Source organism: Exiguobacterium sp. s161 (genome assembly GCF_018619045.1).
In the GTDB taxonomy this organism is placed as follows: domain Bacteria; phylum Bacillota; class Bacilli; order Exiguobacteriales; family Exiguobacteriaceae; genus Exiguobacterium_A; species Exiguobacterium_A indicum.
The window spans coordinates 115344-229576 of sequence record NZ_JACSNH010000004.1; the positions used below are offsets into that span (position 1 = coordinate 115344).

Genomic DNA, 114233 nt, shown 5'->3' on the forward strand with positions numbered 1-114233 from the left:
CGGTGCGAAAGCCGTGACGTTCGGCGCATTGATTGTTGGATTTGCTCGAGCAATCGTCGTCATTCTTGAAGAAGGACGTGTTATCGATACGGTCATTTACGGCTTATCGAATGCCGTAGGACATTTGCCGACGTTCTTCGCTGTCATCGGGATGTACGCCGTGCAATTGATTACGAACTTCTTCATTCCATCTGGGAGTGGACAAGCGGCGACGACGATGCCCATCATGGCACCATTGTCCGATTTATTAGGAATCGAGCGTCAAGTGGCTGTCTTGGCATTCCAATATGGGGATGGATTGACGAACATGATTTTCCCGACGAGCGCACATTTGATGGCGTTTCTCGCGATTGCAGGCATTCCGTATGAGAAATGGTTACGCTTCGTTTGGAAACTCTTCGCGATTTGGATTGCCTTGGCATGTGCCGCCCTACTACTTGCCGTAACACTCGGTATTCAATGAAGTCGACCTTCCGGACGGATGTCCGGAAGGTTTTTCAGTTGCAGGAATCGGGAAGCGTTATCACGAACGGAATAGGTAATGACTAAAGGGGGAACTGAAGTGACATATTCAATCGTTGGGTATTGTGAAAAAGAACAAGCATGGGGCGTTGCCGTTCAGTCGAAGTTTTTAGCCGTCGGGAGCGCTGTTCCGTTTGCGAAGGCAGGAGTAGGTGCTGTAGCGACACAATCATTTGCAAACACGACGTATGGCCCTGAAGGATTACGGATGATCGAACAAGGTGCTTCAGCGGACGAAGTGTTGCGTCGATTGACGGAAGCAGATGAAGGACGAGCGGATCGTCAAGTGGGAATCATTGATGCGAATGGCAAGAGTGCGACATTCACGGGAGAGGGATGTAACGACTGGGCAGGCGGTATTGCCGGGAAACACTTTGCAGCGCAAGGGAATATTCTTGTAGACGGTAACACGGTAAAAGAGATGGCACGTGTCTTTGAATCAACACAAGGTCCGCTCGCAGAACGTTTGTTGCGTGCGTTAGCAGCTGGTCAAGCAGCAGGCGGGGATTCACGCGGAATGCAATCAGCGGCACTCCTCGTCGTCAAGGAGGGTGGCGGATACGGTGGATTCAACGACCGATATATTGATTTACGCGTTGACGATCATCCGAGTCCGATTGAAGAGCTCGAACGCATCTATCAACTGCATACACTTTATTTGCAACCGAGTAAGCCAGAAGAAATCAAGCCAATCGATGATGCCTTAGAGTCAGAGTTGATGGATAAATTATTAGCGCTTGGCTACCGCGGTGATTTCGAAGACGCGTTCCGGACGTATCTGCATACGGAAAACTTCGAGATGCGCGAACAAGCGGAGCGTGCGATTGATACACGTGTTCTCGCGTATATTCGAGCACAATGAAAAAATGACAGGATGGACCGCGGTCCATCCTGTCATTTTGTTCATACTTGTGTCGACTGGGCGCGAATCGGTACTTTGAATCCGGTCGCGATGAACCGTTCCATTTCCGGCTCGGATTTAGCGTTCAAACCAACTGTTCCGTCTCCTTTTAGTGCCACGTTCGTCAGCTTGACACGCGTGATGTCTGGACCGATCGTAATCCCATGTTTGGCGGAATCCTCAATGCGGATATCACGAAGGCACACGTCTTCAGCTCCGTTTTCTCCACCAAAGATTTGGATGTCCGTTTTCGCTTGTCGGAATCCGCTCATCTTCAACTGACTGATCGTGACGTTCCGTGCCTTATATTGAATCCCAATCATCGGTTGTTCTTGATAGTCATAATACGGATCACCGAGCACCGTAAAATCATGAATGACGACATTACGGTAAGCGGAAACAACGAGCGCACGCGGTTTTGAATTCGCATAGAGTTCCGTATATTTAGGAGTCTGAGCGATCAAACGCGTTGCGATGATATTATAAGCCGTTTGAGATGTCGGATCAGTCGCTTGATGGTGACCAATGTGTCGGAAGTTAAAGGCGCGATGATCATCAATCGATAGGTGTCCGACGATTTTGACGGTCGAGGCAGCAGAAGAGGTCGCATGTGCCTTGATCTCAAGTCCACCGAAACAACGACTTGTTGCGTTGTTGAACAACCAAACGTCGCGTGATCCATCATCGATTTCGATACCATTTGAATTGGAGAAGCCTTCTGCATGGGCACGTCCACTTGGGTCATGCATGAAACAGTTCGAGATGAAGAGATGATCACTATGATGCGTCGTAATCCCGTCATCGCCGAATCCAGAACCGATCAATCCGTCGAACCAGATGAATGAACTACTTAAGTTCGCGCGGGCGCCGTCCCCGTTGTAATTGTAATAGGGCGTCGAGATATCGAAACAGTGAAGCCCCGGGTTGACGGCCTCGACATCAAAGACCCAGGCATAGGTGACATGCGCATATGTGAGACAACTGGAGTGGTTGCCCCATGTGCTACTTTTTTTCGCGTCACCGATGCGTTTAATGTTCCAATCGAGCGTCATTTTCTCGACGAGTAGATGATGATTACCGAGAAGATAATTTTGATTCGTCACGAGACGTCGTCCTTTTGGTGCCTCATCGTGCATCTTTAAGATTGTCTTCCCTTTACCGGCTCCTGTTAAAATCGTATAACTAGGCAAACGAATCCCTCGAACGATGTACGTACCGGCTTGGACATGGACTTGTCGATGTCCATCACCGAGTGCGTCGATGAATGCTTGTGTATCATCCGTCTGTCCATCACCGACTGCGCCAAAAGCAGTGACATCGACGGTTTCGACATCGCTGATCAAACGTTCGAACTCATGATTGAGACGACCGAACCAACTCGGTCGAATCTCATCGCGTGGTGTTACGAAAGCGGGTGTCAGCGGTAGAATATGTTTATCACGGTTCGTCAAAAATAATGGCGAGATCATCGAGCGAAGCGTTCGACTGAGGTTAGGATTGCGTCGTGGTGCGACGAATGGACTATCGTGTAGCAGTTGTTCCGCTTGTCGAACTGCTTGTTCGTTGGTTGACGTTTCAACGTATTCCTGAATCAACGCCGCATTTTGATACGGATCATGCGTGTGATCGAGTTTTAACATGAAATGGTTCCCCTCTCTGAATAGGTCTGTTTACCTTTTCCCCTCTCCTTACACAATCATTCCTCGTTTCAAGACATCCATAAAAATACACAAAAATTTTTAATATGGATTATAATGGTATTTAAAAGAAGGGGTCTTCTGATGTCACTTCGAAAACGACTCGTAATTGGTATCGGACTGATTTTGCTAATCTTAGGAATCGGTAAGCCACTGACAGAAGCGGCTGTTCAAGCACTGAAGCCAAAAGAGGTTCAGACGTCTGGAATCGAAACAAATAGATCGTGTAAACCGAATTGCAAGAAAAAAGGCGAATTGTTAAACATTCGATTTCTTTCGTGGTTACCTAAAAAGAAAATGAAGAATGATGAAGATTTACGTGTTTGGGACACGAACGAAAAGCCGAAGAAGCAGAAAGACCTCAAACCGAAAAAGAAAAAGAATAAGATATTCACTATAGGGGTTGAAAATGCTGAGCGCGGTACGAACGAAAAAGGGGGATCGTCCTCATCGATCTTACTGATGAGCTTGCTTGTTTTACCTCTAGTCATCATAAGCTATATCGTTTGGCGAAAACGTCGAAAGACCAAGAAGCAGGACGAGGAATCGATCAGAGCCGACATCCCGTTACAGCCCTTAGCCAACGACTTTGTTTTAACTGAGAATCCGGTCGAGCTACCAGATGTCTGGATTCGCAAACAGCTTATCCAGTTCAATCAGATTCTCCCGGTCCGTTTACAGCGACATGATACAGAAACACTTCAGGAATGGTGCCTGCGGATCGGATTCAAACCGTCACATATCCTAATAAAAGCCTACCTCTTAGAACGCTACACAGAACGAACTGCTACGATATCGGAGATGGACAAGCAAACGATTCAGGGAGAATTTGGTGCCTTTGTCCATCAGTTTGATTGAAACCTTTTGAAAGGAATGACGTAAATGGAACAGGAAAGGGGAGATGATGATGTACCTAGCAGATGCCGTGAAATTAAAGAGTATTTTGAGGAAACAACTCGATCAGCTAATCGAAGAAATGGAGCGCGTCGCGTTCATTGATTTAGAAAAGGGAGAAGCACTCCCGACGCAACAAGGACGAACGATAACTGACGTAGAAGCCGCAATGGACATTGTGCGTTACGACATGCGGGTCTTAGATCGTCTCGTTTATGCAGCAAATTTAAACACCGTGATCGCGATGGATGAAGGAGACATGCCGCTCGTCGAAGCAATCGAGTGGGCTACCCAATTGCGGGCGAAGGCACAAAATTACCAGATGCTTGCGAGTCGACCGAAACGTGAGTTCCAATACGGATTCGAAGGGACGACGGTCATTCGCCATGCCTTGTTTGATCCCGATACTTATCGCCTAAAGGCGGAGGAAGTGGAGCGACAAGCGCACAAAGTATCAAATGCGATTAATGCTGCGAACTACCAGACGACGATCGATTTTGATGGTGGACGTTATATGTAACTCCTTGGCGTGGTGAGACTCCACGTCAAGGGGAGGGGACGGACCTCAATTTTCCTCTGTGGAGAAGAAATGGCGACGGCAAACCGATGACCACGAACCATTGACAGATTGACCTGTTACCTTTGACCACCTATGGAACCCTGATGCTTTTTCCGTCCCGCTCCCTGCCGTTTCTTTGAGAAACGGCAGGGATTTTTAGTGTGTCGATGGAAACAACAGGGTATAGAGAAGCACAAGCGAAAGGAGAGAGATCATGGAACACACTTTTTCAGCATTCGTCGTTCGAGAAGTCGATGGATCATACGAGGGGAATATCGAGACAAAGCACGTCGATGATTTACCAGAAGGAGACATCCTGATTCGTGTCACGCACTCATGCGTCAATTATAAGGATGCTTTATCGATGTCGGGTAATCGTGGGGTGACGAAATCCTATCCGCATACCCCGGGCGTTGACGCAGCAGGATTCATCGAACAAACGACTGATGAACGATTTCACATCGGTCAAGCCGTCGTCGTCAATGGCTTTGATTTCGGGATGAACACTTCGGGCGGATTTCAAGAATACATACGTGTACCAGCCGATTGGGTGACGTTACTTCCAGAATCCATTCGTCCATTAGAAGCGATGCAATATGGAACGGCCGGATTGACGGCGGCACAATCGGTTGATGAATTGTCACGAATCGTCTCGAAGGATGCAGGACCAATCCTCGTGACGGGAGCGACGGGTGGTGTTGGTACGATTGCGATCGCTTTACTAATTCGATTAGGATACACGGTACATGCCGTGACTGGAAAACGGTTAGAACAAGACCGATTGCTAAAAAAAGGGGTGGCTGAGGTACTAGACCGCACGACGTTCCTAGAAGAAACCGATCGTCCTCTAAAAAAAGGGCTTTATGCCGGCGTCATTGATACGGTGGGTGGACCTTTACTCGCATCCGTCATTCGCTTCGTACAATATGGTGGTGTCGTGACGACATGTGGAAACGTCGGTGGAGCAGAGATGACGTTGACAGTCTATCCCTTCATTCTACGTGGCGTTCGTTTGATCGGAATCGATGCGGTCCAAACTCCGATTGCATACCGAGAAAAGTTATGGCAACGTTTAGCAAATGAGTGGCAAGTCAGTCTTGCGTCAGAAGTCGATGTCAAAACACTAAAAGACTTACCAGAAATCGCAGAAGCCTTGCTGACTTCACGTCATCGTGGTCGAACTGTCATCGAAATTTAAATATTTCGAGTAAACATTGGTGGTATAGTGGGGAAAAACTGTGTCGACTTTTTCAGGAGGAACCATACATGAGTGAACACCAACAAGAACAAGAACGACAGTCTCGACAAGAAAGACGGAAACAGAAACGCAATCGTCGAGGGATTGCCTTTGGTGGTATTCTCGCGACATTATTCATCGTCGGTGGTTGGTTGTATATGTTGACGAACAACGACGCCTCTCAAGCAACATCGACGCTCGAGAAGCCGAAAACGACCGATCAAGCGACACAAAACGAGGAGTCGAAGAAGGAAACAGCAACAACGGATGATAAAAAAGAAGCGAAAAAAGAAAAGAAGAAAGTAAAGAAAAAAGCAGCAGAGTATGCGCAAGCGGCTTGGGTGACGCGTCCGTTCGCGAACGTCTATAGCGATGCGAGTCGTAGTAGTGTCATCTACAAAGCAGATTTAGGTGATGTCTATGAGGTGTTAGATGCGAAGGACGGTATGGTCCATCTCAAACTCAATGACAGCATCGAAGGATACTTACCGGAAAGTGATGTTCGTTTGGAAGCACCAAAAGGAACGTCAGACGAAGCCGTCCTTGCGGCACTCTCGCAAGCAGTCGCTAATCAACCAATCGACAAGCCGGAGCAGTATCTCGGAAAACCGATTGCTGAATTCGAAGCGAAGTATGGTGCTGTTGGTAATACACAACAAGATGCCGTCAATACGTATTACTTCTCGAATGCTGGATATCTGCTCGTCGTCTCTGACGGAATCATTGAAGCGATCGACTGGACGAATGCTTCGACTGGTGGATTATCGACACTTGGTGAACCCGTTGTCGATACGAGCTATGGTACGTGGTATGAGGGAGAATCCTTACAACTAAAAGTGTTCCCGGACAACGGAAAGATGCGTCTACGTCTTGCGCGTGATCCTGGACAAGAATGAATGAACGGCGGATTCGCTTTAAGTGAATCCGTCTTTTTTGCGCAAAAAACCTCCCGAGTCCGACACTCGGGAGGAAATATGAAAATCCTTTGGGAGGAGATTTTCTTAGTAGACGCCTACTGCATCAAATGATTTCGCTGCAGCTGTTGCTTCTGCACTTGTTGAACCGTAAAGATCTTTCGCCGATTGAACGACTGCTGCACGGAGTGAGCTGAAGTTCGAGTTCGGCGTCAAGTACGTGTTGAGAGCACGGTAGTAGATCGCACCGAGTTTCGGTACGCCGATTCCTGTGACAGATACGTTGTAGAACGTTCCACCGTTACCGAGGAGGTAAGCGGCTTTGTTGATGATACCAGAGTTGATGTGGACACCACCGTTATCTTGTGTACCTGTGTAACGTTTAGAGTAGTGATCTGGATCACCGTAAGCAGCTGGGTTCGACATCGAACGGAGTGCGTCACCGCTGACTCCTGGTGTGTAGATGTCTTCTCCTACGAGCCAGTCGAAGTTCGATCCGACTGTATACTCAGCTACTGTACCCATGATATCTGAGACCGCTTCGTTGATCGCACCAGATTCGTTTTGGTATACGAGGCCAGCTGTGTATTCTGTGACAGCGTGCGTCAATTCGTGAGCGACGACGTCAAGTGCGCCTGAGAGTGCGACGAATGTCGTGCCATCTCCGTCACCATAGACCATCTTCGTGCCATCCCAGAATGCGTTGTTGTAGTTCGTTGAATAGTGGACCGTTGAGTTCAAGCGTGCACCAGCGTTGTCGTAACTGTTACGACCATATGTGTTTTTATAGAAGTCATATGTTTTTGCAGCGTTGACGTGTGCACTGACAGCAGCGCGGTCATATGTCGCGTTGAAGACGTTATCTGCATCTGCCCAGAGTGTTCCCGGGAGTGATGTCCGGTTTTTCGCGTCGTATGTGTAGACACCTTTTCCACGCGTCGTATCTTGAAGATAGTATTTCCCAGCACTCAACGTCGTGTTGAACGTTGCGCTTGTTCCAAGTACTGTCGTACCTGTTGCGTGAGCGAGTTGGTCGAACTTGTTAAGTACTTTACCTGAGTTTGCATCGATGAAGTATGTCCAACGTGATGGCTCTTTGCCTGCGAGGACCGTCGATGTGACTTTGTATGCATAGACAGCATCATCTTTTACTGGATAGATGACGAGTTCTGCTTTTGGAGCGACTTCGAATTTAGAAGCCTTGATTGCTTTTTGATAAAGTTTGATGGCTTTCTTTTCAGAGAGCGTTGCTTTTTTCGCGAGACCTGGTTTTCCTTTGACGTTGATTGCATCGTTTACGACTGCTTTCAAAGTACCGTCTTTCGCGACGTTCCCGACGACGACACTACCAAAGACAGGGACGCCATCCACTTCTTGTTGGAGACGTACGATCTGTGAAGATCCGTCTTTTTCGACGTTCTGAACAGCAAAGTCACCTTTTTTGTTCACGAAATCTTTAACGATCGTTGCAGCTGGTTCTGACGAAGCTTTCGTGAGCTTACCAGACTGAAGACCTTCTGCACCTACTACCGTAGGAACGACAAGCACACTTGCGACAAGCGATGTAGCGAGAAACTTTTTCAAAATAAATCGCCTCCTTGTTTGGGTTGAGTCTAACTATGCCAAAGAATTAGAGAAGCGAGAATAAGTCATTCGAATTAAATAGAATTTTCTGAATATAGTCCGTAGTACCTGGACTGAATTATTAACTGTAAAAGATATTTCAAGACGAAAAAAGAACCATTCAAGAGAATGGTTCAGCGAATGCGTTGGTAGAGATGGTGGACGTCATCTCGGGTCTCATCAATTTTAAAATCACGTGGATCAAGCTCGATTCCTTGCTTTGAAGCAAAGCGTTGGATTTTCTCGAATGATTTCCAAATTTCAATATCCGGTCCTTCGTGCTTCCAGAAGACATAACGCGCAGCTGGAATCCGGTGACCTTTCATTCCTTTTGGGATGCCATCGAGTGAGGAGACGGGATACCCGACACATTGGGAGTACTTGGTTCCATTTCGTTCGAGTGAGATATCAAGCGGATAGCTATCTGGCTTTGCAGGAATCTCATGTGAACGTCTTGAAAATTCACGCCAGAGTTCCGGCATCAACGTATGCAGTTCGTTTTCTTCGCAAGTCAGTCCAAGACCAACAAAATAAAATTCATGACGTTCCACGATTTTCGGATGCATGAGAATCTCCTTTCCGTATTTATGACACGTCTTTGATTAGCGAACGTTTCAAGTCTAGAAAAAGACGCGTAAAGGTAGCATCCCATTGTGTACCCATGCCTTCTTCTAAGATAGATAAAGCTTTCTCAACAGGCATTCCCTTACGATAGGGACGATCGGATGTCATCGCATCGTAGGCATCGGCAATGGCCATGATTCGACCGAACAGTGGAATGTCTTCTCCTACGAGACCTTCCGGATACCCCTTTCCGTCGTAGCGTTCGTGATGGTACTTTACCCCAGGAAGAATCGGTTGTAACGTCTTTGGGAGCTGAACTTGCGATAGAATGTGCACACCGATGACAGGATGTTGTTGGATGATCTGAAATTCTTCGTCAGTCAAGCGTCCTTCTTTCAACAACACATCATCTCGAATCCCAATCTTTCCGATATCATGTAACAGCGCTGATTTACGTAACAACTCGATTTGTTCGTGCGGCAGGTTTGCAGCAGTAGCGATTTCGACGGAATAGGCAGCAACGCGAAGCGAGTGTCCGGCCGTGTAAGGATCCCGGGCATCGAGTGTTGCCGCAAATAACGTAAACAGACTATCGAGCAATTGCTCATTTTGTTCATCGCGTTTTTTGATTCCTTCCATCATCAGGTTAAAGCCGGAGACGAGATGAGAAAATTCATCAGAATAGGGATTTGGTAACGAGATGAGTCGATTATTTTCGACATCTTGAATCCCTTGCTGGAGAATCGCAATCGGCTTTCGGATGTTTTCATAAAGAAGAAGACTACAAAACGTCGCGACGGACAAGATGACGACTAAGATGAGTGTCGCCCAACTCCAGTAGGAACGAAGGCTCTCATTTTCCGTTAGTTGTACAGCTGAGGCGAGAACGAACAGCATGACCGGAAAAACGCCGATGATCAAGGTGCTGATGAGCATCTTGTGTCTTAACGTGACAACCGTCGTTTTTTTCGGAACATCGAATCTGCGATCAAGAGCATGTTTCTCTAAAGTAAGTAGCATCTGCTCCGTGACACGATAAGTCAGAAAAAACTCGATCAAAGCGTGGAGAATTGCGACGAGGACAGCACCAAAACAGGCGAGACCGATCAAATAGTACGGCATTCGTAACCATCCTTGAGAGATCGCGAGTGCCGTTAAAAGTGACGAAGGAACCGAGAGACCTAAGAAGTGTGGTCCCATGATTCGCTGAACTGTCAGAACCGGAAACCGATGCGCTGTCCGATAAGCATTTTGAAAAGAAGACAGCGAAGGAAAGTCAGTTTGAAAGAAGTATCGCAAAGAGCGAACATGCTTTGAGTAGACGAGATATTCTAATAAAACCATTAAACTAACAGAAAAAAACATGATACCAATTAGAATGAGTTGTTCTGTACCGGTAAAAGTCAGTGTCTCAAAAATAAATAGACATCCGACGCCGAACACAGCGACAAATGAACCAATTAAATAGTTTCTAAGCAAATGACGTTCAAAACGTTTTATAGCGCTCATTGTATCCTCCTTATGTAATCATCAGAGTGTTTTCAGCGTACCGTGAAACAAAAGAAGAAATCCGGTCATTTTTACAAAAAAGGAGAGTGATTTTTAAAATAACTGATTAATTTAAATTCCAAAAAATAGGTATGGTCGAAAAGAACTAATTATCTTAAAAGCGATTGATTAACGAAATAAAATAACCTATGATTTGAATATTCAGAAAAGTATATTAATCATATGCTTTTCACTACTACATAGGGGGTCAATTCACGTGGGGAAAAAGAAACAGCTTAGCCTAGCCGTTCTATCTGGAATTACGGCAGCTGCTTTTGCTGTTGGTCCGGTGTTACCTGGTGGGCAGGTAACGTCCGTACAAGCAGCCGAAAAAGTAGCACCTGGTGCACCGATGGATTTAAACACGGTCGATCAGGATCGATTAGCAAAAGTGCTTGAAAAACGTGGGGTCATTTCAAAAGCAGCTTCAACAGAAGCAAAACAACAAGCCGTTCAAAAGTATCTGGACAAAAAGGCGAACGGAAAACCGGCTGCTGATCACGATCATGATCATGAATCCAGTAAAGAAGCAGCATTTGATAAGAAGACAAAAGACTTCTTAACAAAGCAAAAGGAAAAACTTGCTAAACAATTGAAGAAAAAACACGGAAACTACAAAAAAGGCAATCCAAATGGCTTCGTCAAAGTAGATAAAGCGAAACAGGCATCCTATAATGGTGCAACACGGACGGATAAAGTCCTTGTCCTCCTCGTCGAGTACAGCGACTTCAAGCACAACAACGTCGTTCAAGAACCTGGATATATGTACTCAGATGACTTCAATCAAAAACATTACCAAGATTTAATGTTTGGTGATAAAGAATTCGAACTTTTCAATGGTGACAAAGTAAAGACGTTCAAACAATACTATGAAGAACAATCAGGTGGTAGTTATTCAGTCGATGGTACGGTATCGAACTGGTTGACGGTTCCTGGTACAGCGAAGGATTACGGTTCAGATAATCCTGCTGGTGGAAACGATAACTTACCGGGATCAAAAGGACCACGTGGTCTCGTCAAGGATTCGTTAGCGGCAGCTGTCCAAGCCGGCATTAACTTAGCAGATTACGATAAGTTCGACCAGTACGATATGGATGGAGACGGTGACTTGAACGAACCAGATGGTCTCGTCGATCACTTGATGATCATTCATGCGGGTACGGGACAAGAAGCAGGTGGCGGTACTCTTGGTGACGATGCAATCTGGTCACACCGCTGGACGTTAGATGGTGTTCATCCGGTAGCAAATACGACAGCAAGTGTTGATTACTGGGGTGGAAAAATGGCTGCTTATGATTACACGGTGCAGCCTGAAGATGGTGCGGTTGGTGTCTTCGCGCACGAATTTGGTCATGATCTTGGATTACCTGATGAGTACGATACGAAGTACACGGGTCAAGGTGAACCAGTCGCTTCATGGTCCATCATGAGTGGTGGTAGCTGGAATGGAAATATCGCCGGAACAGAACCAACAAGTTTCTCACCACAAAACAAAGAGTTCTTCCAAAATGTGATGGGTGGAAACTGGGCGAATATCCAACAAGTTGATTTTGATTCCTTAGATAAGCTAGGAACAGCTTCGTACCTCGATCAGAGCGTCACGAAATCGAAAAATCCAGGAATCATCAAAGTCAACTTACCGAAAAAACCGGTAAAAGGCATCGCACCGGCATTTGGTAAAAAGTATTACTACAGCACAAAAGGGAACGACTTGCATACATCCATGACATCTCCGGAGTTTGATTTGACGAATGCGAAAGAAGCGAAGTTCGACTTCAAAACATTGTATGATATTGAATATAACTACGACTTCTTGACTGTTACAGCGACGGCGGATGGACAATCAAAAGTCATCGATACAATCGGTGATGAAGATACAGATGGAGATCAGCGCGCTGATTCTACTAAAGGAGCATGGGTAGATAAATCGTACGATCTCAGCGAATTCGCGGGTAAAAAAGTGACATTGAAATTTGATTACGTCGGAGACGCTGGTCTTGCGCTAGATGGATTCGCACTTGATAACGCGAAGCTAACGGTTGACGGTAAAGTCGTCTTTGAAGATGATGCAGAAGGTACGCCGAAATTCACGCTTGACGGTTTCGTCGCATCAGACGGTTTCTCTTACGCAGATAACGCATACTACCTCGAATGGCGTAACTATGCAGGCTCGGATAAAGCACTCGAGCATGCACGCGGCGTGAAGTATAACACAGGGCTTGTCGTCTGGTACGGTGATTCGAGCTTTGACGATAACTGGGTAGGTGTTCACCCAGGTGAAGGATTCCTTGGAGTCGTTGACTCACATCCTGAAGCAATCGTCGGAACACTCAATGGTAAACCGGTCACGACAGGAAGCACACGTTACCAAATCGCAGATGCTGCGTTTAGCTTTGATAAAGCACCTGCATGGTTGATTGATTCGCCATCACGTGGAACATACGATTATAAAGGTCTCCCAGGTGTGACAAAGTTCGATGATTCGAAATCGTATATCAACCAGTTGATTCCGGATGCAGGGAAACTACTCCCGAACAACGGTTTGAAGATTGAAGTCATCGGTGAAGCAAAAGATAACTCTGCTGGAGCTGTCTGGATCCACCGTTAAAACAGAAGAACAGGTTCAGTTTCGGCTGAACCTGTTTTTTGTTTTAGTTATGTAGAAGAAGTGGAATCAATTGGAAAAAACATTGGTCTGACAACTTGACTTTTAAAGCGCATCCATTCTATACTTACGTTAGCTTAATATTGTTATTGTCATTACGGATTCACATCGTGTCACGAACAATCTTTTCGTTGCTCCATGTATTTCGGGACAATAATGAATTCTTTTCATATGCGCAGCATATGTATTAAGTAATTTATTTTTGGAGGTTGTTCCCATGAACACAGGTAAAGTAAAATGGTTTAACGCAGAAAAAGGTTTCGGTTTCATCGAAGTTGAAGGCGGAGAAGACGTATTCGTACATTTCTCAGCAATCACTGGTGAAGGCTTCAAAACTCTTGACGAAGGTCAAGAAGTTGAGTTCGAAATCACTGAAGGCGCACGTGGAGCACAAGCTGCTAACGTCGTAAAACTTTAATTTCAACTATTCAATCGTCCCTTTTCGGAGGGGCGGTTTTTTATTAGACTAATATCTTGAATTCAAGATAAATGTGAGATATACTCCAATTACCAAATCATTTACAAGGAGTGAGGAAGATGGAATTACTCGGAATTCATCATGTATCGATCTTAACAGGCATGGCGGAACGCAATTATCAATTCTACACACAAATACTTGGCATGCGTCTGATCAAAAAGACTGTCAATCAAGATGACACGACATCGTATCATTTGTTTTATGGAGATGCGGAAGGGAATCCAGGAACGGACTTGACGTTTTTTGATATTCCGCATCTTGGAACGGGCATACCGGGGGCATCGAGTATCTCTTCGACATCGCTTCGTGTCAAAACAACGGCTGCACTTCATTTTTGGAAACAACGTTTTGAAGCGAAAGGTGTGGATCACGATGAAATCGTCGAGCGAGCAGGGCGTCGAACACTCGCCTTTCGTGATCAGGAAGGAACACGTTTGATTCTCGTCGCAGAAGATGGTGAGGTAGGTGTCACAGGTGGTGTACCATGGCCGCAAGAAGAAATTCCATCGGAGCATGCAATCGTTGGACTAGGAGCCGTCACATTGACAGTCAACGATCCGACGTTGACGATCCGTGTACTGACGGAAGTCATGGGATTCCGAAAAGTAGGTTCTTATCCATCTTTAGCAGGTGACTTTGCACCGATTGAAGTCTACGCAACGGGAGAAGGTGGTATCGGAGCAGAGGTTCATATCGAGGCACGTCCAGATCTCGACCGAGAACGTCTTGGTCGTGGTGGCGTCCATCACGTCGCGTTCCGAGTACCGAACAGTGATGAATATGAAAAGTGGGTCGAACGCCTGAATGCCTATCACTTACCGAACTCTGGTAAAGTCGATCGTCACTATTTCCAAGCTCTTTACTTCCGGGAACCGAACCATATCTTATTCGAACTCTCGACAGATACACCGGGATTCGCGACGGATGAGTCGGTTGAAACGTTAGGGGAGACGCTTGCGTTACCACCATTTCTTGAACCAAAGCGAGCTGCCATCGAAGCGCGGTTACGTCCACTTGAAATCTGACAATCCTGTGACACAGGTCACAGAAGGATCGTCCATCCCGTATACTAAGAACAGGAATCAAGAAAAAGGAGTGACGGGATGTTAAGAACTACGCTTGGGCAATTCCGAATGATTGCGATACTAGAAGGAATCTCGTTTTTAGTCTTACTGTTGATTGCGATGCCGTTGAAGTATATGGCGGATATTCCGCAAGCTGTTTCGGTCGTTGGTGCACTTCACGGTGTCTTGTTCGTCATGTATGCACTCTGGCTCGCGGTCGTGAAATTCAAATACGATTGGTCGATTATCAAGGCTGGGATTGCGTTCATCGCATCATTCATCCCGTTTGGTACGTTCGTGCTCGACTGGAAGCTAAAACAGGAAGCAACAAACGCGTAAATTGTGTATACTGAATAGAGCACGGCTGTGGATAACTGTTTTTGTCTATGCGAAGCAGGTTATCCACAGCTTTTTTCTGTGGATAATTTTTAGGAGGATATATCATGTCAACATTTGAAACATTACACATCAGTGACCTGTGGATAAAAAAGTTACAAAAACAAGGCATCAAGGAACCAACACCGATTCAAGAACAGGCGATTCCGTCATTACTCGACGGACGCGACTTGATTGGTCAAGCGCAAACGGGAACAGGGAAGACATTAGCGTTTCTCTTACCCATCCTTGAGCAAATCGATGTCGAATCACAAACGGTACAAGCATTGATCGTCGCACCGACACGCGAACTTGCGCGTCAAATTGCCGATGAGACGCATAAACTGATTCGGAACACGGAACAGTACCGTGCACTCGCTGTATACGGCGGACAAGACGTCTTTAAACAGATTCAACGTCTCGGTCGGATGCCACAAATCATCATCGGGACACCAGGACGGATTCTCGATCATGTCGGTCGCGGCACACTTGATTTAAGTGAATTACGGACGCTTGTCTTGGATGAGGCGGACCAAATGCTACAAATCGGTTTCTTGCCAGAAATTGAAGACATCATCGAAGCAGCACCGGTTGATCGTCAATTCGTCATGTTATCTGCAACGATGCCACCGAAAGTAGAGGAACTGGCGAAAACGTATTTGCGTAATCCAGTCGAAGTACAGGTGGAGGCGGAAAGCATTACTGTTGAAGCGATCGAACAGTTCGTCGTCGAAACAACGGATCGCCGCAAGCAAGCGACACTGCGGACGATGCTTGACGAGATGCGTCCGTACGCAGCCATTATTTTCTGTCGTACACAACGTCGCGTTAGTAAATTGAACGAAGAAATGCAGATGCAAGGGTATCCGACGGATGAATTGCACGGTGGACTAACGCAAGGGAAACGTGAAAAAGCGATGGCGAAGTTCTATCAAGGAAAAACACAATTCCTGATCGCAACAGATGTCGCTTCGCGTGGACTTGATGTGACAGGTGTGACACACGTCTTTAACTATGATTTACCGGATGATGCGGAAAGCTACGTTCACCGGATTGGTCGGACAGGACGTGCTGGGAACGACGGAATTGCCGTTTCCATCGTAACACCAAAAGATGGTCGGACGTTCCGTGATATGGAACGGGAATTGAACATCTCGGTCACGCCGATCGTCGTCGAATTGTCTGAAGAAGCGATTCGCGCACAGCACGATCAAAGTAAAGGATCACGGAAGACGACAGAAGGACGTGGAAATACACGTCGTTCGAATAACCGTCGCCCGGGACGTGCACATCGTAAATAAACAGAAACAAGATAAAAAAGCCGGTCTACTTCTCTCATCAAAAGAGAAAATAGACCGGCTCTTGTTTTATTTGGCGTAGACCATCTGACCACCGAGATGACCAGTATAAGCAAGTAGTCCGCTACCGACGATGGCAACAACGAAACTGAGTAATAAAAACATTTTTTTGTTCGAGCGGTAACCTAACAAAAGAAATAACAGCGAGACACCAAAGGCAACGAGACTGAACAACGCGAAATGCTCATGATTTTCGATGGCAGCATGGGTAACGCTGCTTAAATTCGCTTCCGCATACTCTTCTGCTCCGTCTCCAGACAAATAGGCAGCGACTCCGGAAATCAGACCGACGACTAACGTAAAAAGGGCAAACAGTTTGAATTGTGTCCACTTCAGACTGATGAGTAATAGGATCGTCGCAAATAATAAAAGTGCAATCGGTGCATGGACAAGAAGTGGATGAAGCGGTACGTTCCCCAACATATCAAAAACCTCCTTGGATAAGTATGGTAAAGCATAATTTCACTTTACCCTGCTTATCTGACAGTTAACTGACACCGTTTTAAAGAGTTGGGAAATGAATGATGAACCGTGTACCTTCACCTAATGTGGAATCAATGGAAATCGTTCCGCCATGTTGCTCCGCAATGGATTGAGCGATTGATAACCCAAGACCGGTTCCTGTTCCGTGACGCGAATGGTCCCCCCGGTAAAAACGCTCGAATATTTTAGTTTGTTGATTGGAAGCGATACCGATTCCGCGGTCCTGTATCGTCAACTGGCGTTCTGTAGTAGTTTCTTCGAGAGAGACATCAATGACGTCATCGCTGTAGACAAGAGCATTCTCAAGAAAGACCGTCAATAAGCGGTTCAATTGATGGGTATCTCCTTTCATGCGTAAGTCAGGCATTATCGAAGCGTGGATGACGCGATCCGAGTAGGCGTGCTGAAAACGTTCGACGGTCCTTTGGACGAGTGAACTAAGGTCAACTTCCTGTTTCGGTGAAGGTTGTCCTTCTCGCGCAAGCAATAATAAATCAGAGACTAAATACTGCATGCCTGCCGTTTCTGCTTTAACGTCCTCTAGAATCGTACGCCCTTCATTCGAAAGTGATTCCGCTTCTAGCAATTCAATCCCGCTGTAGACGATTGTCAGAGGTGTCCGTAGTTCATGTGAAGCATCGGACGTAAAACGACGTTGACGATCGAATGCTTGTTGCACCGGAATGACGGCTCGACCAGCAAGGATATATCCGACTAGCGTCAGGACAATCGTTGCGAGCACCGCGATCCCCGCAAGAACGGCAATCAATCGCTGTAAGGTGTCTTCGGTCGGAGAGATGTCCTTCATCAGTAGTAGCCGTCCTTCTTCGGTACTCCGTTGATACAGCAAGAAGTGTCGATCATCCCATTCCACTTGTTGCGTCGTATCATTCGAGCTTAAAAAACGGCGCAGTGTTTTGGACTCGACGTCTGGCGGCAGACTTGCATAGCGTTCGTTTCCTGAACCATCGAGTAACTGGAAGTAGATCGGATTTCGAATGAAGTGATCCTCCCCATGCTCGATCCGTTCGAAGATATCTCTATCAGATACGCTCTTCAATTGATTCAATTCCATTCGATTCAGCAATTGAGCGTTCGTGACATACACACCAATCAGGATAAGGACTAGTACAAGAAAAAACGAGCCACTGAATAACAAGGTCAGTCGTTTTCGAATCGATTCAAGCATGCGGATCACCTAAACGATAACCGAATCCGCGAACTGTCCGAATCAAATTAGGAGCACCGACCGCATCTAATTTTTTTCGAACGAGTCGGACGAGCGCATCGAGCGCGTTATCCGTAATATCCGCCCCAATCCCCCATACGACTTCGATGATCAATTCACGACTCATCACCTGTTCAGGTCGTCTTAACAGTAAGGAAAGGAATTCAAATTCACGTCGTGTTAAATCGATTGGATGTCGCTCGTAAGAAATCGTTTGTGAGGACAGATCGAGGACTAGTCCATTAAAAGAAACCGTCGACACGAATGCCTTTTGTTGACGACGACTGAGCGCGCGCAGTCGTGCCAGTAATTCATTCGATTGAAACGGTTTAACGAGATAGTCATCGGCTCCACTATCGAGACCATGAACGAGATCGATTTCCGTATCGCGAGCAGTCAGCATCAAGATGCCGCCTTCAAAATGTTCTTTCCGTAAGGTAGCGGCGACTTCGACTCCGCTCTTGCGAGGCATCATCCAATCGAGAACGAGTAAGTCATAGCGATACGTCTGACATTGGAGGAGCGCTTCCACTCCATCCTGCGCAACATCTACCTGATATCCTGCCCGCTCCAAATGGAGGCGTAACATCTTTGCAAGACGCTGATCATCTTCTGCTACCAAAACGCGCATGCACATCGCTCCTCTTTTTTTCTCATTATCCCATAGTTGCCGTCAGTTAGTTGTCAGTTTTTTTCGATACAGTAAACGTAACAAGAAGGGAGAGGAAACAGATGAAACCCAAACCATTTGCGAAATGGCTCGTCGGGCTTAGTAGTTCCGTCTTCATCGGACTCGCCATTGGTCAGTTGAGTATCAGTTCGAACGATTCCTCGACGACACCTGTTTCGACAGGCGATACGTATTCGAACGATACGACATTACCATCTCAAGGGAATCAATATAGCGATGATGAAGGCGAATACGAAGGGGATGATGGATATTACGAAGAAGACGATGATGATCAATGGCAAGGTGATGAATCATCTGGCTTCAGTCAACCGGGTGGATCGAGTGACGGTCAGTCTAGCCATTCGAGGTAAGGAGGAGGAAGATGGAGCGACAATTGTATGCGATGCATAATCAGGTGCGGTTCGTGACGGATCAGCCGATTGATGAAGCAGAATGGGAGGAACTTGTCCGATTCTTTCATTATGTGGATCGGCAGTGGTCACGCTTTGATGAGCAAAGCGAAGTCAGTCGATTGAATCGCTTACGGATTGGCGACACGTTATCGGTGTCCTTACCGTTAGCCCGCTTGCTGGCCCGCGCCACACGATATTTCGAGCAGACCGAACGTTATTTTTCCCCATTCCTGCTGGCGCAACAACAAGCCAATGGCTATCGCCAATCATTTCCCTTCACACAAGCTGTCGCTTATGAAGAGGTTGCTCCACCAGAAATCGCTCCATTCATCATTGAAGGATGTGACGTGACGCGAGTCGGAGGCGGTTTTATCGACCTAGGTGGCATCGGAAAAGGAGCTGCCGCGATGATTGCAGCGCAACGACTACGAAAAAGCTGGAATCGTGGATTGATTGAAGCGGGAGGCGACGTCATCGTCTGGTCCGATGAGGAACCATGGAATATTACGATCACGCATCCCGAGACCGAACAACGCGTCGCTGATGTGCAATTACGACAAGGCGCGGTCGCGACATCGAACCGTGTCTATCGATCGTGGAAGACGGACGGACAGACGCATCATCATTTATTGGATGGACGAACAGGACGTCCGACGAAAAGTCCGATTCTTCAAGTGACCGCATCTGCGCCACAACTCTATGAAGCGGAAGTCATGACGAAGCTTGCTTTTCAGATGACAGAGACAGAACGTCAAGAAAAGCTGTTTCGTTGGTTTCCAAAAGGACGATTATTGATCTTGGATACTGCTGGGGAATGGCGAAGTGAACAGAAGGGAGTGAGTGAGACATGGACTGGATGAACTGGTTGTTCTCAACATGGACGATGATCCGGTTGAGTGGATTAAGTGGGCACTTCTTCATGACGATTTCTGTCTTAGCGGGATTGCTCGGTTTCTACCCGGCACTCAAAAAACAAAAAGCACGACTGCATCACGTGCACTTATATAGTGGCTGGGCAGGTTTGCTCGCAATCGTCCTTCATGCGACGCTCATCATCGTCGATTCATACGCACCACTGACAATCTTTGAAGTCCTGATTCCGGGCCAAGCTTCTTATGAACCACTCTGGAATGCGCTAGGAACGATCAGTCTCTACTTATTCGGATTCGTTCTCGTGACTTCGGATTTCTTAAAGGAGACGTTAGGCAAGACGCTTTGGAAATTGACACACTGGCTGGTCTTACCTGCTTGGCTATTAATGACGGCACATGGTCTTTTCATCGGTACGGATACCGGAACCCTGTTCACGACGATTTGGTACGCTGTCTCAACACTGACGATGTTTACGCTCGTCCTTTATCGGATGCGAATCCGTCCTGTGCAACGGGCTCGAACTTCAGCAAAAGAGCGCTCAGTCGTACGCTGAGCGCTCTTTTCATTGTCGAGCGAGCCAAGCTGTCCATTCGTTAAAGGCAGCGTCCCGATTCTCGATATAGTTGTGATCACTATCGACAATCGCTTCCTCGAACGGACTGTCGGATAGCAATAAGTCATGATGGAGTGCTTTGATCGATGTTTCGTCCCGTTCTGACGTCATAAGCAACATCGAGCGATCGGCTAGACGTTCTTTTAGCGTCAGTAAATTCCAAGTCGTATGATGGTGCTTCAACTCATCGAGTAACGCGTCAGCAACGGCACCATTTAGGAAACCAGCTCCTCGTTCGAGTACACCGTGTAGCGCAGCTTCGTATTCCGGATGTTCGAGGACGAGCTGACCGACGAGACCAAAATTAAACGGAGAGATTCCGACATAATGTGCAGCCTCTGGTGTCTCAGCAAAAGCATGTAGACCGGCGAAACCGCCCATGCTATGACCAACGACGGTAATCTGATCCGCCTTGATGCCATGTTCGGCAGTGAAAGACTCTGAGCAGACGTGCTGTAGTGTCGCGGTCGCGTCTTCCAAAACATGTTGGAATCGGAAGGTTCCAGGGCTCCCGATCGTTCCACGATACGACGTGACGAGTACATGGTATTCTGCACTTTGAAGTTGAACTGCCCAGTCCATGTTCAACTGTTTCCCGGGAAATCCGTGGAAGAGGACAATCAGTGGAGCATTCGCTGTATGTTCAGGTGAATAGAGACGGGCAATCAACTGTTCTGAACCACCGCTTGGAACATGGAGATAGGATAGTGTTGCCTTTTTCGTGATCGTTTCCAAAAAAACACGCTCCTTCATAATCATTTTCTAAGTCTTAGTGTGCGTGAAGATGCACGATCATGCAATGATTAAGTGTATGAACTAAAAAGATGGGATACCCTTCTGGGCATCCCATCTTTTGTATGGTGTAGCTTAGAATACTTTTGTCGTCCATGATTCACAGTTCCATAAGTCTGTCGCAACAGCTTCATAGAATTCTGGTTCGTGTGAGATCAACAGGACGGTTCCTTTGTACTCTTGTAACGCACGTTTTAATTCTTCTTTGGCTTCGACGTCCAAGTGGTTCGTCGGCTCATCGAGTACGAGGATGTTCGATTCCGTATTCATCAATTTACAAAGACGGACTTTCGCTTTTTCCCCACCGCTGAGCACTTCGATTTTCGATTCGATGTGTTTCGTCATCAAACCACACTTCGCGAGCATAGCACGGACTTGTTGTTGTGTCAGAGACGGGAACGTATTCCAAATCTCTTCGATACACGTATTCGAGTTCTTCTCTTTAACTTCTTGTTCGAAGTACCCGATATGCAAGTTCTCGCCTCGCTCAACGACACCCGAGACAGCTGGAATTTCACCGAGCAAACTCTTGAGTAACGTCGATTTCCCGATTCCGTTCGCACCGTGCAACGCAATCTTCTGCCCACGTTCGATCGTCAGATCAAGAGGGCGAGAAAGTGGCTCATCGTATCCGATGACGAGACCTTTTGCTTCGAACATCAATTTACTTGGTGTCCGTGCTTGGAGGAAGTGGAACTCTGGTTTTGGACGCTCTTGCGCAAGTTCGATGACATCCATCTTATCGAGCTTCTTCTGACGTGACATCGCCATGTTGCGTGTCGAGACACGTGCCTTGTTCCGGGCAACGAAGTCCTTCAACTCAGAGATTTCCTGCTGCTGACGCTTGAACGCAGACTCGAGTTGCTTTTTCTTCGCTTCATGGATCGTGACGAAGTTGTCGTAATCGCCGACATAACGATTCAATTCTTGATTTTCCATATGATAAATCAAGTTGATGACGCTGTTGAGGAATGGAATATCGTGCGAAATCAAGATGAACGCATTCTCATATTCATTCAAGTAGCGTTTCAACCATTCGATATGCTGGACATCGAGATAGTTGGTCGGCTCATCAAGTAAGAGAATGTCTGGTTTTTCAAGCAGGAGTTTGGCAAGCAGGATTTTCGTCCGCTGTCCACCACTGAGCTCCTGTACATCCCGGTCGAGTCCGATTTCATCGAGACCAAGACCGCGTGCGATTTCTTCGACTTTTGCATCGATCGTATAGAAGTCGTTATTCGTCAGAATGTCCTGCAAGACGCCGACTTCTTCGAGCATCTTTTCCAGTTCTTCTGGCTCGACTTCGCCCATTTTACCGTACAAATCATTGATTTCCTGTTCGATGTCGAACATGTACTGGAATGCACCTTTAAGTGCATCGCGGATTGTTAATCCTTTTTCAAGGACAGCGTGCTGATCCAAATAACCGACGCGTACATGCTTCGCCCATTCGACTTTTCCTTCATCTGGCTCAAGTTGCGACGTAATGATGTTCATGAACGTCGATTTTCCTTCACCGTTCGCACCGACGAGACCGATGTGCTCGCCTTTTAACAGGCGGAAGGAGACATTTTCGAAAATGGCGCGGTCACCGAATCCGTGACTTAAGTTAGATACCGTTAAAATACTCATAATTACTCCTTATTTCATGAATTCCTGTGACTTAGACGCCTGTCCGTTTTTTCTGGTTGTTTGCTTTTTTCGTCTGTTGGCTCGTCAATTGTTTCGTTTGTGTTCCTTGTAAGCCAGTCGGACGTTTTGTTTGTGCTTGTTTTTTTGCTTTCAAGCGTTCGATCATTGCCTCTTGCAATGATAGTTTTTTTGGTTGTTCACTCATGTTCGTTCACCTCGATTGATTCGTTCTTACTTTCTAGTATGCCAAAAAAAACGTCTCTTGGAAATGAAGAGACCTGATTTTACATCTCAAAGTGTATCGGCAAGATAGACGACGTAACAATTTCGGTCGATATCGATTTCACAGCTGTCACGCTCAAACACACCGTGTCCTTCGACTTCAATTTTGTCCTTAATTAAAAAACGCATCGCTTGAACATGATTCGGAACCGTTGATGTCTTTAAGAGCGGTTGCGCGCTGTCAGATAAATACTGTCTGAACTCGATATGAATTTGATGCGGTGGATAAACGCGTTCTTCTTTCGCACGCGGTGATGCCTTGATATGATCGACAATCAATTGATCGTAATCACCTGCCATCTCATTGGAACGAAGCTCGTATTGATGTCCTTCGATGATATGAAATTCGCAGAGTTGGTGGGCGATGATCTCTTCCGGTTCAATCGCATAACGATCATATTGATAGATCGGATGGAATTCACCATTTTCTTCAACGTAGTAGGCAAGTGACATGCGTAAATCCTCCTTTTCGTTCTATAGATACTATTACCACATTGAAGGAAAAAAAGTTCCGACAGAACAAAGAAACTTTTCTCTCCAAAAAAGCGTATACTATCCATAACGAGAGTAAAAGGAAAGGGGACTGAGACGGTGAATTGGATGAAACAAGCTACACTAGCTGCAACACTGTTGATCGGAACGACACTGAGTGGGTGTGGATCGGATGATGCACGAGCGGAACGACCAGATGATCCGGATTGTGATGACTATGAGTATGATAATGATGAAGGCGTTTGGTACTGTGATGATAGTTCATCAACCCATTCAGGATACTATTACTGGGGTGGTAGTTATTTCGCATCACGTGCCTTGATGCATAGTGCGATGCGAACGAAAGGGTATACGCCGAAATCAAAAGAAGTAAAGAGTTATAACACGAAGACAAAGGGATTCGGAACAGGCTCATCTTCCGGCTTTTTCGGCGGATGAATAGACGACAAACCTTTTACGGAGACATCGATCATTTTTGGGATGTGCTAGACGGGGAACCGTACGCTGTGACGGAAATCATGCCCATCTCGGAAGAACGAATCGACCAACTGCATATCGCGGCGCAAGAAGTTTACAAGATATTTGAAAAAGTACTTCCGATTCTTCGATCGATGGATGATGAGGCACTGCTCGAGCTGGGCTTTCCAGTTGAAAGTCTCGCTTTTTTACGACTCGAGACGATGCGACCGTTGACCGTCATCGGACGCTTTGATTTCATTGCGACGGCAGATCGTATCTCACTCATGGAATGGAACGCGGATACGCCGACTTTCATTAAAGAAGTATTTGAAGTCAATGATGTCGTAGCGGAAAAACAAGGTTTTGAACGGGTCAACGATGGGGAAAACAAATGGCTGAAGGCAACTGTCCGTCGTGCGATCGAAGCCGCGATACATCGGACGAAACAGCATCCGCATGTCGTCTTCACCTCACATGGTGACCACATCGAGGATCGATTGACAGCTGAGTATTTGCAGTCGTTTTGGAGTGATGCGACCTATTGTCCACTTCATGCATTAGAGATTCGTCCGGAAGAAGGTCTGTACGATGAGGCTGGTAAAAGAATCGATATCTTATATCGTCAAACCTTTCCGATCGAGATGGCCTTACTTGACCGGGATGAGGACGGAAGAAATTTAGGGCAATTACTCCTGCAACTCGTCGAGACGGGTCGACTCGAAATCATCAATCCACCGTCTGCCTTTTTAATGCAAGCTAAGTCGGTTCTTGCATTGATCTGGATGTTGCATGAAGCCAATCATCCGTACTTGAGCGAAACGGACCATATGACGATTACGCGTTACTTTTTACCGACGTACTTATCCGCTGATCCATTCATTTCAAGCCAGCGATCATTCGTTAAAAAACCAATCTTCGGGCGTGAAGGAGATACCGTGACGGTCTATGATGGACAAGGACATATCATGCTAAAGAATGAACAGCATACGTTTCGTGATCAACCGGCTGTTTATCAAGCGTATCAAGAATTACCGACGTACTCACTTCAGGAAGAGGGAGAAGTCGCGTATATGTATGGTGTCTTTATTTTAGGAGGAAGACCAAGTGCGATTGGTGTACGTGCCGGAGAACGGATTACCGGAAACCGTTCCTATTTCGTACCAATTGGTCGACAGCATGAAGGAGGGAGAAACGTATGAGAGCAGCAATTTTAGGAGCATCTGGTCTAGTCGGACAAGAACTCGTCGATCGTTTGTTGGCAGAAGATGCGTATAGCGAGGTACATGTTCTCGTTCGCCGCCCGATGCGCCGTTTTCATCCGAAATTGGAAGAATGGGTGATTGATTTTGATCGTGTGACAGAAATTGAACTACCTGTCGTCGACCATGTCTATTGTGCACTGGGCACGACGATCAAACAAGCAGGATCGCAAGAGGCATTTCGTCAGGTTGACTACACATATCCGATTGAACTTGGTCGTGAATTGTTAGACCTCGGGGCGACACGATTTGCCTTGATTTCGGCGCTCGGTGCCCATCCGAATGCGAAAACCTTCTACAATCGCGTAAAAGGGGACACGGAAAACGGATTACGTGTACTCGGATATGACGCGTTATTGATTTTTAGACCGTCATTGTTGCTAGGGGATCGAGATGAATTCCGCTTAGGCGAACAAGCGGCTGCGAAAATTTCGACGGTTTTACGCCCCTTGTTGAAGCGGAGTGCCATTGCTCCGATCGAAGCTGGTCAAGTCGCTGCGGCGATGATCCGTGAAACGTTACATGCACCGCCTGGAATTACAATCATTGAATCGAAACAGATGCAATCCTGAGCAGTCGAGTAGTCGACTGCTCTTTTTGTTATTCTTGTAACGTAAATAATATTTGACTCATCAAATGATTTGCGGTTGAATGGTAAAGTGCTGTCTCATATATAAAAAAAGAAGTGAGACAATTCAGGCAAAACAGTGTATTCGTATCCTATCTGTTTCGTCACGCTTATCGTTTGGGGAAAGCGGGAAAAGATGATGGATTATGCACTTATTTAGGATTGATGAAAGGAGCCGATCATATGGCAGAGTTTGATCGCGATCAGGTCTACAAGACCGTTCCGCAAAAAGGATTCTTCGGGAATCCGAAAGGGTTGTTCACCCTCTTCTTCACTGAGTTTTGGGAGCGTTTCTCCTACTATGGCATGCGTGCCATCCTTATCTTCTACATGTACGATTCAGTTGCCAACGGTGGTCTAGGTATCGATAAGACGACAGCTGCGTCAATCATGGCCGTTTATGGTTCGCTCGTCTACATGTCAGGGATCATTGGGGGATGGGTAGCTGACCGTTTACTCGGTACGTCACGCACCGTCTTCTATGGTGGTATCTTGATCATGCTAGGGCATATCGTCCTTGCTTTACCAGCAGGCATTACAGCCCTCTTCATCTCGATGGGACTCATCGTCATCGGTACTGGTTTCTTGAAACCGAACGTATCGAATATCGTCGGTGACTTGTACAGCAAGACGGATAACCGTCGCGATGCTGGTTTTAGTATCTTCTACATGGGGATCAACGCTGGTGCATTCCTCTCACCACTCGTCGTCGGTGAAGTGGCTGACCGCGGTGGATATCACGCTGGTTTCGCACTCGCTGCCATCGGGATGTTCGCAGGACTTGTCGTCTTCGTCTTGACGAAAAAGAAAAACCTTGGTCAAGCGGGTACGTACGTCTTGAACCCATTAAAAGGGGACGAGAAAAAACGTTTCATCACGATCGCATCAATCGTTGTCGTCGTGATTGCTGTACTCGGTGTCGTTGCATCGATGACAGGACTGTTGACGATTTCTCGTTTTACTTTAATGGTCACGATTCTCGGGATCTTGATTCCGATCGCTTACTTCACAGTCATGCTTCGTAGTCCAAAGATCACGGATGATGAGCGCTCACGTTTGATTGCGTATATTCCGTTGTTCATCGCAGCAGCGATTTTCTGGGCAATCCAAGAACAAGGTTCATACGTCCTCTCCATCTTCGCAAGTGAACGGACGAACCTTTCATTCTTAGGATTTGAGATTCAACCGGCATTCTTCCAATCGTTGAATCCGCTCTTCATCATCGTATTAGCACCTGTTTTTGCGAGCTTCTGGGTCAAACTCGGTGACCGTCAACCAACGACGATGCAAAAGTTCTCGTTTGGTCTTCTGTTCGCCGGACTTTCGTTCATCGTCATGACACTACCAGGTATCCTGTTCGGTGTGGAGACGTCAGTTAGTCCACTCTGGCTTGCACTAAGCTTCTTCCTCGTCGTCATCGGTGAGCTCTTCTTGTCACCAGTCGGTCTATCGGCAACAACAAAATTGGCGCCGGCAGCCTTCTCGGCGCAAACGATGAGTCTGTGGTTCTTGACGAACGCAACAGGTCAAGCGGTCAACGCACAAATCGTTAAATACTACACGAATGATACGGAGATTTTGTACTTCGGTATCACAGGTATCGTTGCCGTCATCTTCGGATTACTCTTGTTCGCTTTCGCACCAAAACTTCAAAAATACATGCGCGGTATTCGCTGATGCATGAAAAAAGACGCTTTCTCAATCGAGAAAGCGTCTTTTTATTAATCATTCGTCCGAATATGGCGTAACCCTTCTGCAAGCAAGGCGACCAATGTTCCGAGGACGAGACCGTTTGACATCAAGGTCGTCACGAGTGGCGGTAAATCGGCCGTTGCCCCTTTTGGTAGTAACAACGCACCGATGCCGACGAGGACCGGGAGACCGACCGTGATCATCGCCGTTTGACGATTCAAGTCGCGGGCTGCTTCCGTGACGCCGATGATCGCCATCCCGGCAACAATCGGTGCGACCATCGCATAACCGACAGCGACGGGGATTTTAGCGATCAACCCGACGAATGGTGTCACGATACTTAGGAAAAGGCACGTGATGTTCGCATAGACGAACGCTTTGCGGTCCGTGTTATCTGTTGAGGCAATGAAACCAGCTGTTCCGGAAATGGCGACAGGACCGACCGTACCGAACAGACCAGCGAAGAGTTGCCCGATACCAGCCGTGATACCAGCTGTTCCGACTTGTCCTTTGACGGTTTCACCACGCTTGGCACTGATGATCCGTTCGATGACCTTGATGTTCGCTAAGACGTTCGTCATTAACAACAACGAGATGATGAGAGCTGTCGGTAATAAGCTCCAGTCGACATGAATACCGCCGAACGGCAATAAACTCGGTAAAGTGAACAGTGGACCATCGAAACTTGGCATCTCAGCACGACCGATCAATGCAAACATGCTCCAACCGACGAGTAGCGTGATTAATAAAGCGTACTGGCGTAAGCGATCACTTCGTTCTAAATAAAGCGAGATCAAGACCGTCAGAATCGAGATGACGGCAGGTAATACTTGAATTCGTCCATCCTCGATATTGAGCAATCCTTTCATGACGGATCCGGACAGTTGTGCCGACAGCAGTAGCATGTAGACACCGATGACTTGCGGTGTAAAAAGAGGGACTAAGCGCCGTAAGACACCCGTCATTGTCAAGACGATACAGATGATGCCGCTGAGTAGGAGTAAGAATCCAAGCGACTGTAAAGTGTTTGAATAACTGCCGTACAATGTGACACCAATCGACGAATAGAGGGCAAATACACCCCACCAAATTCCAGCAGGACCTTCCATGATCGGTAGACGGTGTCCGAGCAGGACTTGAAAGAGACTTAAGATGGCAAATACGAATAGACAACGAGATAAGAAGGAAAGCGTCTCGGCACCCGAGAGTTCAAACGATGCTGCGATGGCAAGAGGCGGGGCAATGTTAGTACAGATGATGAATAAAAACCATTGAATCGTAGACACAAGGGTACGCGGCAAAACGTGAATCTCCTTTCGAAAAAACAATATTGGTTTCATCTTAAACCAATTCATGAAAAAGCGATAGGGATGCTTACAATGACTGAAAATTCTAATATTTGTTTTCATATGTGATTTAACACATAATATTGGGTATAACGGTAACGGGAGGGAATGAAATGAAAAAATGGAGTATCAGAATCATTGGAACGATTGCTGCGCTGTTGGCACTGCTCGTATTTGCCTTCATGATCTGGGCGCAGTTCGATTATGATGCATCTCCCCAAGCGATATCTTACGTGGAGACAGCTACACCACGTGAAGTGACATTTGGAAAAAAGACGAGTGACGTTGGATTCATCTTTTATCAAGGGGCAAAAGTTGATGCAACGGCCTACAGTTATTACGGCAAGCAACTAGCGAAAGACGGGCACTTCGTCGTCATCCCAAAGCTACCGTTTCGGATTGCGTTGCTTGACTCAAGCGAAGGACTCGATATCATCGAGGATTATCCCCAAGTAAAAAAATGGTATCTGATCGGGCATTCGCTCGGTGGAAGCGCAGCTTCGACGATCGTCGAACAACATCCGAAAATTAAGGGGATCGTTTTCCTCGCGTCCTATCCGATTGATTCGATTGATGTGCCCTCGTTGACGATTTATGGTGGACGAGATGGTGTCTTACCAGTCGCTGATATCGAAAAAAGTAAACAGGACGTTCGAAAAGATGCGGTATTCCATGAAATCAAGCAAGGGAACCATGCGAACTTTGGTATGTACGGTCGACAAAAAGGGGATAACAGCAGCCCATTAACGCCAAAAGAACAACAGGACGAGTCGTTAGATGAAATCAAACGATTTATCGATACACCTTAATCAATTCTCTTAGTGAATAAACGACTCATCAATCAAATGAAAAGGATGGAGAGATTCTGGCACTGGGTCCGGAATCTCTCCATCCTTATTTCTACTGAGTTATCGATTCAACTCAAGCGATGAGCGACTTCGTCGAGCGTTGGCAAAGCAGCCATCGCTCCTTTGACGGAAGCAGCAAGTCCGCCTGAAATCGCTGCGAATCGACCGATGTCGCGAAGTTCATCTTCAGACCAATCAAACGAAAAATCGCGTAACGCACACTGGTAGAGTAAACCGGACATGAAGGCATCTCCAGCTCCTGTCGTATCGATTGCGTCGACCGTAATCGCATCGATGACAGCCATCGCACGATCCGTATAGAGAATCGATCCTTCACTTCCTCGCGTGATGGCAAGAAGACGAATCGGATATTCAGCTAACAATTCAGCAGCCCCGTCATCAAGATTCGTTTGTCCAGTTAGAAACGTCAATTCTTCCTCAGCAAGTTTGACGATTTGTGCATCCGGTAGGACAGACCGGATCGTCGTCCGCGCTTCGTCAAGATTCGGCCATAGCGACTCTCGTAAGTTCGGATCGTAAGAGACTGGTACTTGGTGCGCTTTTGCACGTGCGATGGCTTTTCGTGTCGCGTTGACGGATTCTCCAGTAATCAAAGAGATCGAACCGATGTGTAATAAATCGACGGACGTGAAATCCTCCGGTACATGTGTTTCGTGGAATTGCATATCAGCACGCTCCGCGTTGATGAACTCGAACGACCGCTCTCCATCCTGACCGTTTGTAACGAGCACAAGTCCTGTTTTTTGCGTCGAATCGTGGACGAGATGATCGGTACGAACACCATAATGATGTAACGTATCTTTCAAGAAGTGTCCCATCGAATCATCACCGACAGCTCCAAGAAAATAACTATCAGCGCCTAATCGAGCGAGTCCGACAGAGACATTGGCAGGAGCACCTCCAGGATTTTTTTGAAACGTCATGTTTTCAGTATCAAGAGGAATCAAATCAATCAATGCTTCCCCTAAACTAAAGATTTTCATACGTAGAACTCCTTTCAAGATCCGGACGAATCCGTTCGATGTGTAAAGCCATATAGCCGATTTCTGATTCAGGTACACGTGTATCGAGTTCGACAGTCAACCAATTGCCCATTTGACTCGCACAGGCATAAGCCTCAGCATAACGTGTTTTGACGGCAGATAAAATCACATCATCCATGTCGTGTAAGGTTTCTCCTTGTTCAATCCGGGCGAGGACCAATTTCATGTGCGTAAAGAAACGATAATACGTCATTGATGAGGTCTCGATCGTTTGTCCAAAAAAGACTTCGATCTGTTCACGTAGTTCATTGAGTAACGTAACCGTCTGCAAAGCAGTCGCCATATTCGGATGCGTTTGGCGTGCATTGTATAAGTGAAGCGCGATGTTCGCAGCTTCTTCTTTCGGTAGCGTAACTTGTAAGGCACGCTCAATCTCAAGAACTGCCCATTCTCCAATCGCATACTCCGGTCCATACAAAAGGCGAATCTCTTCTGCCAATCGATTATGCACGACGAGTTGTTCACGTGCTAATCGTACGGCATGAGCAAGGTGGTCCGTCAGACTGACGTGAATATAGTCATGAAACGGCGTTTGGAGCTCACCTTCTGCATGTGAGATGATGCGTTCCGATAAATCAATGATCTCAAGTGGTGTCGTTGTCAGAATCTCTTTGAACTGTTCTGCATTTTCAAATGAAGGGATGAACATTTTTTCGATCTTCGTCGCTTGAATCGGATCTTTTTTCTTTTTTCCAAAAGCAATACCTGGTCCCATGACGATGCGTTCCTGTCCATTTTCTTTGACGACAACAGCATTGTTATTGAGGATCTTATGAATAATCAGCCTGACGTCCTCCTTTCCGATCTTTTCTTTTATTATAAAGCGAACTTCAGCGCTTTGCGAACTGACAAATGCGACCACCGAGCCTGAGGACTCGGTTTGGTCGCATGAAGGATTAAGCAGCAACGTCCGTTTCTTTTTGTTTCCGTGCATCGAGACGCATCAAGACGACAGTCGAGATGAAAGCAGTGACGACTGCAATGGCGAACCCGACGAGATAGTTGATCAAGTTTGACGCACCGAGTGGCGCGACGATCGCAATCATCGGAATTCCAGTTAATCCATAAGCGTTCGCAGCGACTTGTGTCAAGACGACATAACCGCCACCGATCGCACCACCAATGGCACCACCGATGAATGGTTTTCCAAGACGTAAGTTGACACCGTAGATGACGGGTTCTGTGATTCCGAGAAATGCTGAGAACGCAGACGGTAGGGCGAGTGCTTTGAGTTTAACGTTCTTCGTCAAGAAGTAAACGGCAAGTCCGGCACCACCTTGAGCGACATTCGCCATCGACCAAATCGGTAAGAGGAAGTTCTTTCCGATACTCTTATCTGCAAGTAATCCTGCTTCAATCGCATGGAAACTATGGTGCATCCCTGTGATGACGATTGTCGAATAAAGTCCACCGAAGAGAAGACCGGCGACGACTGAGAACTGTTCATAGAAGAAGACGAGTACGAATGAAATGCCTTTTCCGAGTAACGTTCCGATCGGACCAATGACGATCAATGCCAGGAATCCAGTGACGAGAACCGTAACGAACGGTGTCACGAGTAAGTCAAGCGTCTCGGGTGTCCGTTTCCGAACTTGTTGTTCAATCTTTGCCATGACCCAAACGGTTAAGAGAACCGGGAAGACCGTTCCTTGATAACCGATCAACTCGATGTTCATTCCGAGGAACTTCATGACTTCCGGATCACTATTACCGAGCGTCCAAGGGTTTAAGAGGGACGGGTGTGTCATGATTCCCCCGATGACGGCACCGAGGTACGGGTTCGCACCGAATTCACGGGCTGCCGAGAAACCGATTAGAATCGGTAGGATGATGAAGGCAGAAGACGAGAACATATCCAGTAGTTGGACGATCGGTGAATCACCGTCAACCCAACCGAAGGCCTTGATCATACCGAGTAATCCCATCAAGAGACCGGCTGCGACGATTGCCGGAATGAGTGGAACGAAGACGTTCGAGAGCGAGCGGGCAAGACGGGCGAACGGATTTAATTTTTGCGATGCAGCCTTTTTAACGTCGAGTGGTTCCTCGCCATCGACCTTTACACCGGCAAGTGGTGCAAACGCAGCAAATACTTTGTTGACGGTACCGGTTCCAAAGATGATTTGGTATTGACCAGAACTTGAGAAGGCGCCGCTGACACCATCTAAGTCTTCAAGTGCTGCTTGATCGACCTTTGATTCATCATGCAAGACAAGACGTAAACGCGTCGCGCAGTGAGCAGCAGTGATGATGTTCTCGCGTCCACCGACGAGTTCGAGCACACGTTTAGCAGTTTGTTGATAATCCATCGGAAAAGTCCTCCTTTTTCATGAAACGTGCTGAATGAGACAAAAAAAGGCAAGACCGAACAACACCTCTCCTAACGAGGTGTCATTTCGGTCTTGCCAGCCGTACTGTCACAATCCGCACTATTGATTTGATTTCATCTTAAAGGAGAAAAGAAAGCGTTGTCAATACTTAATGCTCATTTTTTTGAATCTGAATATCGACCTCAACACCGTAGTGATCGGAAACGACGGGACCGTGAATCCCATCGAATACGACCCCGACGCGTTCGACGTCAATTTTCCGATTCGATAAGACGAGATCGATCCGCAATCCTTGTTGATTGTCTTCCCATCCATCGATGTTGCCATTGATCGTCTCAATTCCGACCGTTTCCTTAGCTAGTAGGAAGACGTCGTGTAATCCTCGTTGCATCATATAGTCATAACCTGTATTTCGTTCTAAAGCATCGTTGTTGAAATCACCGAGGAAGAATGTCCATTCGAGTGGATCCATCCGGGCCATCAAATGATTGAATTGTTCCTGGAACGGTTCGACTTCATCTGCCCACCAGCCAAGATGGCATGTATTGAACGTAATCGGTGTACCGTCGACTTGGATTGTCGCACGGACGATTTTTCGCGATTTCCAATCGAATGTATCTTGACTGCGGCTGACATAATAACTGTCCGATTTTAGGATTGGATGTTTCGTCAAAAGAGCGAGTCCTTCTTCATACTTATCATAGCCGATATGAGCAAAATCCCAGACGAGGGAGTAGGTTTGACCTTGTTCTTTTAACGCTTGCTGGATCAAATAGGCAAAGTTATCGTTGCGCACATCGTCATAGACGATCGGTGTGTCCATCAATTGACTCAATTCTTGTAGTGCGATGACATCATAATCTTGAGCGAGAATTTGTTGAACGATCTGGTTTAATTTTTCGAGTGGCTGTTCTTCCTGCCACGAATGACAATTTAATGTGAGTAGACGCATGAGTGGTCCTCCTGATTTTTTAAATAAGAAAGGTGAAACTCTTATAAAAGAGCTTCACCTTTAGGTAGTTCCCTAATCTCGCAGGTTTATGCGCCGATCCGGTCTTGGATATCTGATTTTAAGATATCGGCTTTTGGACCGTAGATGGCTTGCACGCCATTGTTCTTAAGGATCAGACCAAGTGCACCGTTTGCTTTCCAGTCTGCTTCTTTTGCAACAAGCGCTGGATCTTTGACAGTGACACGAAGACGCGTCATGCAGGCATCGACGTCCTCGATGTTTTGCTGTCCACCAAGCAAATCGATGATTTGTGAAGCTTGCGAACCGTCGGCAGGAGCTGATGTCGCAGCAGCCTCACCTGAAGCTTCAGTTGTAGATACGTTGATATCGTCCAGATAGTTCCCGTTACGACCTGGTGTCGCATAGTTGAACTTCTTGATGACGAAACGGAACGTGAAGAAGTTCAAGAAGAAGAAGAACACACAGACACCGATGAAGCGAATTAAATCACCAATTAATCCAGCTTTTGCAATCAATGGAATCCGCGTCAAGAGTTCGATCGCACCGAATGCGTGAATCCGAAGATGCATGACATCTGCTAGTGCGAAGGCAACACCTGTTAGTACAGCATAGATGACGTAAAGAACAGGAGCGATGAACATGAACATGAATTCGATTGGCTCCGTGACACCTGTCAAGAAGACCGCAAGTCCAGCAGATAAGAAGACTGGTTTGTATGCTTTCTTCTTATCTTCATCAACTGACATATACATTGCGACAGCGATACCGATCAATGAAGCAAGTGATGTGACGACTTGTCCTTCTTTAAAACGAGCAGGAACGACACTGTTGATCAAATCATTGTATCCTTGTGTGTTGCCGGCTTGTTTCAAGTTGACAAGGTCAGTGATCCAAGCTAACCAAAGCGGGTCTTGACCAGCAACTGTCGATCCTTGAGCAGCACCTGTCAGGATTTTGTACGTTCCACCGAGTTCCGTGTAGTTCATCGGGACAGTCAACATGTGATGGAGACCGAACGGAAGTAATAGACGCTCGAGTGTACCGTATACGAACGGTGCAATGATCGGTGCAGAATCACGTGAAGAGGCAATCCAGCGACCGAAGTCATTCAATAAGCCTTGAACGAACGGCCAAACGAGTGATAAGGCGAATGCTGCAACGACTGATCCACCGATGACGACGAATGGTACAAAACGTTTTCCGTTAAAGAATGCAAGTGCATCTGGCAATTTACTGAAGTTATAAAATTTATTAAAGAGAACGGCACCAAGGAAACCAGAGATGATTCCGACGAATACTCCCATGTTGAGAGCCGGTGCCCCTAAAACTGAAGTGAAATAATCTTTTACGATGAGCTCAGAACCAAGCAATGAATCGACCGTTGCTTTTGGATCCGTGATCATGTCAGTGTTGACGCCGAAGATAGCTCCTGTGACGCGGTTGATCAAAATGAAGGCGAGTAACGCTGCGAACGCACCACCAGCACGTTCTTTTGCCCATGACCCACCAATCGCGACGGCGAATAAGACATGAAGGTTCGTAATGATGGCCCAACCTAAATCTTCAACGATTCGAGCAATCGTTTGCATTAACGCGATATCGCCTCCATACATGCCGATCAGTTTCCCGACCGAGATCATGATTCCTGCAGCAGGCATAACCGCGATGACGACCATCAAGGCTTTACCGAGTTTTTGCCAAAAATCGAACGAAATAGCATTTTTCAAGATCATTCACTCCTTTTTATCTCTTTTTCTCTAATATGTGTGTAAGAACAGTGCAATAATGTAAGCGATTAATGCAACCGTTTGCATATAGAATTGTAAGCGATAACTTTTTAAAAAGCTAGTGTTTTATAAGAAAAATATTTGAAATTTTATTTTGATTAAAAATTGATAGTTCGGAAAGGTATTCAGATTTAAAAAAAGTGGGAATAAGACTACAGTGAACGTTGTCTAGTTTTAAAAGAAGAAAGGATGTTTGAAGCGGATGAAAGAAGGGATTCAACCGATCGGACAGTACGGACAGCGGATTCGTACGTTACGAGAACGTCATCAGTTAGATCAAAATACATTAGCAGAGTTAACTGAGACGACACCTGAGATGATCCAGCGTATTGAAAGTAGCATTGCCCATCCCTCATTTTCAATGATTGAGCGACTGGCCCGTGTCTTACATGTCCCTTCGGATCACTTAATTCGGCATATCTGGCCACCTGAGGTCATCCGTCAGCAGGATAGCACGTCCTTGATCGACCTTCCATCTAGTTGATGAGCATTAAAAAAGAGGAACAAAGGGATTTCCCCTTGTTCCTCTTTTAGTCGTCTTAACGATTATCGATCGTTTCAGGATAGAGATCGTGATTGAATAGACGGTGCTCTGCCATTTGTTCGTATTTTGTACCAGGCTTGCCGTAATTGTAGTATGGATCAATCGAGATTCCACCGCGTGGCGTGAATTTCCCCCATACTTCAAGGTAGCGAGGTTCCATCAATTTCACGAGATCTTTTCCGATGACGTTGATGCAGTTCTCATGAAAATCACCATGGTTACGGAAGCTGAATAAGTACAACTTCAGTGATTTTGATTCGACGAGTTTTTCGTCTGGGATGTACGAGATGTAAATCGTTGCGAAGTCCGGTTGATTCGTGATCGGACAAAGACTCGTGAACTCTGGTGCGTTGAATTTCACGAAGTAATCATTTTCTGGGTGACGATTCGGGAATGCTTCGAGAACTTCAGGTTGGTATTCAAAAATATATGGTACGGCTTTTTGGCCGAGTAACGATAAGTCGTTTAAATCTTCAGGTCGCATGAATCATTTCTCCTTAGACGCCACGATCGTTCGCGAAAACGAGGGCATGTAGTTGTGGTAGGACGCGCGCATGATTGAAGCGTTCATCACGGGCGACGCGTTCCCAAAGTGTTTTTAAATCGTGTAGCATGCGTGGAGCGATCGTTCCTTCTTCGTGCGGATCGGGATTTCCAAGTGAGAGATAGAGCGTTTTTAAAGCGTATCGCTCAGAAATCATCGCCGCAAAATCGAGGTCTTCCTCATTAAAGATAACGATTTTGACGGCGCGCTGTTGTTCCGGTAAACGTTTAAAAAAGACATCCAAGCGATCGAAATCAATCTTCATCCCACTTGAAGGTGGTTTAGGGCTAAGTGTGACGTCATCGATATCAAGCAACCAATTTTGCCAGTAGGAGCCTTGTGTCTCGACGGACATCGTGATGTTTCGTTCTTTTAGTGCCGCAACCAGTGTGCCGATTGATGCATGAAGTAACGGGTTCCCACCAGAAATCGTGACATGTCCGTAAGAGCCGAGTGTATCGAGGCGTTCTATGATCGTCTCTGCCGTCAAGAGTTCAGGTTTTTCAGAACCATCCCATGTGAAGGCGGAGTCACACCACGAACAGGAGTAGTCGCAACCGCCGGTCCGGACGAACATCGTCTTTTGACCAATCGATCGTCCTTCTCCTTGAAATGTTGGTCCGAAAATCTCGAGAACCGGAATTTTTGGTGTTTTCGTTAAGGCACTCATGCTTCGTTCATCCACTCACGACGGACTTCAGCAAAAGCAGTCGGTGTCTCATAGAGCTTGACGAATTCGACACGAAGTCCACGCTCATCCGGAAGGTGTTGTCCGAGCGTCTCGAAAATCCAGGCTGCCATGTTTTCAGCTGTCGTATTCATGTATGGTAACGATTCATTCAGGTAGCGGTGATCCAACAGTGGTTCGAGATGTGTTTTGAAGATTTTTTTGAGGTCACCAAAATCGAGTGTCATACCGCGGTGATCCAAAAAACCACTGATTCCCATATCGACATGGTACGTATGACCGTGAAGGGCACGGCATTTTCCATCATAATCATATAGGTGGTGTGCTGCGTCGAACGTCAGTTTTTTAACGATCATGACGCGGGATTTCGTATAGATAAGCGAGTCGCCAGTCGGGCGCTCGACCGTTTCAGGTGCTTCGTAATTGAATGTCATGTGTGTTGAACCTCCTTGATGTATGCATCTAATCCATTTTTCCGTAATTCACAGGCTGGGCATTCGCCACAACCATCTCCAATGACGCCGTTGTAACACGTCAACGTGCGATTTCGAACGAAATCAAACGCACCGAGCGAATCGGCAAGCGCCCACGTCTCTTTTTTGTCGAGCCACATGAGTGGCGTGTGAAGTACGAATGGATAGTCCATCGCAAGGTTCAATGTCACGTTGAGTGACTTGATGAAGGCATCACGGCAGTCAGGGTAACCGGAAAAGTCCGTTTCACATACGCCAGTGACGATATGACGGATTCCGCGTCCTTTCGCAAGGACGGCTGCGAACGAAAGAAACAGGTGATTTCGTCCATCTACAAAAGTAGAAGGAAGACCATCTTCATTCGTCGTGATGGTTTGGCTGTGGTCAGTCAAGGCGTTACTCGTCAGTTGACTGAGAAGAGAGAGATCAAGCTCATGGTGTTTGACACCAAGCTCAGAGGCGATGTCGCGTGCGACTTCGAGTTCTTGTGCATGACGTTGTCCGTAATTAAACGTCACGACTTCGACTTCTTCGTATTGTTTCAGTGCTTGAAACAAACAAGTCGTTGAGTCTTGGCCGCCACTAAAGACGACAAGAGCACGTTCGTTTTTCATAATGTACACTTCCATTCCTAGTTTTTGTAACGGAGGAGGTTACGAACTCCGGAGACGTAGTCTCAACTATTCACACTAGCAGAAGCCATTGAAAAAGTCGACGTTTTCTGATGAAGACAAAAAAAGAGATGCGTATCGTCGATCGGACGGTACGCATCTCTTGCAAGAAGATTAAAGTGGATAGTGATAGTAGCGTTCTTTGACGAGTAGATCTCGAATGTTCGAATCTTCCGAGATGACTTTCATCAGACCACCTGTTTGTGAAGCATGCGCTTCGAGTGCTTTGATCTTTTGATCCGTATAGGCACTGACATCATGAATGAACGTTCCTTCCCCGAGCTCTTCTTTCGTATTGTTCGCGAAAGCGACCGCAAGAAACTCTGGGCGATCAGCAGGATCCATCATCCGAAGGGCACGAACGACGGCGCGAGCTGTCGCTTCATGATCGGGATGGACCGCGTAACCCGGATAGAACGAAATCAAACGAGTTGGTTGTATCTGTTGAATCAAGGCAAGAATACGGTCAGCAAGTGCTGCTTCATCCTCGAATTCAACGGTCTTATCACGAAGTCCCCACATTTGGAGATCCGAAATCTTCATTTTTGCAGCAGCATCAATCAACTCGCGTTTACGAATCGTTGCGAGCTGTTCACGGTTCGTAAAGACAGGACGTCCCATGTTACGTCCCATCTCACCAAGTGTCAGACAAGCGTACGTGACAGGACCACGGTTTTCAGCGTGTTCGATGATCGTACCGGCAGAACTGAAAGCTTCGTCATCCGGGTGAGGGAAGACGACGAGTAAATGATCTTCGTGTGTCATGCGTCTACCTCCTCTGCACCTTGAGCGAATGGTGTCGGGCTAAGTTCAAAAGCAATTGCAAGACGTCCTTCGATATCGTGACCGGCAATCAACAATTGTTCCCCAGCAAATTCGAAGTCAGTCAATCCTTCACCGTATAACCAGCCGTGGGCAAGTTTCAAACCGATCCGGTAAGGTCCATTTCCTGTGATCAGACCACGTTCGTAAGTGATTTCCGCATTACGGAAAAACATCCCTGCGCTATGGAAAGTTGGATCTTGGTGTGTCGCGTAAGCACCGTTCGTCGTCTCGACGTGTACATATAACGGTGTATTCGCATGTTCGTCGATATAACGCTGTATTTCTTGTACATCAATGGCTTGCATAAACTTTTCTCCTCTCCTATACAGAAAGAAGTCCGCGGATATCGCGGACTTCTTAAGCGGATCAAGACTGGACTGTACGATATGCAGCGTGATCAGTTGGTCCGACGTATTCATTCAAACGGAATGAATGACGAATCGCGGAAGTGATGAAAGATTTTGCTGTACGGACAGCAGCTTCTACTGATGCACCTTTTGCGAGTTCGGCCGTGATTGCTGCAGAGTACGTGCAGCCAGCACCGTGCGTGTACGGTGTCTCGATTCGTTCGTCCTCAATCAGGATAAACTCTTTTCCGTCATAAAGCACGTCAACTGCTTGTGGATGGTCAATCTTGCTGCCACCTTTGACAAGAACGTATTGCGCACCTTTTTCATGAATCCGCGCTGCTGCAAGTTTCATCTCGTCGATCGTTGCTGGTGTTTTACCAAGACCCGACAGTTGTCCGGCTTCGAAGACGTTCGGTGTGACGACCGTCGCAAGTGGTGTCAAGACATCACGAAGTGCGTTTGCTGTATCAGGGTTCAGCACTTCGTCTTCGCCTTTACAGACCATGACAGGATCGATCACGACGTTTTGAACGCCGGATGATTTGATTTTCTCAGCAACGGCTTCAATGATTTCGACAGTCGGGAGCATACCCGTCTTCATCGCATCAACACCAATACCTCCAAGGACCGTGTGGATTTGTGTCCGGACGAGTTCTGTGTCGATTGGGTAAACCGCATGGTGCCAAGAGTGATCAGGGTCTTGGGCGACGATGACCGTCAAAGCATTCATTCCATAGACACCAAGTTCTTGGAATGTTTTCAAATCAGCTTGAATACCAGCTCCACCGCTCGTGTCGGAACCAGCAATCGTTAAGGCTTTACGTTTTGTCATGGGGCATTCCTCCTAAAGAAATAGACAATCCTTCTTGTTCTTCATCATAGCGAATTATGGGAAAAACAACAACTATCGACGCTTCTAACGTACACAAAACCCCACCTGTTTTGAGTAGGCGGGGCAAGTACTTATTTAATGAATAAGAAGTCGAGAATATAGTAGATCAAGGCAGCGAAAGCCATCGAAATTGGCAATGTGATGACCCATGTGATGAGCATGCGCTGTGCTGTTCCCCACTTTACACCTTTCTTACGGTGTGATGTACCTACACCCAAGATGGCAGAAGAGATGACGTGTGTCGTCGAAACCGGAAGATGAATCGCTGTCGCTCCAAAGATGATCGCTGCTGATGTTAAGTCAGCTGCAACCCCGTTGACCGGACGGATTTTCATGATTTGACCACCGACGGTCTTGATGATCCGCCATCCACCTACAGATGTTCCGAGACCCATTGCGATCGCACATGAGAGTTTAACCCAAGTCGCAACTTCGTGATCTGTTTGATAACCAGATGAGATCAAAGCAAGCGTGATGATCCCCATCGCTTTTTGTGCGTCGTTCGTACCGTGTGTATACGACTGCAAAGCAGCGGTTGCAATTTGAACATGACGGAAGCGACGATTCGTCTTCGCCAAGTTTCCTTTTTTGAAGATGACTTTAAAGATTGCATAAACGATGAAACCGAGTGTGAATGCGAGCACTGGTGAAATGAGCAAGGCTTGAACGATTTTCAAGAAGCCTTTTGCTTCGATTCCTCCGAATCCGACAGAGGCAACAGCAGCACCAGCAATCGAACCGATCAGTGTATGCGAAGAACTTGACGGAATACCGAAGTACCAAGTCAAAAGGTTCCAGGCAATGGCTGAAATCAAGGCAGCGATAACGACGTAGCTACCATGTTCAAGTGTTGACGGGTCAACGATGTCACCAGAGATCGTTTTTGCGACTCCAGTGAACGTGATTGCACCTAGGAAGTTCATCGATGCAGCCAAGATGATGGCATGACGTGGTTTCAACGCACGAGTCGACACCGAAGTCGCGATCGAGTTCGCTGTATCGTGGAAACCGTTGATGAAGTCGAAGCTAAGTGCGAGAATCACGATTATGGCGGTGATGATAAACAGGCTATCCATCTCGTTAGCTCCTCACTTAAGCGTTTTTCATGATGATCGTTTCAATGACGTTAGCTGCATCTTGGCAGTAGTCCGCGATTGATTCGAGCGATTCATAGATTTCTTTATATTGGATGATTTTAATTGGATCTGTTTCTGTTGCGAACAATGCTTTGATCGATTTACGGCGTAGGTTATCACAAATCGTCTCTTGTTCTTTGATTTTGATGACGTGTTCACGCATCGGTTGCAATTTACGTGCAACAAGAAGATCCATTGACATCGCGAGTTCTGTGACAGCGATGTTGATTTCATCGACGAACTTGATCATGTGCTCGTCTGCTTGAACGATATTGTAGATTTCGAAGATCGCTGAACATTCTTCAAAACCGTCTAAGACGTCATCAAGTGCGTTAGCAAGTGCGAGTAAGTCTTCACGGTCGATCGGCGTGATGAACGCATTGTTTAAGTCGATGATCAACTGGTGCATCAAATCGTCCCCAGCTGTTTCGAAGTCTTTTACTTTATGTGCAAATTCTTTTACATCCGCGATGCCGTTGATTTTAAAGTCAACGAAGAATTGCGAAGTCGTTTTTAAGTGTCCTGCGATTTCGGATAATTTCACTGCGAATGGATCTTGTTTTTTACTAAACATTTCTTCTGCCTCCATATTAAGAACAAGAATAGAATAGTGAAGTAACTTCACGAGTTCGATTGTAGCAGACGGTATTGTAAAAGAATACATTTATGAAGCGTCTTTACGAAATCTTAATAAATCTTAATACGGAAGTGATTGTAGATTTAATAAATTGTCTGACAATGGTAAAAGTGAAGTGTACTTGATTGAAATGAGTTGGATTACGTTGTGATTGCAAGAGATTGTCTTGTGATTGTAAGAATAAAAGCGCATCAGAAGTGGGAAAAGAGGATATGGCGCATGAAAATCGAATGATATGATTAAGTCTGCGTAATTAGGTAAAAGAGGAGGATTTTATTATGCTCGTACAAAGTTTATGTATTCCGAAGCATCAATGTGTCACGATTTCCGAGACAGCGACGATTCGTGAAGCACTCGACACACTTGAAAAAACCGGATACCGCTGTGTCCCGGTCCTTGACCAATCAGGACAGGACTTTAAAGGGAACATCTATAAGATGCACATCTATCGGCATGGGATGAATGGTGGCAGCTTAGACGACAACGTCATGTCGCTGATTAAGAATACATCCAAATACATCTATACAGGAAGTAATTTCTTTGAAGTCTTCTTCTCAATCAAGGAATTACCGTATATCGCGGTCTTAAATGATGACGGTCATTTCTTCGGTATCCTGCCACACGGAAAAATGCTTGGAATGCTTGAAGAAGCATGGAACCGTGATTCTGGAAGTTACGTCCTGACAGTAGCCCTAAGTGAACAAAAAGGGGCACTTGAGAAGATCTCGAAGATCGTCAACAAATATTCAACGGTCGCGAGTCTGATGACACTCGATGCGAAGAGTAGCGTCATGCGTCGTGTATTGATTACATTACCGACGGATTGTGACGAGAAGACGAAGAAAAAAATCGTTAAGAAACTTGACGATAAGGGACTTCGAGTCGTTGCTGTCGAAGATTTAGCCGTTCGTGTATAATGGACCCGCACAAGACCAGTTCATGACTGGTCTTTTTTTGAGGGAAAGGAAGGATAGATGATGAAACTATTAATAGTAGGAGCCGGTGCGATGAGTGAGGCACTCGTTCAAGGATGGGTCGCTTCTGGATTTGCACGAGAAGATATCACGATGACGAATCGGAGTGGCGGGATACGCTTGACAGAAGTCGCAGCGCGACACGGCGTTCAAACGGTCGAGCAGGAGGACGTCTCCTTATACGATCTCGTCATGCTGGGCATGCAACCCGATGGTGTACTCGACTATGTAGCGAATCAACAATGGACGAATCAGACGATCGTTTCGATTGCTGCACATATTACACCATATGAAATCGAACAGTTGGCAAAACGTCCGACAGTTGCTGCCATGCCAAATACCCCAGTCGCACACCGTTTAGGAATGACTGGACTATGGTTCGGCTCACGCGTGAATGAAGAGATCCGAAGTGTAGTCGAGGCATTATTTGGACGTGTCGGAGAAATTGCGGAAGCAAATGAATCGACGATGCCTGCATTCATGGCGGCAGCTGGATGTAGTCCTGCTTTCTTCTATGAAGTCGTAGCTGGTATGGTGCCGGTTTTGACGGATGCTGGTTTTGAAGAAGGAAATGCACGTCGAATCGTTGCTCAAGCGATGAAAGGTTCAGCTGAAATTCTCATGCGCTCCGACGCAAGTACGGATCGTCTGATTGCCGATGTTGCGGCATCTGGTGGACCGACGGATCGTGGCGTCCAAGTGCTACGAGAGCGTCACTTATTCGATACGATGCAAGCGGCACTACGAGAGAGTTCACGCGAAGCAGACGAATAATGGATTCAAAAGAGGCTGACTCAAAAAGAATGACGCGTCTTTTCACGTCCTTATCTTTGTAGAGACTGACATTTGAGTCAGTCTTTTTTTTCGTTCACGAAAGTTTCACGTGAAACATAAACAAAGCGATTGCATCTTCAAATAAGAATTCGTACACTGTAAAAAGAAACCGTCCAGACGGTACAGTAAATATGAGGGAAGGGGGAGACTATTGGCCAGTGCAAAAGCGCAAGAGACTCGTCGTCGGATTCTTGAAGCCACGACGACGATCATTTTGCAACAAGGATTCACCCAATTGACGCTTGAAGAAGTAGCGAAACAAGCAAATGTCTCAAAAGGTGGACTATTGTATCATTTCGCTTCGAAGGAAGCTTTATTAATGGGGGTCATCGAGGCGCAAGAAGCACGACAATTTGAACTATATGAACAGCATCAGTTGACGATGGGACCGATGGAAGCGTTCGTGACGTTGCAAATCCAGCAACAAGAGGAGTTCCATCTCGACATGGATGCGCTTCTTTACTTGTTGTCCTTATTAAAGGATCATGCGACGTTCGTCGAGGAACGAAAGCGACAAGCGGAGCAGTTCTTTCGCCAACTGACAGAACAGATGGATCCGGTTGAAGTATTGTCGATTCGCTTTACATTAGACGGTTTGAAATTGTCGGAACATTTTCAGTTCGGTGCACCGTCTCCAAATGTGCGACAACGATTAATTCAGCAATTAATAGAACGTGCACGACGACTAGATAAACAAATTGAAGAGTGAGGGAGAACCATACGATGAAAAAGATCATCCAATTTTCGGTGAACAATAAGTTTGCCCTCTGGCTCATGACGATCATCATCACGGTTGCTGGTATTTATGCGGGAACATCGATGAAGCTCGAGACATTGCCAGACATCACGACACCGACCGTGTCGGTGACGACGATTTATCCAGGTGCTACACCAGAACAAGTTCTAGATGAAGTCAGTCGAGAACTTGAAAGTAAGGTCGAAAATTTATCAGGAGTCGATACTGTACGCTCGACGTCCTTCCAAAATGCATCGAACCTACAAATCGACTATAACTTCAGTACGGATATGGAAGAAGCCGAGCAAAAAGTAAAAGAAGCTCTTTCAAACGTCGAATTACCGGAAGGTGTTCAGGAACCACAAGTATCACGGATTTCCTTTGATGCATTCCCGGTCATCGGTTTTGCCGTTTCGGATAAGGAGCGTTCCCTGTCTGAGTTGACGAAACTCGTTGAAAACGAACTTCAACCGAAGCTTGAAGGAATCGAAGGGGCGCAGACGGTTCAAGTCGCGGGTCAAGAGATTCGCCGGATCGAAATTCGCTTCGATGAGAAAAAACTCGAACGTTACGGTTTAACCGAAGAGAATGCGAAACAATTGATTCAAGCTAATGATTCCCGTTTAGCGCTTGGCTTATACGAGTTGGGGGATAAGGAACAAGCAGTCGTATTAGATGGAAAAGCAACGACGGTCAAGGAATTAAAAGATCTTCGTCTTCCCTATACACCACCAGCATCGAATACTCCTGAAGCAGGACAAGCAGGACAAGCAGGACAAGCAGGACAAGCAGGACAAGCAGGACAAGCAGGACAAGCTCCATCGTCAGCCCCTGCGGCTTCCCAAACGACACCATCGACAAGTGCGGCGTCAGATCAGGCAACACAGACGGCACCAACGCAAGTTCCAACTGTCTCGTTGTCACAAGTCGCGACGATTGAAGATAAAGGGATCGAGGAATCGATCTCGCGTTCGAATGGTGAACGATCGATTGGGGTTCAAGTAACGAAGTCGCAAGATGCGAATACAGTCGATGTCGTCAATGCAGTCAAGCAGACGATCAAAGACTTCGAAAAAGAAAACGGTTCGGTCAATGCATCTGTGACACTTGATCAAGGTAAACCAATTGAGGAATCCGTTTCGACGATGATCAGTAAAGCATTGATTGGTGCGTTATTTGCGATTGTCATCATCTTGCTGTTCTTACGAAACATTAAATCAACGATCATTGCTGTTATTTCGATTCCGTTATCCCTTCTGATGGCAATTCTTGTCTTGAAGCAGATGGATATTTCCTTGAACATCATGACACTCGGAGCGATGACGGTCGCGATTGGTCGAGTCGTTGATGATTCCATCGTCGTCATCGAAAATATTTATCGTCGTTTGACGGATCCGACGGAAAAGTTAAAAGGAAAAGAACTGATCATCAGTGCAACACGAGAGGTCTTCATTCCAATCGCTTCGTCGACAGTCGTTACGATCGCGGTCTTCTTGCCACTCGGATTCGTTACGGGATTCGTTGGTGAGCTGTTCTTACCATTCGCTTTGACAGTCGTCTTTGCACTGTTCGCGTCCTTGATCGTTGCGGTTACGGTCGTTCCGATGTTCGCGGATTCGCTCTTTAAGCGTGGTAAAGCACCAAAACCGGAAAAAGAAGAGGGCGGAAAGTTGGCGAATGAGTATCGCCGTATGCTGAATTGGTCTCTTAACCATAAACTCATCGTCTTTGGTCTTTCAGTCTTGCTTTTGATCGGTAGTTTTGCTCTCGTACCAACGATTGGTGTCAACTTCTTGAATCAAGAAGGAGAAAAGACACTCTACGTCACGTACAATCCAAAACCAGGTCAAACGTTGGATGATTCGTTAAAAGCAGCTGATCAAGCAGAAGATTATTTCAACAAACAAAAAAATATCGATAATCTTCAGTTTACCGTCGGTGGAGAAAATCCATTGAATCCAGGGAATACGAAACAAGGGGTCTTCATCGTCCAATACGATCCAGACACGGAAGATTTCGCAGATGTTAAACAGACAGCCATCAAACAGCTGAATGCTGACATTCCGACAGGAGAATGGAAAGAGCAAGACTTTAGTGGTGGCGCAGCTTCGTCAGGCGTCTCGTATTCAATCTTTGCGAATAATATTGAAGATTTAGAAGCAGTAACACCGAAATTCGTTGATGCGATCGAAGGTGAATCGAAGTATGTTCGAAAAGTAACGACAGATTTAAAAGAAGCGTATACGCAATATACGTTCGAAGTCGATCAGCAAAAAGCGGCTGAATTCGGCCTTTCAACAGCACAACTTGCGCAAGGCATTGCTAATGTCCAAGGAGAAGAAAAACCACTTTCTACTATTAAGGTAGATGGGAAGGAACTCGATGTCATCGTTCCGAACGAACAAACGACATACGATTCCGTTCAAGATTTGGAAGAGACGGATGTCGTGACACCGCTTGGCGTTCGCAAATTGTCCGATTTCGTTGAAGTGAAGAAAGGAACGACTCCTGATTCGCTCAACGAACGTGATGGAAAACTCGTCGCTACCGTTACAGCAGAACTAAAAACGGATAAAGCAACAGAGGCTTCTCAAGCGATTGAAAAGTCCGTTAAAAACATTGATCGTCCGACAGGCGTCTCGTATGAGCAAGGCGGAGTCACAGAGCAGATCCAAGAGTCGTTCACACAACTTGGTCTAGCAATGGCAGCAGCTGTAGCGATCGTCTATCTTGTCCTCGTCATTACGTTTGGAGGAGCATTGACACCACTCGTCATCTTGTTCTCACTTCCATTCGCAATCATCGGTGGACTGGTTGCTCTGTTGATTACAGGAGAGACGATTTCTGTATCATCCTTGATTGGTGCTTTGATGTTGATCGGAATCGTCGTGACGAATGCGATCGTCTTGATCGACCGTGTCATTCATAAAGAAGCGGAAGGTTTATCGACGCGTGAAGCACTACTCGATGCAGCAGGTACACGTTTACGTCCAATCTTGATGACAGCACTTGCGACGATTGGTGCACTTGCACCACTTGCGCTTGGACTCGAAGGTGGCGCATTGATTTCAAAAGGGTTAGGTGTGACGGTCATCGGTGGACTCACAAGTTCGACGTTGTTGACACTCCTCATCGTGCCGATCGTCTATGAATTCTTAGCACGTTTCCGTAAAAAGAAGTCAATTGATTCTTAAAAAAACGATTAAATGACTCAAACTGACAGGTATGTAGAAATGGCTATTCTAAGCCGTTCTACATCCTGTTTTTTTATTTTGTTACAAAAGTATTACGAAAAAGAATGCACGTTAAAGAACTGTAATATGATGAAAATCTGGAACGTGATAGGATAAAAACAGAAATTATCTGACAATTCAGACGTACAATACATTCATACATAAGAGGAGAATGAATCGATGAAAGCTGTCACTCGTGTTTTGTTAACCTTAACGTTACTAATCAGTAGCTGGACACTCGTTCCGTCATCAACACAAGCCGCAACGAGTAAGAAAGTCACGATCTCCGTGGATGTGTTAAATATCCGAGCGAAAGCGACAGCATCGAGTAAGCGAGTCGGTCAATTGAAACTTGGACAGTCCGTGGCAGTGAGCGGAAAAGTGAAAGATTGGTACCAAATTCGTCATCAAGGAAAAACAGCGTATATCGCTTCGATGTATACGAAAGCATACAATGCAAAAGCAACAAAAGGATTGAGCAAAACAGGGTCAACAATCGTATCGGTAGCGGAAGGTCTTAAAGGACGCCCTTACGTTTTTGGCGCGACCGGTCCAGTTAGCTTTGATTGCTCTGGATTTACACGTTACGTCTATCAAGCACTAGGAAAATCACTTCCGCGCACAGCAGCTGCTCAGTATTCATCGACGAAACGTACAGCTCCTGGCGCCGGAGATCTCGTCTTCTTTACACACGGTAGTGGCATTCAGCACGTTGGGATCGCTGTCGATGGGAGTACGATGATCAATGCGAACTCGTACTATGGAAGAGTTGTCAAAGAATCGTTCCGTGGCGGCTACTGGGGATCACGGTATGTAGCAGCAGGGGCACTTTGAACGAAATGAAGCGACGAATTCAAATCGATGAACTCGTCGCTTTTTTATATGGATTCAGGTATAAGGAAGAACGGTCTTTCCAGCAATGAACGTTGACGGTACTTCGATTTGCGGACGAATATTCATATCGTTTCGAACTGTTAGCTGAAAAGCATGTCGTCCGATCGTAGCATATGGAATCGCGATCGTCGTCATCGATAAGACTTCAGCGAGTTCACTTCCATCAAAGCCAATGACAGAGAGATCTCCCGGGACCTGATAGCCTTGTTTTCGTAGTTCCAAGATCAGTCCCGCGGCAACGTGATCACTGGCAGTCAAGATGGCGCTCGGTCGTTGTTTTTGTTGCATCCAGCGCCTTGCGACGTTCGCACCATCTTCGATCGTCAATGTCTGTTCATAGACGAACGCGTCACTGACAACTTCTTGATACGCATGTTTACGCGCCAAACTATTCGTACTGTCGGGGCGCCAGAGACAAATACCAATGCTTGTATGTCCTTGTTGTCGTAGATGTGCAAGTCCCTGTTGAAAGGCCGTATAGTGATCGATATAGACAGCAGCGACGTCTTCGTGGTGTTCACAAAAGACAATCGGTCCATAGCGTTCGTACAGTAAAATCGCTGATAACGGAAGGCTGTGCGACACGACGATGAGTGCGTCGATCTCCTGTTGCGCTAGCGCATCAAGAGCGAGTTGCTCATGCGTTTCCACATAATTCGTTTGCCACGTCAAGAAACGATAACTGGCGTCAAAAGCCGCTTGTGCGATGCCTTGGAGAATGGCGGCGTGATATGGATGATCAACGAATGGGAGCATGACTCCGACCGTTTTTGTCATACCCGTCGAAAGATGGACAGCGGTTTGATTACGGATATAGCCAAGTTTTACTATCGCTTCTCGGACAGCTTGTCGCTTCTCGTTCGCCACGTATGGGTGATCATTTAGTACACGTGAGACTGTCGTGACGGACACGTTTGCTTCACGTGCCAAGTCTCGGATGTTCGTCATCGCGCATCCCTCCTTTAGGTCTGGCGAGATAATCGTTGTTCAAGTCGGCGCCAATCCTGTCGGGAGACGGGAGCCGAGAATGGAGATGTCTGTTCAGCCAATTCATTGATTTTTGAGAGCAGTCGTGTTTTTTCTTGAGGAGACAAATCAGGATATTGATCAACCAACGTGTGTTGACACAGATAATATCCTGCTGGTGTGTGCAATTGTTCAATCGCCCATTCAAAAGCAACATTCCGCTTGAATAGCTGGGTTAACCGAGTATGGATCGACATGATGATTACCTCCTTTTTAGTGTATATCAAGACGATAGGGTATGAAACGCGTTTCACGGCAAGAACTATTTTTGAGCAATGGATTGATTGAGAAAATTCAGCAAGAATTGACCGAGTAGACAAAGAAGTCTATGATTGTGACGATACAACACAAAGAGGGGCGAACGTAAAATGGAATCGACAGACTCGAAGCTGGCATTAAAAATGCTCGTTGTTCTATCTCGGACGATGCATGCGGTGACGGAGCAAGTAAAGGCAGACATCAAAACACATCAGTTGAATTTATCGGAATTCGGAGTCCTGGAATTGCTTTACCACAAAGGGGATACGCCTTTACAACAGATTGGCGATAAAATTCTGTTAACGAGCGGCAGTGTGACGTATGTCGTCGATAAACTCGAAAAGCGTGGATTGATTGCGCGAAAATCATGTGCGACGGATCGTCGTGTCACGTTTGGAACCCTAACGGAAGCTGGACGCGAACTGATGGAAGAGACATTCCCGAAGCATGAAGCCTTTTTAGCAGACTTGTTCAAGGATTTGTCAGTGTCGGAAAAGGAACAGTTGATTGATCAATTGAAACGAATCGGTTTACGAGCCGAACATTATACGCCGCTCGAAAATGCATAAGGATTAGCACTCATATGATGGAAAAGGCTCAAGTCACGGACTTGAGCTTTTTTTCTACAATCAGAAGTCAAACTAATTGACAAACGAAAAGGTGGTTGGTATGTTTAGTTACAGAATTTACTTTAAATAAAAGGGAGAAATAATAATGACTAAATTACTTTATGTAACTGTTAACCCAAAAGCTACAGAACACTCTTTCAGCCTTCAAGTCGGTGAAGCATTCCTCGAAAGCTACAAAGCAGCGAATCCTTCAGCTGAAGTAGAAGTTCTTGACCTATATAACGAAACAGTCCAAGAAATCGACACAGACGTGTTAAGCGCATGGGGCAAATTCGCAACAGGCGAAGAATTAACAGAAGTGGAGATCGCAAAAGTTGGTACGATGACAAAACATCTCGAACAATACATGGAAGCAGATGAGTATGTCTTCGTCACACCAATGTGGAACTTCTCTTTCCCAGCACGTCTCAAAATGTACATCGACAGCGTACTTCTTGCAGGTAAAACATTCGCTTACACTGCAGAAGGTCCTAAAGGTTTGATGGAAGGCAAAAAAGCACTCCACATCCAAGCGACAGGTGGCGTGTACACAGGATCTGGTCTTAACTTCGGTGATGACTACCTCCGTCAAGCACTTGCTTTCACTGGTGTAACAGACTACGATGCACTCTTCATCGAAGGTATGGCAATGAACCCAGAAAAAGCAGAAGAAATCAAAGAAGCAGCAATCGCTAAAGCGAAAGAACTCGGTCGTTCATTCTCAACTGTCAACGCATAAGATAAGCGTCAAAAAGGCTCCCGCCGTGTCGGGAGCCTTGAGACTGCAGACAAAGCGTAATTTTTCTCTTAACGAGAAAGATTGCGCTTTTTTGTTCATCTCGCATCGTTTTCCTGGGACAAGCATCGCGCCGCTTCACTTCGTTGCAGGGTCGCTCTTGCTTGTTTTCCCTAGGAAGCGATGTCGAGTGAACAAAACGATTCTCTGATTATCCTTTTTCCAGAGATAAAAAGAATGACACGTCATACGCCACTCCTACAGGAAAAGCGCGATTTTGCGCTGTCAGAGACAAACAAGATCCGTTTTTCTGCTTGAATGAAGCGGAAAAACTGGCTTGTGTCTCGCCTGAGGAAAGGGCGTGAAAGGACGCGTCATTTTTTAAGTCAGCCCTTTTTGTGTGCATTCAAGAGAGCGTTGATTTTTTGCGAAGTACAAGCGTTACGAAGAACAACAAGTCTTTAAGTTTCTCAAAGCCGCGGGGATGCGTCGAGATACGATAGAGCCACTCTAGCTTGAGGCGACGGAATAATTTTGGAGCACGCTTACTATGTCCGGACCAGACATCGAATGCACCACCGACACCGATGAAGATGCCGTGATCGACTTGATCATAAACAGAAGCGATCCATTCCTCCTGTTTTGGCGCACCGAGTGCGACGAGGATAAGATCAGCTTGTGCTTCTGCGATCGCTTGCGTTGCTTCCTCTGTCTTTCCAAAACCGTGAAACGTTCCGACGAAGCGGATGTTCGGAAAACGAATCGATAACTGATGGATTAACGATTTCATAACTTCCGGGCGTCCACCAAGCAAAAAGACACGCTTCTTCAGTGCATCTGCCGTCCGCAATAGTTCACGTGCCGTCTCGATCCCTGGCAACGTCGCAGTGAGGGGCGCTCCCATTCGTTTACTGGCAGCGGTCACACCAATTCCATCTGGTGTAATGAACGTCGCCTGCCGTAAAATGGCTTCGTAAGAAGGTTCGCGCAATGCACGCAACACGAGCTCAGGATTCGCCGTGACAAGAAAGGCTTTTCCGCGGTCGTGTAAGATTGTTTTAATATGGGTATACCATTGCGAAGGTGTCGCATCGACGAATGGTAGTCCAAATAATTGTTTTGTCTGAATCATAGTTTCCCACCTCATCATCCATCATAGCAGAATCAAGACGTACGAACAGCGACTTGAGACTGAAAAAGGAGCGGATCCATGTGCATCCATCTTGGCAAACGGTGTTAAAAGAAGAAAAGGAAAAACCTTATTTTCAGGAATTGTGGGCTTTTTTGAAGGAAGCCTATCAAACGACGACCGTCTATCCTCCGAAAGAGCGGATCTTTCATGCGTTTGATGCGGTCGCACCGGAAGACGTCCGGTGCGTCATTTTAGGACAAGATCCCTACCATGGTCCACGACAAGCGAACGGACTCAGCTTTTCTGTCCATGACGGAGTGCCGATCCCGCCGTCCCTTCGAAACATGTATAAGGAACTCGTCGCGGATATCGGTTGTCCGGCTCCGACATCCGGAAATCTCGAAGCTTGGTCACGACAAGGTGTCTTTTTACTGAATACGTCGCTCACGGTTGAAGAAGGAAAAGCGGGATCGCATGCTAAAAAAGGCTGGGCATCATTCACGGATCGGGTCATTGAAGTCCTAGGAACACAGACACAACCGATCGTGTTCATCCTATGGGGAAATCATGCGAAGAGTAAAAAGGTGCTGATTGATACGAATCGTCATCTTGTTCTCGAAGCCGTTCATCCAAGTCCCTTATCAGCGAGCCGAGGATTTTTCGGTAGCAAACCTTATTCGCAAACGAATGCTTGGCTGAAAGAGCAGGGAAGAGAGCCAATTGACTGGTGTTTATCGTAAATCAAAAGCGTGTGTCCCGTTGAATGCGGAACACACGCTTTTTTGAGTTACTTAGTGACTTGAGATAGTCGGTTCTTCATCCATCATGAACTTTTCGACGACGAGGGCGACACCATCTTCATCGTTCGAAGCAGTCATATACTGGGCTTTTTCTTTAACGGTATCGGCTGCATTCGCCATCGCGACGCCAAGACCTGCCCATTCGATCATCGATAGATCGTTGTTGCCGTCTCCACAAGCAATGACTTCTTCTTGAGCGATTCCCAGTTTTTCAGACAGTAAGGCAAGGCTTGTGCCTTTTGTGACACCGTCTTCCGTGAATTCAAGGAAAAATGGCTTTGAGCGAGCAACCGCGAGTTCCCCTGCAAGCTCTTGTTGAAGCGTCTGCTCGACCCGCGCGAGGTGTGTCTCTTCTGCCATCATTAAACACTTGACGACAGGTGTTTGAATCGCGGCTTTAAAATCAGCGACAGGGATGACTTCCATGCCTGTCAGTTGTCCTTCAAGCGTCGTATACTCGTTTGGTTGTTCTGTCAGGATTTCATCTCCGATATACGTGTGGATGTAGACACCCTCCCGTTTACTCAAATCGTCGAGGCGGTGGACCGTCTCCGGGGAAAGCGTGCTGAGGAAGAGCGATTCGTTCGTTTTACAATCAATGATCGAAGCTCCGTTGAAGCTCAGGATGTAGCTTCCGTATCGTGCGAGTTCTAGTTCTTCTGCAAGATCAAGCATCGCATATGTCGGACGACCGCTTGCAAGAACGACTTTCTTCCCGCGACGTTGCGCAGCAAGTAAGGCTTCTTTCGTACGTGGTGAAATCGTATGATCACTTGTCAACAAGGTATCATCTAAATCGAGAACAATCATTTTATACGTCATACATTCAAACCCCTTTCAATTATCTGTATATCGTAACAACTTGTCCCCCGTTCGACAATATACTCTCCTCGAAGAGAGTATGATAAAGTGGAAACAGAGCCCGTACGGAAAGGATTCCAACTTTATGAAATATCTCTTCATGATCGTATCAAGTCTATTATTAGCAGGATGCAGTACGATGTTTCCGCATCCCGCCTCTTTACTCGAACATCCGTCCCTTCCGGCATGGGAGCAGTCGTTGAAAGAACGGATTGACCGCGATTTGCCGAAACAGGCAGAGATCGTGGCGCCACGAAATCAAGCAGTATCACGCCTATACGAACTCGTCGACTTAGATCGAAACGGTAAAGATGAAGCGATCACCTTTTACCGTAGCGAGCAGGACGGGCGCTTCACGATTCATCTGCTCGTCCATGAGCGACAAGGCGAAAAATGGCGACTCGTGACGCGACAGACGGTAGCTGACGGTCGAGCCATCGATCGACTCGAAGTCATAACTGACGCACGACATAAACAAAACCACCTGGTCATCGGTATTACCAGTTATGGTGAAAATACGTTATACATCATTGAACAGTTACTATCGAAGCAACGAGACGTCACGAAAGTCGATCGATACGATCGTCTGTCGGTAGCTGATTTGAATCAAGATCGAGAGCGGGATATGGTGCTTCTGCAAAAGGGCAGTCCGTCTCGTTTGATCTATTATAAAGACATCCTGTCGAAAGAGCACCAAGAGACGACGCTTTCGACGCAGGATGGCGATTTATTCGCAGAACATGATTTATTTGAAGTCGATACGATCAATGCCGCTCGGAATAAAGGCTTGATCGTATCGTATACACGAGATGCAAAAATGCACATTGCATTATTCCGCTTAGCGAACGATACGTTGGAACAGGTCCGTTTCGGTCAGGTCGATGAGATCGTCGAACCGATGTATACCTTCCCGAAAGATGTCGATCAAGACGGAATCGTCGAGTTTGGTCATCAATACACGCCAGAAGGCAGTAAAGGGCGTGAAGGTGAACCAAAACCACGCATCACGGCATACTACACATGGAATGGATCAGATAATCCACCATTTCTCGAGAGTGGGTTCGAACTGCGAGAAGAGCAGTACATCGATCAAGAATACAATTTCGTCATGCGGTTCCCTGCCAACTGGGCGACGCGTGAAACGATCGAGAAACGCGAAAATCGTGTTCGGTTCATCAATCGAGAAACGAAGCAGATTGATTTCGAATTAGAGGTCATTCCGAAGAATCAATACATTGCGAGTGATCAAAAGCGAAAAATCAAAGAAGGTATCGATTATGTCTATGTGATTGGTGCGACGAAGGATTATGAAGTGTTCGTCAATCGTGTCACACTCGTGGAATAAAGAATCAGGGGGAGAAAAGAATGACCAAAATACTAGTAGCTGAAGATGAACATGCGATTCGCAGTTTCATCGTCATTAATTTGAAACGGGCAGGCTATGATGTCATCGAGGCGGAAAATGGGAAAGAAGCGCTTGCGCAGTTTGATCAACAAACCTTCGATATTCTGTTACTCGATATCATGATGCCGGAAGTCGACGGTTTTGCCGTCTGTGAACAGGCGCGGGCAAAGGATGAAGTCGTCGGGATCATCATGCTGACGGCACGGACACGAGAAGAGGATAAAGTCATGGGACTAAGCGTAGGCGCGGACGATTACATCGCGAAGCCGTTCAGTCCAGCAGAGCTTCTTGCGCGTATCCAGTCACTGTTGCGACGGGTAGAGACGTTACGCCGTAGAAAACAGCCGCGTGAACTCGTCTCTGGACCGTTCCGGATTGATTTAGGGGCGAAGCGCGTCCAAAAAGAAGGTGTTGACGTCGAAGTGACACCAACTGAATACGATTTACTTTGCCACTTCATCAAAAACGAAGATCAAGTCATGTCGCGAGATGAGTTACTCGATGCGGTATGGGGTGAGAATTACTTTGGTGATCGGAAGACGGTCGATGTCAACATTCGCCGTCTTCGTCAAAAAATCGAAGAGAATCCAGCGGAACCGAAGTTCATCGAGACATTGTGGGGACATGGATACAAGTGGCGTAACGAAGAATGAAGCGCCAGATATTGATGCGGTTCATGACGATCATCACGGTGACAGTCTTACTCGTCATCGGAATCCTTTCGTTCGTGACCTATAACTATTACTACGTGACGGCGACAGATGTCTTAAAACGTCATGCGAATGCGAGTGCTGTCTTATTTGCGAATAGCGGCCTCGCTTATGATTACGCCGATTCAGAAGCGACGATTCATGATGTACTCGATTCTTACGCTTATCCGGACGCCGAGATCGAAGTGTTGGATGCGACAGGGATTCCGCGTTACTCTTCGACCGGATTCATCTCGGAACGTAAGTTGACGCGAGCAGCGGTCAATCAAGTAAGGGCGGGACAGACCGTCACGAAACGATATGACGATGAAGCGACGGGAGAACATTTACTGGAAGTAACAGAACCTGTCGTATCGTTCGGTCAGACGACGGGAGCGCTTCGTTATACGACGTCGCTTGAGCGAATCGATCGACGTGTGATCGAAATTTGTTTAGCGATCGTCCTCCTGGGTACAGTTATTTGGGGACTTGCCTTCATCTATTCCTCACGTCTCGTCTCGTCGATCGTCCGACCGATTCAAGAAGTCATCGGTGCATCGGACCAAATCGCGAAACAGCATTACGACGTCAAGGTGAACGAGGAATACTCGTTCGAGCTTGGAGAACTAGCGCGGACGATCAATTATATGGGGCAACAGATCAAACAGCAGGAAACATTGAAAGATGAATTCATTTCTGGTATTTCCCATGAATTACGGACACCGCTGACATCGATCAAAGGCTGGAGTGAAACGTTACTCGTCGAACAGGATCAGTTGCCGGAAGAGGCGTCGCTTGGGATGGGCATCATTCATTCGGAGACGGAGCGTTTGATTTCGCTCGTTGAGCAGTTACTCGATTTCTCGAAACTCGAGACGAGCCGCCTCGTCTTATACCGTCAGGAAGTCAACTTGACGGAAATCATCGAGACCGTAACGGCGCAACTTCGTCAAAAGCTGGAAGAAAAAAATGTCCAGATCGTACAGAAGTTACCGGCGCAAGTCGTCGGTCTATACGACGAAAACCGATTGAAACAAGTCTTCTTGAACCTGCTTGATAATGCGATCCGCTTTTCTCCAGTCGGTGGCACGATCACCATTCGACTCGTTCGTTCAGAGCGTGTGTTGTTCCTCTCCTTCAGTGATGAAGGACCTGGCATTCCGAAAGAGCACTTACGTCACGTCACAGAAAAGTTCTATCAAGTGCAAAAAGGAAAGGGCGGAACAGGGCTCGGACTATCGATTTGCCGAGAACTCGTCGAAGCACATGAAGGCAAGCTATTCATTGATAATCAGCCGGAAGGCGGCGTCATCGCGACGATTCTGCTACCTGTCACGAAAGCGTAAACACTGAGACGGGCAGAGTGAAACAGAAACTGGTAAAGTTAAGTGGATTATAGTACGAAATGGATCAGATGATAGGAAACGGAGGAATCAGTCATGGCACTTGGTATTTCAAATGGTACGCTTCAACCGCTCTCCGGAAAACCGAACGCGGTATCTACTCAAACCGATCTACAGGATATGAAAATGCGTCCGCTCCCGTTCAAAGGAACGCTTGCAGATTCGAAGTTTCAATTACTACGTATCCTACAAAGCCTCGACCGCGTCAAAGTCGTCAAGGAGGAAGGGACATACATCCACGCCATCTTCACGAGTAAAGTCTTTCGCTTCAAGGATGACGTCGAATTTTACTTCGATGAAGCTGCACAGGTGATTCATTTCCGTTCGGCATCACGTGTCGGATACTCCGACTGGGGCGTCAACCGTAAACGAATGGAAGACATTACGCGTCGCTACGAGGAGGGATCACGATGAAGAACTATCAATTAGTCGTCATCGGTGGTGGTGCAGCCGGAATGACGATTGCTGCTGGTGCAGCAAGTCTTGGCGCACACGTCGCCCTGATCGAACGCCATACGCATCTAGGTGGAGATTGTCTTCACTACGGTTGCGTTCCTTCAAAGGCTTTGATCGAAGCGGCGCACGATGTTCATGTCATGAAGCGGACGGCTGAAAAGTACAACGTGACACTGAACGGGGACGCGGTCTATTCCAAAACGAAAGCAAGCGTCGATCGGGCACGTAACATCATTCAATCACACGATGGAACGAAACGGTTCGAAGACCTTGGTGTCGATGTCTATATCGGAGAAGCGACATTCCTCAGTGCCCATGAAGTGGAAGTGGCGGGACAGCTTGTCGTAGGTGAGAAGTTTGCGATCTCGACGGGATCTCAACCAATCATTCCACCGATTGACGGACTCGATACGATTGATTATTTAACGAACGAGACGATTTTCGAATTGACGGAGCGTCCGGAGAGACTGCTCGTCATCGGTGGTGGTGCGATTGGTCTTGAGCTGTCGCAAGCGTACGCGCATCTCGGAACGGAAGTCACAGTCATCGAAGGCATGAAGACACTACTCGGAAAAGAAGACCGTGACATGGTCGAAGTCATTCAACGTCAGCTTGAACAAGAATTGACATTACATCTCGATACGAAGGTCACGCACGTCCGCAAGTCGGCGGGGGGGATCGAAGTGACGGTCGAAGCGAACGGCGAATCACGTGTCATTGAAACGGATGCTGTGCTTGTCGCGGTCGGCCGTAAGCCACGTATCGAGGCACTACGTCTCGACCGAGCTGGCGTACACGTCGAAAAAGGATTCGTCCAAGTCGATGGTTCACTTCGAACAAGTCAGCGACACATCTTTGCGGTCGGAGATACGATCAACTCGCTCCCATTTACGCATGTCGCAGGACTTGAAGGAAAAACGGTCGTCACGAATGCTTTATTCGGTCTACGGACGAAGCCGGATTATCGGGCGGTTCCGTGGGTCACATTCACGACGCCTGAATTGTTCCATCTCGGATTGACGGAAGACGAGGCACGCAAGAAACATGGTGAGATCAAGGTCTATCAGACAGGTCTCGATGAAGTCGATCGTTTCGTCATCAACGGTCAGACGGAAGGGCGCGTCAAGCTTATCGCCGATAAACGTGGAAAACTGATTGGAGCACATGCAATCGGAGAACAAGCCGGTGAGTGGATGCAAGAAGTCGTCTATGCGATGGCACGTAAAGATAAGGTCGGTCAATTGTCGCGTGTCGTCCACCCGTACCCAATTCGTGGTGCTGCGGTTCAGCGTGCTGCTGATGTCTACTGGCGTGAACGTCTATTCGCTGGTCCGATCCCAAAATGGTTGAAACGTTATTTCGACTGGAAACAAGGAGAATGATTCATGCAACAACCTGCTACTAAACGGAATTTCGTTCCGCTCGTCATCCTGCTGACGCTTGTCATCAATTTGCTCGTGGCCCTTTTATTCTTTGCGCCACCCGTACAAGTTGATTCAGGATTCGATTGGACGTTGCTTCCTTTTTTGAATGCCATCTTCAATAGTTTTACCTTCATGCTGTTGCTCGGCGCTTGGATTTCCATTCGTCGGGGCAATCGGGTGAATCATCGTCGCTTCATTGGTGGTGCGATGACGACGACGACTTTATTCTTAATTTCGTACGTCACGTATCACGCCGTCAGTGAATCGACGAAATTCGGGGGCGAAGGTTTCGTTCGCCCTGTCTATTTCTTTATCCTGATTACGCACATCATCCTAGCTGCAGTCATCGTTCCACTTGTCTTGATGTCACTCGCGCACGCTGTGAATCAAAACTTCGAGAAGCATAAAAAGTGGACACGCTTTACGATGCCGCTTTGGTTATACGTCAGTTTGACCGGTGTTATCGTCTATATCATGATTCGTCCGTATTATTAAAAAAGCTCCTTCGTGGCAACCACGAAGGAGCTTTTTTACGTTCAGGATTCGACTTTTGTTTCGTCGAGTACATTCGCTTTTAAGTCGATCAATGGTCGAATCAACACTTCGACGCGTCGATTCTGACTGCGACCTGCTTCCGTTTGATTGGACGCGATTGGTTGGAATTCACCGTAACCGCTGACGGTGAAGCGTTTTGGTTCAAGCTTTGGATTCCGTTGTAAGGCACGCATGAAACTGATCGCCCGGTCCGCACTCAGTTCCCAGTTCGACGGATACTGTGCTGTGTTGATTGGAATATTATCTGTATGGCCAGACACTTGAATCTGACGTTGCCCTGCTTTGACGAGCAGTGCACTCATCCCCTCTGCGATTTGAAGCGAGCGTCCTCTTACTTCTGCTTGAGCTGGTGAGAACAACGCGCGGTCGCGAATCGTAAAGACAAGTCCTTCATTCGTGATTTCGACCTTGATGTCTTTTTCAAGTTTTTCATTCTTAATGTATTGATTGGCTTCTTCTTTGATTTTTTCGAGTTCTGCGATTTCATAGCTTTGTGCCTTCGTCCGCGCATCGAGTTTTTTCGAATCCTCTTCTTCTTGAGTAGAAAGTGAACTGTTCGTGATCATCCCTGATCCACCGTTGAAGACAGAGCTAAACGATTGGGACATCGCTTTTAGCTTGACGGCATCGACACTACTCGAAGCAAAAAGTACGATGAAGAGTGCCAGAAGTAAGGTCAATAAGTCGGCGTACGGAATTAACCAGCCTTCGGAGATATGTTCGTCATGCGGCTTCTTTTTCCGCTTCATAGTTCGCACGCTCCTTCGGTGTCAAGTACACAAGTAGCTTATCCTCTAAGTTTTTCGGTGACTCACCGTTTTGAATCGAGAGAATCCCTTCAATCATCATCTCGTATAATTGAATCTCGTTCGCTGATTTTTGCTTCAGCTTCGTTGCGAACGGGAACCACAGGACGTATCCGGTGAAAATCCCGAATAGTGTTGCGATGAAGGCACCTGAAATGGCGTGACCTAATTTTTCGATATCCGATAAATCGGATAAGGCGGCAACAAGACCGACAACGGCACCGAGAACCCCGAGCGTTGGTGCGTAAGTACCGGCTTGCGTGAAAATGTTCGCATTTGCATGATGGCGTTCCGTCATGTTTTCGAGATCACGTGTCATGACGTCCTCGACATATTCGGATGGTTGTCCATCGATGACCATCATGACGCCACGTTTCATGAAGGCGTTATCGACTTCTTCAAGTGCTGACTCGAGAGATAACAGACCTTCTTTACGTGCTTGTGTCGAGAGTGTCAAAAATTGTCCGAGCAACACTTGTTTCGTCATCAGCTTTTGTTCGAATAAGATGACTTTAAACAAGGCAGGTAAGACTTTCAATCGTTCCTTCGGGAAGGAGATCATGATGGCAGCTGCTGTCCCGACGAAGATGATGACGAGGGCTGCTGGGTTAAGCAAAGCAACGGGAGGCGCACCTTTTAAGATCATACCTCCGACTAGTGTGATGAGACCAAGAATGATCCCGATGATCGACACGATATCCATGATTGATGTGTGCCACCTTTCTGTATGTAATCCGTGTAGGAACGAAAAATAAAAGAGCAGAAGACACTTCTTCTGCTCGGAAATCCAAAAACCGAGAATCAAGCGCCGTTTTCGTCGATTAGCATTTGAATGCTTTCGTTTCGTTCGTCACGCTCTATATCGGTCAGTACGTCGTATTTTTTTAACACTTGATACAATTCATTTAGAATCGGTTGCTCCAAATGTAATGATAAGAGTTCCTCGAATTGATAATACAATTGCGCAGGCATCCATTGTGATTGTCGTTCCAGCCTTCGCCAGACATCCTCAATCGAATGATCAGCCGTCTTAGGGTCCACTGTTTCCCTCAACCTCCTTTAATGATTACACGTCCACTTTTATCTAGTTTACCAAAAAAATACGAAAACGTTTAGTCGATTGCATATTTCGATAGAACTTCTTAATTCGAGGGAGTATGATAAAGACAATTCTGTCTGAAAACTATCTAGGGGGAGTAAGATGTTCTCGCATAAAAGACGTTCACGACTCGCACGCTTCGGGCGTTTAGGTGAATTGATGTATCATCAGCTGTTCGATAAACCGGCACGTTTTATCGCAACTGGCTTTACATTGACGATTTTACTGGGTGGTTTTTTATTGTGGCTTCCGATCTCGCAGCAAGAGGGGCAAGATGTATCATTCATCGATTGCCTATTCGTTGCGACATCGGCAGGAACCGTCACAGGACTGTCACCGATTAATATTGCCGAATCCTATAATTTACTCGGTCAAATCATCATGATGCTCTTAATTCAGGTCGGTGGACTTGGATTCATGACGATCGCGCTCGTCTTGCTCAGCGTCACGGGACGAAAAATCGGGATTCGTCAGCGGATCATTATCCAAGAGATGTTTAATCTCGATAGTCCGGGCGGAACGATTCGTCTCGTCCGTAACATCATCGTCACGACGGTTCTCGTCGAGATCGTCGGCATGTTTTTGATTGCGCTCGATTTATTCATTCAATATAAGTATACCTTTGGGAAAGCACTCTATTACGGTCTGTTTCATGCCGTATCCGCCTTTAACAATGCGGGCTTCGCACTTTGGGGCGATAATTTAATCGGTTTCCAACAGGATACGACGTTCATTCTGACGATTGCAGCGCTCTTGATGATTGGTGGTCTTGGTTTTACGGTCATCGCGGATATCGCTGGTAAACGAAACTTCAAGAAAATTTCGCTCCATTCTAAATTGATGGTGCTATCACTATTCGTCATCAATGGACTAGGTGTTTTAGCAATGATGCTCTATGAATGGGTATCGAACTTGGGTTCATTAAAAGACGAATCGTTCTTTAGTGCACTCCATATCGTGTTCTTCCAAGTCGTCACGACACGAACAGCTGGTTTCCAGACGATCGACTTAACGACGATGGTGCCGCTCTCGATCGGTTTGATGATGGTCTTGATGTACATTGGGGCAGGTTCCGCATCGACAGGTTCCGGGATCAAGGTCACGACGGCAGCGGTCATCTTGAAGAATGTCTGGACGTATATACGCGGACAGCGTGAAACGGTTCTGATGCGTCGGACCGTTCAGACGCAGGCGATTCAAAAGGCATATGCGATTGCTGTCTTCAGTTTACTGTTCATTGCTTTGATCACGACGTTCCTGGCGTTGACCCAGCCGAACATTTCCTTTATTGGTTTATTCTTTGAGACGGTCTCGGCATTTGGAACAGTTGGTCTTTCTTTGAACGTAACAGCTGAGCTCAATAGCTTTGGTAAGTTTTTAATCATGTTCATGATGTTACTCGGACGTGTCGGCTCCTTAACGATTCTGTTCACGTTCGCGACGCAACGAGATCGAACGATTCGTTATCCAAAAGAGAATATGTTGATCGGGTAACCGATGAAAAAGTCCAATCGACTTCCCTTGAGGAAGAACGATTGGACTTTTTTAGTGTGTCGCATGTATTTGGTAATACTGGACGAGCCGAGGCATTGTTTCTGCAAGGTCTGGACAAATAATACCAGTGTCCCGTAAGTCACGTAAGGCATGTGTCGTGTCGTATTGAACGGGATGAATGAAATAATCGAGTGTCTGACGTTGCATCTGAAGTCGTTTCGCGACAGCTGGAGTCAATGCTGTGCTGACGAGTCGAAACGGAACGATTCCGCGCGGATAACGTCCGTAATAGGCGACGTGTAACATCTCAAAAATCGCACGTGCGCCATGTGGGAATGGATCCGTCAGATGATAGGTCTTATTTCTTCCGACCGGTACATGACTGAGATAAGCGGTCGCTTCAATGACATAATCATATGGAACGAGATTGACGAGTGCGTTTGCTCGACCGGGATACGGAAGAGGAGCAAAGGATTGCAGGAGACGCATCGCGTTCAAAACGAAATACACCCCATCCCATTTCGGTGTTTCGCCCGTTTCGGAATGGCCGACGACGATCCCAGGACGGATGATCGTATAGGGGATCGTTCCAATTTCTTTACGGAAACGTACTTCAGCAAGGTATTTCGTTTCTTCATAAGCATTTTTAAAGGCACTAGCTTGTAACTCATCTTCTAGAACTATTCCGGAACGAAGACCCGAGACATACGCTGTACTGAAGTAGATGTAACGCTCTAAGGTCCGACACGTATGAGCAAACTGTGTCACGTTCGCGGTACCAATCACATTGATCCGAAAGGCGGCTTCATATGCTGTTGCTAAATCATATAGCGCTGCGAGATGAAAGATGTGTGTGACATCTTGTTGCAAAATCGTCCGCGTCTCTGATGATAAAGCAAGCTGTTCGACCGTGATATCCCCCTCATGTAACACGAGTTGATCTGGTCGTAAGAATGTACGTTCTAGAAGGTCCTGGCGTCGCTCAGCGGCCGTATTCCGCTCTGATGATAAGTGAAGTAAATGAAAACAAGCGATTTGATCCGGTACACGTGCCAGTTGTTCGATCAGTTTGGTCGCTAAAAAACCAGGGAAACCCGTCATGAAGTAGGTCCGCATCAATTCCATTCCTTTCTTGGATCACGTTCGAGTACAACGGTGAACGTCGAACCATCATTGATTTCTGATTCAACGGAAATCGCACCTCCGTGTGATTCGATGATTTCCTTACAGATGGCAAGTCCGAGTCCGGTTCCGCCGATTTTCCGGATGTCTGAGTTATCGACCCGGTAAAATTTCGTAAAGAGTTTTTCAAAAGCATTTTGTGGAATGCCGAGTCCATAATCAGTCACAGAGAACGTTGCTTGTTCCGGATTTGCTGAAAGAAGGACTCGAATATGATCCGCCTGTGGAGAGTACTTAATAGCGTTTGAAAGCAAGTTCAAGATCACCTGCTTGATTTTGTGCTCGTCCGCAAAAATCAGAACAGGATCTTCTGGTAGTTCTAGATCAATTCGATGCGTCTCGACGGTCTCGCCATAGGCATCGACGGTTGACGCGAGAAGATCGCGTAACGAGAACGACGTGAAGGTATACTCCTGTTTTCCACCTTCTAGACGTTGAATGTCTAAAAACTCATTTAATAGCGTGGTCAATCGTTTCGTCTCTTCGTGGACGATCTCAACATACCGTTCGATTCGATCAGCCGATTGTTTTTTATATCGTAGTAATTCCATATAGCCAAGAATGGAGGACAGCGGCGTACGCAACTCATGCGATACTGTACTGACGAGTTCGTCCTTTACTTGATCCATTTTTGCTTCCTCTGTCCGGTCACGAAAAACAAATAGGAAGCCATGACGAGAAATGCGGCTCTTCTCCTTTTTGATCGCAGTCGCATAAAATTCGAAATAAAGTGGACTGGACTCATTTGGTCGCTGTAACGTGAAACGAAACGATAGTTCAGAATGTTTTCCGGCGAGTAATTCTTCTACTTGTCGGAGCATCTCGAATCGAGTGTTCAAATCGAGATTCGGAATCAGACTGATTCGTTCTTGAATCTTACTTGGTGCAATGCCTGGGACATCGAGTAATTTGCGTGCTTTGACGTTCATGAAGATGAAACTCCCATCCTCTTCTGTCAGTAGGAACCCTTCATTGGATGCCTGAAGAATCGATTGTGTGATATCACGCTGACGCATGATGGCATTTTTTTCGCGTTCAAGCATTTTCTCAATCTTTTTTCGTTCTGTGATATCACGAACGACGGCGACACGCATCCGGATGTTGTTGTAGATGATTTCACGCGGGAAGACTTCGATTTCGACAGAGGTTCCGTCGGCACGTTGACCGAGGACTTCGTATGGTTCTTCTCGATGCTCCTCGATACGTCGTAAGACACGCGCGTGATGATCCGGATGAATCAATTCAAGCGTCGTCTTGCCTTTCATTTTCTCGAGTTTCGTCCGGAAAATGACTTCTGCTGCGCGATTGGCATCGATGATGATGCCGTGGTCATGAAAGATAACGGCTTCAACGACGGATTCCGAGAAGAGTCGGAAGCGGCGTTCGCTTTTCGTCAGATGCCATTCGATTTGTTTTTGCGGTGTGATGTCCTGAATGAGCAGGAAGTACGTATCGTTTGGCAACCGTGTCATATAAAGGCGTCCATGGAACGTTGAGCCATCCAAACGATGATAGGTCCATTCATTTTCGGCTTCCCGTCCATGCAGTAAAAACAGTTGCGCATCCGATAAGTCTTTTAAGTTCAATTGTTCGAGATGTTGACGGCGGGTAGCGATTTCCTTCGCATCATGTAGAATCGTCGCTTGGAGACCAATGATGTCTTCGGCATGCTCGAAACGGAATAAGGTGCTTGCCACTTCGTTACAAGTTTGAATCCGAAACTCCGAGTCGGTGATGAATAGAGCAGTATCTAGTGTTGAATTGAATAAGTCTTCGATTTTCAGGGGAGCGACATGGACAAGAAAATAGTCCGTCGCTTCAATCGCTGTGACTGTTAATTGATGTGTCGTTGAAATGACGGCTTCCTTCTGTAATGGAAAGAAATCATCCGTGATGGGAAACAGCTCCTGAACGGTTTCGATATTCGGAGCGTTCATGAACTGGTGTTGAAAAGCATCATTATGAAATTGAATCTTTCCATTTGCATCGACTAGAAGAACGGGGTCTTTCATAGCACGTATCGTCGCGTGAATGATTCGTAGCGATGAAGGGGATGAATGTTCTGCCATGAGCTACCTCCTGACTGGTCTTCGACCATGGATTTTAAGACAGTCTTTCCTCGTTAGTTTACTTCTGCAAGACGAGTCGTATTTCCTGTTGAAGGAAGCAACCGACGAAGAATTTTAGTATAGTGAAAAAAAGGTCACGACGAAGTAGAGGGGAAAAGTACGATGAAACGATTGAAACGAAAACGATTGTTACTAGCAACTTTGTTTGCAATGATAGGAATTTTCGGAACTTATTTTTTTTCGAGTTCTTGGGAACCTTTAATCTTAATCATCAGTATAGTAGGGTGTATCCTTTTTCTTCTTTTGTCCATTTTAACGCCGTCGCTTGAAAAACGACTCGATCGAATGGAAGGACGAGAATTTGAAGAATGGCTTGCCGATTTATTTGAAACAGCAGGATATCGGGTCGAGTTGACACCTGCTTCACGCGACTTCGGAGCAGATTTGTTGATAGAGGATGAACGAGGGTATAAGATTGCCATCCAGGCAAAGCGATATAGTGCAGCTGTAGGGCTCGAAGCGGTTCAACAGGTCGCTGCCTCGGTTCCATTCTACGGGATGGACGAGGGGTGGGTCGTTACGAATTCGACCTTTACGGAAGCTGCGTATCAGCTAGCGGAACCAAATCAGGTTCGCCTCATTGATCGGGAAGAATTGCTCGCATTTGCAAAGGAGATGAACCTGCATTGAACATGTCGAATGATTGTCGACAAAAGGGGGTTGTCAATTTGGAGAAACGGTGCAATAATCATTTTCGTTAACGAAATATCATACAGATAAAGAAAGTTAAACTATACAGGATGTCTAAATAAACTGGGGACGAAAAACCAGCACGTTTTAGCAGTGAGAGGAGAATTTCTGTTGCGCAAAGTTGTCTATGTGCAGGGTTGCGTTTTTTCGCAAGGTCATGCCGCGATTTATGATGAAGCGCACCAAATGATTGGTGCGGTTCAACACGACGAGAATGGTCGTGTTCAAGTAATGAATGGTGAAGGTAGAGGGGTAGCGTTTGGTAAGTTCATTCCGACGTGTAAGAAGTGGGTCGTGATGAACCATGATGGACAAGAGGTAGGTCAAATGCGTGAGAAGTTTTCGCTCTTCTCGAAGAAATGTGAGTACAACGTGTATGAGCGTGGTACATTCATGATTTCCTTCGACCTGACAAAAGGAAAATTCTCCGTACGGAGTGCAGCTGGAGAAGTCGTTGCTGAATTGTTGCAAGACGGTGATGAGTACCGTCTCGTCAAGGATGCGGACAAACTCTCGATGTACGAACTACTCTCTGTCTTGAAAAGTCTGACGAACAACGTCCACTATAAATCACTGACAGCCGTCTAAATAAAAAAAGATGCCTTCCATGACATGGATGGCATCTTTTTTTCATCATGTCGTTTGCAGAACATGATGGAGGCGTTGTTTCGCTTCGTGTGTTAAATGCGATACACGACGGGCATAGAGACACAGTTGGAGAACGTGAACAGTTTCAGGGCGGTAAGCGTTAATACGCTCGAGCGAGCGTCTGAGACGCTTCTCCGTCAATTCGATCGGACCACTTGTCTCCGCGTGTTGCGTATAGACGAGATAAAAATTAAGCGGACTGATTAAATCATCCTCATCAATATTCGGATTCTTGAAGACGATCGTCAGCAGTTCCCGTGTTTCTTCTAACGAGAAGAGGTGTTTTAAATCATCCAGTAGATAGATAATCGAAGCCTGATTGATCGAGTACTTCTTTCCGCGATGCGGTACGCCGATGATGTCCCGGACTTCACGTTTCGTCCAGTTCTGAATCGTTGTCGCTGACATATGTTCGCCGATTAGAGCATTTGCTAAATGAACGATTTCATTGATGGATAGACCATTTTTTAATGGATCGAATTGCTTCAAGCGATTGATGACCTTCGGCAATTCTGTGCCTTCCGTTGCGACGAGGGGTTCGATTCCTTTTCCTTCGTTCAAGCGTTGCAGACAACTTGATAATGTTTGGACTGCTTGAGCATCATACATTTCCAAAACTTCCTCTCTAGGACGTCATTTGACCTTATGTTATCAAATGAAGGTTCAATAGGGCAAATGGCAACTGAAACAACGTACAATAATAGGAAAGAAAGGGGGAATGACGATGGAATGGATAGCTGCTCTTGGCACGATTGGAATCGTCGGGCTAGTTCTCGTCATCCTGGAAGTCATTGGACGCCGTTTCGACTTTTCTCCCGAGACGGTTCGAAAATGGATTCATATTGCTGTCGGTCACTGGGTATTTCTTGCGCTGCTCTGGCTGGATCACTGGTACGTTGCGATCGTACCGTTGTTATTCTTTGCTGTCGTGAATCTAGTGACACTACGAAAAGGAATCGGTCAGATGCACGATGTCGATCGTCCTTCTTACGGAACGGTCTATTATCCACTCGCTCTAGTGGGACTCGTCCTGTTCTTCTTCGAGCGACAGCCGATGGCGCTCGTTGCGGGAAGCATGGTGCTTGCTTGGGGCGACGGTCTCGCGGCTCTCGTCGGAAAACGCTACGGAAAGACGTTTTACGTCCGTGGTGAGACGAAACGATCCTTTGAAGGAAGTATCGCCCTATTTTTGGCGTCATTTCTTGTTTTGACCGTGACGTTCTTGTTTTATGGACAACCGGTTTGGCTCGCTGTCAGTTATGGCTTCTTGCTTGCGAACATCGCAGCCTTGATCGAAGCCATCTCATATCGCGATCTCGACAACTTGATCTTGCCATGGACGATCGCGGCACTCGTCGCGTTTGCTTTTTGACGTTCAGTCGCGTAACAACAATTGTTTGAAATAGAGAAAGCGTAATCGAATATAGTCCGGGTACGCACGCCAACCTGCATGACGGATGGTCATATCCCGACACATATCCTGAAAGACATGGCGATAGATCTTTTCTTCGGAATCGTCGTAAACAGCTGCGAACAAGCCATGCTCGAGCATGTTGGAAAGGCATGCGTCGAGCTTAGCGTAGAGGGTCTCCTCGCTGTCTTCGCGCAATGTAGCATGCAGCTTCTCATATTGAATGCTTTGATTGACAGAAGCTGTCGCATGAAAGACGGTGGTTTTGTCGAGATGAGATACGCCAAGGATTAATGCATAGAGTGCTTCCAACATGTCGATCGAATGACCGTCTAATTGTTGGATGGAATCAATGGCCATCAGCGTATCGATTCCAGATGCGCCAACCTTCTTTAAATATGTAAACGCATGGACGGCTGATTCCCCATAAAATTGACGATGATTGTAATGGACGGCAAGGAAACGATGTCCTGCTGGCTCTTCAGGGAAGCGTGTGATGGCTGAAAGGAAAAGCTGTTCTGCTTCGTGCATATATCCTTCATCCTCACTGATGATACCGAGGAGTATGTATCCGTGCACATGTTCGCCGAGTTGCTGATGCGTCTCTTCGATCAACCGGCGCGCTTGAGTGTGTTCGTTCTTGAAGTAAAGGGAATGAGCTGTAGCGATGTTGAGCAATGGATGAGATGGGACAAGAACACGTAAGCGCTCGGTTGCGGCAATGCGTACGTTCTCTTCTGTATCGGATGTCAGTGCTTCGAGTAACGCCACTTCAGCGACGTGGCTCTGAAGTTCATGAGAATGGGCGGTTATGGTTTGTGTCATGTAATGAGATCCCCTCTACTAGTTCGAAATCATAAGTCTTCGTTTCTCATCATATGACAAGCGGAGTGTTGCCTCAAGAAGCAATAAAAAATAGTCGATGGTTCCTCAAAAAGGAATCATCGACTATTTCTACTTTCAAGATCATGCGTGTAGGTGAAGCACATCTTCAACGGATTTGTACGTGTATCCGAGATCGCGTGCGACCGCTTCGTACGTGACGAATCCTTGTGCGACGTTCAATCCTTTTTCGAGAGCCTCGTTTTCAGCAAGCGCACGGTGTGTGCCTTTGTTCGCGAGTTCAAGGACATACGGGAGCGTTGCGTTCGTCAATGCAAGTGTAGACGTGCGTGGAACGGCACCCGGCATGTTCGCGACTGCGTAATGAACGACACCGAATTTTTCATATGTTGGGTCATCATGCGTCGAGATACGATCGACCGTTTCGAAGATACCACCTTGGTCGATGGCAACGTCAACGATGACAGCGCCCGGCTTCATGCGTTTGACCATGTCGGCAGTGACGAGTTTCGGTGCTTTTGCACCTGGAATCAAGACAGCACCGATGACGAGATCACTTTCAGCGACAGCTTCAGCAATCGTGTACGGGTTTGAGATCAATGTGTTGATCGAGTTACCGAAGATATCATCGAGCTGACGAAGGCGTTCTGGGCTGACATCGATGATCGTGACATCCGCACCGAGACCAACCGCGAGTTTCGCAGCATTCGTTCCGACGACACCGCCGCCGATGACTGTGACTTTTCCACGACGAACCCCAGGAACACCTGCAAGCAGGATGCCCATACCACCGTGTGGTTTTTCTAAGAACTGTGCACCGATTTGTGATGCCATACGTCCTGCGACTTCACTCATTGGTGTTAACAATGGAAGTGTGCGGTTCTTTTCAACGGTTTCATAAGCGATTGCTGTGATGTTCGAATCAACAAGCGCACGTGTCAATTCTGGCTCAGCCGCTAGGTGAAGATACGTGAACAATGTTAAATCTGGACGGAAGTATTGGTACTCTGAAGCGATCGGCTCTTTGACTTTCAAAGCAAGTTCGGCTGTTGCCCAGACTTCAGCAGCAGTCGCGATGATTTCAGCACCGGCTTTGACGTACTCTTCGTTCGTGAAGCCACTCCCCATACCTGCCATCGATTCAATGATGACACGATGTCCTTGTGCATGTAACGCTGCTACCCCGGCAGGTGTTAATGCAACACGGTTTTCGTTGTTTTTGATTTCCTTTAATACTCCAATGATCATGTGAACGCGATCCCCTTTCGCAAATAAACAAATCAATTTCTCTTCTTCTTCAGTATACGAGAAATGAAAGCGTTCTACTTTATCGGCGTTTTCAAAAATAACCGATATCCTTTGTGTAAAATCACAAAGGATATCGGTCTGCTTTTAGGTACAAATAAAGTAAGGAGCGTTCAGGTAAAGATTCCATTCGAATGCCCGCTTCCTCCTCGATCCGTCGCATCCGATAAAGGATCGTATTCGGATGAACATGGAGATGGGAAGCGACTTGTTTGACGTTCCCATCGTAGTGCAGGAACCACTCTAGCGTCTCACATAAGGAGGAGGCATGTTTCACATCGTAAGCACGCAGACGTTCGATTTCTTCCAAGCGAACCGTCCGCCGTCGCAGACGCTCCGAGAAAATCGGTAAGAGCTGGAATAAACCGAGGCGTTCGTAACGGGTCACATTCTTCAGCTCAAATGGAAAGGCGTCCTTTAAACGTAAGACGATGCCAGCTTCTTCATAGCGCTCCGGAATCGCTTGGACGCCGGTGAAGACTTCACTACTTGCTGCGACGAAGTCCGTATAATCGAACCGCTCCGCGAGCAATTGTCGAAACGACTGGATGAAGGCGTCGAACTGCAGACGCTCTTGTTCTGCGTCGCGGTCGTTTGTGCTGATCCACAAGATGAAATCTGTTTCATCATACGCGTAAAGTAACGGACGAACTGTCTGCTGAATCGTCAATAAATAGCGCAGGCGATCCGCAAGTCGTGGTGTGATCGCTTCCGAAAAACGAATGACCGTCAAACGACTGATGCCAGGTGGTGCGACATGGAGCTTAGAAAACATCTTCAGAATCTCTGACTCGGATAATTCTTCATGTAATAACTCGAAGAAAAACTGTTCCGTCTGCTCTTCCTTCCGTTTTTTCTGCATATCGATCGCCAGTAACTGACGTTGGGCAAGCAATGCTCCTTTCTTTAAATCCGCTAGTTCCGATGGAGTAAAAGGAGTGCTTCGAGCAATCGACCAAATATAGCCGAGAATTTCTGAATCTTGCTTGATCGCAATGGCGACACGATCGTTCAATCCGACATCCGTGCGTGCGGAAATAATGAGTGGATCATCTTGTGTAGCAAGGCTCTGGATGACTTCGTCTTTCCAGAGTTGGTCGATGACCGATTCCGGTACCCGGCGACCAATGATCGTTGCGACACGGGCAGGGTCTGTATCAGCCGTATGCGTACTATACGCAAGAAGGCGGTGATTGCGATCTTCAATCGTAATCGGGGCATTCAAGGCAATACCGATCGCTTCCGCTAAGTCGTCTAAGGAATGATATGAAGCTTCTAACATGGGATTTCCCTTCTTTCTCTTTCGCTCGATAGTTTTAGTATATCTTCTGTTGTGTAAAATCACAAAAAGTATTCATTTGTATTGTAAGAAAACACAACTACATGCTACGGTAAGCCTCGGAAAAAGAGAGAGAGAGGATGAAATGGCATGGAAGTATTACGTCTGATATCGGCTTGGGTCTGGGGGATTCCGAGTATGATGTTGTTGGTAGGAACAGGAGTATACTTTACGATCCGCTTACGCGGTCTTCAGTTTCGACGTTTAAAACAAGCGTTTCAATTATCTGTTCAAAAATCAGGGCAAGGTGAAGGTGAAATCAGTAGCTTTCAGATGTTGATGACGTCCCTCGCGGCGACGATCGGAAACGGAAACATCGCAGGGATCGCAGTCGCCTTGACGATGGGCGGACCGGGCGCAGTTTTTTGGATGTGGGTCATCGGTTTAATTGGAATGGCGACGAAATATGCAGAAAGCCTCCTTGCCATTCTCTTTAGAAGTCGAAACGAACGCGGCGAAGCCGTCAGTGGACCGATGTATTATATCGAGAAGGGACTAGGAGCTAAATTTAAACTACTCGCCATCCTGTTTGCGGTATTTGGTTTGATCGCATCGTTTGGTGTCGGGAACACGGTGCAAGCGAATGCGATGGCAACGGTGCTTGAGCAATCGTTCCGTGTGCCGCTGCTATTGTTCGGCATTCTGCTCGCGATTGCGGTCTATGTATCGATTCGTGGTGGACTTGAACGCGTCAGTGCGATCTCGACGATCTTCGTTCCAATCATGAGCTTACTTTATATCGGTGCCGCTTGTGTCCTTTTAATATTGAAGGCGGATCAGATTCTACCAGCCTTTGGTTTAATCTTTGAGTACGCCTTCCAGCCGCTTGCGCCAGCGGGAGCCTTCACCGGTGTATCGATCATGATGGCGATGCAAGTCGGTGTAGCACGGGGGATTTTCACGAACGAAGCAGGACTTGGGACAGCAGCATTGATTGCCGGATCTGCGAAAAGTGAGCGTCCGGTCGAACAAGGATTGATTTCGATGACGAGTACCTTCATAGTGACCTTGATCGTTTGTACGATGACGGCACTCGTCCTTCTGACGACAGGCTTTTGGGATCCGTCAGGCGGGCTACATTCAGGTATGACGCATGATGCGAATCTTTCCGGGGCAGCACTGACAGCAACCGCCTTTGCGAGTGTTCTAGGATCATTTGGAGAATGGACGGTCGCTTTCTCCGTCTTCTTCTTCGGTTATTCAACGATCATTGGTTGGTATGTCTATGGAGAGAAGTGCTTGGAGTACTTGAGCGGTACGACACGCTTCAACGAAGGATACCGCGTGTTCTTTGCGCTCGCAGCCTGTTATGGTGCGGTCGCGCAATTAGAACCGTTGTGGCTGGTCGCAGATATTGCAAATGGATTAATGATGATTCCGAACTTGATTGGAATGTTGTTCTTGTCGCACTTAGTCATTGAACAAACGAGAGACTATGAACGAGCCGGTCACAAACGAGTGGCTTAACGGAAAAAAGCGGCTGACTCAAAAAAAGAATGACGCGTCTTTTCACGCCCTTTCCTCAGGCGAGACACAAGCCAGTTTTCCTGCTTCATTTAAGCAGGAAAGCGGGTCTTGTTCGTCTCTGACAGCGCATAAATGCGCTTTTCCTGTAGGAGTGACGTGTGACGCGTCATTCTTTTTGTTACGAGATAAGGGTGGCAAATCATCAGTCTGCCACCTTTATCTTTGTAGAGACTGACTTTTGAGTCAGCCCCTTTTCTGATGAGACGATTCATCCATTCGTTCGACGACGGCTGTAGATGAGGAGTGTCAGTAAGAAAATCAAACTAAGCGCAACGAGAACGGAGAGTGAAGCGACGTTCCAGCCGATGACCTCGAGTAACACACTGACCGCAACCGTCAAATAGAAGATACCGAGGTACTTTTTGACGAACGGACTTTCGAAATGCGTCAACTGCTTCGCGCCAATCGGTGCTCCGAGCAAGGCGCCGACGATTAGCATGATACCGACGAGGATATCGATATTCGTACTCGCGACCGTATAGTTGACGAGTCCCGATAGAACGATCAGTAACGCGGAAGCAATACTCGTTCCGACCGCACGTTTCAACTCATAGCCAACGATCCCGACGAGTAACGGTGTGATGATGAATCCACCGCTGACACCGAGGAGCGAAGAGATGAATCCAGCGAACAGACCAGTGAAGGCAAGGGCAAGATATCGATTTTTCCAACCAGTCTGTTCACCGGTCGTTGCTTTCGGACGTAAGAACTTATTCGCGAAGTAGAGTAAGAGTCCGATATAAACGATTGAGATGACGAGATGGGCACCGTTGACTTCCTCTAAACGAAGGACGAGTGGTGTCGCGATCGTCGAACCGATGATTCCAACGCCCCCGACGACAAGACTATCGCGCCAGACGACATTTTTAAGGCGTAAGTGAGAAATCGTACCTGAAACCGTCGATCCGAGAGTCAACATGAGACTGGTCGCGATCGCAACGCTTGGAGCATATCCTAAAATGAGTAGTAGAGGCGTCAAGATGATACCGCCACCGATTCCGAAAAAGCCGGAGATGATTCCAATGAAAAATCCGAGGATTAAGAAATAATAAAAAGCGAGATCCATGTACAGTCTTCCTTTCTTTTTCTTCTCTATTCTTCACTTAGTATGGCAATGAACGAGAAGAATGTAAAAGGGGACGGCTCCTTCAAGGGGGTTGAAGGAGCCGTTAAGGGGAACTTATTCTTTTGACGCGGCGACTTCTGCAGCAGCATCGATACCGGTATTGGCCTTGACTATGATACGTTCGAAGTTACCGGCAACTTCGTTCGATTTCGTCAACAGTGTCCCGACGATGGCTCCGAGGAAGCCAAGTGGGATGGAGACGATTCCTGGATTCGTCAGCGGGAAGAGGGCTTCCCCGACGAACAAGGCTGAACCGTCGACTGCCCAAAGGTTTGGACTGAGTGCGACGAGAATCAGTGAAGAGAATAACCCGACGACCATACCTGTGACAGCTCCGCCAGTATTGAAACGGCGCCAGAAGATCGTCAAGAGAATGACTGGCAAGTTAGCACTTGCCGCGACAGCAAAGGCAAGCGAAACGAGAAACGCGACGTTCATCGTTTGTGCGAACAATGCCAGTACCATCGAAATCAAGGCGACGGCGATGGAAGCGAGTCGTGCGGCCGTCATCTGTTCTTTTTCCGTTGCTTGTCCTTTACGTAGAATATGACTATAGAAGTCATGGGCAAAGGCGGATGCTGCGGATAAGACGAGTCCTGCAACAACGGCGAGGATCGTCGCAAAGGCGACTGCAGCGACGAACGCGAAGAGTAAATCGCCACCGAGTGCTTGGGCGAGAAGTGGTGCCGCCATGTTACCAGCAGCATTGGCAGCGATGATATCTTCAGAACCGACGAAAGCAGCGGCACCAAAGCCGAGGAAGATCGTCAAGATATAAAAGGCACCGATGATCCACGTCGCATATACGACGGATTTACGAGCAGTCGGAGCATCCTTAACAGTAAAGAAACGAATCAAGATATGTGGTAATCCAGCCGTTCCGAGAACGAGTGCGAGATTCAATGAAATCGTATCGAGCGGTAACTTGAACTTGTTTCCGGGATTCAAGAATGAATCACCGAGCGGTGTCGCTTGTTTGACTTCTGCAAACATCTTGAAGATCGAAAAATCGAACTTGGCGAATACCATGAAAGAAATGACAGCTGTTCCTGCCATCAAGAGGATCGCTTTGATGATTTGGACCCATGAGGTCGCTGTCATACCACCGAAGACGACGTAGACGGTCATCAAGATACCAACGATGATGACACTTGTCGTGTAAGGAATTCCTAATAACAATTCAATCAAGGCACCCGCACCGACGAGTTGGGCAATCATATAGAAAATCGAGATCGCGATCGAGTTCATGGCAGCGACTCCGCGAACTTTTGATGCGTTAAAACGAGCAGCGATCATATCCGCCATCGTGTATTTCCCGAGGTTCCGAAGTGGTTCGGCAACGAGATACAAGACAACGAGATAGGCAACGAGGAAGCCGATCGAGTAGAAGAATCCGTCGAATCCAGCTAAGGCGATCATCCCGGCAATTCCGAGGAACGAGGCAGCGGACATATAGTCGCCGGCAATCGCCATCCCGTTTTGCGCACCAGTGAGTCCGCCATCCGCTGTATAAAAATCGTTAGCTGTTTTTGTTTTACGAGCAGCAAAGTATGTAATGACGAGCGTCAAACCGACGATCGCCGCAAATAAAGCAACGGCAGTATAATTCATTTCGACTCCTCCTTGATTTGTTCGACGAGTCGATCAAAGGCACGTGCTTTTTTGCTATACATCATGCAGAACGTCCACGTCATGATGAACTGAGCAAAAGCGAAGATCCAAGCACCCGTAATATCACCGAATACCGGTTGATTTAAAATCGTAAAGTAGCTTGTCAAAATCGGAAGCGTAAAATAAAAAATAAGACAGAAACTGATGGCTGGAAGAATGAAGCCATTCTTTTGACGCATCAATTGTTGAAAGGTAGCGCTCTCGACGATTGCTGGAGCAGATTGAGTCGCTTCATTTTTCTGAACTTCGGATACTTGATGCATGAGGACGCCTCCTTCAAGGAATGAATGTAAATTCATTATAAGGATGTCGTTTCTGGAAAAGCTATCCTAATTTTTAAGAAGAAATGCTCATTATTATACTAATATTGGTCATACCAATTTAATGTAAGCGTTTGCAATATTGAACATTGTTTGAACGTTATTTTTATATATTAATTATGTCGGAAAATGATTCAAAAGACCTAGTACCCGAAAAATGAGAACAACTTAAAAAGCCTGCCTATGGAAGCATAGACAGGCTTGAGTCATTTTTCAGATGGACGTTCGATCTTATCTTCGATTTCCCGTAAATGATCCGCACGTTTTGAGAGCGCACGACGCTTCAACCATTCTTCCGTCCCGCGACTGACTCCCCAGATGGCGAGTAAAATCAAAAATAGAAGGACAAGACGCATCGGACGTTCAAGGAACGTGGACCATTCCTTTCCGATCAGCGAGAAGATGATGACGACGATCAGACGACCGGCACCAGCAGCAATCAAATACGTCCGCAGCGATAGTTGAATCATGGCGGAAATGGACGTGATGATGAACGCAGGCATGAACGGAAGCGAGAAAAAGAATCCCAGTGAGATGGGACTCATGTGACGAACACGTTCGATCCACTGTTGCGCGGCATGGTGTTTTTCAAGCCAACGCGTGACCGGACGACGAAATAGATATCGAATACAAGCGAAGACGACGAGTGATCCAAGCATGCTCCCGACCCATGATACGAGAACACCCATACCAAAACCATAGGTTGCCGCATTCGCGGAAATGATCAGGACGAGTGGCAGGAAAGGAAATAGAGACTCAAGAAACGGGGCAATCAAACCGGTGGCAGCTCCTCCAGGTAAGTCTTGGAGAAAGAAAATCATCTGCTCGATCCAGTCACGAAGTGTATGGAGCATTCGGAATCCTCCTTGCGAGATGTACTACTGTGTTTTATTTTACCTCTTTCTGATTCAGAAAGGGAATGAAATTCCTTGAAAGGGATTCAGGAATTGTAGATTGTACATTCGAAAGGGAATTGGTATTATACTTAAATGGGTGCGTTTTGCAGGCGTTCCCAGCTAGTCAATAGCTAGACGCTTCGTTTGCCAACGTTCGTTTTACTGCAAAAAACTGACATGGGGGCTAATGAGGAATATGAAACCTTATCGCGTACTATTATTTTATAAGTATGTTCCGATCGAAAATGCGGAACAGCTAACGAAAGAGCATCTTGCTTACTGTAAAGAGCTCGGTATTAAAGGTCGGATTTTGATCGCACCAGAAGGAATCAACGGCACACTCTCTGGAACGGTCGAACAAACGGAACAATACATGAAGGACTTGACGGCGAATCCACGATTTGCTGACATCGAATTCAAAATCGATGAAGTCGAAGAGCACGCCTTCAAAAAGACGTTCGTCCGTTACAAAAAAGAACTCGTCACATGGCGTTTTGAGGATGAATTCAACGTACCAGAAGAACACGCTGCGTATCTTGAACCAGCAGAGTGGAAAGAAATGATGAAACAAGATGATGTCGTCATTCTCGATGTACGCAACAACTATGAATACGACCTCGGACACTTCAAGAATGCTGTAAAAGTCGATGTCGAGGCTTCACGGGAATTCCCGGAGTGGCTTGACGAGAACGAGCATTTGTTTGAAGGGAAAAAGGTTCTCACATACTGTACGGGTGGCGTTCGTTGTGAAAAATTCACGGCGTACTTCCGTAAACGGCAACAGAGTGATGATATCTTCCATCTTAAAGGCGGAGTCGTCATGTACGGAAAAGATGAACAGACGCAAGGAGAAGACTGGGAAGGCGAACTATACGTCTTTGATGAGCGTGTACAAGTTCCTGTCAATGCCGTCAATCCTTCTGTCGTCTCAGAATGTTACTACTGTGGAAAACCGGAGACGCGCTACGTTAATTGTGCAAACCCGGAATGTAATCGACAGCACTTCTGCTGTGAAGAATGCGAACCAAAAGTCATGCGTTCGTGTTCCGATGAATGCCGGGAGCATCCGCGCAACCGTTATGAAAAAGAGCAACAAGAAGAATTAGTATAAGGCACGCGTAAAAAGCCGGAAGATTTCTTTAGTAGAAATCGCCCGGCTTTTTGTGTATTCACGAGGAAGGAAACAAGTAACGTAAAATATCCGGTAAACGCTCGGCCCAGGCCGTTTCATGATGGATTGCTTCCGGGATAATCGTATAGCGACTTTGAGTAAGTTTCTGTTCGACCGCGCGTGCTAAGACATCATTTGTGTGTAAATAATCTGTCTCCGTCATCGGGCCACTCACTTCTTTTGTCCCGACATCCATATAACAGCGATGGGCAGCAGACAGCGACGGACTGCGCTCGATGAATTCAAGGAGTGAGGAGAAGTTTGCCCATCCGGCCGTCGACAGGGCAGCGACGCGCGTGATGACTTCCGGATATGCGAATAATCCATAAAGCGAGATGACGCCACCCATCGAGCTGCCGATCATCGTCGTATCGTCAGGGCGTGTCGCGTAGTTGGCATCAATGTATGGTTTTAGCTCGCGAATGATCCAGTCCATGTAGACCTTACCGTTTCCCCCGATCGACTTCCGGTGCGAAGGATAAGCGGTCCGCATCAATAAAGCTTCATCACTCCAAGGAGCGTAGTCGTCGTAACGGTCCATGCCGTCTTCTGGACTATCAATCGCAACGACCATTGCCGGAATCTGTGTCTGTTGTAGCGCAAGATGAATCTCCCAGCCTTTTCCGAACGAGGCGGTTTCTCCACTGAAGACGTTTTGTCCATCGTGCATATAAATCACTGGTAACGCTTCAGAAGGATCTAAATGGGGCGGCCGATGAATCCGAATCGTCCGGTGAGCTTGTGATGTCGGTAGCGTCATTTCAATTTCCGTAATCGACAATAGAGTCACGACCTTTCAAAGATTTGCGTAATGCGCGGTACAATTGCGTCCGTTGTGTTTTCCGCCGACATAGAGTGCATGATCGGCTTGACGGAGTGATTCTTCGAACGTCCGTTGATATCTTTCCTCCACTGTGTCAATTCCGAGACTGACCGTTAAGGACAGTCGGTGACCATCGACGAGGAAGGGACGATCCATGACCGCATGGCGGACCGTCTCGGCAATCTGGATAGCAGCCTCTTGACTACCATTTCGCAACAGAAGCACGAATTCCTCCCCGCCATAACGAGCAGCAAAGACATCATCATATTGCAATTGGATCGCCTGGATACGTCGACCGAGTTCACGAAGGACGAGATCGCCCACTTTATGACCATACGTATCATTGACACGTTTGAAATGATCGATATCGAACAGGATCACGGAGAGCGGATAGCAGTCAGCGGCAAATTCCTGCCGACCGTGTTCATAAAAAGCACGACTATTCGGTAATTCGGTCAAGGCATCGGTCCGACTTTCCGTATAGAGTTGGACCGTTTCACGTGAGCGTTCTAAGACGCGACAAAAGATACGGAGCAAACGAGATAATTCGTCGGCATTCGTCACATCATAGGCGTCTGCGACTTGATGGAACAGGATGATCGAAACATCGACCTCTCCGCTCGTAATCGAAGGAATCGCTAGCATCGAGTGACGATCGACAGGCAATCCGATTTGAATATCGTTTCCCCAGTCGCAACGCAGCCCATAGATGATCGGGGTATGCAAATCGTCGGCTGACAAGGAATGAAACAGTGGTAACACGTCGATCGGTTGTTTCGTCCGGATGTTATAGATGACTTGTTTCCGCTGTTGTTGAATCGAGATCCAACCTTCAGAAAACGGCAATAGATGTGATAAATCGAGGAGCAACGAATCGATCGTCTCGCGCTCGAAGCGGGAAATCAACAAGTGTTCCTTCGCATCGTCAAATCGCTTAGCATTATCGTTTGCTTCAAGGGAGTCGCCATGCTCTTGCAACAGACGTTTGAACAAAAAGAGAATCAAGGCGGAAACTGTAGCCGCGACGAGCGGACTTTCATCGTAGAACCAGATTCCAAGTAGAGCACTTAACATGCTAATCCCGTAGACGAGGGACTGAAGCTTTACGAGACGTTGCCAATCGTATTTCAAGTAGAGGAATCGATTGACGAATAGACATTGGAAGTAAGAGACAAGGAAGACGGTGATCAAAAAGCCGATGAAAGGGAGCAAGGCTTTCGTATACGTAAAGTTTGAGCCGATCGGTCCGCCGAGCGCATAATACGCAAAGACCGGAAGCGAGATGTAGACTAAATCGAACAAGGCGTTGATCGGGTAGAGATAAACGAAACGTTTCCAACGAATCGCTTTTCGGTGAGACATGAATTGAAAGACGAGAATACCGACTTGGCTTAAAATCAAGGCGTACGTTAAACCGTAATTGAGGAATAAAAATAAGATGATGCCTTCTTGGAATGTATAGTAAATGCCACCACGACGGACATTATCGAACTGAAACAGGAGAACGAGTCCGAATAAATAAAGAGTGTTGATGATGGAGACAGAAGGATGGAAGGTTGGTGGATGAACGATGCCGATCACTAATAATGTCAAGGCGACGAGACCGAAGACGATCCAGCTCGTCCGGGCTACATGTTGGTAGTAGCGCATGAAACATCCCTCCCCCTGAGAAGTATCTTTTATTCCTATACCCGAATTGTGGAAATTTTGATGAGCCATTTACCAAAAAAATAAGGTTGAGAGAAAAGAAAGAATTGCGTATAATGTGAAAGATATCGAATACAGTCGATGATGAAGAGAGTAACGGTTGATTTTCGTCAACTAGCGAATCAGGGAATGGTGGAAGCCTGAGGACGAACCGGTCGTGAAACGCACTTCTGAGACGCTGCCCGATTCCTGATGGAAAAGGCGTAGCCGGGGGAACCCCGTTATCCCCGAACAAGGTGGGTGTCGAGTGACACCAAGAAGAGTGGTACCGCGGTCATTCCGTCTCTTTGCGCGTGGCGCAAGGGGCGTTTTTTATTGCCAAAAAATCAGTGAAGCAGGAGGAAATAAAGATGAGTTATAAAGCGCAGTATGCAGAAGTATTACATCAAGTCATGGAAGGTGCCTTATCAGTTGAACAAATCGAACAACTGATCGAGCAACCGAAACATGAAGATCATGGAGATCTGGCATTCCCATGTTTCATGCTCGCTAAAGCATTCCGTAAAGCACCAAACATGATTGCTTCGGAGCTCGCAGAAAAAATCGACGCGCCGTTGTTCTCGAACGTTCAAGCCGTTGGTCCTTACATTAACGTCTTCTTGAATCGAGATGTCGTCTCGCAAGAAATCGTCAACCAAGTTTTGACGGAAAAAGAGGCGTTCGGATCAAGTGAAGCCAATGGGAAAACGATCGTCACTGATTTTTCATCACCAAACATCGCGAAACCCTTCTCGATGGGTCACTTGCGTTCGACAGTCATCGGGAACGCGCTCAACCAGATTTCGCGTAAAAAAGGGTACGACGTCGTCGGTGTCAACCACTTAGGGGACTGGGGAACTCAGTTCGGGAAATTGATGGTCGCTTACACGATGTGGGGTGAGGAAGAAGCGGTCCGTGCAGAACCAATCAAGGAATTGTTGAAATTATACGTCCGATTCCACGAAGAAGCGGAAACGAACCCAGCACTTGAAGATGAAGGGCGTCTCTGGTTCAAAAAACTCGAACAAGGTGATGAGCAGGCGACAACTCTTTGGACGTGGTTCCGTGAAGTCTCACTCGTCGAGTTCAACCGTGTCTATGAGATGCTCGGTGTTAAATTCGATAGTTTGAACGGAGAAGCCTTCTACAACGATAAGATGCAACACGTCATCGATTTGCTCGAAGAAAAAGATCTCCTCGTCGAATCAGAAGGGGCAATGGTCGTCGACCTCGAAGCAGAAGGTATGCCACCTGCCTTGATTAAAAAGAAAGATGGCGCAACGCTTTATGCGACACGTGACTTAGCAGCTGCCGTCTATCGTCTTGAAACGTACCGCTTTGAGCAAGCGTTCTACGTCGTCGGTGGGGAACAAGCGCTTCACTTCAAGCAATTGTTCGCAGTCTTGAAGAAACTTGGATTCGAAAACGTCGACGGAATGCACCATGTCCCATTCGGTCTGATCATGAAGGACGGAAAGAAAATGTCGACGCGTAAAGGTCGGATCGTCTTGCTTGAAGAAGTACTACAAGAAGCGATCGATGTTGCGAAGCAAAACATCGCGGAAAAAAATCCGAACTTAGCGAATGCCGAAGCCACGGCTCGCCAAGTTGGTGTTGGCGCGGTCATCTTCCATGACTTGAAGAACGAACGGATGAACAACATCGAGTTCGATCTTGAGCAGATGTTGAAATTCGAAGGCGAAACAGGACCGTATGTTCAGTACACGAATGCCCGTGCGCACTCATTGCTCCGTAAAGGTGGCTATGATGGCACACCATTCGCTGGGAGTGCCGATGATCATGCATGGGGTGTCGTGTCGATGCTAAACCAATTCTCGACGGTCATCGATCGCGCGTTCACACGTCGTGAGCCGTCAATCATCAGCCGCTACGTCTTAGATCTTGCACAAAGCTTCAATAAATACTACGGACACGTCCGTGTTCTCGAAGATGACGCAGCAAAACAATCGCGTCTTGCACTCGTCAAGTCTGTCACAATCGTCTTGACAGAGGGTCTTCGTTTGCTTGGTGTCGGCGCTCCAGAAGAAATGTAAGACCAATCCACGAATAAGAAGAGGTAGATTATGAAGACTGAGACGAAAGAACGATTACAGCAAGCTGCTTCACAGATGAAGCAGGAGCCTTTGGCAGAAACGGTCGCCTTCATGGCTGATTTTCACGGGAAAGTCGCTGCTTGGTTACCGGGAGAGTCTGTCGATTTCGTTCACGATTTCGTGACGGCGCCGGAAGCCGATTTGATTGCTCCGATTGAAGGAGACGCGTTACGGACGAAAGACAATTTTGAATTCTTCATGCGTAAGAAACAGACACGGAAAAAACTGGGTGAACTGTTGACGCTTTGGAAGTCGGCACGTACGACAGAGACGTTGAGTCAAATCGATGCGATCGGATTGAAAAAATGGCTCGCTCGTAATGAATTCCGTTCGGAAGACAAACCATGGGATTATTTGAACCGTCTGCATGTTCTGCTATTCCTTGATTTGATGACGACGATCATCGATGATCATCGATTGACGAGTCTGCATGAGCAACTTGTCGGTACGACACCAGTCCCGACGAGCTTCGTACGTCGTCAAGGGGATGTCCGTCAAGTCATCGAAACATTCGCGGAAGAGACGAACTTCACACAAGTGGATGTCGTCAAGGCATCGCTTGTCCGTTATCTCTGATCAATAGGATGCACGAACAAAAAGCCGTCGAGCCCTGTGCCCGACGGCTTTTGTCGTATCTTCTTACTTCGCTTGATGGAACACAATCGATTGTTGCTCTGAATCGTAAAGACACCATTCTCGTTCGAACACGACAGGACCCAGATTGACGGCATGCCGTTCTCCTTTGATGGATAAAGTTTGACCTAGTGGGCTCGGTTTGGCGATGCCATTTTGAAACAAACCTCTGATATGACTATGGCCAAAAAAGAGTAATGGTTCTCGTTGTTGTGACAGATTGGGTAGAAAATCACGCGACCAACTGAGTTGGTCTCCATGAATCAATAATGCCCCCTCGATCCGTTGTTTTCGAGGGCAATCGCGTAACGCATCGATGACAGGAGACAGATGCGGTGGGACGAGCGACAGGATGCGTTCTTCTTGATTGCCAAGCAACGTCTTAAAATCAATCAACTCTAAAAAATCATCATCGAGCGTCACGACGAGGGAGAGCGATTCGAAAGAATAGCGCTTCGCTCGCTTTTTACCGACATGGCATTCATGAACATCACCGAGACAAAACAAATGCGCATCGGGAGCGAGCCGCCGTATGTCAGCTAGGACAGCCGCTGTGTCGGCTAATGAGCTATGAAGATCCGCAAAAAGGGCATAACGCATGATCGACCACTCCTTTGTTAAGGAGATACCCGAAAATGCGTCATGCCCATCTTTTTTCAATTAAGTCGTACGGATCTTATTCTGTTTCGACTGTGACGCCACGTTCTGCAAAGACGACTTTTGCGACTTCAAGTGCGTTCAAGACACGTGGGAATCCAGTGTAAGGAACAAGATGCATGATAGCTTCGACGATTTCGTTTCCTGTCAAACCAGCTGTCAATCCAGTATTGATGTGGAGAGCAAGCTGTGGTTCTGTACCTTGTGTGACGAGAGAAGCAATCGTAACGATTGCGCGGTCACGGTTGACGAGACCATCGCGGCTGTAAACTTCACCGTATGCGAAATCCGTGATCCACTCACCGACTGCTGGAGCGATATCTTTCAGGGATTCAGAGATTTTGTCATGCGTAGATTGTGCAGCGTTTTCGTCTGTGAATTCGCTGAGTTTTTTAACGCCTGTTTCGTGACGTGATTCAAAATGAGTTGCCATGGTAAAGGACTTCCTTTCTTTTTTAACGATGTTCTTATCGTAAAGGAAGAAATACCATGCTACAAATACATGGTTTTTATGAAAGGTATGCTTATTTGGAATACATATCGCTAACGAATTGAATCCACTTCCGCGTCACATACGATTGATAGCGACCGGTCGGAACGGCGATTCCTAAGTGCCACGGGACACGTGTTTCAAGCGGAATCGTTTTGACGCCACGAATCGAAAAGCGATCCGCGATCGAACGCGGCAGGACAGTCACGGCATTTCCTTCTGCGACTAGTAAACATAAGAAGTCCCACTGTGAGCTCACCCGAGACACGTTAGGCGTAAATCCGGCATCTTGGCAAGCGTTCAAGACGACATCGTGTAGCGAGAACGTTTCGTTGAACAAGACGAACGGCATGTCGGAAACTTCTTCTAACGCAATCATCGACCGATCGGCGAGTGGGTGATCATTTGGTAAAAACAAATGCAATTCTTCTTCAATGAAGGGGTGTGTCGTTAAATGCTCATCCGAAGGCAGCACCGTTGCGATCAAATCGACTTCACCGGCGACGACCGCTTTTTCTAGCGCATGCCCACCGGCTTCGATTAATTCGATTTGAATCATCGGATACATCTCTTCGAAGCGACGCAGGAGACCCGGGAAAAACAGTGAACCGATCAGTGGGGGAACACCGAGCCGAATCGTTCCCTTCGTCAGATGCATGACATCATAGAGGTGGGAAGGCAGGTCAGATAACTGCCGCAGAATCTTTTCACCTTCAATCAATAAGGTCTCACCGGCATCCGTCAGGACGATTTGTCGTTTACTCCGATCGAACAAATCCACTTCAAGTTCCTCTTCTAAGTGACGGACCATTTTACTGAGTGTCGGTTGCGTGACGTGGAGATGTTCAGCGGCACGAGTGAAGCTTTTGAAGCGTGCCACTTCCGTAAAGTATTCCAGTTGGCGGAAATCCATCAGTATTCTCCTATTCTTTTGAGTTATAGATGTCATAACAAGTATTCATTTTTATTATTCTTTCAATCAGCGTACAGTAAAGAGACCGAACACGTAAAGATAAAGAAAGAAGGAATTCATCATGATGAAACAACTCGAAGGAAAAGTTTCATTAATTACAGGAGCAGCAAGCGGAATCGGTCTTGAGATCGCTGAAGAATTCGCCCAAGAAGGTGCGAAGGTCGTCATCGTCGATCTTCAGGAAGAAGCTGCAAAACGCTCTGCTGAAACGCTTCGTGAAAAAGGCTTCGATGCGTTTGCTGTCGCAGGTGATGTGACAAGTGAAGAGGCAATCAAATCAAGTATCGAACAGACTGTCGCACATTACGGAACGATTGATATCGTCATCAACAACGCGGGAATGCAACACGTCTCACCAATCGAAGAGTTCTCGACTGAGAAATTCGACTTGCTTCAAAGCATCATGCTTCGTGCACCATTCCTCTATACGAAATATGTCTTCCCGATCATGAAAAAACAAGGCTCTGGACGGATCTTGAACATGTCATCGATCAACGGATTGATTGGTTTTGCAGGGAAAGCTGCTTATAACAGTGCGAAACACGGCGTCATCGGTTTAACGAAAGTCGCAGCATTAGAAGGGGCAACTTCGGGTATCACGGTCAACGCGATTTGCCCAGGATATGTCGATACACCACTCGTCCAAAACCAATTGTCTTCGCTCGCTGAAACACGGAATGTACCGCTCGAACGTGTACTAGAAGAGGTCATCTATCCACTTGTTCCGCAACAACGGTTACTCCAAGTCAAAGAAATCGCGGATTACGCTATTTTCCTTGCAAGTGACAAAGCAGCAGGTGTCACGGGTCAAGCTGTCGTTCTCGATGGTGGTTATACAGCGCAGTAAGCAACAATATGAATGAAGGGAGGTACTTTTTGGATACAATCCAGAAAGCACCTCCCTTTTTTGTTTGATGGACTGAACAAAAACGTTCAGCTAATTTGACGTGAGTGGATTAACGGAAGTTAATGAACTGAACGTCGACCGATAACGGAAGTTCACGAACGATTTGCATGACTTGTTGTAGGTCGTCACGTGATTTACCTGTGACACGGATTTGATCATCTTGGATCTGTGTCTTCACTTTTAATTTCGATTCCTTGACGGCATTGTTGATCTTTTTCGCATCGTCACGATCAATCCCGCTCTTAAGGATGACACGTTGGCGAACCGTATTCCCAGCAGCCTGCTCGACTTTTTCGTACTGCAGGTTTTTTGTCGGGACTTCGCGCTTGATCAATTTTGCTGTTAAGACATCTTTGACTTGATCGAGTTTGAAATCGTCATCTGAGATTAGAATCAAATCCTCTTTTTCGAGCTTCATGTCGCTCTTTGAACCTTTGAAGTCGAAGCGGTTCGTGATTTCTTTTAGTGCGATCTGAACTGCATTCTTGACTTCCTCGATGTTGATTTGTGACACGATATCAAATGAATTATCTTTTGCTGCCATGTTAATCTCCCCTTTCATTCCACTCTCTATTTTAGAGAGGAATACCGGAAGCGTCCACTGCTTTGAAATTTTGTTATAATAAAAACCATGAAATGAAAGGGGTGCTTAGCTTTGAAACAAACAGCAGACATGTTGACGCTCACACCGCAAGAACTGGATGAGCGATTTGCCTATAGTGGAAATGATTTAGGAGCGACCTTCTCAGAGACAGCGATTCGCGTGCGCTTGTGGGCGCCGACGGCAGAACGTGTCGTGATTCGTCTCTACAAGACACTACGCGCACGAAAAGTCGAAGAGGTCGAGATGATGGCAGGCGAACGGGGAACGTACGTCGTTGAACTCGATCGAGCAGCATATGAAGGTTATTTCTATACGTTTCAAGCGAGCATCAACGGACAAAAAGTCGAGGCGGTCGATCCGTATGCGAAAGCCGTCGGAACGAACGGAAAACGCGGTGCGTTGATTGACCCGACAAGTGTGACACCAGAACGATGGATCGAAGAACGCCCACTGTTCCATTCTTCGCAAGACGCAGTTGTGTATGAATTACATGTACGCGATGCAACGAGTCATCCGGCTAGTGGTGTCGTCGCACGTGGTACGTTCGCTGGGCTGACGGAAGCAGGGACACGGACACCAAATGGCGGATTGACAGGACTTGATTATTTAGCGGATCTTGGTGTGACGCATGTCCAGTTACTGCCGATCTATGATTTTGGCTCAGTCAATGAGACAGCGCCGAACGACCCGGATAACTATAACTGGGGGTATGACCCGGTGAACTACTTTGCGCCGGAAGGGTCATACTCGTCGAATCCAGATGATCCACGAACGCGGATCCTTGAATTAAAACAATTGGTACAAGCGTTACACGACCGCGGGATCCGTGTCATCATGGACGTCGTCTTCAATCATACGTATGATGCAGCAACGGTTCCGCTCGGTCAGTTCGTTCCTGGATACTTCTATCGTCAAGAGGCGGATGGTAGTCTCTCAAATGGTAGTTTCTGTGGAAATGATACGGCATCTGAACGTCTGATGATGCGAAAGTTCATTCTTGATTGTGTGACGTACTGGGCGAAAGAATACCATCTGGATGGTTTCCGATTTGATTTGATGGGACTTCATGATGTCGAGACGATGAATCAGGTGCGCCATGCACTTGACCGGATTGATCCGTCGATTCTGATCATCGGTGAAGGTTGGGATCTCGATACGCCACTTGATCCAGAAGAAAAAGCGAACTACTTCAATGCACCGAAAATGCCAGGAATCGCTCACTTCAATAACGGTTTACGAGACGGGGTCAAAGGAGATGTTCAAACGCCGGAAGACCGTGGTTTCATCAGCGGGGCATTCGACCGGACGAGTGAAGTCAAACGGGGAATCGCTGGTAACGTCTCTTCACAAGGATTTGCTGATGAGCCGAATCAGGTCGTCTCGTATGTCGAAGCTCACGATGATTTGACGATTTGGGATAAATTAACGGTGTCTCGCCCAGAGGATACGGAAGAGACTCGTCGGAAACGGCAAATGCTCGCGAATGCCATCATCTTGACGGGACAAGGGATTCCGTTCCTTCATGCCGGACAAGAGTTCTTCCGGACGAAGGACGGTATTCGTGACAGCTTCAATGCCGGAGAGGTCGTCAATCGTCTCGATTATGAACGGGCAGAAACAGAGCGTCCGGCCGTCGAGTACGTCAAAGGATTGATTGCCCTTCGTCGTCAGTATCCGATGTTCCGTCTCGCAAACGCAGCGATGATCAAAAAACATCTGCGTTTCCTTGAAGAAGGGGAAGGTGTCATTGCCTTTGAACTGAAGCGCACCTATGAAGGATACGTCGAACGGCAGCGTGTCTATCATAATGCGACGGAAGAGGATATCACGATTGAATTGCCAAACGGTGAATTCGAGGTGTTAGTGGAGTCGGGTGCCGTTAAGTTGCACGCACCACGACTGCACGAAGAGAAACAGTTAGTCGTCCAAGCATTGACGACGACGGTCATCGCCGAACGAAAAGCGGACTACAAGAAGTATGCGGTGGCAGGTGGTGCAGCATTGACGATTATCGGATTGTTGTACGCAGCGAACAAACGTCGTAAGAAAACCGATTAAATCAAGAAGGACGGAGCGCAAGATGGCTTCGTCCTTTTTTACGTGGATGACAGTCCGATGTCAGTCTGTCATGCAATTGACTTGCGAAAATCATCGAAACATTGTTTGAAGATACATCTTTCGGGAAAATTCATATGTAGTATTTAAGATGTTGTTTTGAAGTGAGAGGGTGTACGTTGTATGTTCGGTTTCGGTGATTTATGGAAATTCTTTTTATCGTTCTTTTTGCTGCTGCCTGTCGTGACATTGATTCATGAGATGGGGCATTACTTTTTCGCCCGATTATTCGGTGGAAACATGGAAATCAATATTGGTTCAGGCAAATCATTGCTTCGTGTTGGTCCGATTCGACTGAATCGTGTTTATTTTTGGGATGGATGGTGTCAGTATGAGGCACTACGTCACGAAACGAAGTTTGCTAATATCATGGTCTACGCTGGTGGATCTATCGCGAACTTGGTGAGTATCTTAGTCGTAAATGGTCTCATATATGCCGGTGTGTTCGAGGCATCGATCTTTACGTACCAATTTGCGTATTTCTCGTTTTATTTCGTCTTTTTCTCCCTCTTCCCAATCGATCATCCGAACGGTTATCCGAGTGACGGAAAAGCAATCATCAATGTCTTCCGTTACGGTAAATCCGACTATCATCCACAATCTTAAACGAAGATTAAAGCCTCCTTCCGCGTTGGAATAGAGGCTTTTTACTCAAGATTTCGATTCGCTAGACGAGTCCGATTCCGTTTTCGCTTGTTCCTGCTCGAGTTCGACGAGCTTTTGAATCAAGATATGGCGCGGCATATGCATCAGTTGTTCAAGTGGTACGTTCAGACGTTTTGCGAGTTCGACAGCCGTCTCTGCTGATAATTGTAAAGGTTTCATCGTGTTCGTCCTCCTTTTTCCATGAGGTTAGTATAACAGGAGGTGCAAGTCGAGCGCATCAATAGTAGCGAGAAACTGTGAAGGTTGATACCGTATGAAGTAGGAAGTGATGCATATGTATAAACCTGCTGCAGAGCTGTTACTCCATGAATCCGTCTCACTGTTCGATCGAATCGGGGAGGATTTGCTTCTTTTTCGAGATCGCCACGGATTTATGAAATGTGATGCGGATTTAAGACCACTATGGGAAACAGCATGTGCGTATGTTCCATTCTCCTGGTACATTGAGCCAGGCGGTGGACGATTGTTCATCGTATTTGAAGAGTCAGCTTATTTTGGTTTACTAGATTTAGAGCAAGGGCATTTAGATTATATCAAGCGACCCGCTGCTTTTTCCGAAGCGTGGTTCAGTAATTTATTCTTGTGGCAAGACGATGAGATCTTCCTATATACGGCAGAAACGGATGTTGTCTGCGTGAACGTTCAAACAGGGGACTGGCGGTACTCAAACTATGAAGAGGCACCGTTGTTCGGACGCTTGATTGAGCGAGGATATGATACACGTTTGACGTTCGAACGGTTCATCGCACCTACGACGATCATCTCCTATGATGATCTACAAAAACGGTATGTGATTTGGGATGCCGCGACGAATCAGGAATCGATTATTCCTTTTTCGGATTACGCGGAGTACTCGCTCGTTGACCACCGGCACCAATTGTTTTCGATCACCGATTCATCTCGCTTTTACTTGTATGAGAAGAGTCAGCTGAAATATAAGTTCGAGGGATGCCATTCCTCCGTTTTACTCAAAAGTGTGTTACTCGATGAAGAGGCGCGACGTCTTGCGATCGTGTCGACATCGGCGACATTTGGCAACACATGGGTTCAAATTTTTCAAAAGACGTAATGAAACATCCTTTTCGCTTTTCAGCAAGAAGGATGTTTTTTGTACGTTTATACAGGAAGGGGACGCATCATGGAACGGCTTGGTCATCTGATGAGTACTTATTTTCGAGGAGTGTTGATTGTTTGGGCAATCCTGCTCGTCGTGCTTGGATATTTCGCTTATCAACTACCCGATCGGCTAGAAGGAAACGGATTTACGCGTGACGGTGATTTTCAACGCGTCGAGACAGTACTCGATCAAGACTTCGGTCAGGATCCGCATACGATCATCGTTCTATTTGAAAATCAAGAGAATCTACGACAAACGATGATGCAACATGTCGAGCGCTTCCGTGATATTAATGGCGTCGGGAACGTCATTGGTCCCGTCGAAAATCCGCGAGCGATTCGTGACGATAAGGGATACGTGACGGTCGGTGTACCAACACTTGATGCGAAATGGGCAGCTGCGGTCACGCGTCAACTGGATGATACCGGGACGATTCGACTAACGGGTGAACCAGTCGTCGTCGATGATTTGAATACAGCGTCAAAAAATGACCTCATCCGAGCTGAGTTGATCGGAATTCCGGCAGCCTTGATCGTCTTACTACTTGTTTTCGGTACACCCGTTGCCGCCATCTTACCGTTGATCATGGGACTCGTCACTTTTGTCTTTGGTGCCGGTGTTCTTTATTTCGTTGCCGGACAACAAGAGTTATCGATTTTCGTCTTAAATGCGGTTGCGATGATTTCCCTAGCACTCGGAATTGATTTTTCATTGCTATACGTCAATCGATTCCGCGAAGAACGGCAGGACGGGCAAGATATTCGGAAGGCGGCGATTCGTTCGGTCGAGACGGCAGGACGCTCGATTTTATTTTCTGGAATCTGTGTATTCGTCGGACTTGCCGGATTGTTATTGATTGATGTTGATGTCTTCCGCGCTGTCGCGATCGGAACGCTCGTTTCGGTCCTTGGGGCCGTCATCAGTGCATTGACATTGTTACCGGCACTATTGATCGTTTTCGGGAAGGTGCTAGAAAAAGGGCGACTCTTCCGGCAACGAGCAGGTCGTAGTGAAGATCGTTGGCGCCGCCTCGCTCGTTTCGTCATGAAGCGCCCGGTCGCAGTGACGATTCTATCTTTATTGCTTCTTTTACCTTGTTTATTGCCGTTACGTGACTTGACGTTAAACATTCCGCAAGCGACCGCTTTACCGGAATCCTATCCGTCACGTCTCGCTTTTGAGTCGTGGGAAAAAACATTCGGAAACGATGGAACGGACGCCGTCCTCATCTTATCTGCTGATGCTTCCTCAGAGGTGGGACGAGAAAAAATCGAAGACGTGACGATTCGACTCGAGTCGGATCCCGATGTACGGTCCGTCGTATCCGCCGCAACGATTGCCGAACAGCAACAAGTGCCGCTCGAACAGTTACTCGCTGTTCCGGCCGGCCGCGAAGCTTTGACGGCATTTCTGTCAGAGAACGACCAAGCACGAATTGACGTCAATTTAAAAGGGGACCCGGGGGATGCAGCTTCGCAAGACTGGGTGCGAAAGATGCAGGCGGACGGTTATCTTGTCGGGGGACCGGCAGCCTTCAATCAGGAAATTTATGATGCCATTGAATCGAAACTCCCACTAGCAGTCGGTGTCGTCGTTTTGGCGACATTCATCATTCTGCTGATTGCGTTTCGGTCCATCTTGATTCCAATCAAGGCGATTCTAATGAATTTGCTTAGTCTAGGAGCGACATTCGGATTACTCGTCATCTTGTTTGAGTCCGGCGCAGTTCTTCCGCAGGAGACGATCGGCATTTTGACACCGGTCTTCATCTTCTCACTCGTCTTTGGTTTATCGATGGATTATGAAGTGTTCCTCGTCTCGCGAATGGAAGAATATTATGACGAGACAGGCGATAACGATTATGCGACCGAGATGGGGCTTGCGAAGACGAGTAAGATCATTACGTCTGCTGCCTTGATCATGATCGTCGTCACAGGGGCGTTTGCCTTCACGGGCGTCAGTCCAATTAAACAACTTGGCGTCGGTATCGCGCTTGCGATTTTTATTGATGCCACAATCGTCCGGATGCTACTCGTCCCCGCACTGATGAAACTATTTGGTCACTGGAACTGGTGGTGGCCAGGTGGTCGTCGTAAAGCGATTCGCAAGTGACACATCGCGTAAGCACATCAGTAGCTATTCGGAGGAAGACGAGCGTATACTGTCGATATTCAATTCAAGAAATTAGAGGAGGCACTTCACTCATGGCAACTCAAGCAATGTTTGAACCATTTACATTACCAAACGGTGTGACGCTGAAAAACCGCGTCTTGATGGCACCGATGACGAACTATGCAGCACAAGAGAACGGCGAAGTATCGGATGCGGAACTCGCGTACTATGCAGAACGTTCAGGCGGCGTCAGTGCGGTCATTACAGCATGTGCGAATGTCACAGCAGACGGTCAAGGATTCCCGAATGAGTTCGGTGCGCATCGTGACGATCTCGTTCCAAGTCTGAAGCGACTCGCAAAAACGATTCAAGATAAAGGCGCAAAAGCGATCTTACAAATTTTCCACGCTGGTCGTATGGCACCACCAGAACTCGTCGGTGGGCAAACAGTCAGTGCAAGTGCTGTCGCACCTGTACGTGAAGGAGCAATGACACCTCGTGCGCTAGAGGCGGAAGAAGTTGAAGCAATCATTGAAGCATTCGGTCAGGCGACACGTCGTGCGATGGAAGCTGGATTTGACGGTGTTGAGATTCATGGTGCGAACACGTACTTGATTCAACAATTCTTCTCACCACACTCAAACCGTCGCGAAGACAAATGGGGCGGTAGCTTAGAAAAACGTCTCGCCTTCCCATTAGCGGTCGTGGATGCAGTCGAAGCTGTCGCGAAACAGGATCCTTCGTTCATCGTCGGATACCGTTTCTCTCCAGAAGAGATCGAAAATCCAGGAATCACACTCGATGATACGATGCGCCTCGTCGATGAGCTGGCGAAAAAAGACCTCGATTACTTGCACGTTTCCGTGATGGACTTCTTCGCAGGTTCGATTCGTGACGAAAATGCAACGACATCACCAATCACGCTCATCCAAGAACGTGTTGGCGAACAAGTACCTGTCATCGGTGTCGGATCGCTGCACACAGCGGACGAAGTCGAACAAGGTTTGGCTGTCGTTCCAATGATCGCTCTCGGTCGTGAACTGATCATGGAACCGAAGTGGGTTGAGAAAGTCGAAGCGGGTGACCTTGCGTCAATCCGGACAGAACTTGATCCAGAAGCACAAGCAGAACTCGTCGTTCCAGATGCATTATGGGCAGGCATCACAAGTCGTCCAGGCTGGTTCCCGATCAAACAAACAAGCAAATAATAGAATAGCATCAAAAAACACTCTAGATCTCGTGTCTAGAGTGCTTTGAGACTGAAGGTAAAGTGCAATTTTTCTCTAACGAGAAGGATTGCGCTTTTTTGTTCGTCTCGCATCGTTTTCCTGGGACAAGCATCGCGCCGCTTCGCTTCGCTGCAGGGTCGTTCTTGCTTGTTTTTCCCTAGGAAGCGATGTCGAGTGAACAAAACGCGTCTCGGATCCTTCTTCTAGATAAAAAAGAATAACGCGTTACACGCCACTCCTACAGGAAAAAGCGCATTTATGCGCTGTCAGAGACAAACGAGACCCGTTTCCTGCTCGAATAGAGCGGGAAAACTGGCTTGTGTCTCGCCTGAGGAAAGGGCGTGAAAAGATGCGTCATTTTTTGGAGTCAGCCCTGTTGTCTATAATTTTTTTGTTTATTAATAGGCAACCTGTCCCATCCGAACGCCACAAAACGTATGCAAGGAGACCGGATCCTGTAGATTCGTTCGTTCCAACATATCGTTTAGGAGCAAGGCACAGACGTAGGCATCCTCTTTCGCATCATGGTGCTGGAAAGAGACGTTGAGGAATTCAGCCATCGTATTCAATCGATGGTTCGGCAACCACGGATACAGTTTGCGGGATAATTTGACCGTGCAGCCGTAGGTGAAAGCGGGCATCTGGTACATATCGTATTTTTGAATCGCTTTCTGGAGCGCCCCCATATCAAATGATGCATTGTGGGCAACGACCAGTTGAGCACCTGCGATTAAATCGTATAAGCCCTGTGCTTCCATCGCTTCAGGTAACGTCGGTGCATCGAAGACATCACTCGGACGAATTCCATGGACCCGGATGTTTCCAGCATCGAAGTTCTCTTCTGGATTGATTAAGACCTGTTTACTCTCCGTGACGCGACCGTTGGAAAGAACGGACCAACCAAACGCACAAATGCTTCGGCTATTCCGATTTGCCGTTTCAAAGTCAATCGCTAATGTATACATGCAGCAGACTCCTTTCTGTCATTCACTAGTAACAGAATACATGTTCGTATTATAGAAGTCCATTAAAAAAGACCATCTGCAAGGCAGATGATCTGATATCCATTCCAGTCACTTCGCGGTGGCGACTTTTTGTTCCTCTGCGACGTACTCCTCCGGTTTAAATAATAGAACGCGATCTTTATAGGCGAAGACAAGGGCCGTCAAGACAGCCATCGCATCAGCGATCGGGAAAGCGAACCAGACACCATTGACACCGAAGAACAGGGGTAAGATCAAAACGAGTGGAATCGTGTATAACGTTTGGCGTGACAAGGACAAGAATAAAGCGACTTTCGCTTTGGCGAGCGATTGATACATCCCGTTGACAATCATTTGAATCCCATAGACGAACGATAAAGCGAATAAGATGCGCATCGCACTCGAGCCTTCCTGCAGCAGTGCTGCTTCTTCCGTGAACAAGCCGACCCAGAAGCGAGGGAACAATTGAATCAGTAACCACAAGCTGATCGATAACGATAAGCCGTAACGGATTGCCAACTTGATGGCAAGCGACATCCGGCTAAATTGCCGAGAACCGAAATTATACCCGACGATCGGTTGCATCCCTTGCACGATCCCCATGATTGGCATACCGACGAGCGCCATGAACTTATTGATGACCGCAAACGTCGCTAGTTCCGTCGTACCACCGTACCGGACGAGCATGTGGTTGACGGTGATGAACAAAATCGATTGGGAGACTTGCATGATGAACGACGATGATCCGATTTGCATCATCCGAAACGTTAAACGGAAATCGGGTTTGAAAGCATTCCGATTGAGTGTTAACCCCGTTTGCCGACGTTTCGTAAAGAAGAATCGGAAAACAAGTGCAGCACCGACGATTTGCGCAACGACTGTTCCGAGTGCAGCACCTTGGATGCCCCAATCAAGACCAAAGATGAACAGAGGTGTCAGGACGATGTTGATGGCAACCGTCGTCAGCATGACGCGCATCTGATAGTTCGCGCGTCCTTCTGCGCGTAGCATTGCACTCGACGCCATCGTCAACATGAAGAAAGGAGATCCGATCAAGAGGACGCGTAAGAAATCGATGCTATACGGCATGATTTCATCTGTCGCTCCAAAGAGACGAAGTAACGGTTCGACGAAGATGAAAGCACTGATGATGGCGAGCATACTGATGAAGAAAACTGCTATCAAGACGTTCGCATAAGCACGACTGGCACCATCCGTCTGTTTTTGACCAAGCCGTTGTGACGCAATCGCAGCCCCCCCGATCCCAATCGAGTTGGCGATTGCCATCAACACGAGCTGGACGGGGAAAGCGATTCCGACAGCGGCAACGGCAGCCGTACCGATGCCTTGAGCGACGAAAATCGTATCGACGATATTATAGAGTGCCGTGACGAGCATCCCGACCATTGCCGGCAAGGAGAGACTAAGTAAGAGCTGGTTGATAGGTGCTTCACCCAAACGGGCAGTGTTTTTATTCATGGAAGGAGAGCCTCCTTTTTTAGACAAGTGGTAAGTAGGGTTTTACTCAGAGTAGTCGCTTCTATGAAGAGATGCAAGAAATCACTCTAGTCAATGTGTTGTGTTCGTCTTATAAAAAAAGGATGCGCCATGAAGCGCATCCGATGGAACTCGTTTTAAGAGGGTGTAGGCAAGTACCCTTTCGAGTACTCGAAAGCAATGAATAAAATGGCACCGAGCGCCAAGTAAGCGAGTAAGGTGATCGTTTGTTGTTTTTTCGGCATCTGGTGATACTGGACCGACTCTTCAGCGAGTCGGAGCGGTTCGATTCGCTGATCGATTCGTCGCAACAACGCATCGTAGTCGTTCGCGGCATCATATTGATACCGTAACAGATCGTCCGCTTCCTGACGTGCCTCTTCCGGACTCGCTTGTCGCAAATCTTGTAAATCGAGACGAAGCGACCAAGCGATCGGGTCGTACGTACTTTCGACCGTTTGTTCTTCCTCCACTTCCGGTGCAAGAGCGACTTCCGCGTTTGCACGTTCTTGTTCCGCCTTTGCGCGTAAGACGCGTTCGCGTGCAGCACGGTATAACATCAAGGTCGATTGGTTCTCTTCATATTGTTTTGCGAACTTATACCGTTTCCAGACAGCACTGCCGCCGAAGAAAGCGATCAAGAGCAGAATCAGGCTGAAGTTCGTGATGCCGTAAGCAATCAAGGCAGCAAGACCCGCAACCCAAACGATGATCGGAAGTCCCGCAAGAATCCGTCCGCCGTCAAGCGGACTGACGGGAAGTAGATTGAAGAGATTCAACAAGGCTCCGAGATGGAAGATGACGAGCCAGAAGTCATTTCCCGTCACAGCGTATCCAATTGCAAGCGGAATCAGGGACACGAGACCCGCGAGTGGTCCACCGTACGCAAGAATCGCTTCTTGTTTTGGAGTCCGGAACGTATCTTTGATCCCGATGACAGCTCCCATGAAGGGTACGAAAATCGCGGGACCCGTTTTAAAACCGAGTCGTTTCGCAGCGAGTAGATGTCCCATCTCATGAATGAATAGGAGATAGAGCAATCCGACTCCGAACCAGACACCGAATACTTGAGCGTAAAAGAGAAGCGAGACTCCGAACGAAATCAGAGTGCCTCCAAACTTCGAAAATTTCAATAAGGCAAGGATGACCTTTCCTTTCGTTAAGAGAAAGGCGCCGGCAACAGCAAGTCCACCCCAACGTTTTTTAGCCATCGTGAAATTCCTTCTTTCATCATGTGACGTTCTTCCTTAAGTGTACGACACAAATGTAGAAAAAGTTTCATTTAGACTGCTCGGGAATCAGATAGAAACAACTGCCATCTGGCTGACGCGCTTCACTACCGACCTGAAAATGGTGTGTCGTCGCAAGTGCTGCGGCAATCGACAATCCGAGTCCACTTCCTGAACGATCACGTGCTGCATCAAGTCGGTAAAACCGATCGAATAACCGAGCACGTTCTTCGTTCGTTAGAGATGTTCCACGGTCAAGAACAGCAAGTCGCTCCTGGCGCAGATGTAATTCAGGAGAAGTGGCATACTTCAGGGCGTTATCGATATAAATCGTCAAGATGCGTAACACCGCTTCGCGATTCGCCCGGATCGTTCCAGAGGCATCAACAGGGATGATCGTCCCTGTCGCGTGATACATCCGATCGGCGAGTTCGCTGCCAAGCTCGGCTAAGTCGATCTCTTCAACAGACGTTTCCTCATAGCCGAGACGAGACAGTTCGAGCATGGGTTCGATCAAGGTCGTCCGCATCGCGTGTGTCTCCTGCAAGATGTGTTCAATCGATTCATCGAGGACGTCCGGCTTCGTTTTGCCCCATCGTTTCAACAATTGCGTATAGCCTTCGATGACCGTCAATGGTGTCTTCATCTCATGCGAGACATCAGCGACGAACTGCCGTTGTTGTTCCATCGTCTGATCGACACGCCCAATCATCTGATTGAAGACGCGACCGAGGCGACCGATCTCATCATCGCGTTCGGTCTGTACGGTCTCAAGCGTTCCAGAAGACGAGATCCGTTGCATCGTATCATTCAGTTGTCTGAGCGGGCGGAGCGTCTGATACGCAATCCAGAAGCTACTGATGAACGCGATGACGATGCCAACGACCAACACGATGGCGAAGGTCAAGACGAGTGTCGAGATCGTATCATCGACGCTTTCATCTTCGAACAAATAAGCTTGATCCTGATGGACGATACCGAACCAATCTCCAGACTTGAAAGGTTCGTTCGAGCGCGGGATACCGGGGAGGTCACTTGCTCGTACGTCTCCGTTAACGGTAGAAGAGTCGTCATCCTCTTCATCGTTTGAAATGACCCATCGTCCATCTTCGTTCGATAAGACGACGGAATCTTCATGAAGCGTCAGTAATGCCCGGACCGATGAATCATCCTCCATCAATTCCTCCGCCTGTTCCAGTTGGGTATAACGCGATTCAATCAAATGATTGCGGACGACGAAGGTCACGACGATGAACGAAAGCAACAATAAAAGTGTCGTAAAGGCGGTGACGGATAAAGCAAGTTTCGTTCGAAGCTTCATGGGTTCGCCTCCCTCAGCACATAACCAACCCCACGAACGGTCTGAATCAAAGCAGGAGGGTGGGCATCGACTTTTTTCCGAAGATAACGAATGTAGACGTCGACGATATTCGTCTCGCCGAAGTAATCGTACCCCCAGACGCGATTTAGGATTTGTTCGCGTGTCAGGACATGTTCCTTGTTTTCGAGTAAATACGTCAGGAGTTCGAACTCACGTGGTGTCAAATCGAGTCGCAATTCATCGCGAAATGCTTCGTGTCGATCAAGGTCGAGTACAAGATCAGCGAACTGTAACGTGCGCGATGCGTTATTCGTTGAAGCCGGAGTGCGGAGTAACGCCCGGATCCGGGCAAGTAGTTCCTCCATCTCGAACGGTTTCGTCACATAATCATTCGCACCAAGGTCGAGTCCTGCGACTTTATCGTAAACTTCTCCACGTGCCGTTAGCATAATGACGGGGACATGAATGCCTTTTCCGCGGAGCCTGCGCAACACCTCGAAGCCGCTCAGCTCCGGCATCATCACGTCGAGTAAGACGAGATCAACCGAATGCTCAGCGGCAGCGAGACCATCTTTTCCGTTAGAGGCGACACGTGTCGCGTACCCGGCATATTGAAGTTCGAGTTCAAGGAGGCGTGCGATTTTCGCATCGTCCTCAACGATTAAGATGGTGGTTGGCATAAACATCCTCCTTTAATGATCATTCATCGATTTCTGTTACTTCGTCTGACGCGTTCAACTCAAGTTTGACGGAACCACCGACTCGGACGTCATCATCTTGTTCCATGTTTGATGCACGAGAGTATGACTTTTGTGCACCGTTTTGTTCGATGATGATCTCTTGATTCGTTATTTTAGCGAGCGTGCCGCGGACTTCTTGTTCCCGTGCATCGTCAGGGTCTTCGTCGCGTGTAGCATTACGATCCTCGTCGTCATCTTCGCTGTCGATTTCACGGACTTGACCGTCTGCATTCAATTCGATTTTTACGATATCCCCAGATTTCGCAGCATCACGTTCCGCACGATCCGCAATCGCGTAAACCGTCTCTTGCCCATCTTGTTCGAGTGTCAATTCACTTTGTGATAGGGCACGAAGGATGCCGTATCGTTCATTCGCATCGTCTGATGAATCATCTGAGCGATTGCCATCGTCTTCTCGGTCATTCCGATCGTCTTGATTTTCTCGCTCCAGTTCCGTGATTTGCTGATTCGCATTCAGATCGATTTTGACCCAATCGCCTTCTTGCACGGCTTCGCGTTCGACTGACGAAGCAAAGTCATACGTCTGAGCGTCACCATTGACGTCGATCGTCATTGAACGATTCGATAGTTTTTGTAATGTGCCTTCGAGTTCCTGATCGTCACGCATCGAAGCTGGAAGCTTTTGTTCGACTTGGCGCGAAGCAGCTTCGACTTTTTGCTCTGCCTGCTGTGAAGTGGTGACCGTCGAGTTGACGAGAGAGTGTCCTGGACCTGTGAAGAGGAGGAACGCGCCGGCTCCTGTTAAGACTGTACCCGTTACGGCAAGTGTAGCGATTCCTTTTTTGAAACGTTTATTCCCTTTATTTGTTCGTTTTTCAGTCATGATGATGTCCTCCTTTAGTAGTGGCTGTTGTTCTTATACATAGAATAACCAGACCACGTGAAAGGAAGCTGAGGAACAGATTAGAATTTGATGAGAATTAGATCGTCTTGATGATTCGAGCCGGATTTCCACCGACGACGCTGTTTGCCGGTACATCCTTAACGACGACACTTCCTGAGGCGATGACAGCATTATCTCCGATCGTCACACCGGGATTGATGACCGCGCGTCCACCGATCCAGACATTATTTCCGATAGCGACCGGTTTTCCGAATTCATAACCGCTGTTGCGCTCGACAGGATTGAGTGGATGGGTCGCAGTATAGATATGTACTCCTGGAGCAAGCATGCAGTTGTCGCCAATCGTGATCGGACAAATATCGAGCAAGACACAGTCGTAGTTGGCATAAAAGCGAGCCCCTAACGTAATGTTGTAGCCATAGTCACATTTAAAGGTCGGTTCAATGTAAAAGTCGGCTTGCTCCGTCTGGAATAATTGTTGAAGAAGTGCCTTCCGTTTAGTCCCATCATGGACACTCAATTGATTGAACTCATAACAGAGCGATTGTGCCCGGATACGGTCAGCTACGAGTTCCGAATCTTGTGCTAAGTAGAGTTCCCCTTGAATCATCTTTTCTTTTTCAGTCATCTGATTCACTCCTTCATCGTTATTACTTTCATTAGACTAAATGGTACCCGGTGATGCAACTGATATCCCGTTAAGACAAGCGAAAACAGGATAGCCGAAGCTATCCTGTCGAAATTCAATCCTTATGCCAATTCAATTCCGCCTGTGACACCATAGATTTGCGCCGTGACATAGCTCGCAGCGTCTGAAGCGAGGAAGACATAGACATCTGATAGTTCGACCGGTTGACCACTGCGTTTCAGTGGTGTTTCCTGCCCGAACTCTGGAATGTTCTCGCTTGGCTGACCACCCGAGATTTGAAGCGGTGTCCAAATCGGACCAGGTGCGACGGAGTTGACACGGATTCCTTTTGGCGCGACTTGTTTAGCAAGTCCACGCGTGAAACCGTTGATAGCAAACTTTGTCGATGCATAATCCAAGAGGTTCGCGCTTGGGTTATATCCTTGAACGGATGTCGTCGTAATGATCGAAGCCCCTTCTTTCAAGAGTGGCAAGGCTGCTTTGACGACCCAGAAGAGGGAAAAGACATTGATTTCGTACGTTCTGCGTAGTTGCTCCGTCGACAGGTCGAGAATGTCTTCGACGGCTTGTTGTTTACCAGCGACAAGTGCCAATATGTCGAGCCCGCCGAGCGATTCGTGTGCTTCTTTGACGAGTTGTCCACAGAACGCTTCATCACTTAAATCACCAGGTAAGAGATATGCTTTTTGTCCTGCTGCTTCAACGAGTGCTTTGACTTCTTCCGCATCCTGTTGTTCTTCCGGTAAGTAGTTGAGCACGATGTCAGCCCCTTCACGAGCATAGGCAATGGCTGCTGCTCGGCCGATGCCGGAGTCGCCACCCGTAATCAGTGCTTTTTTGCCGATCAATTTGCCAGAGCCTTTATAACTCTCTTCGCCACAATCGGGAACAGGTTCCATTTTTGCTTGAACCGCTGGTGCGTCCTGATATTGTTTTGGGAAATCGTCATTGAAGTATTGGGTTAACGGATTTTTCGATGCAGCCATGTAAACATTCCTCCTGAAAGTTGGTTTTGGTATAGGGTGTATGTTCCCTCAACAGGTCGGATTAAACGTTTCTGATCGTAGTAAATTTGGAAATTGATGGTTTACACTAGAAAAAGAGGAGTGTGAAGAAGATGATTACTGGATTGTATGAAGCTCATTTACCGGTCAAAGAACTTGAACGATCAATTGCCTTTTATGAAAAATTGGGACTTGCATGTGCGTTCCAAAATGAACGCGTCGCTTTCTTTTGGATCGAGCACGGCAAGAGTTGATTAGGTTTATGGAAAGCCGGTCAAGCCGAGTTACCGTATCATCCATCGATTCGACATGTGGCGTTTCGAATGGAGCAAGAAAATATCGATAAAGCATAGGACTGGTTAAAGGAGATGGGCATTATCGTCCGATCCGCCTTTGGTGTAGCGGCAGCCGATCAACCGCTCGTTCTCGATAACCATCCACATGCGCACGCGGCGATCTACTTCGAGGATCCAGATGGAAATTCACTCGAGTTGATTGCACCGTTACGCTTTGACATGGAGACGGTGAACGGCACGATGCCGTATCAAGACTGGCAACATCTATTTGAGACTGAATCGGAGAAAAAGACGATATAACTGGTGTTTTCATTCGAAATCGCTTCCTAAGGAAAAACAAGTAGGAGCGACCCTGAAGCGAAGCGGCGCGATGCTTGTCCCAGGAAAACGATGCGAGACGAACAAAAAAGTGCAATCCTTCTCGTTAGAGAAAAATTGCACGTTGTCTTCAGTCTAAAACAAGCAACGGTGATCCGTTGCTTGTTTGATTGATCGTGTAATGCGCTTAGACACGAGCGGATTGACGCTCATTCATCGCTTGCAGAGCTGCTTGGTTCAGCAAGTTCCACGGTTTGTTGTAGTGCGGTTGGAAGAAGAAGTCGACGAAAGCGAGCTCTTCAAGTGTCATATCGTTTTGAATCGCGACAGACAGTGTGTTCATCGCTTGTGTCAAATCAACTTTTGAGATGATTTGTGCACCGACGACACGGTGGGTTGCTGTCTCGAAGACGAGCTTCAATTGGACGTCTTCTGCTGTTGGCATGAACTCTGGGCGATACGCATCTGTGACTGTCGTGCTACTCACTTCGAGTCCGAACAAGGGTGCCGCTTCTTCTGTCAAACCAGTCGACGCGATGTTCAAATCATATAGGCGAAGACCAGATGTGCCTTGTGTTCCTTGGTAACGAATCTTTGGTGCGCGCAAGTTTTTACCAATCAATGTTCCCATCCGGACAGCATTCGTTGCGAGTGGAATATAGGCATGTGTCCGAGCTGGATTGTAATAGACGGCACAGCTGTCACCAGCAGCAAAGATGTTCGGGTTGCTTGTGCGCATATAATCGTCAACGATGATGGCACCGTTCGGTAGCATGTCGACCTGTCCTTTTAAGAGTTCCGTACTTGGGCGGAAACCGACACAGAGAATGACGAGATCCGTTTCGAACGTTCCTTTGTCTGTGACGACGTGTGTCACAGCGCCGTTTTCCCCTTTGAAGCTTTGGACGGTTTGCCCGAGTTCGAGACGAATACCACGGTCTGTCAATTCACGTTCGATGACGTCAGTGAATGAGCGGTCGAGGTATTTGTTGAGAATGCGATCCGCACTATCAATGAACGTGACGTTTTTTCCGTATGCTTCAAACGCTTCGACGAGTTCAGCACCGATATACCCTGCACCAACGACTGTGATCCGTTGTGCTTCTGTCGCTTTTTCAATGATTGTTTGAGCATGGTGATAGTTTTTACAGAGCTCGATTTGATTCAACTCGATGCCAGGAAGCATCGGAATGATTGGCCATGATCCTGTCGTCATGATGAGTTTATCGTACGTATCGTAAACGACTTCACCAGTCATGAGGTTTTTCGCAACGATCGTTTGGCGTTCACTATCGATTTCAAGCACATCATGTTTCAGACGCATCTCAGCGCCGAGTTCAGCGAGTTCACTTGGTGATGAGTAGAAAAGTGATTCCGCATGTTTGACGACACCACCGACGTGAAGCGCGATTCCACAAGAGAGAAACGATACATTGTCATTCCGCTCATAAACGGTAATCTCGACGTCTTGTTGCGAAGCGAGTTCTTTGACTGCTGCTGTTCCTGCGTGTGTACATCCGATGACTGCTACTTTCATGGGTAAAGTCTCCTTTGTGTTTTGTTTGTGATAAATATCACATTCGTTTGATATACTTAGTGTAATCCTTCACAAGGTCGTTTTCAAGTAGTTTGTTCAATATTGAGCATAATCTTGTCTAAATTGTGAATGAGTGAGCAAAAGTGTTTGGATTATGTGAAGAATGCGTAAAACTGTTTTAGTTACTGAAATTCGGGTTATAATGAAAGTAGATTTTTAATGAAGGGGTGGAAACCGATGGATACCGAGAGGACCAATCATCTATTCAGCTTACCTGATTTTTAGCAGTACCGGTCAAAACGAACAAGACGGTAATGGCTTATAAAAATCAGGGAGAGCGAAAATAGATGAATACCCAAACGGGACGTATAAAACCTCTCCCACGATGTAAACGGGAGAGGACAATAAAACATGAAACGAATCGCAACCATCTTAACCGGGACGCTGATCATGGCGTTCGGTTACTACACATTGAATGAACAGTTCGGATTAGCAGAAGGCGGCTTTATCGGATTATCGTTGCTCGGTCGATACTTTTTTGATATCAATCCTTCGATCTCAATGATCGTGCTCGATATTCCATTTTTCATCGGTGCCTTGTACTTCAAAGGGAAACGTTTCGTCAGCGAAGCGTTACTTTCAGCAGGTGCGTTATCAGTCTTTTATGAGATGTGGCACCGACTCGATTTGTTCCACTTTCCAGAACAGGCTTGGCCAGCGACGCTCATCGCAGCGATCGCTAGCGGAATCGTGACCGGATATGGTCTCGGACTTGTTTTGAAAAGTGGAGCGGCAACAGGTGGAGACGATTTGCTATCGATGGGACTCAGTAAACTGACAGGTCTATCGATCGGAACGATCTTGTTCGGACTCGATGCCATCGTGTTAGTCATCTCACTCGTCTATCTGCCGCTCAGCTTAACGTTATATACGTTACTGGCTGTAGCGATCGCTGGACGTGTCGTTGCTGTCATGACACGGGAGCCTGTCATCGTACCGGCACCTGTCGTACAAAAAGTCACGCAGTGAGACAGATGAATGTTTAACAAAATCATGTATCGGATTCGACATCGTCGAGTCCGATTTTTCAGGTTCATGGATTAGAAAAAACGAAAGGAGAAGGATGAGATGATTCGACAAGCACATGCTTCTGAAGCGCAACAGATTGCCCCGTTGATTGAGCAGGCGATTCATGAGATTGCTGAGACACTGACGGGAACGACAAAGCGGGAGGAAGTTTTAGAGCGACTCGCGTATTTCGTCGCTGAAACAGGAAATCGACTGAGCCATGAGAACATCCTCGTGAAAATCATCGAGGGTGAAGTAGCAGGTATCGTCATTGCATATGCCGGGACGGATGCGAAACGACTCGACGAACCGATCAAAGCACAACTGAAACGTTGGACGGGTCAAGATATCCAGATCGATGTCGAGACGGAAGGACCGGTCTATTACTTGGATACTTTATCGGTTGACGCGCGTCATGGTGGAAAAGGAATTGGAACAGAACTATTGCAGGCAGCAGCGGAAGAGGGCGAGAAACGAGGACTACAAGCGTTCACCTTAAACGCTGATCAAACAAACGCCGGGGCACAGCGCCTGTATCGTCGTCTCGGCTTCGAACCGATTCGGACGATTGAAATCAGCGGTGGTACCTTTGATTATATGGAACGTCGTTACGATACGCAGCAATGAAAAAAAACATGTCGATTTCCACGGTGTCATTCGGGAATCGACATGGTTTTTCGTATGCATGCAGTTCTGCCATCAAGGCGTTAGTTGATACAGCATCGCTTGCGCGTCTTCTGGTTCGTAGCGGCTATCACTCGTGAAGCGGGCGATTTGTTTGACGTTTGGTCGCACGCCTTGGGCGTGAAGGCGCTCGAGCAATCGACCAGTCACGTAACTCTGATCGGATTTTGGTTCTGCGTTCCATTTACTGACCGAACCGATCGGAACGATTGCGGCATCCGGTCGTTCGGACTGGAATTGGCGAGCTTCCTCATCGGTAAAGACTGTCGCGCCGATTGGAAGAGTCGCTACGTAACGCGCTAGTTCGATCGTCGCCGGAGGACGCGTGGCTTGCTCGTTCAACGCGAGGCTACCGATCGTCAACTGAACGACTAAAAACGGCAGATACATCCGCAACGGAAGCTGACGGATCGACCAGATGAGTAGCAACAGGACAAGCGGTAAGACGTGACGGGGTTTATCGATATTTTGTCCGAGCCAGACCCAGACGAAATAGAGTCCAGCCGTCGCTCCCCAAGCGACATCGATCGTCCAACGTCTGCGTAAGAGTAGGAGCAGTCCAGACACTAGTCCGATCCATGTGCCATAGCCGATTCCATGCCAGAAGAGTTGCTGAAACGTCTGGGCAAATCGTTGAACGATGGAAGCATCATCGGTCTGAGCAGAACCACCCCAATCGGAAAAATGACCGCTGACGAAGCGGATTGATAATTGAAGAAACGAGTAGGGTCCACCGACAGAAAAAGCGACCGGTAGCAACCAAGCCAGCTGCGCCATAACAAGAAGGGCGCACTCGGATAAGAGTAGCCAGTAATCCTTCCGTACTTGCCACAGCAGGACAAGCAACATGAAACCAAATGGCGCATAGGACAGTCGAGTCGCCATCAGTAAACCAAACAGAAGATACGGAAGCCAGCGACGAATCTGATGCCGTGCGCGTTCGATGCTCCAGCCGTACCAGACGAGTAGTCCGAGGGCAAGCCCATCCGACATCCCGGTCGCAGCGAACGTCACGAGTGAGGCAGTGGAGAGAACGGTAAAGGCAGCGATCAGCCGAGTCGTATCATACGCATGACGGCGAAAGAGCGAGTAAAGTGGCAAGAGCGCACTTGCCAGTCCTAATGTGGAGACGAGTCCGAGCGCTTTGACAGGTATCATTAGTGGCAGAAACAGGTTGGCAAATAAAATGAAAAAGGGATAACCCGGAAAGTGCGGACGTAAATCAGCCAAATCATAATCGGTCACAGCTAACGTGAAGTTCGCAATATCGTAGCTCGCGATGAAGGGACTGACGTAAATAATCCGTAAACCAATCCAGCCACCGATGAATAGCAGCGTGATCCAAAAAAGCGATCGTCCACGCGGACGTGAACGATCGCTTCGGACGGTCAAGAAACCTCCTGTAAGGACTTTGATGACTTCGATGGTTTGTTTTGACGGAGCAACATCCAACCGGCAAAGGCGAAGTAGCCCCACCAAGCGACGACTTGTTCGAGCGATGGGTTATGGCTGTATCCGAACATCGCGGCCATGAACGTTCCGATCTGTCCACTGATCAATGTCGAGTTTCCTGTATCACGCAAGTATTGTACCTGATCGATGTAGTGCTCCGGCATGAAGCCAACGATGTTATATACAGCAGCTGGTGTGCCGTCAGCATTCATCAAAAGACTACCGAGCAAACCAAGATCTTGGAAGCGTCCAATCGTTTGGACGAGCATGCCGGCTGCGATGAATAGAATGAGTACGCCCGTCACTTGGAAGAAGCGTTTGACGGGAATCTTCATAGAGCCGGAAACGAATAAGTATCCGAAGATCAAGGCGAGTAACAGACCGGAAACCGCGCCATAACTCGTTAGTACTTTTTCGATTTCCCCACCTGAGATGGCAGCGAAGAAGAAGACGGTCTCAATTCCTTCTCGAACGATGACGAGGAAGGAGTGGATGATCATCGTGATGGCACTACCCGTCGAGACGGCAGCGGCGACCTTCGCTTGGGAGGCTTTTTGATTCTCTTTCGCTTCCTTTCCCATCCAGAGGACCATGTGTGTCAAGAGCAAGACGGAGACCATCATGATGCCGAGACGGAGATACGTATCGCTTCCGAAGCTCGCAAAACTCGTAAAGACGACTTGGAACAGGAACGCGACACCAAGGCTAGCGAGAAGTGCCAACCCTACACCTGCGTAGACCCACTTTTTATATTGTGGAGCGTTCAATCGATCGAGATAACCTAAGATCAACCCAACGATGAGAACAGCCTCGAGACACTCCCGAAGCGTAATCAAAAACGCTTGAAAATCCATCTGTCTTCCTCCTTATGAGCGGCGTTTCTTCTTCCATTGACCAATGACGACGATGACGATGAGGACGATGACGAGTCCGAGCGCAATCAATTTCCAAATCGCGTCCGTTCCGAACGTTTGACCGAGGAAGGAGTCTTCTTCTGTGAAGACGCCTGTTTTTTCTTCACCCGGCAGGACGAAAAGAGGCGTCAACGTATCTTCGATCATCGTAATGTTCTTCTTGAAGGATTCTTCATCACTCGCTTTTTTCCCGACCCCAAACAGACCAGGATTTCCGAGTGCTTTTAAGGATTCATCAAATGCAGTATACACGTCATCGGATGTTTGTGCATCCTTGCTTTCCTTGACGTAAGGTGCGAGCACATCGTATGTCCCGCGGGCTTTCGCGAGTAAGAGTTTCGCTTGACCGAAGTCCTCGAACTGCTCTTCAGCAAAGTGCAAGCGACGTTCGATGTTTTGACGGAGAGCGACGCGGTACGCTTGTTTGGCAGCCTCTGCATCTTCTTGTTCGAGAGCCGTGTCGATCTTCGCTTTCGCTTCAGGGAAATACAGTTTGAATTCTTTATCATAGGCGGCAAGCGTCTCTTTCGCAAGCGCGTAATCCTTGGCATCGAGTTGTTCTTCAAATTGTTTATACGCTTCCGCAAAAGCTTCCTTTCCTGGGTCTCCGTAACTATAAGCGGAAACCGTGGAAGTGCTCACGAACAGTGAGAGCAGGAGGAGCGGTAGCAAAAGAAGGCGTTTCATCCGAGGTGCTCCTTTCGTTCCATGCGTTCTTCAACGCTAAGCTGTGTGATCGGTCGTCGCCACTCCCGGTAAATCGCTGGGAGGACACGTTGGACATAATTCGGACGGATAAAGGACTTTCCTGCTTCCCGGACCCGATAACGAATCGGGACTTCGTGAAGGCGGAAGCCTTTTCGGACGAGATTGAGGGTCAATACTTGGGCATAGTTATAATCGTGAATGATCTCAGCATGGTGACACGCTGCGCGTGAAAAAGCACGCATCCCACTTTGACCATCATGGATTTTACGTTTCAATAAAAGGCATTGCAACCACGTGAAGACATGATTGCCGATATAGCGATAGAGCCGCATCCCGTCGACGGTACCGAGGAAGCGGGAACCGAATACGTAGTCGGCCTGATCGTGTAAGATCGGTCGGACGATATCCGGAATTTGATCGGCCGGATATTCGTTGTCGGCATCAATCATGACAGCAACATCAGCGCCGAGCTCGTAGGACTGGCGGAGTCCTTCCCGGACTGCAGCGCCGAGTCCTTGATTCTGTTCGAACCGATAGACATGTGCGCCGTGTTGACGCGCGATCGTACTCGTCGCATCCACTGAGCCGTCGTCGATGACGAGGGTCTCGACTGGAATGCCGTCAATCATGTCCGGAATTCGTTTTAAGACGAGCGGGAGCGACACTTCCTCATTGTGGGCTGGTAAAAAGACGATGATCTTCATTTAGACTTCGCCTCCTTGAACGCTTCTGTCAATAGCACACCACGGCTATCGTGCGGGATGTCTGCCCCTAGGATTTTGGTGATCGTCGGTCCGAGTGACAGGATATGACGGTGCGTATCGACTTTTAGACCGGCATGAACGTTCTTACCATACATCCAGAACGGGACGAACCGTTCGCCTTCATCCAAGTGACCGTGTCCACCGATTCCGTCCGCTTGACCGTGATCCGCCATGACGATAAGTGTCGCATCCTCGAGTTTACCAAGGCGATCGAGCTCCTCACAAAACTCGGAAAGGAGCGCATCCGCTTCCTCGATTTTTTCGACATACTCGGAATAGAGAGTGCCTCGACTGTGTCCTGTTTGATCCGTTCCGATCAACTGAATCGCGAGCAGATCCGGATCCTCTTCATGGACGATTTGTTTAGCACGCTCTACGATATTTCGATCCGCAACATCGTTATGCATGACTGCCGTGACGGTCCGTACGTCAGTTGAACCGAACGCATCGACAAGGTGTGCGATACCAAGGATTTTTCCTGACTTATCAACGGCACGGAGGCGATCGAAGACGGTATCCGTTTTAACGCCGGTCGTATTCCAGACCATGTTCGAATGAATACCATGATCTTCTGGGCGAGCACCGGTGAACATCGAACTGAAGCAGACAACGGTCCGGGCAGGGTAAACCGTCTCCATATTCGTATATTCCGTTCCTTCCTGACGCAATCGTTCGAGGAACGGCGTGTTTGCTGCCATGTAGCGATCTTTACGCATCCCGTCGACAATCAGAACATAGACTTTTTCTGAAGTCGGAAGATCGGCATCTGCCGTCATTGTCTCGGGCAACTTCGGTTTCCAGTCGAACAGGTAGTGATGTAAAATCCATGCAAAGACGAATAGACCAATTGGGAACCAGATGAACGTCATGTCGAGTGTCGATGCGTCACTTGCCGTCCACCAGTACATGAGCAACAGAGCAACCTTAGGCAGTTGCTCCTGCGCGTTACCACTTGTCGAATCACTATTCTTCAGAACGAGTTTCCAAAAACGCGTGAAGTTCGTCCAGCGCGTTCCGATCCGGAGATGATAATAGATCGTTCCCCAGAAAAAAATCGTAAAGAAGAAATAGAGACCTGCGCCATAGGCGAACAAAGGTAAGTAATCTGCATTCGTACCCCGAAGGAACAGCCAAACGATGACCGGGATCCAAAGGTAATTTCGTAAAAATAACGGAAAGTCATAACGCCAAAGCAAGATAAATAAAGGAAGCGTCACGATGAAACCAAGACCAGCTTCTGCGAGTGGCATCTGCGTCCATAAGGCGTACGTCAAGAAGACGCCGATCGTAAAAATGGGTGTGAAGGGTTTTCCTTCATTGAGTAAGTTCCAGGCGCGTGCTGCGAATTTTTCAAAGCGAGAAGCACTTTTCATC

The 114233-nt window shown here is 47.2% G+C and carries 117 protein-coding genes and 1 other annotated feature (2 of these 118 cut by a window edge); of the genes, 52 read left to right on the plus strand and 65 right to left on the minus strand.

What is annotated here, in order from left to right; genetic code table 11:
- Both KNQ14_RS11775 and KNQ14_RS11780 read left to right on the plus strand, forming a co-directional pair.
- On the plus strand, positions 1–463 hold the final stretch of the coding sequence (locus KNQ14_RS11775) for a YfcC family protein (RefSeq protein WP_214861132.1). 941 nt of this gene lie to the left of the window's left edge; 463 of the gene's 1404 nt are visible here — the last part of the coding sequence; its start codon lies off the left edge, out of view; it ends in the stop codon at positions 461–463.
- Between the two features lie 99 nt (positions 464–562).
- Positions 563–1384 carry a DUF1028 domain-containing protein gene (locus tag KNQ14_RS11780; RefSeq protein ID WP_050677198.1) on the plus strand — a complete coding sequence of 274 codons (822 nt, stop codon included), beginning with the start codon at positions 563–565 and terminating at the stop codon, positions 1382–1384.
- A gap of 41 nt (positions 1385–1425) precedes the next feature.
- Here KNQ14_RS11780 and KNQ14_RS11785 read toward each other — a convergent pair whose 3' ends face one another.
- Complete coding sequence (locus KNQ14_RS11785; RefSeq protein WP_214861134.1) at positions 1426–3063, minus strand: glycoside hydrolase family 55 protein; 1638 nt, start codon at positions 3061–3063, stop codon at positions 1426–1428.
- A gap of 141 nt (positions 3064–3204) precedes the next feature.
- Here KNQ14_RS11785 and KNQ14_RS11790 point away from each other — a divergent pair, with 141 nt between their 5' ends.
- The 4 genes from KNQ14_RS11790 to KNQ14_RS11805 all read left to right on the plus strand — a co-directional run bounded on the left by KNQ14_RS11790 (position 3205) and on the right by KNQ14_RS11805 (position 6706).
- Positions 3205–3978: a hypothetical protein gene (locus KNQ14_RS11790; RefSeq protein ID WP_214861136.1), complete on the plus strand. Its 774-nt coding sequence runs from the start codon at positions 3205–3207 to the stop codon at positions 3976–3978.
- Positions 3979–4021: 43 nt separating this feature from the next.
- Positions 4022–4534 carry a hypothetical protein gene (locus KNQ14_RS11795; protein WP_251138390.1) on the plus strand — a complete coding sequence of 171 codons (513 nt, stop codon included), beginning with the start codon at positions 4022–4024 and terminating at the stop codon, positions 4532–4534.
- A gap of 253 nt (positions 4535–4787) precedes the next feature.
- The gene (locus KNQ14_RS11800; protein ID WP_214748794.1) at positions 4788–5771 is read left to right on the plus strand and encodes a YhdH/YhfP family quinone oxidoreductase; all 984 of its coding nucleotides are present in this window, start codon (positions 4788–4790) and stop codon (positions 5769–5771) included.
- A 68-nt stretch (positions 5772–5839) separates the two neighbouring features.
- Positions 5840–6706: an SH3 domain-containing protein gene (locus tag KNQ14_RS11805; RefSeq protein ID WP_214748791.1), complete on the plus strand. Its 867-nt coding sequence runs from the start codon at positions 5840–5842 to the stop codon at positions 6704–6706.
- A 105-nt stretch (positions 6707–6811) separates the two neighbouring features.
- Here the strand turns inward: KNQ14_RS11805 and KNQ14_RS11810 are convergent, their stop codons facing one another.
- The 3 genes from KNQ14_RS11810 to KNQ14_RS11820 form a co-directional block, all read right to left on the minus strand.
- Complete coding sequence (locus KNQ14_RS11810; protein WP_214748788.1) at positions 6812–8308, minus strand: M4 family metallopeptidase; 1497 nt, start codon at positions 8306–8308, stop codon at positions 6812–6814.
- A gap of 173 nt (positions 8309–8481) precedes the next feature.
- Positions 8482–8913 (minus strand): GyrI-like domain-containing protein, encoded by a 432-nt coding sequence (locus tag KNQ14_RS11815; RefSeq protein ID WP_214748785.1) that lies wholly within the window; start codon positions 8911–8913, stop codon positions 8482–8484.
- A 19-nt stretch (positions 8914–8932) separates the two neighbouring features.
- Positions 8933–10420 (minus strand): HD-GYP domain-containing protein, encoded by a 1488-nt coding sequence (locus tag KNQ14_RS11820; RefSeq protein WP_055969624.1) that lies wholly within the window; start codon positions 10418–10420, stop codon positions 8933–8935.
- A gap of 256 nt (positions 10421–10676) precedes the next feature.
- Between KNQ14_RS11820 and KNQ14_RS11825 the strand changes: the two genes are divergently transcribed.
- From KNQ14_RS11825 to KNQ14_RS11845, 5 genes are all read left to right on the plus strand, one after another.
- A complete protein-coding gene (locus KNQ14_RS11825) occupies positions 10677–13067 on the plus strand; it encodes an immune inhibitor A domain-containing protein (RefSeq protein WP_214748780.1) in 2391 nt (796 codons plus the stop codon).
- A 274-nt stretch (positions 13068–13341) separates the two neighbouring features.
- The gene (locus KNQ14_RS11830) at positions 13342–13542 is read left to right on the plus strand and encodes a cold-shock protein (RefSeq protein WP_023469752.1); all 201 of its coding nucleotides are present in this window, start codon (positions 13342–13344) and stop codon (positions 13540–13542) included.
- Positions 13543–13661: 119 nt separating this feature from the next.
- Complete coding sequence (locus KNQ14_RS11835; protein WP_214861138.1) at positions 13662–14627, plus strand: ring-cleaving dioxygenase; 966 nt, start codon at positions 13662–13664, stop codon at positions 14625–14627.
- A gap of 78 nt (positions 14628–14705) precedes the next feature.
- On the plus strand, positions 14706–15005 hold the full coding sequence (locus tag KNQ14_RS11840) for a DUF3817 domain-containing protein (RefSeq protein WP_050677188.1): 300 nt from the start codon (positions 14706–14708) through the stop codon (positions 15003–15005).
- Between the two features lie 104 nt (positions 15006–15109).
- Positions 15110–16342: a DEAD/DEAH box helicase gene (locus tag KNQ14_RS11845; RefSeq protein WP_023469749.1), complete on the plus strand. Its 1233-nt coding sequence runs from the start codon at positions 15110–15112 to the stop codon at positions 16340–16342.
- 66 nt (positions 16343–16408) lie between these two features.
- Here the strand turns inward: KNQ14_RS11845 and KNQ14_RS11850 are convergent, their stop codons facing one another.
- The 3 genes from KNQ14_RS11850 to KNQ14_RS11860 all read right to left on the minus strand — a co-directional run bounded on the left by KNQ14_RS11850 (position 16409) and on the right by KNQ14_RS11860 (position 18741).
- Positions 16409–16822 (minus strand): DUF2231 domain-containing protein, encoded by a 414-nt coding sequence (locus KNQ14_RS11850; RefSeq protein WP_023469748.1) that lies wholly within the window; start codon positions 16820–16822, stop codon positions 16409–16411.
- Between the two features lie 79 nt (positions 16823–16901).
- Complete coding sequence (locus tag KNQ14_RS11855) at positions 16902–18071, minus strand: sensor histidine kinase (RefSeq protein ID WP_214748777.1); 1170 nt, start codon at positions 18069–18071, stop codon at positions 16902–16904.
- Positions 18064–18741 (minus strand): response regulator transcription factor, encoded by a 678-nt coding sequence (locus KNQ14_RS11860; RefSeq protein ID WP_214748774.1) that lies wholly within the window; start codon positions 18739–18741, stop codon positions 18064–18066. The genes KNQ14_RS11855 and KNQ14_RS11860 overlap by 8 nt, the downstream gene beginning before the upstream one ends.
- A gap of 101 nt (positions 18742–18842) precedes the next feature.
- Here KNQ14_RS11860 and KNQ14_RS11865 point away from each other — a divergent pair, with 101 nt between their 5' ends.
- The 3 genes from KNQ14_RS11865 to KNQ14_RS11875 are packed head-to-tail and all read left to right on the plus strand — an operon-like array spanning position 18843 to position 20619.
- A complete protein-coding gene (locus tag KNQ14_RS11865; RefSeq protein ID WP_214748771.1) occupies positions 18843–19151 on the plus strand; it encodes a hypothetical protein in 309 nt (102 codons plus the stop codon).
- Positions 19152–19162: 11 nt separating this feature from the next.
- Positions 19163–20053: an FAD:protein FMN transferase gene (locus tag KNQ14_RS11870; protein ID WP_064300705.1), complete on the plus strand. Its 891-nt coding sequence runs from the start codon at positions 19163–19165 to the stop codon at positions 20051–20053.
- Positions 20041–20619 (plus strand): ferric reductase-like transmembrane domain-containing protein, encoded by a 579-nt coding sequence (locus KNQ14_RS11875; protein WP_214861140.1) that lies wholly within the window; start codon positions 20041–20043, stop codon positions 20617–20619. The genes KNQ14_RS11870 and KNQ14_RS11875 overlap by 13 nt, the downstream gene beginning before the upstream one ends.
- A gap of 9 nt (positions 20620–20628) precedes the next feature.
- Here KNQ14_RS11875 and KNQ14_RS11880 read toward each other — a convergent pair whose 3' ends face one another.
- The 4 genes from KNQ14_RS11880 to KNQ14_RS11895 all read right to left on the minus strand — a co-directional run bounded on the left by KNQ14_RS11880 (position 20629) and on the right by KNQ14_RS11895 (position 23838).
- Positions 20629–21414, minus strand: a complete 786-nt coding sequence (locus KNQ14_RS11880; RefSeq protein WP_214861142.1) for an alpha/beta hydrolase family protein — start codon at positions 21412–21414, stop codon at positions 20629–20631.
- 132 nt (positions 21415–21546) lie between these two features.
- A complete protein-coding gene (locus KNQ14_RS11885) occupies positions 21547–23103 on the minus strand; it encodes an ABC-F family ATP-binding cassette domain-containing protein (RefSeq protein ID WP_023469741.1) in 1557 nt (518 codons plus the stop codon).
- 31 nt (positions 23104–23134) lie between these two features.
- On the minus strand, positions 23135–23308 hold the full coding sequence (locus KNQ14_RS11890) for a hypothetical protein (RefSeq protein WP_023469740.1): 174 nt from the start codon (positions 23306–23308) through the stop codon (positions 23135–23137).
- A gap of 86 nt (positions 23309–23394) precedes the next feature.
- A complete protein-coding gene (locus KNQ14_RS11895) occupies positions 23395–23838 on the minus strand; it encodes a hypothetical protein (protein ID WP_214861144.1) in 444 nt (147 codons plus the stop codon).
- A gap of 147 nt (positions 23839–23985) precedes the next feature.
- Between KNQ14_RS11895 and KNQ14_RS11900 the strand changes: the two genes are divergently transcribed.
- The 4 genes from KNQ14_RS11900 to KNQ14_RS11915 all read left to right on the plus strand — a co-directional run bounded on the left by KNQ14_RS11900 (position 23986) and on the right by KNQ14_RS11915 (position 27900).
- Positions 23986–24315: a hypothetical protein gene (locus KNQ14_RS11900; protein WP_035395686.1), complete on the plus strand. Its 330-nt coding sequence runs from the start codon at positions 23986–23988 to the stop codon at positions 24313–24315.
- Positions 24312–25535, plus strand: coding sequence for a glutathionylspermidine synthase family protein (locus tag KNQ14_RS11905; protein WP_214748760.1), 1224 nt, complete (start codon positions 24312–24314; stop codon positions 25533–25535). The genes KNQ14_RS11900 and KNQ14_RS11905 overlap by 4 nt, the downstream gene beginning before the upstream one ends.
- The gene (locus KNQ14_RS11910; protein ID WP_023469736.1) at positions 25532–26167 is read left to right on the plus strand and encodes a Rossmann-fold NAD(P)-binding domain-containing protein; all 636 of its coding nucleotides are present in this window, start codon (positions 25532–25534) and stop codon (positions 26165–26167) included. Before KNQ14_RS11905 ends, KNQ14_RS11910 begins: the two co-directional genes overlap by 4 nt.
- Positions 26168–26406: 239 nt before the next feature.
- Positions 26407–27900, plus strand: a complete 1494-nt coding sequence (locus KNQ14_RS11915; protein ID WP_047390672.1) for a peptide MFS transporter — start codon at positions 26407–26409, stop codon at positions 27898–27900.
- 44 nt (positions 27901–27944) lie between these two features.
- Here KNQ14_RS11915 and KNQ14_RS11920 read toward each other — a convergent pair whose 3' ends face one another.
- On the minus strand, positions 27945–29201 hold the full coding sequence (locus KNQ14_RS11920; RefSeq protein ID WP_231681714.1) for a purine/pyrimidine permease: 1257 nt from the start codon (positions 29199–29201) through the stop codon (positions 27945–27947).
- A 173-nt stretch (positions 29202–29374) separates the two neighbouring features.
- Here KNQ14_RS11920 and KNQ14_RS11925 point away from each other — a divergent pair, with 173 nt between their 5' ends.
- Entirely contained in the window at positions 29375–30070 is a 696-nt protein-coding gene (locus KNQ14_RS11925; RefSeq protein ID WP_214748757.1) for an alpha/beta hydrolase, read from the plus strand.
- Between the two features lie 107 nt (positions 30071–30177).
- On the opposite strand, the gene KNQ14_RS11930 is transcribed toward KNQ14_RS11925, so the two are convergent.
- The 5 genes from KNQ14_RS11930 to KNQ14_RS11950 all read right to left on the minus strand — a co-directional run bounded on the left by KNQ14_RS11930 (position 30178) and on the right by KNQ14_RS11950 (position 36152).
- On the minus strand, positions 30178–31113 hold the full coding sequence (locus tag KNQ14_RS11930; RefSeq protein ID WP_214725133.1) for a carbohydrate kinase family protein: 936 nt from the start codon (positions 31111–31113) through the stop codon (positions 30178–30180).
- Entirely contained in the window at positions 31100–31993 is an 894-nt protein-coding gene (locus KNQ14_RS11935; RefSeq protein ID WP_323679827.1) for a PRD domain-containing protein, read from the minus strand. Before KNQ14_RS11935 ends, KNQ14_RS11930 begins: the two co-directional genes overlap by 14 nt.
- 76 nt (positions 31994–32069) lie before the next feature.
- A complete protein-coding gene (locus KNQ14_RS11940; RefSeq protein WP_023469730.1) occupies positions 32070–33482 on the minus strand; it encodes a sucrose-specific PTS transporter subunit IIBC in 1413 nt (470 codons plus the stop codon).
- Positions 33483–33651: 169 nt separating this feature from the next.
- Positions 33652–34455 carry an endonuclease/exonuclease/phosphatase family protein gene (locus KNQ14_RS11945; protein ID WP_214861146.1) on the minus strand — a complete coding sequence of 268 codons (804 nt, stop codon included), beginning with the start codon at positions 34453–34455 and terminating at the stop codon, positions 33652–33654.
- 86 nt (positions 34456–34541) lie between these two features.
- Positions 34542–36152, minus strand: coding sequence for a PTS transporter subunit IIBC (locus KNQ14_RS11950; RefSeq protein ID WP_251138397.1), 1611 nt, complete (start codon positions 36150–36152; stop codon positions 34542–34544).
- Positions 36153–36465: 313 nt separating this feature from the next.
- On the opposite strand from KNQ14_RS11950, the gene KNQ14_RS11955 reads away from it, so the two are divergent.
- Positions 36466–36747 carry a helix-turn-helix domain-containing protein gene (locus tag KNQ14_RS11955; RefSeq protein ID WP_075642904.1) on the plus strand — a complete coding sequence of 94 codons (282 nt, stop codon included), beginning with the start codon at positions 36466–36468 and terminating at the stop codon, positions 36745–36747.
- A gap of 55 nt (positions 36748–36802) precedes the next feature.
- Here the strand turns inward: KNQ14_RS11955 and queF are convergent, their stop codons facing one another.
- From queF to KNQ14_RS12000, 9 genes are all read right to left on the minus strand, one after another.
- Entirely contained in the window at positions 36803–37291 is a 489-nt protein-coding gene (gene queF / locus KNQ14_RS11960; protein ID WP_023469726.1) for a preQ(1) synthase, read from the minus strand.
- A gap of 13 nt (positions 37292–37304) precedes the next feature.
- On the minus strand, positions 37305–38021 hold the full coding sequence (queE, locus tag KNQ14_RS11965; protein WP_214729113.1) for a 7-carboxy-7-deazaguanine synthase QueE: 717 nt from the start codon (positions 38019–38021) through the stop codon (positions 37305–37307).
- Positions 38018–38473 (minus strand): 6-carboxytetrahydropterin synthase QueD, encoded by a 456-nt coding sequence (gene queD / locus KNQ14_RS11970; protein ID WP_023469724.1) that lies wholly within the window; start codon positions 38471–38473, stop codon positions 38018–38020. Before queD ends, queE begins: the two co-directional genes overlap by 4 nt.
- Positions 38470–39126, minus strand: a complete 657-nt coding sequence (gene queC, locus KNQ14_RS11975; RefSeq protein ID WP_023469723.1) for a 7-cyano-7-deazaguanine synthase QueC — start codon at positions 39124–39126, stop codon at positions 38470–38472. Before queC ends, queD begins: the two co-directional genes overlap by 4 nt.
- A gap of 171 nt (positions 39127–39297) precedes the next feature.
- Positions 39298–39948 (minus strand): bacillithiol biosynthesis deacetylase BshB2, encoded by a 651-nt coding sequence (gene bshB2, locus KNQ14_RS11980; protein ID WP_214861147.1) that lies wholly within the window; start codon positions 39946–39948, stop codon positions 39298–39300.
- Entirely contained in the window at positions 39945–40313 is a 369-nt protein-coding gene (locus tag KNQ14_RS11985) for a YojF family protein (protein ID WP_023469721.1), read from the minus strand. The genes bshB2 and KNQ14_RS11985 overlap by 4 nt, the downstream gene beginning before the upstream one ends.
- Before the next feature lie 61 nt (positions 40314–40374).
- Positions 40375–41190, minus strand: a complete 816-nt coding sequence (gene pdxK, locus KNQ14_RS11990) for a pyridoxine/pyridoxal/pyridoxamine kinase (protein ID WP_214861148.1) — start codon at positions 41188–41190, stop codon at positions 40375–40377.
- A gap of 131 nt (positions 41191–41321) precedes the next feature.
- Complete coding sequence (locus KNQ14_RS11995) at positions 41322–42326, minus strand: inorganic phosphate transporter (RefSeq protein WP_023469719.1); 1005 nt, start codon at positions 42324–42326, stop codon at positions 41322–41324.
- Positions 42327–42342: 16 nt separating this feature from the next.
- Entirely contained in the window at positions 42343–42960 is a 618-nt protein-coding gene (locus KNQ14_RS12000) for a DUF47 domain-containing protein (RefSeq protein ID WP_023469718.1), read from the minus strand.
- A 341-nt stretch (positions 42961–43301) separates the two neighbouring features.
- Here KNQ14_RS12000 and cbpA point away from each other — a divergent pair, with 341 nt between their 5' ends.
- From cbpA to KNQ14_RS12025, 5 genes are all read left to right on the plus strand, one after another.
- Entirely contained in the window at positions 43302–43940 is a 639-nt protein-coding gene (gene cbpA, locus KNQ14_RS12005; RefSeq protein ID WP_023469717.1) for a cyclic di-AMP binding protein CbpA, read from the plus strand.
- 60 nt (positions 43941–44000) lie between these two features.
- A complete protein-coding gene (locus tag KNQ14_RS12010) occupies positions 44001–44771 on the plus strand; it encodes a pyrroline-5-carboxylate reductase family protein (RefSeq protein ID WP_214861149.1) in 771 nt (256 codons plus the stop codon).
- A gap of 211 nt (positions 44772–44982) precedes the next feature.
- Positions 44983–45540, plus strand: a complete 558-nt coding sequence (locus KNQ14_RS12015) for a TetR/AcrR family transcriptional regulator (protein WP_023469715.1) — start codon at positions 44983–44985, stop codon at positions 45538–45540.
- A gap of 14 nt (positions 45541–45554) precedes the next feature.
- Entirely contained in the window at positions 45555–48761 is a 3207-nt protein-coding gene (locus KNQ14_RS12020; RefSeq protein WP_214861150.1) for an efflux RND transporter permease subunit, read from the plus strand.
- Between the two features lie 219 nt (positions 48762–48980).
- A complete protein-coding gene (locus tag KNQ14_RS12025) occupies positions 48981–49634 on the plus strand; it encodes a C40 family peptidase (protein ID WP_214748740.1) in 654 nt (217 codons plus the stop codon).
- Between the two features lie 54 nt (positions 49635–49688).
- Here KNQ14_RS12025 and KNQ14_RS12030 read toward each other — a convergent pair whose 3' ends face one another.
- Together KNQ14_RS12030 and KNQ14_RS12035 are read right to left on the minus strand one after the other, a co-directional pair.
- On the minus strand, positions 49689–50642 hold the full coding sequence (locus KNQ14_RS12030; RefSeq protein WP_214861151.1) for a LacI family DNA-binding transcriptional regulator: 954 nt from the start codon (positions 50640–50642) through the stop codon (positions 49689–49691).
- 14 nt (positions 50643–50656) lie between these two features.
- The gene (locus KNQ14_RS12035; protein ID WP_035412036.1) at positions 50657–50917 is read right to left on the minus strand and encodes a hypothetical protein; all 261 of its coding nucleotides are present in this window, start codon (positions 50915–50917) and stop codon (positions 50657–50659) included.
- A gap of 171 nt (positions 50918–51088) precedes the next feature.
- Here KNQ14_RS12035 and KNQ14_RS12040 point away from each other — a divergent pair, with 171 nt between their 5' ends.
- A complete protein-coding gene (locus tag KNQ14_RS12040) occupies positions 51089–51547 on the plus strand; it encodes a MarR family winged helix-turn-helix transcriptional regulator (RefSeq protein WP_035412039.1) in 459 nt (152 codons plus the stop codon).
- A gap of 145 nt (positions 51548–51692) precedes the next feature.
- A complete protein-coding gene (locus tag KNQ14_RS12045; protein WP_023469709.1) occupies positions 51693–52325 on the plus strand; it encodes an NAD(P)H-dependent oxidoreductase in 633 nt (210 codons plus the stop codon).
- 403 nt (positions 52326–52728) lie between these two features.
- Here KNQ14_RS12045 and KNQ14_RS12050 read toward each other — a convergent pair whose 3' ends face one another.
- Positions 52729–53454, minus strand: coding sequence for a WecB/TagA/CpsF family glycosyltransferase (locus KNQ14_RS12050; protein WP_214861152.1), 726 nt, complete (start codon positions 53452–53454; stop codon positions 52729–52731).
- 80 nt (positions 53455–53534) lie between these two features.
- Between KNQ14_RS12050 and ung the strand changes: the two genes are divergently transcribed.
- Positions 53535–54194 carry a uracil-DNA glycosylase gene (gene ung, locus KNQ14_RS12055; RefSeq protein WP_197026245.1) on the plus strand — a complete coding sequence of 220 codons (660 nt, stop codon included), beginning with the start codon at positions 53535–53537 and terminating at the stop codon, positions 54192–54194.
- Positions 54195–54245: 51 nt separating this feature from the next.
- Here ung and KNQ14_RS12060 read toward each other — a convergent pair whose 3' ends face one another.
- Positions 54246–55076 carry a Cof-type HAD-IIB family hydrolase gene (locus tag KNQ14_RS12060; protein WP_214861154.1) on the minus strand — a complete coding sequence of 277 codons (831 nt, stop codon included), beginning with the start codon at positions 55074–55076 and terminating at the stop codon, positions 54246–54248.
- 124 nt (positions 55077–55200) lie between these two features.
- On the opposite strand from KNQ14_RS12060, the gene KNQ14_RS12065 reads away from it, so the two are divergent.
- The 6 genes from KNQ14_RS12065 (at position 55201) to KNQ14_RS12090 (ending at position 60987) form a co-directional block, all read left to right on the plus strand.
- Positions 55201–56460: a hypothetical protein gene (locus KNQ14_RS12065; protein ID WP_251138391.1), complete on the plus strand. Its 1260-nt coding sequence runs from the start codon at positions 55201–55203 to the stop codon at positions 56458–56460.
- Between the two features lie 20 nt (positions 56461–56480).
- A complete protein-coding gene (locus KNQ14_RS12070) occupies positions 56481–57173 on the plus strand; it encodes a response regulator transcription factor (RefSeq protein ID WP_023469704.1) in 693 nt (230 codons plus the stop codon).
- Positions 57174–57196: 23 nt separating this feature from the next.
- The gene (locus KNQ14_RS12075) at positions 57197–58555 is read left to right on the plus strand and encodes a sensor histidine kinase (RefSeq protein WP_251133726.1); all 1359 of its coding nucleotides are present in this window, start codon (positions 57197–57199) and stop codon (positions 58553–58555) included.
- Positions 58556–58648: 93 nt separating this feature from the next.
- A complete protein-coding gene (locus KNQ14_RS12080) occupies positions 58649–59026 on the plus strand; it encodes a DUF1499 domain-containing protein (protein WP_214861156.1) in 378 nt (125 codons plus the stop codon).
- Positions 59023–60450 carry a dihydrolipoyl dehydrogenase family protein gene (locus KNQ14_RS12085; RefSeq protein WP_064300689.1) on the plus strand — a complete coding sequence of 476 codons (1428 nt, stop codon included), beginning with the start codon at positions 59023–59025 and terminating at the stop codon, positions 60448–60450. The genes KNQ14_RS12080 and KNQ14_RS12085 overlap by 4 nt, the downstream gene beginning before the upstream one ends.
- Positions 60451–60453: 3 nt before the next feature.
- The gene (locus tag KNQ14_RS12090) at positions 60454–60987 is read left to right on the plus strand and encodes a DUF420 domain-containing protein (protein WP_023469700.1); all 534 of its coding nucleotides are present in this window, start codon (positions 60454–60456) and stop codon (positions 60985–60987) included.
- Between the two features lie 41 nt (positions 60988–61028).
- Here KNQ14_RS12090 and motB read toward each other — a convergent pair whose 3' ends face one another.
- The 3 genes from motB to KNQ14_RS12105 form a co-directional block, all read right to left on the minus strand.
- Positions 61029–61796 (minus strand): flagellar motor protein MotB, encoded by a 768-nt coding sequence (motB, locus tag KNQ14_RS12095; protein ID WP_214861158.1) that lies wholly within the window; start codon positions 61794–61796, stop codon positions 61029–61031.
- The gene (gene motA / locus KNQ14_RS12100) at positions 61771–62556 is read right to left on the minus strand and encodes a flagellar motor stator protein MotA (protein ID WP_029342903.1); all 786 of its coding nucleotides are present in this window, start codon (positions 62554–62556) and stop codon (positions 61771–61773) included. The genes motB and motA overlap by 26 nt, the downstream gene beginning before the upstream one ends.
- Before the next feature lie 98 nt (positions 62557–62654).
- Entirely contained in the window at positions 62655–62894 is a 240-nt protein-coding gene (locus KNQ14_RS12105; RefSeq protein ID WP_023469697.1) for a hypothetical protein, read from the minus strand.
- Positions 62895–63054: 160 nt separating this feature from the next.
- Between KNQ14_RS12105 and KNQ14_RS12110 the strand changes: the two genes are divergently transcribed.
- Complete coding sequence (locus KNQ14_RS12110; RefSeq protein ID WP_050678432.1) at positions 63055–64446, plus strand: TrkH family potassium uptake protein; 1392 nt, start codon at positions 63055–63057, stop codon at positions 64444–64446.
- Between the two features lie 51 nt (positions 64447–64497).
- Here the strand turns inward: KNQ14_RS12110 and KNQ14_RS12115 are convergent, their stop codons facing one another.
- Together KNQ14_RS12115 and KNQ14_RS12120 are read right to left on the minus strand one after the other, a co-directional pair.
- Positions 64498–65571, minus strand: coding sequence for an SDR family oxidoreductase (locus tag KNQ14_RS12115; RefSeq protein WP_251138392.1), 1074 nt, complete (start codon positions 65569–65571; stop codon positions 64498–64500).
- Entirely contained in the window at positions 65562–67697 is a 2136-nt protein-coding gene (locus tag KNQ14_RS12120) for a PAS domain-containing sensor histidine kinase (RefSeq protein WP_214861159.1), read from the minus strand. Before KNQ14_RS12120 ends, KNQ14_RS12115 begins: the two co-directional genes overlap by 10 nt.
- Before the next feature lie 345 nt (positions 67698–68042).
- Between KNQ14_RS12120 and KNQ14_RS12125 the strand changes: the two genes are divergently transcribed.
- Positions 68043–68387 carry a restriction endonuclease gene (locus tag KNQ14_RS12125; RefSeq protein ID WP_235147606.1) on the plus strand — a complete coding sequence of 115 codons (345 nt, stop codon included), beginning with the start codon at positions 68043–68045 and terminating at the stop codon, positions 68385–68387.
- Positions 68388–68558: 171 nt separating this feature from the next.
- Complete coding sequence (locus KNQ14_RS12130) at positions 68559–69035, plus strand: LURP-one-related family protein (protein WP_214748716.1); 477 nt, start codon at positions 68559–68561, stop codon at positions 69033–69035.
- Positions 69036–69080: 45 nt separating this feature from the next.
- On the opposite strand, the gene KNQ14_RS12135 is transcribed toward KNQ14_RS12130, so the two are convergent.
- Entirely contained in the window at positions 69081–69704 is a 624-nt protein-coding gene (locus KNQ14_RS12135) for a DUF1836 domain-containing protein (RefSeq protein WP_023469690.1), read from the minus strand.
- A gap of 115 nt (positions 69705–69819) precedes the next feature.
- Here KNQ14_RS12135 and KNQ14_RS12140 point away from each other — a divergent pair, with 115 nt between their 5' ends.
- A complete protein-coding gene (locus KNQ14_RS12140) occupies positions 69820–70467 on the plus strand; it encodes a diacylglycerol/polyprenol kinase family protein (protein ID WP_214748713.1) in 648 nt (215 codons plus the stop codon).
- 3 nt (positions 70468–70470) lie between these two features.
- Here the strand turns inward: KNQ14_RS12140 and KNQ14_RS12145 are convergent, their stop codons facing one another.
- From KNQ14_RS12145 to KNQ14_RS12155, 3 genes are all read right to left on the minus strand, one after another.
- Positions 70471–71331 (minus strand): tetratricopeptide repeat protein, encoded by an 861-nt coding sequence (locus KNQ14_RS12145; RefSeq protein WP_214861163.1) that lies wholly within the window; start codon positions 71329–71331, stop codon positions 70471–70473.
- Between the two features lie 141 nt (positions 71332–71472).
- Positions 71473–72597 carry an alanine dehydrogenase gene (gene ald / locus KNQ14_RS12150; RefSeq protein ID WP_023469687.1) on the minus strand — a complete coding sequence of 375 codons (1125 nt, stop codon included), beginning with the start codon at positions 72595–72597 and terminating at the stop codon, positions 71473–71475.
- A gap of 121 nt (positions 72598–72718) precedes the next feature.
- Positions 72719–73936, minus strand: a complete 1218-nt coding sequence (locus tag KNQ14_RS12155) for a PucR family transcriptional regulator (protein ID WP_035395605.1) — start codon at positions 73934–73936, stop codon at positions 72719–72721.
- A gap of 147 nt (positions 73937–74083) precedes the next feature.
- Here KNQ14_RS12155 and KNQ14_RS12160 point away from each other — a divergent pair, with 147 nt between their 5' ends.
- Positions 74084–75460 (plus strand): alanine/glycine:cation symporter family protein, encoded by a 1377-nt coding sequence (locus KNQ14_RS12160; RefSeq protein WP_214861165.1) that lies wholly within the window; start codon positions 74084–74086, stop codon positions 75458–75460.
- Positions 75461–75728: 268 nt separating this feature from the next.
- Here the strand turns inward: KNQ14_RS12160 and KNQ14_RS12165 are convergent, their stop codons facing one another.
- The 4 genes from KNQ14_RS12165 to KNQ14_RS12180 all read right to left on the minus strand — a co-directional run bounded on the left by KNQ14_RS12165 (position 75729) and on the right by KNQ14_RS12180 (position 79491).
- Positions 75729–76586: a sulfite exporter TauE/SafE family protein gene (locus KNQ14_RS12165; RefSeq protein WP_050678439.1), complete on the minus strand. Its 858-nt coding sequence runs from the start codon at positions 76584–76586 to the stop codon at positions 75729–75731.
- A 114-nt stretch (positions 76587–76700) separates the two neighbouring features.
- Positions 76701–78257 (minus strand): solute symporter family protein, encoded by a 1557-nt coding sequence (locus KNQ14_RS12170; RefSeq protein ID WP_050678440.1) that lies wholly within the window; start codon positions 78255–78257, stop codon positions 76701–76703.
- Positions 78254–78580 (minus strand): DUF485 domain-containing protein, encoded by a 327-nt coding sequence (locus tag KNQ14_RS12175; RefSeq protein WP_023469682.1) that lies wholly within the window; start codon positions 78578–78580, stop codon positions 78254–78256. The genes KNQ14_RS12170 and KNQ14_RS12175 overlap by 4 nt, the downstream gene beginning before the upstream one ends.
- Before the next feature lie 263 nt (positions 78581–78843).
- Positions 78844–79491 (minus strand): TVP38/TMEM64 family protein, encoded by a 648-nt coding sequence (locus KNQ14_RS12180; protein WP_023469681.1) that lies wholly within the window; start codon positions 79489–79491, stop codon positions 78844–78846.
- A 238-nt stretch (positions 79492–79729) separates the two neighbouring features.
- On the opposite strand from KNQ14_RS12180, the gene trhO reads away from it, so the two are divergent.
- Positions 79730–80644: an oxygen-dependent tRNA uridine(34) hydroxylase TrhO gene (gene trhO / locus KNQ14_RS12185; RefSeq protein WP_214861167.1), complete on the plus strand. Its 915-nt coding sequence runs from the start codon at positions 79730–79732 to the stop codon at positions 80642–80644.
- Positions 80645–80702: 58 nt separating this feature from the next.
- Here trhO and KNQ14_RS12190 read toward each other — a convergent pair whose 3' ends face one another.
- Together KNQ14_RS12190 and KNQ14_RS12195 are read right to left on the minus strand one after the other, a co-directional pair.
- Complete coding sequence (locus tag KNQ14_RS12190) at positions 80703–81485, minus strand: alpha/beta hydrolase (protein WP_149428000.1); 783 nt, start codon at positions 81483–81485, stop codon at positions 80703–80705.
- A gap of 15 nt (positions 81486–81500) precedes the next feature.
- The gene (locus tag KNQ14_RS12195) at positions 81501–83177 is read right to left on the minus strand and encodes a GGDEF domain-containing protein (RefSeq protein ID WP_214861169.1); all 1677 of its coding nucleotides are present in this window, start codon (positions 83175–83177) and stop codon (positions 81501–81503) included.
- A gap of 129 nt (positions 83178–83306) precedes the next feature.
- Positions 83307–83524 (plus strand) — a binding site (T-box leader).
- Between the two features lie 60 nt (positions 83525–83584).
- Between KNQ14_RS12195 and argS the strand changes: the two genes are divergently transcribed.
- Together argS and KNQ14_RS12205 are read left to right on the plus strand one after the other, a co-directional pair.
- Complete coding sequence (argS, locus tag KNQ14_RS12200; RefSeq protein WP_214725102.1) at positions 83585–85267, plus strand: arginine--tRNA ligase; 1683 nt, start codon at positions 83585–83587, stop codon at positions 85265–85267.
- A 30-nt stretch (positions 85268–85297) separates the two neighbouring features.
- Positions 85298–85903, plus strand: coding sequence for a hypothetical protein (locus tag KNQ14_RS12205; protein ID WP_050678446.1), 606 nt, complete (start codon positions 85298–85300; stop codon positions 85901–85903).
- A gap of 63 nt (positions 85904–85966) precedes the next feature.
- Here KNQ14_RS12205 and KNQ14_RS12210 read toward each other — a convergent pair whose 3' ends face one another.
- From KNQ14_RS12210 to KNQ14_RS12220, 3 genes are all read right to left on the minus strand, one after another.
- Entirely contained in the window at positions 85967–86560 is a 594-nt protein-coding gene (locus KNQ14_RS12210; RefSeq protein WP_214861171.1) for a metallophosphoesterase family protein, read from the minus strand.
- A 76-nt stretch (positions 86561–86636) separates the two neighbouring features.
- Entirely contained in the window at positions 86637–87050 is a 414-nt protein-coding gene (locus KNQ14_RS12215) for a carboxymuconolactone decarboxylase family protein (protein WP_214861173.1), read from the minus strand.
- Between the two features lie 91 nt (positions 87051–87141).
- Positions 87142–88020, minus strand: a complete 879-nt coding sequence (locus tag KNQ14_RS12220; protein WP_214861175.1) for a LysR family transcriptional regulator — start codon at positions 88018–88020, stop codon at positions 87142–87144.
- A gap of 124 nt (positions 88021–88144) precedes the next feature.
- Here KNQ14_RS12220 and KNQ14_RS12225 point away from each other — a divergent pair, with 124 nt between their 5' ends.
- Complete coding sequence (locus KNQ14_RS12225; protein ID WP_371743354.1) at positions 88145–88927, plus strand: 3-hydroxybutyrate dehydrogenase; 783 nt, start codon at positions 88145–88147, stop codon at positions 88925–88927.
- Positions 88928–89036: 109 nt separating this feature from the next.
- Here the strand turns inward: KNQ14_RS12225 and KNQ14_RS12230 are convergent, their stop codons facing one another.
- Positions 89037–89531 (minus strand): YajQ family cyclic di-GMP-binding protein, encoded by a 495-nt coding sequence (locus KNQ14_RS12230; protein ID WP_023469671.1) that lies wholly within the window; start codon positions 89529–89531, stop codon positions 89037–89039.
- A gap of 111 nt (positions 89532–89642) precedes the next feature.
- Here KNQ14_RS12230 and pulA point away from each other — a divergent pair, with 111 nt between their 5' ends.
- Entirely contained in the window at positions 89643–91649 is a 2007-nt protein-coding gene (gene pulA, locus KNQ14_RS12235) for a type I pullulanase (protein WP_251138393.1), read from the plus strand.
- A 180-nt stretch (positions 91650–91829) separates the two neighbouring features.
- Complete coding sequence (locus tag KNQ14_RS12240) at positions 91830–92312, plus strand: site-2 protease family protein (RefSeq protein WP_214861179.1); 483 nt, start codon at positions 91830–91832, stop codon at positions 92310–92312.
- Between the two features lie 45 nt (positions 92313–92357).
- Here the strand turns inward: KNQ14_RS12240 and KNQ14_RS12245 are convergent, their stop codons facing one another.
- Positions 92358–92531, minus strand: a complete 174-nt coding sequence (locus KNQ14_RS12245; RefSeq protein WP_195865986.1) for a YycC family protein — start codon at positions 92529–92531, stop codon at positions 92358–92360.
- Between the two features lie 115 nt (positions 92532–92646).
- Between KNQ14_RS12245 and KNQ14_RS12250 the strand changes: the two genes are divergently transcribed.
- The 3 genes from KNQ14_RS12250 to KNQ14_RS12260 all read left to right on the plus strand — a co-directional run bounded on the left by KNQ14_RS12250 (position 92647) and on the right by KNQ14_RS12260 (position 96809).
- Positions 92647–93441: a hypothetical protein gene (locus KNQ14_RS12250; protein WP_082202585.1), complete on the plus strand. Its 795-nt coding sequence runs from the start codon at positions 92647–92649 to the stop codon at positions 93439–93441.
- Positions 93442–93510: 69 nt separating this feature from the next.
- Positions 93511–95601: an MMPL family transporter gene (locus tag KNQ14_RS12255; protein ID WP_214861181.1), complete on the plus strand. Its 2091-nt coding sequence runs from the start codon at positions 93511–93513 to the stop codon at positions 95599–95601.
- A gap of 92 nt (positions 95602–95693) precedes the next feature.
- A complete protein-coding gene (locus KNQ14_RS12260; RefSeq protein ID WP_214861183.1) occupies positions 95694–96809 on the plus strand; it encodes an NADH-dependent flavin oxidoreductase in 1116 nt (371 codons plus the stop codon).
- A 419-nt stretch (positions 96810–97228) separates the two neighbouring features.
- Here KNQ14_RS12260 and KNQ14_RS12265 read toward each other — a convergent pair whose 3' ends face one another.
- From KNQ14_RS12265 to KNQ14_RS12300, 8 genes are all read right to left on the minus strand, one after another.
- Complete coding sequence (locus KNQ14_RS12265) at positions 97229–97795, minus strand: 3'-5' exonuclease (RefSeq protein WP_035395622.1); 567 nt, start codon at positions 97793–97795, stop codon at positions 97229–97231.
- Between the two features lie 108 nt (positions 97796–97903).
- Positions 97904–99292 carry an MATE family efflux transporter gene (locus KNQ14_RS12270; protein ID WP_035395624.1) on the minus strand — a complete coding sequence of 463 codons (1389 nt, stop codon included), beginning with the start codon at positions 99290–99292 and terminating at the stop codon, positions 97904–97906.
- A gap of 155 nt (positions 99293–99447) precedes the next feature.
- The gene (locus KNQ14_RS12275) at positions 99448–100521 is read right to left on the minus strand and encodes a site-2 protease family protein (protein WP_058265688.1); all 1074 of its coding nucleotides are present in this window, start codon (positions 100519–100521) and stop codon (positions 99448–99450) included.
- 67 nt (positions 100522–100588) lie between these two features.
- Positions 100589–101860 carry a sensor histidine kinase gene (locus KNQ14_RS12280; RefSeq protein WP_214748679.1) on the minus strand — a complete coding sequence of 424 codons (1272 nt, stop codon included), beginning with the start codon at positions 101858–101860 and terminating at the stop codon, positions 100589–100591.
- Entirely contained in the window at positions 101857–102540 is a 684-nt protein-coding gene (locus KNQ14_RS12285; protein WP_023469660.1) for a response regulator transcription factor, read from the minus strand. Before KNQ14_RS12285 ends, KNQ14_RS12280 begins: the two co-directional genes overlap by 4 nt.
- Before the next feature lie 19 nt (positions 102541–102559).
- Positions 102560–103444, minus strand: a complete 885-nt coding sequence (locus tag KNQ14_RS12290) for a hypothetical protein (RefSeq protein WP_251138394.1) — start codon at positions 103442–103444, stop codon at positions 102560–102562.
- A 97-nt stretch (positions 103445–103541) separates the two neighbouring features.
- A complete protein-coding gene (locus KNQ14_RS12295) occupies positions 103542–104093 on the minus strand; it encodes a maltose acetyltransferase domain-containing protein (RefSeq protein WP_214861185.1) in 552 nt (183 codons plus the stop codon).
- A 122-nt stretch (positions 104094–104215) separates the two neighbouring features.
- A complete protein-coding gene (locus KNQ14_RS12300; protein ID WP_214861187.1) occupies positions 104216–105100 on the minus strand; it encodes an SDR family oxidoreductase in 885 nt (294 codons plus the stop codon).
- Between the two features lie 131 nt (positions 105101–105231).
- Here KNQ14_RS12300 and KNQ14_RS16930 point away from each other — a divergent pair, with 131 nt between their 5' ends.
- Together KNQ14_RS16930 and KNQ14_RS16935 are read left to right on the plus strand one after the other, a co-directional pair.
- A complete protein-coding gene (locus KNQ14_RS16930) occupies positions 105232–105372 on the plus strand; it encodes a hypothetical protein (RefSeq protein ID WP_353047626.1) in 141 nt (46 codons plus the stop codon).
- A gap of 114 nt (positions 105373–105486) precedes the next feature.
- Positions 105487–105714 (plus strand): VOC family protein, encoded by a 228-nt coding sequence (locus KNQ14_RS16935; protein ID WP_371743353.1) that lies wholly within the window; start codon positions 105487–105489, stop codon positions 105712–105714.
- Positions 105715–105919: 205 nt separating this feature from the next.
- On the opposite strand, the gene KNQ14_RS12310 is transcribed toward KNQ14_RS16935, so the two are convergent.
- Complete coding sequence (locus KNQ14_RS12310; protein WP_214748676.1) at positions 105920–107269, minus strand: FAD-dependent oxidoreductase; 1350 nt, start codon at positions 107267–107269, stop codon at positions 105920–105922.
- Positions 107270–107680: 411 nt separating this feature from the next.
- Here KNQ14_RS12310 and KNQ14_RS12315 point away from each other — a divergent pair, with 411 nt between their 5' ends.
- Both KNQ14_RS12315 and KNQ14_RS12320 read left to right on the plus strand, forming a co-directional pair.
- Positions 107681–108298 (plus strand): YitT family protein, encoded by a 618-nt coding sequence (locus KNQ14_RS12315; protein ID WP_064300662.1) that lies wholly within the window; start codon positions 107681–107683, stop codon positions 108296–108298.
- 99 nt (positions 108299–108397) lie between these two features.
- Positions 108398–108964, plus strand: coding sequence for a GNAT family N-acetyltransferase (locus KNQ14_RS12320; protein WP_214861188.1), 567 nt, complete (start codon positions 108398–108400; stop codon positions 108962–108964).
- 72 nt (positions 108965–109036) lie between these two features.
- Here KNQ14_RS12320 and KNQ14_RS12325 read toward each other — a convergent pair whose 3' ends face one another.
- The 6 genes in view from KNQ14_RS12325 to KNQ14_RS12350 are tightly spaced (at most 12 nt apart) and all read right to left on the minus strand, a layout consistent with a single transcriptional unit that may run on beyond the window.
- Positions 109037–110413, minus strand: a complete 1377-nt coding sequence (locus KNQ14_RS12325; RefSeq protein WP_214861189.1) for a hypothetical protein — start codon at positions 110411–110413, stop codon at positions 109037–109039.
- Positions 110410–111327: an FTR1 family iron permease gene (locus tag KNQ14_RS12330; RefSeq protein ID WP_023469651.1), complete on the minus strand. Its 918-nt coding sequence runs from the start codon at positions 111325–111327 to the stop codon at positions 110410–110412. Before KNQ14_RS12330 ends, KNQ14_RS12325 begins: the two co-directional genes overlap by 4 nt.
- Before the next feature lie 12 nt (positions 111328–111339).
- Positions 111340–112074 (minus strand): hypothetical protein, encoded by a 735-nt coding sequence (locus KNQ14_RS12335; RefSeq protein ID WP_235515952.1) that lies wholly within the window; start codon positions 112072–112074, stop codon positions 111340–111342.
- On the minus strand, positions 112071–112799 hold the full coding sequence (locus tag KNQ14_RS12340) for a glycosyltransferase family 2 protein (protein ID WP_214861190.1): 729 nt from the start codon (positions 112797–112799) through the stop codon (positions 112071–112073). Before KNQ14_RS12340 ends, KNQ14_RS12335 begins: the two co-directional genes overlap by 4 nt.
- Positions 112796–114232: an alkaline phosphatase family protein gene (locus KNQ14_RS12345; RefSeq protein ID WP_214861191.1), complete on the minus strand. Its 1437-nt coding sequence runs from the start codon at positions 114230–114232 to the stop codon at positions 112796–112798. Before KNQ14_RS12345 ends, KNQ14_RS12340 begins: the two co-directional genes overlap by 4 nt.
- Positions 114229–114233, minus strand: partial view of a lysylphosphatidylglycerol synthase transmembrane domain-containing protein gene (locus KNQ14_RS12350; protein ID WP_214861192.1) — the 3' portion only. Its footprint extends 850 nt past the window's final position; only the last 5 of its 855 coding nucleotides appear in the window; its start codon lies beyond the right edge, outside the window; the stop codon is at positions 114229–114231. The genes KNQ14_RS12345 and KNQ14_RS12350 overlap by 4 nt, the downstream gene beginning before the upstream one ends.

Excerpts from the sequence above, each read along its gene's own strand:
- KNQ14_RS11785 (WP_214861134.1), bottom strand. The coding sequence starts at position 3,063 with ATGTTAAAACTCGATCACACGCATGATCCGTATCAAAATGCGGCGTTG.
- KNQ14_RS11790 (WP_214861136.1), top strand. The coding sequence starts at position 3,205 with ATGTCACTTCGAAAACGACTCGTAATTGGTATCGGACTGATTTTGCTA.
- KNQ14_RS11795 (WP_251138390.1), top strand. The coding sequence starts at position 4,022 with ATGATGATGTACCTAGCAGATGCCGTGAAATTAAAGAGTATTTTGAGG.
- KNQ14_RS11800 (WP_214748794.1), top strand. The coding sequence starts at position 4,788 with ATGGAACACACTTTTTCAGCATTCGTCGTTCGAGAAGTCGATGGATCA.
- KNQ14_RS11805 (WP_214748791.1), top strand. The coding sequence starts at position 5,840 with ATGAGTGAACACCAACAAGAACAAGAACGACAGTCTCGACAAGAAAGA.
- KNQ14_RS11815 (WP_214748785.1), bottom strand. The coding sequence starts at position 8,913 with ATGCATCCGAAAATCGTGGAACGTCATGAATTTTATTTTGTTGGTCTT.
- KNQ14_RS11820 (WP_055969624.1), bottom strand. The coding sequence starts at position 10,420 with ATGAGCGCTATAAAACGTTTTGAACGTCATTTGCTTAGAAACTATTTA.
- KNQ14_RS11830 (WP_023469752.1), top strand. The coding sequence starts at position 13,342 with ATGAACACAGGTAAAGTAAAATGGTTTAACGCAGAAAAAGGTTTCGGT.
- KNQ14_RS11835 (WP_214861138.1), top strand. The coding sequence starts at position 13,662 with ATGGAATTACTCGGAATTCATCATGTATCGATCTTAACAGGCATGGCG.
- KNQ14_RS11840 (WP_050677188.1), top strand. The coding sequence starts at position 14,706 with ATGTTAAGAACTACGCTTGGGCAATTCCGAATGATTGCGATACTAGAA.
- KNQ14_RS11845 (WP_023469749.1), top strand. The coding sequence starts at position 15,110 with ATGTCAACATTTGAAACATTACACATCAGTGACCTGTGGATAAAAAAG.
- KNQ14_RS11850 (WP_023469748.1), bottom strand. The coding sequence starts at position 16,822 with ATGTTGGGGAACGTACCGCTTCATCCACTTCTTGTCCATGCACCGATT.
- KNQ14_RS11855 (WP_214748777.1), bottom strand. The coding sequence starts at position 18,071 with ATGCTTGAATCGATTCGAAAACGACTGACCTTGTTATTCAGTGGCTCG.
- KNQ14_RS11860 (WP_214748774.1), bottom strand. The coding sequence starts at position 18,741 with ATGCGCGTTTTGGTAGCAGAAGATGATCAGCGTCTTGCAAAGATGTTA.
- KNQ14_RS11865 (WP_214748771.1), top strand. The coding sequence starts at position 18,843 with ATGAAACCCAAACCATTTGCGAAATGGCTCGTCGGGCTTAGTAGTTCC.
- KNQ14_RS11870 (WP_064300705.1), top strand. The coding sequence starts at position 19,163 with ATGGAGCGACAATTGTATGCGATGCATAATCAGGTGCGGTTCGTGACG.
- KNQ14_RS11875 (WP_214861140.1), top strand. The coding sequence starts at position 20,041 with ATGGACTGGATGAACTGGTTGTTCTCAACATGGACGATGATCCGGTTG.
- KNQ14_RS11885 (WP_023469741.1), bottom strand. The coding sequence starts at position 23,103 with ATGAGTATTTTAACGGTATCTAACTTAAGTCACGGATTCGGTGACCGC.
- KNQ14_RS11890 (WP_023469740.1), bottom strand. The coding sequence starts at position 23,308 with ATGAGTGAACAACCAAAAAAACTATCATTGCAAGAGGCAATGATCGAA.
- KNQ14_RS11895 (WP_214861144.1), bottom strand. The coding sequence starts at position 23,838 with ATGTCACTTGCCTACTACGTTGAAGAAAATGGTGAATTCCATCCGATC.
- KNQ14_RS11900 (WP_035395686.1), top strand. The coding sequence starts at position 23,986 with ATGAAACAAGCTACACTAGCTGCAACACTGTTGATCGGAACGACACTG.
- KNQ14_RS11905 (WP_214748760.1), top strand. The coding sequence starts at position 24,312 with ATGAATAGACGACAAACCTTTTACGGAGACATCGATCATTTTTGGGAT.
- KNQ14_RS11910 (WP_023469736.1), top strand. The coding sequence starts at position 25,532 with ATGAGAGCAGCAATTTTAGGAGCATCTGGTCTAGTCGGACAAGAACTC.
- KNQ14_RS11915 (WP_047390672.1), top strand. The coding sequence starts at position 26,407 with ATGGCAGAGTTTGATCGCGATCAGGTCTACAAGACCGTTCCGCAAAAA.
- KNQ14_RS11925 (WP_214748757.1), top strand. The coding sequence starts at position 29,375 with ATGAAAAAATGGAGTATCAGAATCATTGGAACGATTGCTGCGCTGTTG.
- KNQ14_RS11930 (WP_214725133.1), bottom strand. The coding sequence starts at position 31,113 with ATGAAAATCTTTAGTTTAGGGGAAGCATTGATTGATTTGATTCCTCTT.
- KNQ14_RS11940 (WP_023469730.1), bottom strand. The coding sequence starts at position 33,482 with ATGGATTATCAACAAACTGCTAAACGTGTGCTCGAACTCGTCGGTGGA.
- KNQ14_RS11945 (WP_214861146.1), bottom strand. The coding sequence starts at position 34,455 with ATGCGTCTACTCACATTAAATTGTCATTCGTGGCAGGAAGAACAGCCA.
- KNQ14_RS11950 (WP_251138397.1), bottom strand. The coding sequence starts at position 36,152 with ATGGTCGTCATCGCGGTTATGCCTGCTGCAGGAATCATGATCTCGGTC.
- KNQ14_RS11955 (WP_075642904.1), top strand. The coding sequence starts at position 36,466 with ATGAAAGAAGGGATTCAACCGATCGGACAGTACGGACAGCGGATTCGT.
- queF (WP_023469726.1), bottom strand. The coding sequence starts at position 37,291 with ATGCGACCTGAAGATTTAAACGACTTATCGTTACTCGGCCAAAAAGCC.
- queE (WP_214729113.1), bottom strand. The coding sequence starts at position 38,021 with ATGAGTGCCTTAACGAAAACACCAAAAATTCCGGTTCTCGAGATTTTC.
- queD (WP_023469724.1), bottom strand. The coding sequence starts at position 38,473 with ATGACATTCAATTACGAAGCACCTGAAACGGTCGAGCGCCCGACTGGC.
- queC (WP_023469723.1), bottom strand. The coding sequence starts at position 39,126 with ATGAAAAACGAACGTGCTCTTGTCGTCTTTAGTGGCGGCCAAGACTCA.
- bshB2 (WP_214861147.1), bottom strand. The coding sequence starts at position 39,948 with ATGACACACGAAGATCATTTACTCGTCGTCTTCCCTCACCCGGATGAC.
- KNQ14_RS11985 (WP_023469721.1), bottom strand. The coding sequence starts at position 40,313 with ATGCAAGCCATTGATGTACAAGAAATACAGCGTTATATCGACGAACAT.
- pdxK (WP_214861148.1), bottom strand. The coding sequence starts at position 41,190 with ATGACAAAACGTAAAGCCTTAACGATTGCTGGTTCCGACACGAGCGGT.
- KNQ14_RS11995 (WP_023469719.1), bottom strand. The coding sequence starts at position 42,326 with ATGGATAGCCTGTTTATCATCACCGCCATAATCGTGATTCTCGCACTT.
- KNQ14_RS12000 (WP_023469718.1), bottom strand. The coding sequence starts at position 42,960 with ATGTTTAGTAAAAAACAAGATCCATTCGCAGTGAAATTATCCGAAATC.
- cbpA (WP_023469717.1), top strand. The coding sequence starts at position 43,302 with ATGCTCGTACAAAGTTTATGTATTCCGAAGCATCAATGTGTCACGATT.
- KNQ14_RS12010 (WP_214861149.1), top strand. The coding sequence starts at position 44,001 with ATGAAACTATTAATAGTAGGAGCCGGTGCGATGAGTGAGGCACTCGTT.
- KNQ14_RS12020 (WP_214861150.1), top strand. The coding sequence starts at position 45,555 with ATGAAAAAGATCATCCAATTTTCGGTGAACAATAAGTTTGCCCTCTGG.
- KNQ14_RS12025 (WP_214748740.1), top strand. The coding sequence starts at position 48,981 with ATGAAAGCTGTCACTCGTGTTTTGTTAACCTTAACGTTACTAATCAGT.
- KNQ14_RS12030 (WP_214861151.1), bottom strand. The coding sequence starts at position 50,642 with ATGACGAACATCCGAGACTTGGCACGTGAAGCAAACGTGTCCGTCACG.
- KNQ14_RS12035 (WP_035412036.1), bottom strand. The coding sequence starts at position 50,917 with ATGTCGATCCATACTCGGTTAACCCAGCTATTCAAGCGGAATGTTGCT.
- KNQ14_RS12040 (WP_035412039.1), top strand. The coding sequence starts at position 51,089 with ATGGAATCGACAGACTCGAAGCTGGCATTAAAAATGCTCGTTGTTCTA.
- KNQ14_RS12045 (WP_023469709.1), top strand. The coding sequence starts at position 51,693 with ATGACTAAATTACTTTATGTAACTGTTAACCCAAAAGCTACAGAACAC.
- KNQ14_RS12050 (WP_214861152.1), bottom strand. The coding sequence starts at position 53,454 with ATGATTCAGACAAAACAATTATTTGGACTACCATTCGTCGATGCGACA.
- KNQ14_RS12060 (WP_214861154.1), bottom strand. The coding sequence starts at position 55,076 with ATGACGTATAAAATGATTGTTCTCGATTTAGATGATACCTTGTTGACA.
- KNQ14_RS12065 (WP_251138391.1), top strand. The coding sequence starts at position 55,201 with ATGAAATATCTCTTCATGATCGTATCAAGTCTATTATTAGCAGGATGC.
- KNQ14_RS12070 (WP_023469704.1), top strand. The coding sequence starts at position 56,481 with ATGACCAAAATACTAGTAGCTGAAGATGAACATGCGATTCGCAGTTTC.
- KNQ14_RS12075 (WP_251133726.1), top strand. The coding sequence starts at position 57,197 with ATGACGATCATCACGGTGACAGTCTTACTCGTCATCGGAATCCTTTCG.
- KNQ14_RS12080 (WP_214861156.1), top strand. The coding sequence starts at position 58,649 with ATGGCACTTGGTATTTCAAATGGTACGCTTCAACCGCTCTCCGGAAAA.
- KNQ14_RS12085 (WP_064300689.1), top strand. The coding sequence starts at position 59,023 with ATGAAGAACTATCAATTAGTCGTCATCGGTGGTGGTGCAGCCGGAATG.
- KNQ14_RS12090 (WP_023469700.1), top strand. The coding sequence starts at position 60,454 with ATGCAACAACCTGCTACTAAACGGAATTTCGTTCCGCTCGTCATCCTG.
- motB (WP_214861158.1), bottom strand. The coding sequence starts at position 61,796 with ATGAAGCGGAAAAAGAAGCCGCATGACGAACATATCTCCGAAGGCTGG.
- motA (WP_029342903.1), bottom strand. The coding sequence starts at position 62,556 with ATGGATATCGTGTCGATCATCGGGATCATTCTTGGTCTCATCACACTA.
- KNQ14_RS12110 (WP_050678432.1), top strand. The coding sequence starts at position 63,055 with ATGTTCTCGCATAAAAGACGTTCACGACTCGCACGCTTCGGGCGTTTA.
- KNQ14_RS12115 (WP_251138392.1), bottom strand. The coding sequence starts at position 65,571 with ATGGAATTGATGCGGACCTACTTCATGACGGGTTTCCCTGGTTTTTTA.
- KNQ14_RS12120 (WP_214861159.1), bottom strand. The coding sequence starts at position 67,697 with ATGGCAGAACATTCATCCCCTTCATCGCTACGAATCATTCACGCGACG.
- KNQ14_RS12125 (WP_235147606.1), top strand. The coding sequence starts at position 68,043 with ATGGAAGGACGAGAATTTGAAGAATGGCTTGCCGATTTATTTGAAACA.
- KNQ14_RS12135 (WP_023469690.1), bottom strand. The coding sequence starts at position 69,704 with ATGTATGATGCTCAAGCAGTCCAAACATTATCAAGTTGTCTGCAACGC.
- KNQ14_RS12140 (WP_214748713.1), top strand. The coding sequence starts at position 69,820 with ATGGAATGGATAGCTGCTCTTGGCACGATTGGAATCGTCGGGCTAGTT.
- KNQ14_RS12145 (WP_214861163.1), bottom strand. The coding sequence starts at position 71,331 with ATGACACAAACCATAACCGCCCATTCTCATGAACTTCAGAGCCACGTC.
- ald (WP_023469687.1), bottom strand. The coding sequence starts at position 72,597 with ATGATCATTGGAGTATTAAAGGAAATCAAAAACAACGAAAACCGTGTT.
- KNQ14_RS12155 (WP_035395605.1), bottom strand. The coding sequence starts at position 73,936 with ATGTTAGAAGCTTCATATCATTCCTTAGACGACTTAGCGGAAGCGATC.
- KNQ14_RS12160 (WP_214861165.1), top strand. The coding sequence starts at position 74,084 with ATGGAAGTATTACGTCTGATATCGGCTTGGGTCTGGGGGATTCCGAGT.
- KNQ14_RS12165 (WP_050678439.1), bottom strand. The coding sequence starts at position 76,586 with ATGGATCTCGCTTTTTATTATTTCTTAATCCTCGGATTTTTCATTGGA.
- KNQ14_RS12170 (WP_050678440.1), bottom strand. The coding sequence starts at position 78,257 with ATGAATTATACTGCCGTTGCTTTATTTGCGGCGATCGTCGGTTTGACG.
- KNQ14_RS12175 (WP_023469682.1), bottom strand. The coding sequence starts at position 78,580 with ATGCATCAAGTATCCGAAGTTCAGAAAAATGAAGCGACTCAATCTGCT.
- KNQ14_RS12180 (WP_023469681.1), bottom strand. The coding sequence starts at position 79,491 with ATGCTCCATACACTTCGTGACTGGATCGAGCAGATGATTTTCTTTCTC.
- trhO (WP_214861167.1), top strand. The coding sequence starts at position 79,730 with ATGAAACCTTATCGCGTACTATTATTTTATAAGTATGTTCCGATCGAA.
- KNQ14_RS12195 (WP_214861169.1), bottom strand. The coding sequence starts at position 83,177 with ATGCGCTACTACCAACATGTAGCCCGGACGAGCTGGATCGTCTTCGGT.
- argS (WP_214725102.1), top strand. The coding sequence starts at position 83,585 with ATGAGTTATAAAGCGCAGTATGCAGAAGTATTACATCAAGTCATGGAA.
- KNQ14_RS12205 (WP_050678446.1), top strand. The coding sequence starts at position 85,298 with ATGAAGACTGAGACGAAAGAACGATTACAGCAAGCTGCTTCACAGATG.
- KNQ14_RS12210 (WP_214861171.1), bottom strand. The coding sequence starts at position 86,560 with ATGCGTTATGCCCTTTTTGCGGATCTTCATAGCTCATTAGCCGACACA.
- KNQ14_RS12215 (WP_214861173.1), bottom strand. The coding sequence starts at position 87,050 with ATGGCAACTCATTTTGAATCACGTCACGAAACAGGCGTTAAAAAACTC.
- KNQ14_RS12220 (WP_214861175.1), bottom strand. The coding sequence starts at position 88,020 with ATGGATTTCCGCCAACTGGAATACTTTACGGAAGTGGCACGCTTCAAA.
- KNQ14_RS12225 (WP_371743354.1), top strand. The coding sequence starts at position 88,145 with ATGAAACAACTCGAAGGAAAAGTTTCATTAATTACAGGAGCAGCAAGC.
- KNQ14_RS12230 (WP_023469671.1), bottom strand. The coding sequence starts at position 89,531 with ATGGCAGCAAAAGATAATTCATTTGATATCGTGTCACAAATCAACATC.
- KNQ14_RS12240 (WP_214861179.1), top strand. The coding sequence starts at position 91,830 with ATGTTCGGTTTCGGTGATTTATGGAAATTCTTTTTATCGTTCTTTTTG.
- KNQ14_RS12245 (WP_195865986.1), bottom strand. The coding sequence starts at position 92,531 with ATGAAACCTTTACAATTATCAGCAGAGACGGCTGTCGAACTCGCAAAA.
- KNQ14_RS12250 (WP_082202585.1), top strand. The coding sequence starts at position 92,647 with ATGTATAAACCTGCTGCAGAGCTGTTACTCCATGAATCCGTCTCACTG.
- KNQ14_RS12255 (WP_214861181.1), top strand. The coding sequence starts at position 93,511 with ATGGAACGGCTTGGTCATCTGATGAGTACTTATTTTCGAGGAGTGTTG.
- KNQ14_RS12260 (WP_214861183.1), top strand. The coding sequence starts at position 95,694 with ATGGCAACTCAAGCAATGTTTGAACCATTTACATTACCAAACGGTGTG.
- KNQ14_RS12265 (WP_035395622.1), bottom strand. The coding sequence starts at position 97,795 with ATGTATACATTAGCGATTGACTTTGAAACGGCAAATCGGAATAGCCGA.
- KNQ14_RS12270 (WP_035395624.1), bottom strand. The coding sequence starts at position 99,292 with ATGAATAAAAACACTGCCCGTTTGGGTGAAGCACCTATCAACCAGCTC.
- KNQ14_RS12275 (WP_058265688.1), bottom strand. The coding sequence starts at position 100,521 with ATGGCTAAAAAACGTTGGGGTGGACTTGCTGTTGCCGGCGCCTTTCTC.
- KNQ14_RS12280 (WP_214748679.1), bottom strand. The coding sequence starts at position 101,860 with ATGAAGCTTCGAACGAAACTTGCTTTATCCGTCACCGCCTTTACGACA.
- KNQ14_RS12285 (WP_023469660.1), bottom strand. The coding sequence starts at position 102,540 with ATGCCAACCACCATCTTAATCGTTGAGGACGATGCGAAAATCGCACGC.
- KNQ14_RS12290 (WP_251138394.1), bottom strand. The coding sequence starts at position 103,444 with ATGACTGAAAAACGAACAAATAAAGGGAATAAACGTTTCAAAAAAGGA.
- KNQ14_RS12295 (WP_214861185.1), bottom strand. The coding sequence starts at position 104,093 with ATGACTGAAAAAGAAAAGATGATTCAAGGGGAACTCTACTTAGCACAA.
- KNQ14_RS12300 (WP_214861187.1), bottom strand. The coding sequence starts at position 105,100 with ATGGCTGCATCGAAAAATCCGTTAACCCAATACTTCAATGACGATTTC.
- KNQ14_RS16930 (WP_353047626.1), top strand. The coding sequence starts at position 105,232 with ATGATTACTGGATTGTATGAAGCTCATTTACCGGTCAAAGAACTTGAA.
- KNQ14_RS16935 (WP_371743353.1), top strand. The coding sequence starts at position 105,487 with ATGGGCATTATCGTCCGATCCGCCTTTGGTGTAGCGGCAGCCGATCAA.
- KNQ14_RS12310 (WP_214748676.1), bottom strand. The coding sequence starts at position 107,269 with ATGAAAGTAGCAGTCATCGGATGTACACACGCAGGAACAGCAGCAGTC.
- KNQ14_RS12315 (WP_064300662.1), top strand. The coding sequence starts at position 107,681 with ATGAAACGAATCGCAACCATCTTAACCGGGACGCTGATCATGGCGTTC.
- KNQ14_RS12320 (WP_214861188.1), top strand. The coding sequence starts at position 108,398 with ATGATTCGACAAGCACATGCTTCTGAAGCGCAACAGATTGCCCCGTTG.
- KNQ14_RS12330 (WP_023469651.1), bottom strand. The coding sequence starts at position 111,327 with ATGGATTTTCAAGCGTTTTTGATTACGCTTCGGGAGTGTCTCGAGGCT.
- KNQ14_RS12335 (WP_235515952.1), bottom strand. The coding sequence starts at position 112,074 with ATGAAACGCCTTCTTTTGCTACCGCTCCTCCTGCTCTCACTGTTCGTG.
- KNQ14_RS12340 (WP_214861190.1), bottom strand. The coding sequence starts at position 112,799 with ATGAAGATCATCGTCTTTTTACCAGCCCACAATGAGGAAGTGTCGCTC.
- KNQ14_RS12345 (WP_214861191.1), bottom strand. The coding sequence starts at position 114,232 with ATGAAAAGTGCTTCTCGCTTTGAAAAATTCGCAGCACGCGCCTGGAAC.